General features: G+C 63.5%; 100 protein-coding genes and 2 pseudogenes (1 of these 102 running past the window's edge). 44 read left to right on the top strand and 58 right to left on the bottom strand.

Annotation, left to right across the window (positions count from 1 at the left end):
• From ACIQLI_RS00510 to ACIQLI_RS00500, 3 genes are all read left to right on the top strand, one after another.
• Positions 1–1,436, top strand: the 3' portion of a protein-coding gene (locus ACIQLI_RS00510; protein WP_400383898.1) for a M23 family metallopeptidase. The gene continues 232 nt to the left of window position 1, outside the view; the window shows 1,436 of its 1,668 coding nt (coding positions 233–1,668); its start codon lies beyond the left edge, outside the window; it ends in the stop codon at positions 1,434–1,436.
• A gap of 120 nt (positions 1,437–1,556) precedes the next feature.
• The gene (locus ACIQLI_RS00505; RefSeq protein ID WP_400383896.1) at positions 1,557–2,039 is read left to right on the top strand and encodes a glutathione peroxidase; all 483 of its coding nucleotides are present in this window, start codon (positions 1,557–1,559) and stop codon (positions 2,037–2,039) included.
• Between the two features lie 141 nt (positions 2,040–2,180).
• Positions 2,181–3,164 carry a phosphodiesterase gene (locus tag ACIQLI_RS00500; protein WP_354229037.1) on the top strand — a complete coding sequence of 328 codons (984 nt, stop codon included), beginning with the start codon at positions 2,181–2,183 and terminating at the stop codon, positions 3,162–3,164.
• On the opposite strand, the gene ACIQLI_RS00495 is transcribed toward ACIQLI_RS00500, so the two are convergent.
• The 6 genes from ACIQLI_RS00495 to ACIQLI_RS00470 all read right to left on the bottom strand — a co-directional run bounded on the left by ACIQLI_RS00495 (position 3,142) and on the right by ACIQLI_RS00470 (position 9,038).
• Entirely contained in the window at positions 3,142–4,557 is a 1,416-nt protein-coding gene (locus tag ACIQLI_RS00495) for a stealth family protein (RefSeq protein ID WP_400383893.1), read from the bottom strand. The genes ACIQLI_RS00500 and ACIQLI_RS00495 overlap by 23 nt on opposite strands.
• A 222-nt stretch (positions 4,558–4,779) precedes the next feature.
• The gene (locus tag ACIQLI_RS00490) at positions 4,780–5,700 is read right to left on the bottom strand and encodes a hypothetical protein (protein WP_400383890.1); all 921 of its coding nucleotides are present in this window, start codon (positions 5,698–5,700) and stop codon (positions 4,780–4,782) included.
• Positions 5,701–5,827: 127 nt separating this feature from the next.
• Entirely contained in the window at positions 5,828–6,094 is a 267-nt protein-coding gene (locus ACIQLI_RS00485) for a hypothetical protein (RefSeq protein WP_400383887.1), read from the bottom strand.
• A gap of 307 nt (positions 6,095–6,401) precedes the next feature.
• Complete coding sequence (locus ACIQLI_RS00480) at positions 6,402–6,977, bottom strand: hypothetical protein (protein ID WP_400383885.1); 576 nt, start codon at positions 6,975–6,977, stop codon at positions 6,402–6,404.
• Positions 6,974–7,414: a hypothetical protein gene (locus tag ACIQLI_RS00475; protein WP_400383882.1), complete on the bottom strand. Its 441-nt coding sequence runs from the start codon at positions 7,412–7,414 to the stop codon at positions 6,974–6,976. The genes ACIQLI_RS00480 and ACIQLI_RS00475 overlap by 4 nt, the downstream gene beginning before the upstream one ends.
• The gene (locus ACIQLI_RS00470; RefSeq protein ID WP_400383879.1) at positions 7,389–9,038 is read right to left on the bottom strand and encodes an alpha/beta hydrolase; all 1,650 of its coding nucleotides are present in this window, start codon (positions 9,036–9,038) and stop codon (positions 7,389–7,391) included. Before ACIQLI_RS00470 ends, ACIQLI_RS00475 begins: the two co-directional genes overlap by 26 nt.
• 323 nt (positions 9,039–9,361) lie before the next feature.
• Between ACIQLI_RS00470 and ACIQLI_RS00465 the strand changes: the two genes are divergently transcribed.
• Positions 9,362–9,661, top strand: a complete 300-nt coding sequence (locus ACIQLI_RS00465; protein WP_011773432.1) for a type II toxin-antitoxin system VapB family antitoxin — start codon at positions 9,362–9,364, stop codon at positions 9,659–9,661.
• 61 nt (positions 9,662–9,722) lie between these two features.
• Positions 9,723–10,370, top strand: a complete 648-nt coding sequence (locus tag ACIQLI_RS00460) for a LytR C-terminal domain-containing protein (protein WP_347781919.1) — start codon at positions 9,723–9,725, stop codon at positions 10,368–10,370.
• A 21-nt stretch (positions 10,371–10,391) separates the two neighbouring features.
• Here ACIQLI_RS00460 and ACIQLI_RS00455 read toward each other — a convergent pair whose 3' ends face one another.
• Both ACIQLI_RS00455 and ACIQLI_RS00450 read right to left on the bottom strand, forming a co-directional pair.
• Complete coding sequence (locus ACIQLI_RS00455) at positions 10,392–11,129, bottom strand: TetR/AcrR family transcriptional regulator (RefSeq protein ID WP_400383875.1); 738 nt, start codon at positions 11,127–11,129, stop codon at positions 10,392–10,394.
• A 44-nt stretch (positions 11,130–11,173) separates the two neighbouring features.
• On the bottom strand, positions 11,174–12,181 hold the full coding sequence (locus ACIQLI_RS00450) for a LacI family DNA-binding transcriptional regulator (RefSeq protein WP_400383872.1): 1,008 nt from the start codon (positions 12,179–12,181) through the stop codon (positions 11,174–11,176).
• A 107-nt stretch (positions 12,182–12,288) separates the two neighbouring features.
• Between ACIQLI_RS00450 and ACIQLI_RS00445 the strand changes: the two genes are divergently transcribed.
• The 7 genes from ACIQLI_RS00445 to ACIQLI_RS00415 all read left to right on the top strand — a co-directional run bounded on the left by ACIQLI_RS00445 (position 12,289) and on the right by ACIQLI_RS00415 (position 20,418).
• The gene (locus tag ACIQLI_RS00445; protein ID WP_400383869.1) at positions 12,289–13,428 is read left to right on the top strand and encodes a Gfo/Idh/MocA family oxidoreductase; all 1,140 of its coding nucleotides are present in this window, start codon (positions 12,289–12,291) and stop codon (positions 13,426–13,428) included.
• Positions 13,425–14,216: a TIM barrel protein gene (locus ACIQLI_RS00440; RefSeq protein WP_400383866.1), complete on the top strand. Its 792-nt coding sequence runs from the start codon at positions 13,425–13,427 to the stop codon at positions 14,214–14,216. The genes ACIQLI_RS00445 and ACIQLI_RS00440 overlap by 4 nt, the downstream gene beginning before the upstream one ends.
• A gap of 157 nt (positions 14,217–14,373) precedes the next feature.
• The gene (locus ACIQLI_RS00435) at positions 14,374–15,375 is read left to right on the top strand and encodes a LacI family DNA-binding transcriptional regulator (RefSeq protein ID WP_400383863.1); all 1,002 of its coding nucleotides are present in this window, start codon (positions 14,374–14,376) and stop codon (positions 15,373–15,375) included.
• Positions 15,376–15,616: 241 nt separating this feature from the next.
• Positions 15,617–16,951, top strand: a complete 1,335-nt coding sequence (locus tag ACIQLI_RS00430; RefSeq protein WP_400383860.1) for an extracellular solute-binding protein — start codon at positions 15,617–15,619, stop codon at positions 16,949–16,951.
• A 36-nt stretch (positions 16,952–16,987) separates the two neighbouring features.
• Positions 16,988–17,908 (top strand): carbohydrate ABC transporter permease, encoded by a 921-nt coding sequence (locus tag ACIQLI_RS00425; RefSeq protein WP_089593642.1) that lies wholly within the window; start codon positions 16,988–16,990, stop codon positions 17,906–17,908.
• A 2-nt stretch (positions 17,909–17,910) separates the two neighbouring features.
• On the top strand, positions 17,911–18,813 hold the full coding sequence (locus ACIQLI_RS00420) for a carbohydrate ABC transporter permease (protein ID WP_400383857.1): 903 nt from the start codon (positions 17,911–17,913) through the stop codon (positions 18,811–18,813).
• A gap of 66 nt (positions 18,814–18,879) precedes the next feature.
• A complete protein-coding gene (locus tag ACIQLI_RS00415; protein ID WP_354229072.1) occupies positions 18,880–20,418 on the top strand; it encodes an alpha-N-arabinofuranosidase in 1,539 nt (512 codons plus the stop codon).
• A gap of 97 nt (positions 20,419–20,515) precedes the next feature.
• On the opposite strand, the gene ACIQLI_RS00410 is transcribed toward ACIQLI_RS00415, so the two are convergent.
• A complete protein-coding gene (locus tag ACIQLI_RS00410; RefSeq protein ID WP_400383854.1) occupies positions 20,516–21,214 on the bottom strand; it encodes a DsbA family oxidoreductase in 699 nt (232 codons plus the stop codon).
• 147 nt (positions 21,215–21,361) lie between these two features.
• Between ACIQLI_RS00410 and ACIQLI_RS00405 the strand changes: the two genes are divergently transcribed.
• Positions 21,362–22,435, top strand: coding sequence for a glycosyltransferase family 4 protein (locus ACIQLI_RS00405; protein WP_400383852.1), 1,074 nt, complete (start codon positions 21,362–21,364; stop codon positions 22,433–22,435).
• 41 nt (positions 22,436–22,476) lie between these two features.
• Positions 22,477–24,612, top strand: coding sequence for a glycogen debranching N-terminal domain-containing protein (locus ACIQLI_RS00400; RefSeq protein WP_400383849.1), 2,136 nt, complete (start codon positions 22,477–22,479; stop codon positions 24,610–24,612).
• Between the two features lie 6 nt (positions 24,613–24,618).
• Here ACIQLI_RS00400 and ACIQLI_RS00395 read toward each other — a convergent pair whose 3' ends face one another.
• From ACIQLI_RS00395 to ACIQLI_RS00375, 5 genes are all read right to left on the bottom strand, one after another.
• Positions 24,619–25,149, bottom strand: coding sequence for a GNAT family N-acetyltransferase (locus ACIQLI_RS00395; protein WP_354229080.1), 531 nt, complete (start codon positions 25,147–25,149; stop codon positions 24,619–24,621).
• 76 nt (positions 25,150–25,225) lie between these two features.
• Complete coding sequence (locus ACIQLI_RS00390) at positions 25,226–25,618, bottom strand: universal stress protein (protein ID WP_354229083.1); 393 nt, start codon at positions 25,616–25,618, stop codon at positions 25,226–25,228.
• Positions 25,615–27,207 (bottom strand): tripartite tricarboxylate transporter permease, encoded by a 1,593-nt coding sequence (locus tag ACIQLI_RS00385; RefSeq protein ID WP_354229085.1) that lies wholly within the window; start codon positions 27,205–27,207, stop codon positions 25,615–25,617. Before ACIQLI_RS00385 ends, ACIQLI_RS00390 begins: the two co-directional genes overlap by 4 nt.
• Positions 27,207–27,710, bottom strand: coding sequence for a tripartite tricarboxylate transporter TctB family protein (locus ACIQLI_RS00380; RefSeq protein WP_400383845.1), 504 nt, complete (start codon positions 27,708–27,710; stop codon positions 27,207–27,209). The genes ACIQLI_RS00385 and ACIQLI_RS00380 overlap by 1 nt, the downstream gene beginning before the upstream one ends.
• Positions 27,707–28,711, bottom strand: a complete 1,005-nt coding sequence (locus tag ACIQLI_RS00375; protein ID WP_354229089.1) for a tripartite tricarboxylate transporter substrate-binding protein — start codon at positions 28,709–28,711, stop codon at positions 27,707–27,709. The genes ACIQLI_RS00380 and ACIQLI_RS00375 overlap by 4 nt, the downstream gene beginning before the upstream one ends.
• A gap of 285 nt (positions 28,712–28,996) precedes the next feature.
• Here ACIQLI_RS00375 and ACIQLI_RS00370 point away from each other — a divergent pair, with 285 nt between their 5' ends.
• A complete protein-coding gene (locus tag ACIQLI_RS00370) occupies positions 28,997–30,595 on the top strand; it encodes an ATP-binding protein (RefSeq protein ID WP_400384766.1) in 1,599 nt (532 codons plus the stop codon).
• Positions 30,592–31,260: a response regulator gene (locus ACIQLI_RS00365; RefSeq protein ID WP_400383842.1), complete on the top strand. Its 669-nt coding sequence runs from the start codon at positions 30,592–30,594 to the stop codon at positions 31,258–31,260. The genes ACIQLI_RS00370 and ACIQLI_RS00365 overlap by 4 nt, the downstream gene beginning before the upstream one ends.
• Before the next feature lie 190 nt (positions 31,261–31,450).
• Here ACIQLI_RS00365 and ACIQLI_RS00360 read toward each other — a convergent pair whose 3' ends face one another.
• The 6 genes from ACIQLI_RS00360 to ACIQLI_RS00335 are packed head-to-tail and all read right to left on the bottom strand — an operon-like array spanning position 31,451 to position 37,020.
• Positions 31,451–31,927, bottom strand: coding sequence for a heme-degrading domain-containing protein (locus ACIQLI_RS00360; protein ID WP_354229093.1), 477 nt, complete (start codon positions 31,925–31,927; stop codon positions 31,451–31,453).
• Positions 31,920–32,951, bottom strand: coding sequence for a Gfo/Idh/MocA family protein (locus ACIQLI_RS00355; protein WP_400383839.1), 1,032 nt, complete (start codon positions 32,949–32,951; stop codon positions 31,920–31,922). Before ACIQLI_RS00355 ends, ACIQLI_RS00360 begins: the two co-directional genes overlap by 8 nt.
• A 4-nt stretch (positions 32,952–32,955) precedes the next feature.
• A complete protein-coding gene (locus ACIQLI_RS00350; protein ID WP_159735547.1) occupies positions 32,956–33,957 on the bottom strand; it encodes a sugar phosphate isomerase/epimerase in 1,002 nt (333 codons plus the stop codon).
• A 1-nt stretch (position 33,958) separates the two neighbouring features.
• The gene (locus ACIQLI_RS00345) at positions 33,959–35,125 is read right to left on the bottom strand and encodes a Gfo/Idh/MocA family protein (protein WP_400383836.1); all 1,167 of its coding nucleotides are present in this window, start codon (positions 35,123–35,125) and stop codon (positions 33,959–33,961) included.
• 15 nt (positions 35,126–35,140) lie between these two features.
• Positions 35,141–36,262 (bottom strand): Gfo/Idh/MocA family protein, encoded by a 1,122-nt coding sequence (locus ACIQLI_RS00340; RefSeq protein ID WP_400383833.1) that lies wholly within the window; start codon positions 36,260–36,262, stop codon positions 35,141–35,143.
• The gene (locus ACIQLI_RS00335) at positions 36,259–37,020 is read right to left on the bottom strand and encodes a sugar phosphate isomerase/epimerase family protein (RefSeq protein WP_400383831.1); all 762 of its coding nucleotides are present in this window, start codon (positions 37,018–37,020) and stop codon (positions 36,259–36,261) included. Before ACIQLI_RS00335 ends, ACIQLI_RS00340 begins: the two co-directional genes overlap by 4 nt.
• Before the next feature lie 217 nt (positions 37,021–37,237).
• On the opposite strand from ACIQLI_RS00335, the gene ACIQLI_RS00330 reads away from it, so the two are divergent.
• Complete coding sequence (locus ACIQLI_RS00330; RefSeq protein WP_400383828.1) at positions 37,238–38,455, top strand: ROK family protein; 1,218 nt, start codon at positions 37,238–37,240, stop codon at positions 38,453–38,455.
• A gap of 85 nt (positions 38,456–38,540) precedes the next feature.
• Positions 38,541–39,734 (top strand): CynX/NimT family MFS transporter, encoded by a 1,194-nt coding sequence (locus ACIQLI_RS00325; protein WP_400383826.1) that lies wholly within the window; start codon positions 38,541–38,543, stop codon positions 39,732–39,734.
• 254 nt (positions 39,735–39,988) lie between these two features.
• Here ACIQLI_RS00325 and aceB read toward each other — a convergent pair whose 3' ends face one another.
• Together aceB and aceA are read right to left on the bottom strand one after the other, a co-directional pair.
• On the bottom strand, positions 39,989–41,641 hold the full coding sequence (gene aceB / locus ACIQLI_RS00320) for a malate synthase A (RefSeq protein WP_400383823.1): 1,653 nt from the start codon (positions 41,639–41,641) through the stop codon (positions 39,989–39,991).
• 425 nt (positions 41,642–42,066) lie between these two features.
• Positions 42,067–43,383 carry an isocitrate lyase gene (gene aceA, locus ACIQLI_RS00315; RefSeq protein ID WP_354229111.1) on the bottom strand — a complete coding sequence of 439 codons (1,317 nt, stop codon included), beginning with the start codon at positions 43,381–43,383 and terminating at the stop codon, positions 42,067–42,069.
• 172 nt (positions 43,384–43,555) lie between these two features.
• On the opposite strand from aceA, the gene ACIQLI_RS00310 reads away from it, so the two are divergent.
• Both ACIQLI_RS00310 and ACIQLI_RS00305 read left to right on the top strand, forming a co-directional pair.
• A complete protein-coding gene (locus tag ACIQLI_RS00310; RefSeq protein WP_354229113.1) occupies positions 43,556–45,043 on the top strand; it encodes a helix-turn-helix domain-containing protein in 1,488 nt (495 codons plus the stop codon).
• 146 nt (positions 45,044–45,189) lie between these two features.
• On the top strand, positions 45,190–46,494 hold the full coding sequence (locus ACIQLI_RS00305; protein WP_400383820.1) for a serpin family protein: 1,305 nt from the start codon (positions 45,190–45,192) through the stop codon (positions 46,492–46,494).
• Here the strand turns inward: ACIQLI_RS00305 and ACIQLI_RS00300 are convergent.
• Complete coding sequence (locus ACIQLI_RS00300) at positions 46,491–47,105, bottom strand: TetR/AcrR family transcriptional regulator (RefSeq protein ID WP_400383817.1); 615 nt, start codon at positions 47,103–47,105, stop codon at positions 46,491–46,493. The genes ACIQLI_RS00305 and ACIQLI_RS00300 overlap by 4 nt on opposite strands.
• A 300-nt stretch (positions 47,106–47,405) precedes the next feature.
• Here ACIQLI_RS00300 and ACIQLI_RS00295 point away from each other — a divergent pair, with 300 nt between their 5' ends.
• Positions 47,406–48,338 (top strand): cytochrome b/b6 domain-containing protein, encoded by a 933-nt coding sequence (locus ACIQLI_RS00295; protein WP_400383814.1) that lies wholly within the window; start codon positions 47,406–47,408, stop codon positions 48,336–48,338.
• Between the two features lie 69 nt (positions 48,339–48,407).
• On the opposite strand, the gene ACIQLI_RS00290 is transcribed toward ACIQLI_RS00295, so the two are convergent.
• From ACIQLI_RS00290 to ACIQLI_RS00255, 8 genes are all read right to left on the bottom strand, one after another.
• Positions 48,408–49,244, bottom strand: coding sequence for a hydroxymethylpyrimidine/phosphomethylpyrimidine kinase (locus tag ACIQLI_RS00290; protein ID WP_400383811.1), 837 nt, complete (start codon positions 49,242–49,244; stop codon positions 48,408–48,410).
• Positions 49,245–49,295: 51 nt separating this feature from the next.
• Positions 49,296–50,282, bottom strand: a complete 987-nt coding sequence (locus tag ACIQLI_RS00285) for a TAXI family TRAP transporter solute-binding subunit (RefSeq protein WP_400383808.1) — start codon at positions 50,280–50,282, stop codon at positions 49,296–49,298.
• On the bottom strand, positions 50,275–51,690 hold the full coding sequence (locus ACIQLI_RS00280) for a sensor histidine kinase (RefSeq protein ID WP_400383806.1): 1,416 nt from the start codon (positions 51,688–51,690) through the stop codon (positions 50,275–50,277). The genes ACIQLI_RS00285 and ACIQLI_RS00280 overlap by 8 nt, the downstream gene beginning before the upstream one ends.
• Positions 51,687–52,349 (bottom strand): response regulator transcription factor, encoded by a 663-nt coding sequence (locus tag ACIQLI_RS00275; protein ID WP_354229129.1) that lies wholly within the window; start codon positions 52,347–52,349, stop codon positions 51,687–51,689. The genes ACIQLI_RS00280 and ACIQLI_RS00275 overlap by 4 nt, the downstream gene beginning before the upstream one ends.
• 130 nt (positions 52,350–52,479) lie before the next feature.
• The gene (locus ACIQLI_RS00270; RefSeq protein WP_400383803.1) at positions 52,480–53,901 is read right to left on the bottom strand and encodes an MFS transporter; all 1,422 of its coding nucleotides are present in this window, start codon (positions 53,899–53,901) and stop codon (positions 52,480–52,482) included.
• Positions 53,902–54,397: 496 nt separating this feature from the next.
• The gene (locus ACIQLI_RS00265) at positions 54,398–54,853 is read right to left on the bottom strand and encodes a hypothetical protein (protein ID WP_400383801.1); all 456 of its coding nucleotides are present in this window, start codon (positions 54,851–54,853) and stop codon (positions 54,398–54,400) included.
• 79 nt (positions 54,854–54,932) lie between these two features.
• The gene (locus tag ACIQLI_RS00260; RefSeq protein ID WP_400383798.1) at positions 54,933–55,847 is read right to left on the bottom strand and encodes a TIGR01777 family oxidoreductase; all 915 of its coding nucleotides are present in this window, start codon (positions 55,845–55,847) and stop codon (positions 54,933–54,935) included.
• Positions 55,844–56,506: a TetR family transcriptional regulator gene (locus ACIQLI_RS00255; protein WP_354229140.1), complete on the bottom strand. Its 663-nt coding sequence runs from the start codon at positions 56,504–56,506 to the stop codon at positions 55,844–55,846. The genes ACIQLI_RS00260 and ACIQLI_RS00255 overlap by 4 nt, the downstream gene beginning before the upstream one ends.
• Positions 56,507–56,751: 245 nt before the next feature.
• On the opposite strand from ACIQLI_RS00255, the gene ACIQLI_RS00250 reads away from it, so the two are divergent.
• Positions 56,752–57,462: a queuosine precursor transporter gene (locus ACIQLI_RS00250; protein WP_400383796.1), complete on the top strand. Its 711-nt coding sequence runs from the start codon at positions 56,752–56,754 to the stop codon at positions 57,460–57,462.
• Positions 57,463–57,552: 90 nt separating this feature from the next.
• Here the strand turns inward: ACIQLI_RS00250 and tgt are convergent, their stop codons facing one another.
• The 5 genes from tgt to ACIQLI_RS00225 form a co-directional block, all read right to left on the bottom strand.
• A complete protein-coding gene (gene tgt, locus ACIQLI_RS00245) occupies positions 57,553–58,878 on the bottom strand; it encodes a tRNA guanosine(34) transglycosylase Tgt (RefSeq protein ID WP_400383793.1) in 1,326 nt (441 codons plus the stop codon).
• Positions 58,879–58,925: 47 nt separating this feature from the next.
• Positions 58,926–59,636 carry an SRPBCC domain-containing protein gene (locus tag ACIQLI_RS00240; RefSeq protein WP_354229146.1) on the bottom strand — a complete coding sequence of 237 codons (711 nt, stop codon included), beginning with the start codon at positions 59,634–59,636 and terminating at the stop codon, positions 58,926–58,928.
• Positions 59,637–59,708: 72 nt separating this feature from the next.
• Positions 59,709–60,710: a DUF6707 family protein gene (locus ACIQLI_RS00235; protein WP_400383789.1), complete on the bottom strand. Its 1,002-nt coding sequence runs from the start codon at positions 60,708–60,710 to the stop codon at positions 59,709–59,711.
• 73 nt (positions 60,711–60,783) lie between these two features.
• On the bottom strand, positions 60,784–61,323 hold the full coding sequence (locus tag ACIQLI_RS00230) for an NUDIX hydrolase family protein (protein WP_091465301.1): 540 nt from the start codon (positions 61,321–61,323) through the stop codon (positions 60,784–60,786).
• 183 nt (positions 61,324–61,506) lie between these two features.
• Positions 61,507–62,226: a hypothetical protein gene (locus ACIQLI_RS00225; protein ID WP_400383786.1), complete on the bottom strand. Its 720-nt coding sequence runs from the start codon at positions 62,224–62,226 to the stop codon at positions 61,507–61,509.
• 85 nt (positions 62,227–62,311) lie between these two features.
• Between ACIQLI_RS00225 and ACIQLI_RS00220 the strand changes: the two genes are divergently transcribed.
• Positions 62,312–62,917: a YdeI family protein gene (locus ACIQLI_RS00220; RefSeq protein ID WP_400383784.1), complete on the top strand. Its 606-nt coding sequence runs from the start codon at positions 62,312–62,314 to the stop codon at positions 62,915–62,917.
• Here ACIQLI_RS00220 and ACIQLI_RS00215 read toward each other — a convergent pair.
• Entirely contained in the window at positions 62,914–64,083 is a 1,170-nt protein-coding gene (locus ACIQLI_RS00215; RefSeq protein WP_400383781.1) for a glycoside hydrolase family 76 protein, read from the bottom strand. The two genes, ACIQLI_RS00220 and ACIQLI_RS00215, sit on opposite strands and share 4 nt — an antisense overlap.
• A gap of 83 nt (positions 64,084–64,166) precedes the next feature.
• Between ACIQLI_RS00215 and ACIQLI_RS00210 the strand changes: the two genes are divergently transcribed.
• On the top strand, positions 64,167–64,964 hold the full coding sequence (locus ACIQLI_RS00210) for an SDR family NAD(P)-dependent oxidoreductase (RefSeq protein WP_400383778.1): 798 nt from the start codon (positions 64,167–64,169) through the stop codon (positions 64,962–64,964).
• A gap of 68 nt (positions 64,965–65,032) precedes the next feature.
• The gene (locus ACIQLI_RS00205; protein ID WP_400384764.1) at positions 65,033–66,274 is read left to right on the top strand and encodes an acyl-CoA dehydrogenase family protein; all 1,242 of its coding nucleotides are present in this window, start codon (positions 65,033–65,035) and stop codon (positions 66,272–66,274) included.
• 26 nt (positions 66,275–66,300) lie between these two features.
• On the opposite strand, the gene ACIQLI_RS00200 is transcribed toward ACIQLI_RS00205, so the two are convergent.
• From ACIQLI_RS00200 to ACIQLI_RS00190, 3 genes are all read right to left on the bottom strand, one after another.
• Positions 66,301–67,128, bottom strand: a complete 828-nt coding sequence (locus ACIQLI_RS00200; RefSeq protein ID WP_400383775.1) for a DUF1684 domain-containing protein — start codon at positions 67,126–67,128, stop codon at positions 66,301–66,303.
• A gap of 254 nt (positions 67,129–67,382) precedes the next feature.
• Positions 67,383–68,765 (bottom strand): Ig-like domain-containing protein, encoded by a 1,383-nt coding sequence (locus ACIQLI_RS00195; RefSeq protein WP_400383773.1) that lies wholly within the window; start codon positions 68,763–68,765, stop codon positions 67,383–67,385.
• Positions 68,766–68,859: 94 nt separating this feature from the next.
• Entirely contained in the window at positions 68,860–69,402 is a 543-nt protein-coding gene (locus ACIQLI_RS00190) for a hypothetical protein (protein ID WP_400383770.1), read from the bottom strand.
• A gap of 10 nt (positions 69,403–69,412) precedes the next feature.
• Between ACIQLI_RS00190 and ACIQLI_RS00185 the strand changes: the two genes are divergently transcribed.
• The 9 genes from ACIQLI_RS00185 to ACIQLI_RS00145 all read left to right on the top strand — a co-directional run bounded on the left by ACIQLI_RS00185 (position 69,413) and on the right by ACIQLI_RS00145 (position 79,376).
• The gene (locus tag ACIQLI_RS00185) at positions 69,413–69,556 is read left to right on the top strand and encodes a hypothetical protein (protein WP_400383767.1); all 144 of its coding nucleotides are present in this window, start codon (positions 69,413–69,415) and stop codon (positions 69,554–69,556) included.
• A 246-nt stretch (positions 69,557–69,802) separates the two neighbouring features.
• Positions 69,803–71,374 (top strand): sigma-70 family RNA polymerase sigma factor, encoded by a 1,572-nt coding sequence (locus ACIQLI_RS00180; RefSeq protein WP_400383764.1) that lies wholly within the window; start codon positions 69,803–69,805, stop codon positions 71,372–71,374.
• 106 nt (positions 71,375–71,480) lie between these two features.
• Positions 71,481–72,395, top strand: coding sequence for a PIG-L deacetylase family protein (locus ACIQLI_RS00175; RefSeq protein ID WP_400383761.1), 915 nt, complete (start codon positions 71,481–71,483; stop codon positions 72,393–72,395).
• Positions 72,395–73,318, top strand: coding sequence for an ATP-grasp domain-containing protein (locus tag ACIQLI_RS00170; protein WP_400383758.1), 924 nt, complete (start codon positions 72,395–72,397; stop codon positions 73,316–73,318). Before ACIQLI_RS00175 ends, ACIQLI_RS00170 begins: the two co-directional genes overlap by 1 nt.
• Positions 73,315–74,592, top strand: a complete 1,278-nt coding sequence (locus ACIQLI_RS00165; RefSeq protein ID WP_400383755.1) for a glycosyltransferase — start codon at positions 73,315–73,317, stop codon at positions 74,590–74,592. Before ACIQLI_RS00170 ends, ACIQLI_RS00165 begins: the two co-directional genes overlap by 4 nt.
• Positions 74,589–75,689 (top strand): hypothetical protein, encoded by a 1,101-nt coding sequence (locus ACIQLI_RS00160; RefSeq protein WP_400383752.1) that lies wholly within the window; start codon positions 74,589–74,591, stop codon positions 75,687–75,689. Before ACIQLI_RS00165 ends, ACIQLI_RS00160 begins: the two co-directional genes overlap by 4 nt.
• A 43-nt stretch (positions 75,690–75,732) precedes the next feature.
• The gene (locus ACIQLI_RS00155; protein WP_400383750.1) at positions 75,733–76,047 is read left to right on the top strand and encodes a hypothetical protein; all 315 of its coding nucleotides are present in this window, start codon (positions 75,733–75,735) and stop codon (positions 76,045–76,047) included.
• A gap of 118 nt (positions 76,048–76,165) precedes the next feature.
• A complete protein-coding gene (ppc, locus tag ACIQLI_RS00150) occupies positions 76,166–78,964 on the top strand; it encodes a phosphoenolpyruvate carboxylase (RefSeq protein WP_354229177.1) in 2,799 nt (932 codons plus the stop codon).
• A gap of 106 nt (positions 78,965–79,070) precedes the next feature.
• Positions 79,071–79,376 (top strand): hypothetical protein, encoded by a 306-nt coding sequence (locus ACIQLI_RS00145; RefSeq protein WP_400383747.1) that lies wholly within the window; start codon positions 79,071–79,073, stop codon positions 79,374–79,376.
• Positions 79,377–79,407: 31 nt separating this feature from the next.
• Here ACIQLI_RS00145 and ACIQLI_RS00140 read toward each other — a convergent pair whose 3' ends face one another.
• Entirely contained in the window at positions 79,408–80,052 is a 645-nt protein-coding gene (locus ACIQLI_RS00140; protein ID WP_354229181.1) for a DedA family protein, read from the bottom strand.
• Between the two features lie 54 nt (positions 80,053–80,106).
• On the opposite strand from ACIQLI_RS00140, the gene ACIQLI_RS00135 reads away from it, so the two are divergent.
• Complete coding sequence (locus ACIQLI_RS00135; protein WP_400383744.1) at positions 80,107–80,664, top strand: O-acetyl-ADP-ribose deacetylase; 558 nt, start codon at positions 80,107–80,109, stop codon at positions 80,662–80,664.
• A 101-nt stretch (positions 80,665–80,765) separates the two neighbouring features.
• Here the strand turns inward: ACIQLI_RS00135 and ACIQLI_RS00130 are convergent.
• A pseudogene (locus ACIQLI_RS00130) lies at positions 80,766–81,953 on the bottom strand (amino acid permease); the annotation flags it as partial.
• Between the two features lie 173 nt (positions 81,954–82,126).
• Between ACIQLI_RS00130 and ACIQLI_RS00125 the strand changes: the two are divergent.
• Entirely contained in the window at positions 82,127–82,621 is a 495-nt protein-coding gene (locus ACIQLI_RS00125; protein WP_354229185.1) for an Lrp/AsnC family transcriptional regulator, read from the top strand.
• Positions 82,622–82,635: 14 nt separating this feature from the next.
• Here ACIQLI_RS00125 and ACIQLI_RS00120 read toward each other — a convergent pair whose 3' ends face one another.
• On the bottom strand, positions 82,636–83,565 hold the full coding sequence (locus tag ACIQLI_RS00120) for an RluA family pseudouridine synthase (RefSeq protein WP_400384762.1): 930 nt from the start codon (positions 83,563–83,565) through the stop codon (positions 82,636–82,638).
• A 168-nt stretch (positions 83,566–83,733) separates the two neighbouring features.
• Between ACIQLI_RS00120 and ACIQLI_RS00115 the strand changes: the two genes are divergently transcribed.
• Both ACIQLI_RS00115 and ACIQLI_RS00110 read left to right on the top strand, forming a co-directional pair.
• On the top strand, positions 83,734–84,384 hold the full coding sequence (locus ACIQLI_RS00115) for a helix-turn-helix domain-containing protein (protein WP_354229187.1): 651 nt from the start codon (positions 83,734–83,736) through the stop codon (positions 84,382–84,384).
• Positions 84,377–85,069 carry an SRPBCC domain-containing protein gene (locus ACIQLI_RS00110; protein WP_400383740.1) on the top strand — a complete coding sequence of 231 codons (693 nt, stop codon included), beginning with the start codon at positions 84,377–84,379 and terminating at the stop codon, positions 85,067–85,069. Before ACIQLI_RS00115 ends, ACIQLI_RS00110 begins: the two co-directional genes overlap by 8 nt.
• Before the next feature lie 10 nt (positions 85,070–85,079).
• Here the strand turns inward: ACIQLI_RS00110 and ACIQLI_RS00105 are convergent, their stop codons facing one another.
• Entirely contained in the window at positions 85,080–85,655 is a 576-nt protein-coding gene (locus tag ACIQLI_RS00105; protein ID WP_400383737.1) for a TetR-like C-terminal domain-containing protein, read from the bottom strand.
• A 79-nt stretch (positions 85,656–85,734) separates the two neighbouring features.
• On the opposite strand from ACIQLI_RS00105, the gene ACIQLI_RS00100 reads away from it, so the two are divergent.
• A complete protein-coding gene (locus ACIQLI_RS00100) occupies positions 85,735–86,229 on the top strand; it encodes a DUF4188 domain-containing protein (RefSeq protein WP_400383734.1) in 495 nt (164 codons plus the stop codon).
• Here ACIQLI_RS00100 and ACIQLI_RS00095 read toward each other — a convergent pair.
• Entirely contained in the window at positions 86,226–87,689 is a 1,464-nt protein-coding gene (locus ACIQLI_RS00095; protein ID WP_400383731.1) for a PLP-dependent aminotransferase family protein, read from the bottom strand. The genes ACIQLI_RS00100 and ACIQLI_RS00095 overlap by 4 nt on opposite strands.
• A 61-nt stretch (positions 87,690–87,750) precedes the next feature.
• Between ACIQLI_RS00095 and ACIQLI_RS00090 the strand changes: the two genes are divergently transcribed.
• Positions 87,751–88,407: a YitT family protein gene (locus ACIQLI_RS00090; protein ID WP_400383728.1), complete on the top strand. Its 657-nt coding sequence runs from the start codon at positions 87,751–87,753 to the stop codon at positions 88,405–88,407.
• A 24-nt stretch (positions 88,408–88,431) separates the two neighbouring features.
• Here ACIQLI_RS00090 and ACIQLI_RS00085 read toward each other — a convergent pair whose 3' ends face one another.
• From ACIQLI_RS00085 to ACIQLI_RS00075, 3 genes and pseudogenes are all read right to left on the bottom strand, one after another.
• Positions 88,432–89,658, bottom strand: coding sequence for a glycoside hydrolase family 26 protein (locus ACIQLI_RS00085; protein WP_400383725.1), 1,227 nt, complete (start codon positions 89,656–89,658; stop codon positions 88,432–88,434).
• Positions 89,655–90,092 (bottom strand): STAS domain-containing protein, encoded by a 438-nt coding sequence (locus ACIQLI_RS00080; protein WP_354229201.1) that lies wholly within the window; start codon positions 90,090–90,092, stop codon positions 89,655–89,657. Before ACIQLI_RS00080 ends, ACIQLI_RS00085 begins: the two co-directional genes overlap by 4 nt.
• Positions 90,093–90,139: 47 nt before the next feature.
• Positions 90,140–92,081 (bottom strand): annotated as a pseudogene (locus ACIQLI_RS00075) (glycosyltransferase family 2 protein).
• Between ACIQLI_RS00075 and ACIQLI_RS00070 the strand changes: the two are divergent.
• Entirely contained in the window at positions 92,080–92,310 is a 231-nt protein-coding gene (locus ACIQLI_RS00070) for a hypothetical protein (RefSeq protein WP_354229203.1), read from the top strand. The pseudogene ACIQLI_RS00075 and the gene ACIQLI_RS00070 overlap by 2 nt on opposite strands.
• 62 nt (positions 92,311–92,372) lie before the next feature.
• A complete protein-coding gene (locus ACIQLI_RS00065; RefSeq protein WP_400383721.1) occupies positions 92,373–93,635 on the top strand; it encodes a ricin-type beta-trefoil lectin domain protein in 1,263 nt (420 codons plus the stop codon).
• Between the two features lie 211 nt (positions 93,636–93,846).
• Here the strand turns inward: ACIQLI_RS00065 and ACIQLI_RS00060 are convergent, their stop codons facing one another.
• The 10 genes from ACIQLI_RS00060 to ACIQLI_RS00015 all read right to left on the bottom strand — a co-directional run bounded on the left by ACIQLI_RS00060 (position 93,847) and on the right by ACIQLI_RS00015 (position 113,444).
• Positions 93,847–94,677 (bottom strand): DNA-formamidopyrimidine glycosylase family protein, encoded by an 831-nt coding sequence (locus tag ACIQLI_RS00060; RefSeq protein ID WP_400383718.1) that lies wholly within the window; start codon positions 94,675–94,677, stop codon positions 93,847–93,849.
• Entirely contained in the window at positions 94,670–99,703 is a 5,034-nt protein-coding gene (locus ACIQLI_RS00055) for a DEAD/DEAH box helicase (protein ID WP_400383715.1), read from the bottom strand. Before ACIQLI_RS00055 ends, ACIQLI_RS00060 begins: the two co-directional genes overlap by 8 nt.
• Positions 99,704–99,759: 56 nt before the next feature.
• Entirely contained in the window at positions 99,760–100,392 is a 633-nt protein-coding gene (locus ACIQLI_RS00050) for a DUF4232 domain-containing protein (protein ID WP_400384760.1), read from the bottom strand.
• A gap of 104 nt (positions 100,393–100,496) precedes the next feature.
• Positions 100,497–101,240 carry a YcnI family protein gene (locus ACIQLI_RS00045; RefSeq protein WP_400383713.1) on the bottom strand — a complete coding sequence of 248 codons (744 nt, stop codon included), beginning with the start codon at positions 101,238–101,240 and terminating at the stop codon, positions 100,497–100,499.
• A 118-nt stretch (positions 101,241–101,358) separates the two neighbouring features.
• The gene (locus ACIQLI_RS00040; protein ID WP_400383710.1) at positions 101,359–101,979 is read right to left on the bottom strand and encodes a hypothetical protein; all 621 of its coding nucleotides are present in this window, start codon (positions 101,977–101,979) and stop codon (positions 101,359–101,361) included.
• 153 nt (positions 101,980–102,132) lie between these two features.
• Positions 102,133–102,690, bottom strand: coding sequence for an SRPBCC family protein (locus ACIQLI_RS00035; RefSeq protein ID WP_400383707.1), 558 nt, complete (start codon positions 102,688–102,690; stop codon positions 102,133–102,135).
• A 148-nt stretch (positions 102,691–102,838) separates the two neighbouring features.
• Entirely contained in the window at positions 102,839–104,821 is a 1,983-nt protein-coding gene (locus ACIQLI_RS00030) for a serine/threonine-protein kinase (RefSeq protein WP_400383704.1), read from the bottom strand.
• Between the two features lie 75 nt (positions 104,822–104,896).
• Positions 104,897–109,186, bottom strand: coding sequence for an FtsK/SpoIIIE domain-containing protein (locus ACIQLI_RS00025; protein ID WP_400383701.1), 4,290 nt, complete (start codon positions 109,184–109,186; stop codon positions 104,897–104,899).
• Positions 109,187–109,242: 56 nt separating this feature from the next.
• Positions 109,243–110,586 carry a hypothetical protein gene (locus ACIQLI_RS00020; protein ID WP_400383698.1) on the bottom strand — a complete coding sequence of 448 codons (1,344 nt, stop codon included), beginning with the start codon at positions 110,584–110,586 and terminating at the stop codon, positions 109,243–109,245.
• Entirely contained in the window at positions 110,583–113,444 is a 2,862-nt protein-coding gene (locus tag ACIQLI_RS00015; RefSeq protein ID WP_400383696.1) for a hypothetical protein, read from the bottom strand. Before ACIQLI_RS00015 ends, ACIQLI_RS00020 begins: the two co-directional genes overlap by 4 nt.
• 233 nt (positions 113,445–113,677) lie before the next feature.
• Here ACIQLI_RS00015 and ACIQLI_RS00010 point away from each other — a divergent pair, with 233 nt between their 5' ends.
• Both ACIQLI_RS00010 and ACIQLI_RS00005 read left to right on the top strand, forming a co-directional pair.
• Positions 113,678–113,959, top strand: a complete 282-nt coding sequence (locus ACIQLI_RS00010) for a hypothetical protein (RefSeq protein WP_026547649.1) — start codon at positions 113,678–113,680, stop codon at positions 113,957–113,959.
• Between the two features lie 176 nt (positions 113,960–114,135).
• Positions 114,136–114,482, top strand: a 347-nt coding sequence (locus tag ACIQLI_RS00005) for a hypothetical protein (protein WP_400383693.1), incomplete at its 3' end; no start/stop codon positions are given.

Below are 114,482 nucleotides of genomic sequence, written 5' to 3'. Positions count from 1 at the left end.
CCATGCCCGAACCTCCGGAACAACTTCCCGGCACCCCTATGGTCTACTTTGACCGCGCCATGGTCCGGACTGTCAGCAAAGACGGTTCCACGGGCCTCACGGTAGCTTCCGCCGGGTTGTCCCGTCCGCCCACCGGTGCACTGTACGCACCCCTTGAGGTCCTGAACCTGAGTTCCAACTATGGCTACCGCTACAGCCCTTTGACGGGCTTGGCCGGCGAGTTCCACTGGGGCCAGGATTACGCCGCCGCCTGCGGCACGCGCGTTTACGCGGCCGACGCCGGTGTGGTCCGGGCCGTCGGCTGGCACCTCTGGGGCGGCGGAAACCGCGTGGAGATCGAACACGGAAACGGCCTGGTCACCACCTACAACCACTTGCAGGCCATCGGCGTCACCAAGGGCCAATCCGTCCGGGTTGGCGAGGTCATTGCCCAGGTTGGCACTACCGGCTGGTCCACAGGATGCCACCTCCACTTCGAGACAATCGTGAACGGCCTGCACACCAACCCCAACGGCTGGACCTACCTGCCCATGCGGCAGATCGATCCGCTGCAGACCATCTCCATGGTCAACTACCAGCCCGGTGTTGGAACGGGAACGTCCGCGGCTCCGGTATGGGCCGTTCCGGTAGCCGACGGCACCAACCGCGCCGTCATCGGCGGAGAGCACGAAGAGCCCGAGCCACTGCCGGTGGTGGTTCCGCCTACTACCACGACGCCGGGCGCCACGACGCCGCCGGGCACCACGACGCCGGGCACCACGACGCCGCCGGGCATCACGACGCCACCGGTTACGCAGGCACCCGCTCCAACGCAGAGTCCGACGGCGACCGCCTCACCGTCCGCGACGGCAACGCCGACTCCAACCCCGACGCAGACTGCTACGCCTACGCCGACCGCTACGCAAACTGCTTCACCCACGGCCACGCCTACGCAGACAGCTACTCCGACTCCGACGCCTTCGCCGACCACCACGGCGCCGGCTACCACCACGGCGCCTGCTACGACCACGGCGCCTGCCGCGAAGACTGTGGCACCGCCAGTGACGTCGTCGGACGCTTCCGCGCCCACCACCGTCGTGCCTCCTGCGGCTCCAGCCCCGGCTGCTCCCGCTCCTGTGGCACCAGCGCCGGCGGCACCCGCTGTGGTTGCCCCGGCCGCTCCAGCTCCGGCAGCGCCGGCCGCAGTAGTCCCGGCGCCTGTAGTGGTCGCTCCGGCACCTGCCGCGCCGGCCGTCACGCAGGCCGTGGCTCCTGCTCCGGCACCCGTAGCCCCGGTGGCTCCTGTGCCTGCTCCGGCTCCCGTCGCGGTGCTGCCGTCGACGCTCCCAGCGGTGGTTCTTCCGCCTGGATATGTCCTGGTAGCACCGGACAAAGTTCGCCTGCCCAATGGCACGGTGGTCCTGTTGTCCACCCTGGTCCTTCCTCCGACGCCCTAGAGGTCCCTACGCTGAGGGCACACGAATCGCCGGCATGCCTGCGTTTCGCGCCCCAAAGCCGGCTCCCGTAAGCTCGATGGCGGCAAGCCCGCCAGCCGACGTCGTCAGGAAGCGAACCCCATGACCAGCCTGTACAGCATTCCCCTCACCTTCAACGATGGCTCAGAAGCGGACTTTGGCCGGTTCGAGGGGAACGCAGTCCTGGTGGTCAACGTGGCTTCCGAGTGCGGCTTCACACGCCAGTACGCCGGCCTCGAAGAGCTGTACGGCAAATACCGCCATCAGGGCCTGGAGATCCTCGGCGTGCCCTGCAACCAGTTCGGAGGGCAGGAACCCGGCGCGGATGACGAGATCGCGGAATTCTGTGAGCGGAACTTCGGCGTAACCTTCCCGCTGACCAGCAAGGCAAACGTCCTGGGGAAGCAGCAGCACCCCCTGTTCGCGGAGTTGACCCAGGGTGAGGACGGCCAGCCCGCCAAGGTGAAGTGGAACTTCGAGAAGTTCGTCATAAACCGGGGCGGAGATCTCGTGGCGAGGTTCCCATCCACAGTGGAGCCTGACTCCGAAGACCTTGTAAAGGCAGTGGAAAAGGCGCTGGCATAAAGCCATCAATTCTGAAGGGAGGAAAGTAATTTTCCAACATTCCGCCAGTTGTTAGCCAGTTGTTGGCTAGTTGTCTGGTTGGATTGGCCCTACTGGATTGATACGGGAGACGCCGTCTCCCACCAAACGCTAAGGCAAGCTATGGAGCTCATCGAGGCCGAGTACCCCAAACCAGGTCATGTGCTTTTGCACCTGAGTGATCTGCACCTGGTGGGTGGTCCGGGCACGCTCTATGGCTCTGTGGACAGCGCCACCAGGCTCCAGGAGATCTGCGACCAGATCGTCGCCTCCAGAATCCGGCCTGAAGCCATCATTTTCACCGGAGATCTCGCCGACAAGGGTGAGCTGGAAGCCTACAACCGGCTCCGCGACATGATCGAACCGGTCTGCGAAGCACTCGGAGCCAAAGCCATCTGGGCCATGGGCAACCACGACAACCGTGCCAACTTCCGTTCCGCGTTCGCGGACGCCTCCGAGGCCAGCAAGCCCCACGACCCCGTGGACCGCAGCTACTTCGTCAACGGGCTCCGCATCATCACCCTGGACACCACGGTTCCGGGACACCACTACGGTGAACTGTCGGAATCACAGCTCGAATGGCTGGCTGCGGAACTGGCCACCCCTGCACCCGACGGCACCATCCTTGCCTTGCACCACCCGCCTGTCCCGTGCGTCCAGGACCTCGCCGTGTTGGTGGAGCTGCGCGGCCAAGCCGCACTGGCCGCCGTCGTGCGTAATACCGACGTCCGCACCATCCTGGGTGGCCACCTGCATTACTCCACGACGGCGGGCTTCGCCGGCATTCCGGTATCGGTGGCCTCGGCCACGTGCTACACGCAGGACCTTGGCGTCCGCGCAGGCGCGCAGCGCGGCAGGGACGGGGCGCAGTCGTACAACATGATCCACGTGTACGAGCACACGATTGTGCATTCGGTGGTGCCAATGTCAGGCGGCGTCACCGTGGGCGAGCCCGTGGACGCTGACGAGGTTCAGCGCCGGCTGGCTGAAGCCGGCATCCGCATTCCCCACGAATCGCGGGTGGGTGCCCACACGTCGCCGGGCACGCACACCTCGTCGATGCCGCTTGTTGCTCCCGGTGGCTTTACTTCTCCCAAGGCGCCTTGACCGGGAAGTACTTCTCCAGGAAGTCCGTCACCAGATCGGCGCGCTCGTTGGCTTCAACCTCCGGGAAGCTGCCGTCGTTCAGGCAGAAGAAGTCCATGTGGCGCTTCGCCAGAAGCTTGGGCAGGTAATGCAGGCCAGCCCACATGGTGGAGTCCACGTACCTGACCTTGGCGTTGGTCTGCGTGACGGCGCGGCCCGTGAGCAGCGCGTAGTAGTGGTAGAACGAGTTGGTGACCGAGATGTTGTCCGCAGCGCGGAAACGGCTGCCGGCGGTCTTGGCGAATTCTGCCGGAAATTCCTTCTCCATGCGGGCCACCACGCTGCGCCGCAGGGGAGCCGCGGTGTGTTCGAGGTGCCGGGTGGTGATCCGGCCGAACCGCTCCCAGAGCAGCTTCCGGTTGACGCGTGCCGCGTTCTCGAAGCCGCTGCGTTCGGCGTCGTTCTCGCCCAGCCCGATCCGGGTGTCAGCCTCAATGAACTTGGTGATGCCACCGGGAGTGAAGAACATGTCTGGGCCCACGGGGCGGCCAAAGAACATGTCGTCATTGGAGTACAGGAAGTGTTCTGAAAGCCCCTCGATGTGGTGGAGCTGGCATTCCACTGCCTGCGAGTTGTGCGTGGGCAGGACTGAGGTATCGGCGAAGAACTCCTCGCTGCGAACGATCGTGACTGAGGGGTGGTCGGCCAGCCATTCCGGGGCGGGGGAGTCGGTGGCGATGAAGATCCGCCGTACCCAGGGCGCGAACATGTGCACAGAACGCAGCGCATATTTGAGTTCGTTGATCTGGCGGAAGCGGGCCTCATGGTCGTCACCCTCACCCAGGACGGCCCCGGCCTGCTGCGCGCGCCGCCTGGCGATGTACTCGGGGTCGCTGCCGTCCACCCACGAGAAAACCATGTCGATGTCAAAGTCGATGTCGCTGGCGTGGTCCGCGAACATGTTCTCGATGGTGGGCCAGGTCAGGCCGTGCCGCTGGACGGTTCCACGGACAGCGTCCTGCCGCAGCATGGTGCGGCGGGTCAGGGAGTTCTCCACGGGCAGCTCAAGATGGTCACCCTCAAACCGCCACAGCTCCAACTGCACACCCAGCGCGGGGCCGTACCAGAGGCCACCGCCCGTTTCGACGCGGGGGCGGTACAAGCGGAAGATGCGGGCTTTACGGTTGGCGGACAGCTCGCCGTCGGCCACCAGGACCGAAGTCTTCTTCTTGGCGTCCACGGTCATCGAGTAGAAAGGCTCGTTGTGGAACGCCGACACCAGCGCCTCACGGACCTCCTTGCGTGACTCCCAGTCGACAGCGACAACCGGCCGCTCGTCATTGCCGCGCACCAGGATGAAATCGACGCCGGCAGCGTCCAGCGCCGCCCTGACCGCCAGGAGATCGGACACCATGGCCTGCTGCGGGGTGAGGTCGGCGTTGATCAGGGCATACCGCCCACGGTGACGGACGACGTCGGACCGGTGCTTGAGATGCGCGACGACGGCAGGCGAGATCGCCTCAGCAATCGTGTCCTCTTCAATGGACGGGCTGCCGTGGTAAATCGGATCGACCTGTGCTTGTGTGATGGCTGTATCTCCGGGATCGTCGGTGCGTGAAACTGGTCTCGCTGGTTGCTAAATGGAAAGCGCTTCGCGCCAGCTGCGGAGGAAAGCGCCGCCGGCGTCGTCGTGGATGACATCGTCGGCCAGTTGAAGGTCAGCGGCCGTCAGGATGGTGTAGGGCTTCACCGGTACGCCGTCTGCGGGCCGGACGTCCACGTGCTTTACGTCGTGATCGTTGTGGTGAAGCCAGTCTGCCATGGCGTAGTCCGTGCGGGAATCACCCACGGTCCGCCAGGCAAGCGGCGTGATGCCTTGGGCTGCGAGAAGTTCGACGGCGCGGCTGGCACCGAGGTCCTTGCCGAGGCGGACGGATTCGATGTCCGTGGAGATGATGGTGGGGTCCAGCCGGTAGTCCGCCGTGTCATCGGATTCCGGTGCGTGGTGGTCCAGAATCGCGGCGTTGAGGCCGTGGCGTCCCATGATGTCCAGGGCGTCGGCGTCGAAGAGTTTCTGTTCGGCCAGGTAGTCCGCACTGGCCACGTCGAGGTGCTGCTCCACGGAAACCATGGCGCGCTTGGTCTCGTCAAAGAACATGTGCGCGGAATAGTCCTCGGCAACCAAGCGGCGTATATCGTCGCCGTAGGCCTTGGGCACTGCGAGTTCGTGGTCCACATGGATGGGACCGGGGCCCTCCGCCGTGTAGCTGAACCACACAGCGCCCTTCTCGCAGATGGCGTGGATGACGGTGTTGGACGGCATCCCGGCGGCAATCATGGGCTCCATGACCTGCTCGCTGATGAACGCGTCGGAGCGGCCCGTGTTGAAAATGACGGGAATGCCCGCCGAGGCCAGCGCCACCAGGTCCGCGATGATGTCCGGCTTGACGTCGCGCGTCACAGGGCTGGCGATGGGGCCGTCGACATCCAACAGCAACGCCAGGGCAGGCGTAGCGTGGGCAGCGGTCCGGTCAGTACCTTGGAGCGGTTGAGTCATGCCCCTATTCTGTCAGTCCGCACGGTGACCCTCACAGCTGTGACGTCTGTGACGCCCCACGAAGGATATAGACGGCAATCGTGGAAAGGACGTGCCAATACCGGCGGACTTGGCTGGTCATCGTTTCCTAGCGGAATTTGCCCTCGGGATCCGGCGCGCATCGGGTGTTGCCGCCGAGCGTGGTTCCGAAGCTGCTCGTTCCAAGCTGCATGGAGAACTTGCCATCGTCAAAGCCTGTGGTCGTCTGGTCTCGGTTCGCCCCCGAGGGCTGGGTTTGTACGACTCTCAGCCCGTTGCTTTCAAAGACTTCCTTTACCGACTTATGTATCGCTTCAGCCTGATCTTCTGAGACCGCGCCCTGCGTACTGTCGAAGCTGAATTGAGTCCCTTCCATGCCCAGAGGCAGATGGCAGACGTCCCCCGAGCCTCTGGTGCGACTTTTGTCCAGTCGCCGGGGGCGAGGGCTTGAATCTTGTTGAAGAGTTCGAAGTACTCTGTACGTGCTTGTTCTGGGTCCATGGTCTGCTCCACAGTGCTGGTAGGAGAATTGGTGCTGAGGGTTGTCCCGCACCCTGCCAGGGTGAGAAGAATGATCGCAGCGGCGGGAAGGACGCGTCTGGACCTAGACGCCTTCAGTAGTCGATTCAACGTTCTTGATTCCCTCATTCGCCGCTGTAACCATTACCGTGCCCGTGGAGAGGCTATTTTGCTACCTCCGGGTCCGGGACACAGCGGCTGCTGCCATCGATTATTGTGCCGAGGTCGCCCGTGTATAGGGCGACGGATAACCCATCGGGTCCGAATGCAGTAGTGATGAGCAAATTATTGGTGGTGGTTGATTTATCGAGGGTCTGAACTTTGTACCCGCGTAATTCATAAAATGCTGAGACTTTCTGCCTGAGTGTCTCGCGCTCGGCGGAGCTGAGGGGTCCCGTGGTCCGGCCGCCGGAGAACTGCTTGCCGCTTCCGGTGTCCTGGAAGTTGCAGTATCCACCTGCCGGAACGTCCTCGTTCACCCATTCATTTGGTGCCAGGGCTTGGATCTCATCGAGGAGTCCGAAGAACTCCTTACTGGCATCTTCCGGTGTCATAGTTGCCCCTTTCCCGTCGTCGGGAAATTTGTTCGTTGACGTGGCTTGAGAAGACACAGTCGGTGTCGTGTTGCCGCCGTCCTGCGGGGCGGAGGCACATCCGGATATCAGCAGCATCAGGACGGTGCCCGCGGAAAAGGCTGCTGCAGTCAGTCGTCGTCGATTCAACAATCTGATTTCCTTCATTCGTGATTTTCCACAGGTTCTCCTGAATTGGTCAGCTTATCCGTGAGCCCCAGAGAGACATATGCTTGGTTGAAGCTTGACTCAGTATTGAGAGATGCATACCCAAGCTTCTCACCGTCCTCGAGCCAGCCATGATTCTCTGTTGACAGTGGCGTTAGACTTCCCGCATCAGTACCCACGCCGTCGGCCCCGATCTGTATTGCTCCGTACGCCGGGACGGGAACCGTGAACGAAGGTCCACTTTGGGGAGCCTGATTGGTCTGATAGTGGAATCCCTGAATGCGTTCTCTGCTCACATTTCCAATGTCGGATACGTTGTCGACGGTGAATTTGGTTTGGTACACATCAGCGCCCGGGTTCAGATGGAAGTCTTGGACACCTGCTACACCCTTCAGTACGCCAATGTCGGCATTAAGATTGATGCTGTCTACGGCCATGCCCTCCACTGCCGCAGCCTGGGCCGTCAACGTGCCATAGGACAAGCCAAATGTTGTTGCTGGCGGTGTTTCCCAAACTGTTTTGAACGGCGGCAAGGGTGTTGATGTCCTTGCTCAGGAACGACCCGCCTGTCCGGGCATTGGCATCATCGAAGACCCCAGCCGCCGGGGCCGGTTCGAAAGCTACCCACCCCACCACAGCCAGTCGAGGTGGGGTACCCGCGTGGGTGTCGTTCAGCTGTGCAACACGAAGTTGCTGATGATATTGCGTGTCAGCGGCCAGGGCGAGGTCCGGCATGCTTTTGGCCACGGTCGTGTCGACGCCAGGGACCTGGTAGGTGGTGACTTTGGCTGCATCGAGGTCTCCCACACTCATAGCAGCGCCGGGCTGATCGAGATTGAGGCTGATCAGTTGCTTCGCAACGCCATGTTGCCCGGTTTCCAGGGCGGTTTTGATGCTCCGAAGTCGATCCAAATATCCCGGAGTATTGATCCACGGTGGTGCAATGGGATGCCGCCCCACCGCAGTTTCATGCACGAAGACGTCGAATTCTTTCAGCATCTGCGTCAGTACCAGTTGGTTGGCCTGATTCCTTGCAGTGTAGGAAACCCCTTGCAGATTCCCGATGATCGACGGGAACGTATTGATGAGGAGCTGCTGGGTCTCGCCGAGGGTAACTTTGCCGGTGCCGTTATCTACTGTGTGGCCGAGGCTGGTCCACCATGCTGCGGTCACCGCAGGGTTGTATTCCTGGTTCTGCAGGAGTCCCTGGAGCCGGGCTTTGTTCGCAGGTACGGTAAGCCAGGTTGTCAGTTGCGCGGCGTTCAGGCCCGCGATGTCGTTCAAGCCGACTTGGTTTGGTGCTGCGTACTGGATGAAGACCCCGTTGAGCATGCTGTCCGCGATAGAGCCGCTGCCGGCTGTTTCGAATGCGGTGGCGACCTGCTCTATCCCATCGGCGTCTGCTGCGTTGGCGGCGAGCAGCCGCTCAAAACCAGCAACAAAAGATTCAGTCTCGATGGTCACCCAGGAACACGATGCTGTGAAGCTGCTCCAGGCGTTCCGGACTGCGACAAAGTGTGAGTTCAAGGTGTTCGTGGCCGTCCGGGACACTGACGCGAAGCCGCGGAGCTTTTCCGGGTCAGCCGAGGTGATTCCGGTTCCTGGTCCGCCGGCGAACCGGGGCCGGTCCCGCGGCGAAAACACCGCTGAAACAGCCAGTGCAGGGACCGGCGTGCTCTCGGGCATCGGGTCCAGGACCATGGTGGCAACTGTCACTGATGCTTCGGCGATGCCACCGGAGAGCAGGTGCTGTTTGCGGATGTTGTCGCGTTGCTGCCAGGCTTCCATGTTCTTTTGCCGGGCTTTCTCTTGCTGGGCCCTGTGCTTGGCCTCGCCGACATCCTCGGCCAGAACCGCGAGGACACCTGCCAGCTTGCCGCGATCATCGGACCTGATGGCGCAGGCGTCCTTGAACAGGCGCCCGTAGCCGCCGTTGAAATCCTGCACTGCCTGCTCCATGGCCCCATACAGGAAGCCTCCCTCGGCACGCAGAACCTCGTCGGCGGAGTTCGCGGCAGTGATCAGCGCGTCGGCTGCGCCGTCATCAAAAGCAATTACCATGCCTGCCCCCAAACCAGAACAATAAATCCAACGACTAGCATAACTGCTGTTTGCGCAATTGGAGGTCCATGGTGTTTGGGCGGCTTTAGGAGGTTGTGTATGCCAGAGGGTGCCTAGATGCACCGGTTCCTGACGACGGGGCGGGTGGCCGAGGAACTGAATGTGTCAGTGAAGCAAAGCAAGGTGTTGCTTGAGCGGACGATCTGCGGGCGTCCAGGTCCGGGGCCGTAGGAGCAGGCGCCGGAAGTCACCTTTTGGCTACAACCTGCCTGTGCTGCGGGTCACAAGTTCCGTTAGGGCGCCAACTTCCATAGGCTTGCAGGGTGATCTTCAAAGCTGTGGGCGAGGGACGCCCGTACCCTGACCATGGATACTCGGCGCCGCGGGACTGGGCTGCCTTGCCTCCGCGCCCTATCCGCCTCGATGAACTGGTAACCACCAAACGGACCTTGGATTTGGAGGCATTGTTGGCTGAGGACTCAACCTTCTTTGGCGACCTGTTCCCGCACGTCGTCCAGTACCAGGGCGTCATGTATCTCGAAGACGGGCTCCACCGGGCCGTCCGCACGGCGCTCCACCAAAGGACCGCGATCCACGCACGTGTATTGGTGATCGATGGCTAGGCGGACGGGTCCCACCAGTCCGGAGGCGTCCCCAGCAAAAAAACGTAAGCGTCCCAAGGATGTGACGCTGCTCCATGGCCACCACGTGGTCACCGGCCCGGAGCTCCGGGCCACCTTTGCCGAGGATGCCGCGGCCCAGAAAAGCCGTTTCCGGCGCCGGCTGCTTCACGGAATTGTCCTGGTGCTGCTGGTGGGTGTGATCGCTGCCGGGGCGGTTGGAGCCTGGGCCATCATGAACGGCGTGATCAAAGTCCCCACCGCGATCGCCAGTAAAGCCCCGGTGAGCCTGTGCCCCACCACCACGTTCGACTACGTTCCGAACGAAACAGTGAACCTCAACGTCTTCAACGCCACCTCCCGCGGCGGCCTGGCAGGTACCGTGGCTGAGCAATTTACTGCCCGGGGCTTCAAAGTGGCTTCGGTGGATAACAGCGAGACCGCCTACGCCGGAGTGGCCGTAGTAGTTTCCGGCGTCAAGGGCCAGGCGGCTGCGTTCAACGTCCAGCGCAACCTTGCCGGCACGGACTACTTCCAGGACAACCGTGAGGACGAGTCCGTGGATGTCATCCTCACCTCAGACTACGAAGGCCTGGTGGAACCGGAACTGGTGGATCAAACCCCGGGGAAGCTGCTGTGCCCGCGCGAGGACCTGCGCATTGCCGATAACTCCAAGTGGCCGATCATCCCGACGCTTCCAGCGGGGCAGTAACGGCAGGCAGCCGCCCCTGCACTAGCCCGCCAGGGCGTCGTGGATGGGTGCTTCCTGGACGGCTGCTTCCAGCCGAATCGGCCGCCCGGCTTCGTCGAAGCGTGCGCCGGCCCCTAGCTGGATGAAATGTACGGTCTGCGCAGTATGGGCTTCAACAGATTCGTGTGCCTCAACAGCTGCCTTGATCTCGACGTCGGAGGCCGGGGCAGGCGCGGTAGTCCCGCCGTCGGGCGTTCGGTTGCGTCGCGCGGCGCTGGCAGACAGCGTTCCGTGAATGAGCCGCGCCAGCTGGGCGACGTCGACGTCCGGGAGGTAGCCCTGGCGGACGCCGTCTTGAAGGATGTCCTGCAGAAGGATATTGAGGTCGCCCACGTGGTCCGCGAGCTTCGCGAAGGAACCCGGCGAGAGGACTGCGGCCATGGCAGGTCCCGGGGGCAGGTGGCGGCGGCTCAGATCCTCCACTTGCGCGCGGACGTAAAGGGCCAGCCTGTCCACCGGGTTTTCCAGCGCAGCCAGTGAATCGCGAAGGTCGACAATAAACCGTTCGGTCTCGTCCAGGGCGTACGCAATGAGCAGTTGCTCCATGTCCGCGTAGTAGTTGTAGACGGCGGTGCGGCCAACGCCCGCGTGACGGGCGACGTCTGTCATGGTCAGGCCTGGGAGGCCATGGGTGAAGAGGAGTTCACCGAAGGCCGTGAGAATCCTCCGTTGGGTCTCGGCGCGTTGGGCAGCGTTCGTGGCGGCCGTGATCCTGGGCATATAGACACTTTACAGTGATCTGTCACTAAGAGCTGCGGCTTTCTTCAGGTGTCGCTGTTTCCTTCAGGCGCCAGGGCTGTGGTTTTACGGATGATCAGATGCGGTGTCCCGACCACGCTGCCCGGTGACTTTACCCCTTCAATCCGGTCCACGGCGCGGCCGACGGCGGCGGCGGCAAGGAGCGGAGCGTCCTGGCTGACGGATGTCAGCTGGACGTAGCTCAGCTTGGCGAAGTGGCTGTCGTCGTAGCCAATGACTGACACATCCTCGGGAATGCTGATCCCCGCAGCCTTGAAACACTCCATGATTCCAAGCGCTGACCTGTCGTTGAAAGCGATGACAGCCGTGGGCAGGTCAGCCTGGAGGGTCCTGCCTGCTTCCATGCCGTCCTCCTCTCCAGCCCCGCCCGGAACAACCAAGGGAGTCAGTCCGCGCCGGATCATCTCCGCGCGGTAGGCTTCCCGGCGATTTTCCGACGAAACCGCAGTGCCGCCGTCGACGTGAACGATCCTCCGGTGGCCCAAGCTGACCAGGTGGTCAACTGCCAGCGCGATCCCGGCGCGATCATCGCTGCTGACCGAATCCACGGCCTGGCCCACATCGTCGCGTAAGAGGCTCACCACCGGAACCCTGCGGGCGTGGAAGGCCAAGTCATCCGGGCCAAGGGTGGGGGCAATAATGATCAATGCCTCCGCCCCGACGTCAAGCAAGGTCTCAATGGCCCGGGCCTCGGGCCTGCCGTTGGCCACGGCGCTGAGTGTTATTTCATAGCCCTTGGCCGAAGCTTCAGCGTAGGCGGCATCGACGATTTCCGCATGAAAGGGCTGCGAGCTGGAAAAAGCGAGTCCCAGGAGCTTGGTCCGGCTGCTCCGCAGGAGCCTCGCCCGGGAGTCTGCCCGATATCCCAGCTCATTGGCCGCTTGAAGGACTTTTTGCCGGGTGGATTCGGCCGCTCCGGGGGCTCCCCGCATGACGATGGACACCAAGGCGCGTGAGACGCCGGCCGCGTCGGCTACGTCCATCAGGGTGGGGCGGCGCTGCAGTTCTGACATATTTCCTCCCGTTGCAACCAGTGTATAGAACGATCTAGACGGGACGTAAACCGCATGTCACCATGGTTTGACTAGAACGATCTAGATGAACATCTTCAGGAGCTACCATGGGATACCTTCAGCATCCGGTCAGTGAAGACCGGCCCGTTCGCATTGGCCTGATCGGGGCGGGGTGGATTGGGAGATTCCACGCCGAGTCCGTCGCGCGACGCATTTACCATGCCCGGTTAGAGGCAATAGCGGATCCGTCCCTTCCCGCCGTCGAGGCTTTGGCCGACCGCCTGGACGTCGGGAAAATCAGCGCTGACCCCACCGATGTCCTGAATGACCCCGAGGTGGACGCTGTTCTCATTGCTGCTCCGGCCCGCTTTCATTCCGGGCTGATAGCCGCGGCAGCGCGTGCTGGAAAGCATGTCTTCTGCGAAAAGCCGGGTGGCCGGACCCTGGAAGAACTCGACGAGGCTCTGGAAGCGGCAGAGGCTGCAGGCGTGGTGGTCCAGTTCGGTTTCAACCGCCGCTACGCTGAGGACTTCGCTGCCGCCCGCAGGTTGATTGACCAGGGGGCTGTGGGAACCCCGCAGTTGCTGCGCTCCTTGACCCGTGATCCGGGCAGCCGGGACGGGATTGCCAATCCGGAGCGGATTGCACCCGGCACCATTTTCCTTGAGACCCTCATCCACGACTTTGATACCTTGAACTGGCTGAACCCTGGCGCTGTCCCCGTTCGAGTCCATGCAGTGGCCGACGCGCTGGTAGCTCCCGAGGCTAAAGAGGGCGGGCTGTTGGATACTGCCGTGGTCACCGTCACCTACAGCAATGGAGCCATAGCCGTGGCCGAAGCCAACTTCAACGCCCTCTACGGCTATGACATACGGGGAGAAGTGTTCGGCTCCGCCGGAATGGTGACGGCCGGAGGCCCTCAAGCCAGCACGGCCACGAGCTACACTGCCGCCGGTATTCATGCGGATACGGTCCGCCTGAACGTAGACCTCTTTCATGACGCCTATACGGCCCAACTGGTGCACTTCGTGGATGCCGTCAAGGCGGACCGCGACGGCGGCGAAGGCGCGGCAGAGGCGGCCTCTGGAACCGTCCGGGCTGCCGGTGCAGTGGACGCACGGAACGCGCTGGCCGTTGCCTTGGCCGCCTCCCGTTCGGCTCAGACCGGGCTGCCGGTGGAGGTGGCATCGATTGCCGCACTGCAGGCCGCAGAGCCTGCACTTCTCACTGCCGGGACCAAAGCATGAGCTTCCGCCTGGCTGCCTGCGCCGAAATGCTCTACGGGGAGCTGCCGTTGACGGAGCGGGTGGAAAGGATTCACGGGCAAGGCTTCGAGGTGGAGTTGTGGGACACCCGCGGCCGGGACATCGCGGCTTTGGCATCCACGGGAGCCCGGTTCTCCTCGATGAGCGGCTATTTTGGCGGCAGCCTCACTGATCCCGAAAGCGCCGATGAAGTGCTGGCATCGGCGGAGAAGTTGATTCCGATTGCACTGGAACTCGGCATTGAGCGCATGGTGGTCCACCCCGCGGAGCTGGGCGAGGGTGGCCGGGCCGTGCGGCCCGTTCACCGTTCTACCGGCGAAATGTGGCTCACGGGCAGGAACACCCTCGAACGTTTGGGGGTGTTGGGTGAAAAGTACGGGGTGGTTTTCGCGTTGGAAAACCTGAACACCGTCCTGGACCACCCGGGAATCCCGTTGGCGCGGGCAAAAGACACCCTGGCGCTGGTCTCGGCGGTTGACCACCCCAACGTCAGGATGATGCTGGACCTGTATCACGCCCAAATCGGCGAGGGGAACCTGATCGAACTGGTCCGGGCCGCGTTGCCCTGGGTGGGAGAAATACAGGTGGCCGACGTTCCAGGCCGGTGCGAACCGGGGACGGGGGAGATCAACTACCCGGGCGTCGCTGCTGCTCTCCAAGACGTCGGGTATACGGGCGTCGTCGGTCTGGAAGCGAATGCCGCCGGAGGAACCGGCGTGGAAGCAGGGGATGCTGCACTGGCGGCTTTCCGTGCGGCCTTTGAAAGCTAGCTAAGAGCGGCCTGCCCGCGGGTCCGGGATGGCACCATACGCCCTCGCGTTGGCCGTAGCTGGCGCGGGGGCGCTGCATCCAGGGGGCAAAATTCGCGTAGCATCAAGGAAAACCGGTCAATCGCAGCGCCGGTGAACACTGTAGCTAGGGGGCGTATTGCGCGCAACGGTCAAGGACGTGGCGCGCCGTGCAGGGGTTTCGCCCAAAACGGTCTCGAACGTGATGAACGGTGTGGTACCTGTCAGTGCTCCTACCCGGCTCCGGGTTGAACAGGCCATGGCGGAACTGGATTACGTACCCAATCTTTCTGCGCGCGGACTGCGGAATGGCCGCTCCGGGGTTATTGCCCTCGCTTTGCCGGACCTGGCAACACCGTACTCGGCGGAGGTGGCCCACCATATTGTGGAGGTGGCCCATGAGCAGGGCTGGATTGTCCAGATCGAGGAAACGGGCTCGGACCCTGACCGCGAGCAGGAGCTGATGACGCGGGCGCGCTCCAACCTGATCGACGGATTGATCCTCAACCCCGTGGTGTTGGATGAGAGTGCGGTCAAGGTTGGAGTTGCCCTGCCCCCTGTGGTTCTTCTGGGCGAGGTGACGCAGCAGCTGGCCGATCGGGTCTTTGTCAACAGCCTGACGGCGGCCCGGGACATGACGCTGGCACTGGCCAAGCCCGGGCGGAGGCGCATTGCGGTCCTTGGAACCACCCAGGGACGAGGATCTGCGGCAGCCATCCAGCGTACTCAGGGGTATGAAGCCGCTTTGGACATCCTCGGTATCCCCAGGGATGAATCACTGCTGATTCCTTGCGAAAAGTGGACGCCCGAAACGGCCGCCAAAGCCCTGGACGCCTACCTGGATCAGCACCCTGTTCCGGAAGCTCTCTTCTGCTTCACCGACTCCATGGCGATTGGTGCCCTGAGCGTTCTCTGGAAGAGGGGCTTGCGGATACCCGAGGATATCGCCGTTGCGGGTTTCGATGACATTGCCGATGGCCGCTACGCCGTCCCTTCGCTGACTACGGTTTCCTTTGATAAGCGAACCATTGCCAGCGAAGCCCTGCGTCTGCTGACGGAGCGCATGGGGGACAGGGCCCATGGGCAGCGGGTTGTCAGTGTGGATTACAGCATCGTGGAGCGGGACAGCAGCAAGGCCTGAAACGAGAGCCGTCCACTAAATTGTGTGCGCTAACAATTTTCTCTTGCCCCGCTCATTACATCGATGTAATGTGAGACCTGCGTCACCCCGGGCCACCATATACCCGAGTGTGGAGACGCGCCGGAGCCGGACTTCAAGCGGTGCAGCAGCTATGCAGCGCAGCAACAACAACGCAGCAACAACGCAGCAACACCGCAGTGCAGCAGTGACCTTTCAGCGGACCCATCCAAAGGAGTGACGGGTGAAGCAGTTTGAATCTTTGACCGGGAAGCAGTTGTCCCGGAGACAGTTATTGACAGGATCTGCCCTTCTTGGCGGGGGACTCCTGGCAACAGGCCTCAGCGGTTGTGGAGGGGCCGCCCAGGCCGCCGCGGTGCAGGACATCGGGTTCTGGCACCTTCTCTCCGGCGGTGATGGCATCAAGATGCAGGCCATGATCAACGCCGCCAACCAGGCCAATCCGGGCTTCAAGGTGCACCCCACAGTGCTGGCCTGGGGGCCGCCCTACTACACCAAACTGGCTATGGCATCGGCGGGAGGCCGCCCACCCGAGGTGGCCATCATGCACGCCAGCAGGGTTCCCGGCTACGCCCCGGGCGGACTCATCGATCCGTGGGACCTGGACCTTCTCGCCGAGAATGGCGTGACGGCATCCGACTTTGCTCCCAGAATCTGGGAGAAGAGCCAGCATGGCGGCAAGGTCTTCTCCATCGCGTTGGACTCGCACCCGTTCGTCATGTTCTATAACACGGACGTCGCAGCCAAAGCGGGCGTTCTGGGCAGCAACGGGCAGCTTCAGGAGGTGAGCTCGCCGGACGAGTTCAAGGCCATGGCCCTGGAAATGCAGAAAGTCACCAAGGCCCACGGCTTGTCCTTCGGCTACCTGGGCAGTGGATCGCAGATGTGGCGCTTGTTTTACACGCTCTACAAGCAGCACGGCGTGGACATGGAACTGACGCCGGGCCAGCCTATGAAGGTGGACCGGGACGCGGCCATAGAGTCGCTGGAATTCATGGCCTCCCTGTTTGACGACACAATCGCAGCCCAGGCCGGTGACATCAGCACCGGTATCGCCGAGTTCGCCCGCGGCGGTTCCGGGATGCTGTTCAGCGGTGTTTGGGAACTGCCCACCATGAAGAAGGCCGGCATTCCCGTTGACGCGGCCACCATTCCCACGCTGTACGGGACACCGGCGTCTTACGCCGACTCGCACTCGTTCGTCCTGCCACGGCAACTCAACGTCAACGAGGACAAGCGCAGGGACGTCTACAAGTTTGTCACCGACGTCCTGAAGGGATCGCTGTCCTGGGCAGAAGCCGGACACATCCCCGGCTACCAGCCCGTGGTCCAGTCCCAGGCGTACCGCGAACTCACTCCTCAGATCCACTACGCCAACGCGGCGGACATCATCGCCTACGATCCCGAGGCCTGGTTCAGTGGCTCCGGCTCGGACTGGCAGACCTACTTCGCGGAGAACGTGCAGAACGTCCTCCTGGGCAGGGACAAGGCCTCCGCCGGATGGGATGCCTTCGAACAGCGCACCAACACCCTCCTCTCCCGTCCCAACCCGGTCTAACCGGCCCACGTACCGAGCGACCAAAGGAGTTCTTGAATGAGTACCTCTACGCTGTCCCGGCCGAGGCCGGAGAGTCTGCGCAAACCCGGGAGCCGCACCCGCAGCAACCTGAGCGGCTGGGGATTCGCCGCCCCGTTCCTGGTGTTCTTCCTCGTTTTCCTCGTCTGGCCCATCCTCTACGGCTTCTACATGAGCCTCACGGGCAAGTCCCTCACCGGGGCCAACGACAGCCTGATCGGTTTCGCCAACTACGCCGAGGCCTTGGCCGACGCAGATATGTGGCGTTCCCTGGGCAACACCCTCTACTTCACGGTGATCAGTACCGTACCCCTGGTCCTCGTAGCCCTGGTCATGGCAGCCCTGCTCAACGTGGGGCTTCCGGCACAGTGGCTGTGGCGGCTCTCCTACTTTGCGCCCTACCTGCTGGCTTCCACCGTGGTTTCGCTGTTCTTCACCTGGATGTACAACCCGCAGCTTGGCCTGATCAACGAGTTCCTCACCGGCATCGGTCTCCCTCGGGTTGCCTGGCTGAATGACCCCAACGTGGCCATGTGGGCAATTGTCATCGCCACTCTCTGGTGGACCGTGGGCTTCAACTTCCTGCTCTATCTGGCCGCCATGCAAAACATCCCCGCCCAGCACTACGAGGCAGCATCCCTGGACGGCGCTGGAGCCTGGCGCCAGTTCTTCTCCATCACGCTGCCGCAGCTCACCCCCACCACCGTGATGATTGTGCTCCTCCAGATCCTGGCGTCATTGAAGATCTTCGATCAGGTCTACCAGATGACCGCAGGCGGGCCGGCAGGATCCACCCGCCCCGTGGTGCAGTACATCTTTGAAACCGGGTTCACCGGTTACCGGCTGGGCTACTCCGCAGCCATCTCCTACATCTTCTTCGGACTGATCGTGGTTGTTTCTGTCATGCAGTTCGTCATCACCCGCCGCAGGAGTGCATAACCATGGCAACCCCTACCCTGACCCGTCCCGCGCCCAGCGCCACCACCGGTAACAGTCCCAAGATCCGCCAGCCCCGCAAGAAGCTGACGGTGGGCAGGATCGCGGCCATCGTGGTCGCGGCCTTCATTGCCGTACTGTGGCTGATCCCGTTCGCATGGGCCACGGCCACTGCCTTCAAGACCGAGACGGATGCCGCTGCTCCGGACGTTACCTGGCTGCCGCCGTCGGGCTTCACTCCTGAAGCGTTCGTCAAGGTGTTCCAGGACGGCAACATCCCGCTCTGGACCTGGAACTCGCTCTATACCTCGGCGGCCATCACGGCCATCACCCTGGTGATCTCGGCACTGGTGGCCTACGCGCTCTCGAGGATCGACTTCAAGGGCAAGAAGGTGCTGATGACGGTGATCATCGCGTCCATCATCATCCCGCCGCCCGTGCTGATCATCCCGCTGTTCTACCAAATGCTGGCGCTGAACCTGATCGATACCTCCTGGGCCATCATCCTGCCGCAGGTCATCCACCCGGCCATGGTGTTCGTGCTGAAGAAGTTCTTCGACCAGATCCCGCGTGAGCTCGAAGAAGCAGCAGTAATGGACGGTGCCAGCCGGTTGCGGATCTTCACCCAAATCATCCTGCCGTTGTCCCGGCCCATCCTGGCCGCCGTCGCGATCTTCGTGTTCATCGGCGCATGGAACAACTTCCTGTGGCCGTTCATCGCCACCAACGACGGCAACCTGCTGACCCTCCCGGTCGGCTTGCAAACCATCAAGAGCGCCTACGGCATCCAGTACGCGCAGAACATGGCGTCCGCGCTGCTCGCCGCGCTGCCGCTGATAGTGGTCTTCCTCTTCTTCCAGCGCCAGATCATTAAGGGCGTTGCGACGACGGGACTCGCCGGAACCTGACACGGCACCTTTTAGCCAAGCAAAAGATTCAGAACAACAGTTTTCAGAACACAACCAAGGAGATCCATGTCCCGCGCACGCATCACCCTCGACCGCGATTTCACCATTGGCGAGGTACCCCGACGACTCTTCGGCTCCTTCGTGGAGCACATGGGCCGCTGCGTCTACACCGGCATCTATGAGCCCGGGCACCCCGAAGCTGACGAAAACGGCTTCCGCCAGGACGTCATGAAGCTGGTCAAGGAACTCGGCGCCACCGTCATCCGCTACCCTGGCGGCAACTTCGTCTCGGGCTACAACTGGGAAGACGGGATCGGCCCCGTCAGCGAACGGCCCCGCAGGCTCGACGGTGCCTGGCACACCGTAGAGACCAACGCCTTTGGCCTGCACGAGTTTGTGGACTGGTCCAAGCAGGCCGGCACGGAAATCATGGAAGCAATCAACCTGGGCACCAGGGGAGTGGACGCTGCCCGCGAAATCGTGGAGTACGCCAACCACCCCGGCGGAACCTACCTGTCCGACCTCCGCGCCAAGAACGGTCACAAGGACCCGTTCAACATCAAGCTCTGGTGCCTCGGCAACGAGCTGGACGGGCCATGGCAGATCGGCCACAAGACCGCCGACGAGTATGGCCGGCTGGCACAGGAAGCCGCCAAAGCCATGCGCTTTGTGGACCCCTCGCTTGAGTTGGTGGCCTGCGGCAGTTCCAGCTCTTCGATGCCTACGTTCGGTGCGTGGGAGCAGACCGTCCTCACCCACACCTACGACGAAGTGGACTACGTTTCCCTCCACGCCTACTACCAGGAACACGAAGGCGACGTGGGCAGCTTCCTGGCCTCCGCCGTCGATACCGACTACTTCATTGAGTCAGTGGTGGCCACCGCGGACGCTGTGCGCGCCAAGGGCAAGCACAAGAAACACATCAATCTCTCCTTCGATGAGTGGAACGTCTGGTACCAGCGCGGCCTGGACACCGAGGACCAGCCGCACAACGTGGCCAAGGCCGGCTGGCGCGAGCACCCCCGCGTCATCGAGGACAAGTACAACGTGACGGACGCCGTGGTGGTGGGCACTCTGCTCAACTCGCTGCTCCGCCACGGTGACCGCGTCAAGATCGCCAACCAGGCGCAGCTGGTCAACGTGATCGCACCGATCCTCTCGGAAGAGAACGGGCCGGCGTGGAAGCAGACCATCTTCCACCCGTTCGCCCGCATGGCCGAGCTCGCCAAGGGCCAGATTTTGAGGCTCTCGGTGGACTCGGACAAGTACTCGAATGCACGGTTTGGCGACACTGACCTGGTGGATGTCAGCGCTACGTGGAACGAGGAAACAGGCCGGGTTGCATTGTTCTTCGCGAACCGCGGCTTGGAAGAAGCGGCCGACGTCGAGGTTGCCCTGCGCGGTTTCGACGCCCGCCAGGTGCTCCGCGCGGAAGTCCTCGAAATTCCTGAGGGCGGCGATCGTCTGACCATCAACAGCCAGGATCAGCCGGGCCGTGTTGGCCTGACAGCTCTGGAAGGTGTGAAGGCGACTGGCTCCGAGCTTCGCCTGACGCTGCCCGCACTGTCCTGGGCCGTCGTCGAGCTTGACGTGGTGAAAGGCTAGCCCCGTACCCAACTGAGTAACAGCAAACGTCGCTATGAGCACTCATAGCGACGTTTGCTGTTACTTGGTTGGGTAAGACACGACGACGGTTGGTTGGCTAGATCGCGCAGCCGTCCGGGCCGCAGGCCTCGGCGTCGGAGGCGCCGACCGGGATCAGCGGGTTGGCTTCCTGCCAGGCCTGGTTCAGTGCCTCGGTGAAGAGGTCGGCGGGCTGGGCTCCGGAGATGCCGTACTTGCGGTCGATGACGAAGAACGGGACGCCGGTCACGCCGATGGCGCGGGCCTCGTTGATGTCCTCGTTGACGGCATCCGCGAACTTGTCGGAAGTGAAGAGCTCGGCAACTTCCTCAGCGGGAAGTTCAAGGGAGGCTCCGAGTTCCGTGAGGTACTCCTGGTTGCCGATGTCCTTGCCGTGCTCAAAGTGGTCGCTGAGCAACTGCTCCTTGGCTGCGTCCTGGCGGCCGTGGGAAGCGGCAAGGTGGATGAGGCGGTGCGCCGTGAAGCTGTTGGCCACCACTACCTTGTCGAAGTGGTAGTCCAGGCCTTCGCCCTTGGCAGTCTCGGTGACATGGGCAAACATCTGCTTGACCTGCTCCGGAGCCATACCCTTGCGCTGGCTCAGGTAATCCAGTTCCGTTCCGTCGTAGTGCTCCGGAAGGGAGGGGTCCAGCTGGTAGCTCTTCCACTCGATGTCCACCGAATCACGGTGAGGGAACTGTGCCAGCGCGTTCTCGAAACGGCGCTTGCCGATGTAGCACCACGGGCACGCGACGTCTGACCAGATCTCAATCTTCATGCTGTGGTCAACCCGTTGGGCCGGCGGAGCATTCCTTACACGGCTGTTATTTTGCTCACCCGTTGCCGTCAGGTCGCAGCCCCCATACTCTTGGAATGGGTTATGAAGCCAGCCCTTGGACTGGGGGGTTTGCGCGGAGGCTCCAGCATGCGCATTGGACTCATCGTTGGCCCGTGGTTTACCGTGCCACCAGAAAAATATGGCGGAACAGAGCGCGTAGTTGATGCGCTCGCGCGGGCATTGGCGGACGCGGGACACGATGTCCTGCTGGCAACCGCCTCGGACAGCACCTGCCCGGTGCCCCAGGTACCCGGCTTTGGCCCCTCAGCCCCGGAGGAACTGGGACAGACGTTCAGCGAACTTGGGCACGTCATCCGGGCCTATGCAGGGATGCAGGACGTGGACGTCATCCACGATCACACCCTGGCCGGACCGCTCTACGCGCATCGACCCGCCGGCATCCCCGTTGTCACCACCATCCACGGGCCGTTGTCGCCCATGTACTCGCCCCTTTACCGCGTCATGGCACAGGACACCGCCATCATCGCGATCTCCCACGATCAATGCAGCAGGACCCGGGACGTACCGGTCACAGCCGTCATCCACCACGGAATCGACCTGTCGGCGGTCAGCATAGGGCGGGGAGCCGGAGGATATGCCTGTTTTGTGGGCCGCATGTGCCCGGACAAAGGACTCCTGGAGGCCGTGGCCGTTGCCCGGGAAGCCGGCGTCCCACTGAAGATCGCGGCAAAGATGCACGCCAAGGATGAGCAAGAGTACTTCCGTGACGTGGTGCGGCCGGCCCTCGGACATCAGGAGGAGTTCCTGGGAGAGCTCTCGGATCCGGAGAAATTCGAGCTGATGGGTGATGCGCTCGCCCTGATCAACCCCATCCAGTGGCATGAACCTTTTGGGTTGGTGATGATCGAAGCGCTCGCCACGGGTACCCCTGTCCTTGCCACCCCGATGGGTGCCGCGCCGGAGATTGTCCGGCACGGAATCACGGGTTTTGTGGGTTCTCCCCGCGAGTTGGCGGCCTGCGTAGAACGGGTTCCGTTCCTCAGCCGGGATGCCTGCCGACGATCAGTGGAGGAGTCCTTCAGCTCCGCCCGGATGGCTGCGGACCACTTGGACCTTTACGCCAAAGTCATCGAACAATTTTCGGCTGGGCCTCTTTCCGGAAGGAGTCTGTTGCAAGAAAATCAGAGGCAAGCCCTGTAGGGCCTGCGCTCAAGGAAGACTCCCGAGGAGGCCTGTTGGCCATGACCGCTTGGAACGAAGACACTGAAGCCGGAGCGTCAGAGCTGGGTGCCGTCACCGTCGTCGAAGGTTCATCCTTCTGTATTTCCTCGCACTCGGGTGACATCCATGCAGGTGGATCCCAGGGCACGTATTACCAGGACACACGGATCGTGTCGCGCTGGATCCTGCGGATCAACGGGGCGCTGAGGGAACCGCTGGTGGCCCGGAACCCCACCGCTTTCCAAGCGGAGTACGTGGGCCGGGCGTGCTCGGCCGACGGCAGGTTCGACAGCCCCTTGGTGGTCCATCATCAACGGCATGTGGGTGCAGGCCTGCGGGATGACATCACCATCAGGAACTACTCGGGACAGGACGCCCCGTGCGAGATTGAACTGCTGCTCGACGCCGATCTGGCGGACCTCTTCGACGTCAAGGGCGGCAGGACCAATAAAGCAGGAACACCCATCAGGAAAGCGCACAAAAAAGAGCTGCACATCGATTCCCTCCATTCCAGCGGCCAACGCAGGGGAGTGGCTTTCCGGGCTTCCGGCGCCAAGGTCTCCGATGAGGGGCTGAGGTTCCACGTCAAAATCCCGGCGCGCAGCCAATGGTCCACCAGCATCATCGCGCTCCCCCTGGTCAACGGGGAGGGGCCCCACGATCCCTTTACCGAGACCACGCCTTTGCACCACACCCCCAGCGTCCGGCGCCACGCGGCCTGGGAAGAGCACGTACCCCGGATCGCTGTGACTGATGCCAACGTGGAGGAAGTCCTGGAACGGAGCCAACGCGATCTGGGTTCGCTGCGGATCTTCGACCCCGCCCATCCAGGACGCGCCGCCGTGGCCGCCGGGGCACCGTGGTTTATGGCGCTGTTTGGCCGCGACTCACTTCTGGCCTCCTATATGTCGCTGATGGTGGATCCCAACCTTGCAGCCGGAACCTTGCAGACCTTGGCAGCGCTGCAGGGCACCAAGGTTGACGTGGACTCCGAGGAAGAACCCGGACGCATGCCCCACGAGGTGCGGCTCGGTGTCACGGCCGGGCTGGCTCTCGGCGGGACCGCCTACTACGGAACCGCAGACGCGACACCCCTGTTCGTGTCCACGCTGGGCGAGCTCAGCAGATGGGGGCTCGGCGCGGACATCATCGAATCCCTCCTGCCGCACGCCGACCGTGCCATCGAATGGATGGAGCAGTACGGGGACCGCGACGGTGATGGCTTCATCGAATACCAACGGCCAAACGACCATGGACTGGTGAACCAGGGATGGAAGGACTCCTGGGACGGCATCAACTTCGCGGACGGCCGGATGGCGGAGACACCCATCGCCCTTTGCGAGGTGCAGGCCTACGCTTACGCGGCGTACGTCGGGCGTTCCCTGCTGGCGCGCGCGGCGGGGGACACCGCCGTCGAACGCCGATGCGCGGACCGTGCCGAAGCGCTGAAAGCCGCCTTCAACGAGGCCTTCTGGCTACCGGACCGCGGCTACTTTGCGCTGGCGCTGGACAAGGATAAGAAGCCCGTAGACTCCTGTACTTCAAACATGGGGCACTGCCTGTGGGTGGGCATTGTGGACGAGGACAAGGCGCCGCTGGTGGCCGAGCGGCTGATGTCGCCCGAGATGTTTACGGGGTGGGGCATCCGGACGTTGGGTTCGGACATGGGCGCGTACAACCCCGTCAGCTACCACAACGGCTCCGTCTGGCCGCACGATACCGCGCTGGTCGCCACCGGGCTCATGCGGTACGGCTTCGTGAAGGAAGCCAGCCGGATTGCGAGTGGATTGTTCGACGCCGCCGAGCACTTTGGCGGTCGGCTTCCGGAGTTGTTCTGCGGCTTTGACCGCAGCGACTTTGCGGAGCCGGTTCCGTATCCGACGGCGTGTTCCCCGCAAGCGTGGGCGGCTGCGGCACCCGTACAACTGGCCCGGATCCTGCTGCGCTTCGATCCGGACTTCACCCGCAATGTGCTCCACCTGGCGCCGATACTGCCCGACGCCTACGGTTCGTTCCGCGCAGACAACGTGCTGCTGGGGCGCTCGCGGATCACGGTGCAAGCCTCCGGGTCGTCCGGGACCGTGACCGGGCTGCCGGCCGGGCTCGAACTGCGATCCGACCCCCGGCCGCAGCTGGCCGGGGATTTGTTCGGTTAGCCGCTTTCAGAGCCGGTGTTCCATCACGTAGTCATGTTCCACGGTGTTGCCGAGCTTGAACGACTTGGTGCCTACCCGTTGGAAGCCGCTCTTCTCGTAGAAGCGGATGGCTTTCGCGTTCTCGCTGTTGACGCCAAGCCACACCCCGGCCGCGCCCTTGTCTGCGGCATTGGCCAACGAAGCCTTAATGAGCTGCGATGCGGCGCCCTTGCCGTGGTGGTCGGGGTGGACGTAGCACTTGCTCAATTCCGTGGAGGGGAGGGCGGAAAGTACCGAGGCGACGTCGGGGTCGGTGGACGGCTTGGCAATCAGCATGGTGTAGCCCAGGAGTTGCCCGTCGTCGTCGAGCACCAGGACGGTGATGTTGGCGTCGGCGAGGTAGTCCGTGAAGTTGGCCTCGCTCAGCGTCTTTTCGAGGTGGGCTTGGATGTCAGCCGCTGACGAGCCCGGCGGGCAGGCCAGCGGGAAGGTGACGGCGGCAAGGTCAGCCAGCTTGCCGGCGTCGTGCGTTGTTGCGGTGCGGATGGTTTCGGTCACGTGGTCCCCCCGGGAGTTTTTGTACAGGTAATGCCCCTAAGAACGAATCTTAAGGGCATTAGCTGTACGAAAACTCCTAGTCCGCTTTGACCGCCAAAACCGGGCAGTCCGCCTCCAGCAGGATCCGTTGGGACACGCTGCCCATGATCAGCTTGCCCACCGGGCTGCGGCGGCGAAGGCCGATGACAATCAGGCTGGCGTCGTTCTCGTCGGCGGCGTCCAGGACCTCGGCTGCTGCGTCATGGCCGCGGACCGGTTGCTTGATGATGTGCTGGATTCCTTGGTCCGCCAGCCGCTCCTCGATGCTCTGGATATCCGGCTCTTGGGCATACCGGTTATCAACCAGGGCGTCGCCCTTGGAAGAGTTGATGACCAGCAGGGTGTCGTTGCTTTTCTTGGCCTCGGCGATGGCCTGTGTCAGTGCCGCTTCGCCTTCCGGTGTGGGGACGTATCCCACCACGATGGTCATGGTTTCTCCTGTTTCTGGTGGGTTGGGTTGGTTGACTCGGTGGGAGCGGCAGTCTCCGGTTCGACGGGAGTCGCCTGCCCGGACGGTCCTGCGAGGACTGCCACTGGCCGGTTGCGGCGGATGAGCTTGAAGATGAACGGCCACACCAGGATGATCGCCACGATGATGTAGACCACGATCGCGATCGGCTCACTGAAGAGGCCTGCGGGATCGCCGGCGCTCAATTGCAGCGTCTTACGGAGTTGGCCTTCGATGCGCGGACCCAGGATGACGCCGAGGATCAGCGGCAGGACCGGAAGACCAAAGCGACGCATCATGAAGCCAAGAGCGCCGAGTACCAGCAGGATGACCAGGTCGAAGGCCTGCAGGTTGACCGAGTAGGCGCCCAAGGTAGCGAAGAAGAGGATGCCTGCGTAAAGGTACGGGCGGGGGAGTTGCAGCAACTTGGCCCAGACCGGTGCCAGGGGCAGGTTGATGAGCAGCAGCAGGAAGTTGCCGATGAAGAGGCTCGCAATCAGTGCCCACACCAAGGGACCTTGGCTCGAGAAAAGCTGCGGGCCAGGCTGGATGCCGTAGGACGTGAACGCGGCGAGCATGACGGCGGCTGTTGCGTTGGTGGGCAGGCCGAGTGCGAGCAGCGGTGTCATGGTTCCGGCGGCGGCAGCATTGTTGGCCGCTTCAGGTCCTGCGACGCCTTCGATGGCGCCCTTGCCGAACTCTTCCGGGTGCTTGGTGAGCCGCTTCTCTGTGACGTAGGAGAGGAACGTGGGGATCTCGGCGCCGCCGGCGGGCAGGGCACCGAACGGGAAGCCAAAAGCGGTGCCGCGGAGCCAAGGCTTCCAGGAGCGGCCCCAGTCCTTCTTGCCCATCCAAGGACGGCCAACGGGAATGACATGGAGCGGGGTGCGGCGCAGGTGGGCAGCAACCCAGAGGGCTTCACCCACGGCGAAGATTGCAACAGCAACCACCACGATGTCCAAACCATCCACCAGCAAGGGCTGGCCGAAGGTCAGGCGGCGTTGGCCGGTCACGGAGTCGATGCCCACCAAGCCAATGGCCAGGCCGAGAGCCAGCGACGCGAAACCGCGGAGCCTGGAAGAGCCCAGAACCGCCGTGACGGCCAGCAGGGCGAGGACCATGATGGCGAAGTAGCTCGGAGCGCCCAAACTCACGGCGAATTGCACCACAATGGGCGCGAACACTGCCAGCAGCGCGGTGCCGATGGTTCCGGCGATGAACGAGCCTATGGCGGCGGTGGCAAGGGCTTGGGCGGCCCTGCCCGCTTTGGCCATCTTGTTGCCTTCGATGGCCGTCACCACTGACGACGATTCACCCGGTGTGTTCAGCAGGATGGAGGTGGTGGAACCGCCAAACATGCCGCCGTAGTAGATGCCGGCGAACATAATGAAGGCGCTGGTGGGCTCCAAGGCCGCGGTCACCGGGAGCAGCAGGGCCACGGTCATGGCCGGGCCCAGGCCGGGAAGAACGCCGACGGCGGTGCCCAGGAGCACGCCGATCACGGCGAACAAGAGGTTCATGGGGGTCAGGGCGGTGGCGAAACCGTCCATCAAGGAGGACCAGACGTCCATTAGAGGATTCCTTCCAGGAGCCCGGCAGGCAGGGCGATGCCCAGGCCGAGGTAGAAGCCGTAGAAGGTCAGCAAGGACAGGGCGACGGAAATGAGACCGTCGCGGAGGTAGCGGCGGCTGCCCAACGCCAGGACGCTGCCCCAGAACAGGACGGTGCCGGAGATGACCCATCCGGCCCAGTCGATGAGCAGGATGTTCAGAATGAACGCACCGGCCAAGGGGAGGACGGTCTTCCAATCGGCAGGGTGGGCCAAGTCAACGTCTTCTCCGCCTTCGGCTTCACCTTTTCCGCCTCGCAGGACGTTGATGGCGAGCAGAACAGCGCAGACGATCAGGAGGCCGGAAACAATGAACGGAACGGTCTTCGGGCCCACCGGGTCCGACTGCGAGTACGGGGTCACCAGGCCGTTCGCGTCCAGGAAGACAAGGACACCGACCACGCCGAGCAGGAGGGCTACCCCCAGCTCGGCGCGGCCTTTAAGGCCTGTGGCTATGGAGCTCACGCCAACCCGAGCTTGGTGAGGACATCCGCCACGCGCTTGTCCTGGTCCGTCAGGAAGGTCTGGAACTCGTCACCGGTAACGAAAGCGTCGGTCCAGCTGTGGGTCTTGAGTGCTTCCTTCCAGCCGGCGGAGGCGTGCATCTTCTCAAGGGCGGCGATCAGGGACTTCTTGTCGTCCTCGCTGATGCCCGGAGGGGCCACAACGCCGCGCCAGTTGGTGAAGACCAAGTCAATGTTGGATTCCTTCAACGTGGGAGCATCCACGCCCTCCAAGCGGTTCTCGCCACTGGTGGCCAGGACGCGGATTTCGCCGGACTTGATCTGCTGCAGGTACTCGCCTGCGCCGGAAGCGGCGAAACCAAGCTTGTTACCGAGGATGGCGGGCAAAAGGTCGCCGCCGCCGTCGTACGACACAAAGTTGACCTTGGTCGCGTCGATGCCAACAGCGCCCGCCAACTGCATTGGCAGGAGGTGGTCCGGACCGCCAGGCGAGGAGCCGCCGCCAACTGCGATGGAAGCGGGGTTGGCCTTCCAGGCCTTCACCAGATCATCAATGGTCTTGTACGGGGAGTCCTTGCCTACCATGATGGCGCCGGGTTCCTCGATCAGCTTTGCCAACGGTGTGGTCTCGGTCAGCTTGGACTCGGACTTGTTGGTGTAGCTGGCCCCCACAACACCCAGGCCCATGAGCATGGTGAGGTCACCGTTGCCCTTTTCATTGACGATGCGCGCCAGGCCAACGGTTCCGCCGGCGCCGGCAAGGTTGAATACCTCGGTGTTGGTGGAGATCTTCTCGTCGTCCAGTACCTTGGCGGCTGCCCGGGCGGTGGTGTCGTAGCCGCCACCGGGCGTGTTCGGAACCATGATCTGGAGCCCGGTGATGGGTCCTGCTGCGCCGGTGCTCTCAGAACCGGTGGACTTACCTGTGGCGCCGCAGCCGGTGGCCATCAGGGCGATGCCGGCGGCGACGGCGGCGACTCGCAATGCGCGGATCTGGCGCATGGTGTTCCTCTTCTCATCATTGAAAATGCGGGTGCAGGGCGATGCCCGTTGATTTGATGCTAGGCGCGTACGTGACAGGGATCACTCTTGTGTTCGCAGTGATCTTTAAGTTCATTGCGTTCACGGATTTTGCCCCTGTTTTGGGCCGTGATGGAGGCCTGGGCCGGTCTTTTGGGCCCCTGCGGTATAGTTCCGGTACGCCACGGGGGAAGCTGTTGTCCGCCCTCCGATCACCGGCACCACCAAAGGAACCCAGCAGTGACCCGACTGTCTCGAAGAAGAGGAATGTCCCTGGCCGGGCAATACCTGGTGTTGCAGTTGCTTATTGTCCTGGCCGTTCTTGTGGCCGTAGTGGCCATTTCACTCGCCCAATCGGCCGCTGTTTTCGAACGGACCGAAGGCCGCCGGGCGCTGTCCGCTGCTGAGGCATTGGGCAACAACCCCACCGTGCGCGCTTTGCTGCCCACAGCCGAACCCCGCGCCGGTTCCGCCCTTCCCGCCGTGGCCGAATCCGTCCGCACCGTGTCGGGATCCTCCCACGTGGCCCTCGCCAAGCTGGACGGGACAGTGGTGGCATCGTCCGATCCCAGCCTCGTAGGACAATCACTGCCTCTCGGTGAAAGCAGGGTCATGGAGGGGCGGGCATGGACCGGTGTCCTGCCAGCCGGCGGCGGGGCCGTACTTTCCGCCCACGTCCCTGTCCTGGACGACGCCGGAATCATGATCGGCGTAGCCTCCATCAGCAGGAACTACCCCTCCACCATCGAGCGACTGGGCGACGCAGTTCCCAACCTTCTCACCTACCTGGGTGTTGCCAGCGTCCTGGGTGTCGCCGGATCACTCCTGTTGTCCCGCCGCGTCAAACGGCAAACCCTGGGCATGGAACCGCGGGAGATCACCGGGCTGGTGGAAAACCGGGAGGCCATGTTGCAGGGCCTGAAGGAAGGCGTCGTCGCGTTGGATCCCCACGAGCGCATCACGGTGGCCAACCAGAGCGCCCGCCAACTCCTTGGACTGCCCCAGGATTGCGTAGGGAAGAAGCTGCGATCCCTCCACGTGGATCCTGCACTGAAAATCGTCCTGACCCGTGAGCAGTCAGACGCTGATCAATTGGTGCTGGTGGGTGAGCGGCTGGTGGTCATGAACCGTGTTGCCCTGCGCTCCCACGGACGCGACATCGGCTCCGTCACCACCTTGAGGGACCGGACCGAGCTGTCCTCCCTGGAAAGTGAACTCGGCGCCACGCGCACCGTCACCGACACTTTGAGGGCCCAAGCCCACGAATTCGCCAATCAACTCCACGTCATCTCCGGCCTCATCCAGATCGGCGAATACGACTCCGTGGTGCAGTTCGTCAATGGTGCAACAGTGGACCGCACCCGGCTTAACGACGACGTCACCAGCCGCATCGAGGACCCGGCGCTCGCCGCCCTCCTCATCGCCAAAGCCAGCCTCGCTACCGAGCGCGGCGTGGAACTTCAGCTTGACCCGCAGTCTGCACTGCCCCGCGTGGACGAAGAACTCTCGCGCGATCTCACCACCGTGGTGGGGAATTTGGTGGATAACGCGTTCGACGCCGTCACTGGGCGCGCCGGGGCCTCGGTCCGCGTGTTGGTGGTCAACTCGCCGGACGGTGTCACGGTTACCGTCCGGGACAATGGACCAGGCGTGCCCACCGGCTCCGCTGAGGACATTTTCAGGCAGGGCTTCTCCACCAAAGACCCGGGGCCTGGTGATGCACGGGGATTCGGGCTGGCGTTGTCCCGGGTGATCTGCCGGCGGTCCGGAGGCGACCTCTCGGTGTCCAACGACAACGGGGCAGTGTTTACGGCGCAGTTCAGCAAGACCGACTCAGGCATCAGCAAAGGGGCACAACAGCGGTGATCAAGGTTCTGATTGTGGACGACGACTTCATGGTTGCCAAGGTCCACGCCGGCTTCATCCAGCGAACCCCGGGTTTCGAGGTGGTAGGCGTGGCACACACCGGTGCCCAAGCCCTGGTTGAAACCGATCGGCTGCAGCCGGACCTGGTGCTGCTGGATATCCACCTCCCGGACATCAACGGGCTGGAGCTGATGCATCAACTCCGGGATGTCGCCCCGGACCTGGATGTGCTGGTGATCAGCGCTGCCCGGGAAGTGGAAACTGTGCGGAAGGCCTTGCGTGGCGGGATTGTCCACTACCTGATCAAGCCGTTCTCCCAAGCTGATCTGCAGGAACGGTTGGAGCACTATCTCAGTGCCTACCAGGGCCTGGATGCGTCCAAGGTGGAGGCCGAACAGTCTGACGTGAACCGTGTCTTCGGGCTAAGCGTTTCCGAACGGACCCTGCCCAAAGGTTGCAGTGTTGAGACACTCGAGCTGGTAGAGACGGCGTTGAAATCAGCGCCGGGTGACCTCTCCGCCGCTGAGCTCGCCGAGCAACTCGGGACCTCACGCGTCAGTGCCCGCCGTTACCTTGAGTACCTCCACGACGAGGGGGCGCTGGACGTCCGGCTCAAGTACGGCGTCGGGCGTCCCGAACGGCGGTATCTGCTGAAGGGGCGGTGAATTGGAACAGGCGCGGGTTTGGGCAGCTTCGGCTGCGCGATGTCGGTGAGGAGCTGCGCATCATTCATGCGCCGCCTGGGGGAGAACCTGCGAAGCCGACGAATCATCCTCGGCTGGTCGCAGGAACTTGTCGCCGAACGCGCCAACGTTTCGCGACCTACCCACGTCGCCGATCCACAGGTTATCCCCGCTAAGCCCCTACCGTCTTCAGGTAGTTCCGGATCCCGTCCACCACCAGTTGGTGGTCCTCGTCCGAGCTCAACCCGGAGACGGTGATTGCGCCGATCACGCCGGCGCCGCGCACGCGGATCGGGAACGAACCGCCCGCCAGGGTGTAGTCCTCATGCGCAAGCCAGCCGCCGCCTACAGGGCTGTGGCCGCGAGTGGCAAAATCCTCGGACAACAACGCCGTGCTGTGCTCGAAGCGCAGCACGGACGCGGACTTACGGCGGATCCACTCCTGCTGATCCGACGTCGCACCGGGAAGGACGCAGCGGAAAAGCACGAGGTTATGGCGGCGGATATCGATAGCCACACCGAAGCCGGACGAGATGGCGTGGTTGGCGATCAGCGAGCCAAGCCGCCAGGCATCGTGGTGATCGAACGAAGCGAAGAGCAGCTCTTCTTCCTGCTGGCGGAGTTCAGCAAGGCGCGGTGAATCAGTCATTGTTCGTCCCTTCCAAGACGGCGTCGGACTCGTAGCGAAGCCCGATCTGACGGCGGATCTCATCCATCGCGGCCATGATGGCCACAGTCTCACGTGGCGGCAGGATCGTTCCAGCAGTGGAACCGGCCCGAACCAAACGCTCCAGTTCGGCAGCCTGGTATTGCATTCCGCGGCTGGCGACGGGCTGGTCATACCGTTCAACAACCCTCCCATCCACGGCATGAACCGTAAAGGGAACGGGGTTGTACCAAGTGTGTTCGATGTCGATCCAGCCGTCAGTCCCGATCACCATGGCACGGTTGGCACTGGCGGCGTCGAGCTCACAATCCACCAATGCCTGGGCGCCGTTGGCGTATTCGAAGATGGCCGCGGTCTGCCGGTCCACGCCGGTGGCAGACATGGAGGCGCTGGCCCGGATTGCGGACGGTGTGCCGAGGATGTCGAACGCGAAGGAGATCGGGTAGATGCCCAGGTCAAGCAGCGCTCCACCACCGAGCGCGGGATCGTTGAGCCGGTGGGCGGGGTCCTTGGGGAGGCTCTGGTTGTGCGTGGCCACCACCTTGCGGACCTCGCCGATGGTGCCGGACTCGATGATTTCACGGATCCGGATCATGTGCGGCAGGAACCTGGTCCACATGGCCTCCAGGGCCACGAGCCCCTTGGATTCCGCCAGGTCAACGATCTCCTGTGCCTGCCGGGCGTTCATGGTGAACGCCTTCTCCACCAGCACGTGCTTGCCGGCATTCAACGCCAGCAGGGCATTTGCGTGGTGGAAAGGGTGTGGCGTGGCCACGTAGACCACGTCAACCAAGGGGTCGGCCACCAGATCCTCATAGCTGCCGTGCGCAGTGGCCACGCCATGCTCACCGGCAAACACCTGGCTTGAGTCCAGCGAACGGGACCCCACGGCCTGGACCGTAAAGCCGTTCTCCTTCACGTCCTTGGTCTGGAGCCCGGCAATAAACCCGGTGCCGAGAATGCCCCAGCGGATGGTGCCGTCGGAGGTGCCGTTGCTGAGGGTCACGTGTTTAGTCCTTGCTGCTGAACGCGGCGTCGAAGGAGGTCTGCGACGCCGGGAAGTCGAACTTCTTCAGTGCTGCCAGGGCTTCGGGTGCCCCGTGGAGTCGGTCCATTCCTGCGTCCTCCCATTCTATGGAAATGGGTCCGTCGTAGCCGATGGCGGTGAGGGCCCGGAACGACGATTCCCAGGGCACATCGCCGCGTCCGGCGGAGACGAAGTCCCAGCCGCGCCGGGGATCGCCCCACGGCAGGTGGGATCCCATCACGGTGTTGCGGCCTGTGGGGCGTAGCTTGGTGTCCTTGCAGTCCACGTGGTAGATCCGGTCCTTGAAGTCCCAGATGAAAGACACAGGGTCGATGCCCTGCCACATGAAGTGGGAGGGATCCCAGTTCAGGCCGAAAGCTTCACGGTGGCCGATCGCTTCGAGGGTCCGGACGGTGGTCCAGTAGTCGTAGGCGATTTCGGAGGGGTGGACTTCATGGGCGAAACGGACACCGCATTCATCAAACACGTCCAGAATGGGGTTCCAACGGTCGGCGAAGTCCTGGTAACCGGCGTCGATGACTTTTTCCGGAACCGGCGGGAACATGGCAACGTACTGCCAGATGGAAGAGCCGGTGAACCCCACCACGGTATCCACGCCCAGTGCTTTGGCGAGGCGGGCGGTGTGCTTCATTTCCTCGGCGGCGCGCTGGCGGACGCCCTCGGGCTCCCCATCGCCCCACACGCGGGAGCCAACAATGGCTTCGTGGCGGAAATCGATGGGGTCATCGCAGACCGCCTGGCCCTTGAGATGGTTGGAGATGGCCCAGACCTTCAGGTTGTACTTCTCCAGGACCGCGAGCTTGGATTCGACGTAGCCGGGTTCGTCCCAGCGCCAGGCGTCCAGGTGGTCTCCGGAGACGGCGATTTCCAGGCCGTCGTAGCCCCAGCCGGAAGCGAGTCGCGCGACTTCCTCGAAGGGAAGGTCGGCCCACTGGCCGGTGAACAGGGTGTACGGGCGGGGCATGTCAGGCTCCTTCAGTAACGGGTGCGTTGAGCTGGATCAGTGAGCTTTTGGCGGCCGCGGACTCTTCCACGGCGGCCAGGATGTGCTGGACGTTCAGTCCATCCTCGAACGACGGCGACGGCGCGTCACCGGCCGCGATTGCGGTGAGGAAGTCCCGGATCTGGTGCGTGAAGGTGTGTTCCCAGCCAATGATGTGGCCCTGCGGCCACCAAGCTCCCAAGTACGGGTGCTCGGGTTCGTTGACCAGGATCCGACGGAACCCCTGCTCGCGGACGGGCACCGTGGTGTCCATGAAGTTCAGTTCGTTCAGGTTCTCCAGGTCAAACGTCAGCGAACCCAGCGAACCGTAGATTTCGAGCTGGAGCGAGTTTTTCCGGCCCGTGGCAACGCGGGAGGCCTCCACCGAGGCGATTGCCCCAGAGGCGAGCGAGAGGTTAACCCAAGCGGCGTCGTCGACCGTGACATCCTCTGGACCTTCTGCGCCGGGGCGCTGATCGACAAAAGTCTGGAGACGGCCCGATACCTCAATGACGTCATCGCCCAAGAGGTACAGGATCTGGTCGATGGCGTGGGAAGCGATATCCCCGAGTGCCCCGGAACCGGCGGTTTCCTTGCGGAGGCGCCAGGACATGGGGGACTCCGCGTCGGTGAGCCAATCCTGCAGATAAGCGGCGCGGACGTGCCGGATGGTGCCGAGACGGTCTTCGGCGATGAGTTCGCGGGCCAGCGCCAACGCCGGGACGCGGCGGTAGTTGAAGCCGATCATGGACTGCACGCCCCGGGCCCGGGCTTTTGCGGCGGCTGCCGTCATCAGCTCGGCTTCACCCAAGGTGTTGGCCAGCGGCTTTTCCACGAGCACATGCTTTCCGGCTTCAAGCGCGGCCACAGCGATTTCGGCGTGCATCCACCCCGGCGCGCAGATATCGATGATGTGGATGTCGTCCCGTTCAATGACGGAGCGCCAGTCGGTGGCGGACTCGGCCCAGCCGTACGTGGCGGCGGCTTCCGCAACGGCACCGGCGTCCCGGCCCACCAGTACTTTTTGCTCAAACGCCGGGACGTCGAAGAAGCTGGCCACGTTCCGCCACGCGTTCGAGTGGGCTTTGCCCATGAAGGCGTAGCCGATGGCCGCAACGCCCAGCGGTGCGGGTTGAGGAATAGTCGTCATGTTCTTCGCCGGTTCCTAGAGGGTGGCTGTTTCGGGTGCCCAGTGCTCGGGGAGGGCGGCGGAGGCGGGGGCGTTGCTGGTGACGTCCACGAACGTGCCGGATTCGACGGATTCGGTGATGGAGACCATGCTGTCCAGCACGTGGTAGGCGAGATCGCCGGTGGCGCGGTGGGCTGTGCCGGCGCGGAGGGCGCGGGCCATGTCCAGCACACCGAGGCCGCGGCCGTTGGCGGGCCCGGTGGCGGGGATGATCTCGGGTTCTTCCGTGCCCGGGCGCCAGAGTTTCAGGTCGCCGTCGAAGTAGTTCGGGTCCGGCAGGGAAAGGGTCGCTTCGGAGCCGGTGATTTCCACGAAGCCCATCCGCAGGCGCGGGGACTCGAAGGAGAAGACGCTGTGGGAGGACTGGCCGCCTTCGAACTGCGCCATCGCGGAGACGTGCGTGGGGACCTCGACGGCGAATTCCTCGCCCGCCTTGGGTCCGGAACCGATGATGCGGGTCGCTTTGGCGGAGGAGCCGACGGCGGCGACCTTGCGGATGGAGCCGAAGGTCTGGATCAGGGCGGTGAGGTAGTAGGGGCCCATGTCGAACAGGGGACCGGCGCCGTGCTGGAAGAGGAATGCGGGGTTGGGGTGCCAGGATTCCGGGCCGGGGGTCTGGAAGGTGGTCATGCCGGTCAGGGGGGTGCCGATGTCGCCGCGTTCGATGATCCGGCGCGCGGTTTGCAGGCCGGCGCCCAGGAAGGTGTCCGGGGCCGTGCCCAGGCGGATCCCCGCGGAGTCCGCTGCCTTGAGCAGGCCCAGCCCTGATTCCCGGTCCAGGGAGAAGGGCTTCTCCGTCCAGACGTGTTTGCCGGCGTTAACCGCTGCGGTGGCGACCTCGACGTGCGCGGCGGGGATGGTCAGGTTCACGATGATTTCGACGTCGGGGTGGTTCAGCGCCAGCTCGGGGGTGCCGAATTCGGCGATCCCGTATTCCTTGGCGCGTGCTTCGGCGGCCTCCACGAAGAGGTCGGCGATGACCAGGACTTTCAGGTCCGGAAAGACCGTGAGGTTGTCCAGGTACTGCTTGCTGATGTTGCCCGCGCCGATGACGGCTACGCCTACGGGGCCTTGACGGGTGGAGGCTGCGAAGCTCATGCCTGGGCTCCTTCTGCTGCCTGGGCGCTGGCTGCGGCGGTGAGGTAGGCCAGGCTCTGGGTGATGCCTTCGAAGATGTCACCGGAGTAGTCATCGAATTCCACCACACCTACTTCCAGGGACTTCGCTGCGGCGATGACGTCCAGGACCGGGATGGTGCCCTGGCCTGCGGGCTGCTGGGCCTTGGTGTCCGTGGTGGCCGGGCCGTCCTTGATGTGGATGAGCTTCACCCGGTCACCCAGGCGGGCCAGGAGTTCCACGGGGTCCTGGCCGCCGACGGCAACCCAGTAGGTGTCTACTTCCAGGACCAGTTCCGGATCCAGCAACCCTTCGAAGTATTCCAGTGCGGTTTTGCCTTCGATGGTGGACTCCAGCTCCCAGGCGTGGTTGTGGTACCCCACACGGATGCCATACTCAGCACCCTTCTTGGCCGCGGCGTTGAGCTTGGCGGCGGTGGCCTGGATGGTTTCGGCGTCCTGCCAGTGCTCGGCCGGAAGGAACGGATCGATCACCGTGGTGATGCCCAGTTCCTTGGCCGCGGCGAAGATTTCGTCCTGGTCCTGGGACAACAGCGGGGCGTGTCCGGACGGAGCGGTCAAGCCGTTCTCCTTCAACGCCGCACCGAGTTCCTTGGCCGTGGCCACAAAGTTGTACGGCTCCACCTGAGTGAAACCGATCCCGGCAACCCTCTTGATGGTTCCCGGCAGGTCCTCTCCGATGGCATCGCGGAGGGTGTACAGCTGAAGTGAATACGACATTGGGTTCCTTTTCGGGAGTTGTTTCCGGGAGATCAGGGACTTGGCGCCAGTCTAGTGAGCACCCACCGGGGTAGCCACCGCTTCTTCCCTTCAATGGACTGGTCACGCGCTCATTTCAGCGTAGAGCGACTTTTGTCGATCGTCCAGCAAAAGTCGAAGATATTCAGACAAAGTTCTGTTGGATGACAGACATAAGCAATCGTGCTTCACTATGTGGATGACAACAGCTGCCGGAACTGACGCCGGAAAAACCCCCGCGCCAGAGGCCGGGAGTCTTTCTCGCGCCGGGAATCTGTTTCAACTCCTCCGCGACGGCAAAGCCCGTACACGTGCTGAGCTCGTCGAAACCACTGGACTGGCGCGTTCCACGGTTGCTTCCCGCATTGACGCCCTCATCAGTTCAGGACTGGTGGGCCCCGCCGGTGAGGCTTCCTCCAGTGGCGGCAGGCCGCCGTCGCGCTTTGCTTTCAACCCCGCCGCGAGGGTGGTCCTGGCCGTCGACGTCGGCGCCACCCACGTGATTGTTGCCGTCACCGACCTCGGCGGCAACGTCTTGGCCGAGCGGCGCTTGGCGCAGGAAGTCGCCGACGGCCCGGACGCGGTCCTGGGCCGCGTGGTAGCTGCGGGCCGTGAACTGCTGGCCGAAGCCGGACGGAAGCCGGGCGACCTCGCGGGCATGGGAATCGGATTGCCTGGCCCCGTTGAGCACCATACCGGGCGGCCCGTGAAGCCGCCGATCATGCCTGGCTGGGACGGATTCGACGTCGTCTCCTACGTTCAGCGCTCCCTCCCGGTTCCTGTCCTGGTGGACAACGACGTCAACATCATGGCGCTCGGCGAGCGAACCGCCTACTGGCCGGACCACCAGAACTTCCTGTTCATCAAAGTGGCCACGGGCATCGGCGCCGGCATCATCAGCAGCGGTCAATTGCAGCGTGGTGCCAACGGCACCGCCGGCGACCTCGGCCACGTCCGTGTTCCGCGCGGGGACGACGTTCTCTGCCGTTGTGGCAATCACGGGTGCCTTGAGGCGCTTGCTTCAGGCCCCGCCGTCGCGCGTCAGCTGCAGGCCCAAGGCCTGGAAGCATCTACCGGCGGTGATGTCCTCAGACTCATTGGTGAAGGAAATCTGCAGGCGATCCAAGCTCTGCGGCAGGCGGGGCGCGACGTCGGCGATGTGCTGGCCACCGTGGTCAACCTGCTCAATCCGTCCATGATCATCATCGGCGGAAGTGTGGGGGAGGCCGGCGAGCACCTCGTGGCCGGCATCCGCGAAGTGGTCTACCGGCGGTCCTTGCCGCTGGCCACCACACACCTGCGCATCGGCATCTCGATGGCAGGCCAGCGTGCCGCGGTCCTGGGCGCCAGCCAGATGGTCACCCAGCATGTCCTGTCGCCGGCAGTGATTGAGGCCACGCTTCAAGCGACTGGCTAGGCCTTGTTCGGTGCCGGTTGCCGGGTGGCGGCGTGATAGCAATGAAAGTGATGAAAACGCTTCCTGTCCTTTTTCGGTCCGTCCGATGAGCCGGTTCCTCGCCAAAATTCCCCGCGGCTGGCTGATCCTTGCGTGCATCGGCCTCATAGCCTTGAACATGCGCGGGCCGTTTGTGGCAGTGGCTCCCGTGGTCGATTCGCTGCAGCAGGACCTCGGGTTCTCGCCTGTAGAGCTTGGACTGCTGACTGGCATTCCCGTGCTGTGCTTCTCGCTTGCTTCTCCGTTGGCTTCGCTGGCGGGACGCCGGTTCGGGGCCGAGTTCGCCGTGATGCTCACGTTGCTCGGAGTGTTGGCCGGCGTGATCATCCGCTCCAGCGGTGGCGGGGCTTCGGTGATGGTGGGCACGGTGGTCATTGGCGTGGCCATCACCATCGGCAACATCGCGGTGCCGCTCATTATCCGGCGCGACTTTGCACCCCGGCGCCAGGCGACCGCGATGGGCGTTTACACCGCCGCGCTGAATGTTGGCTCCTTCCTCACCTCCGTGGCTACCGCGCCCCTTGCTGAGCTGGTGGGATGGCGGCTTTCCCTCGCGGCCAGTGCTCTGCTGGCTTTGGTCGCGATCCTGTTTTGGGTTCCCACGGTCGGTGCGCGGCGCGCGTTTGTTCCCCTTGCGGTTCCTGCTCCTCCTGCTTCCTCGGCCGGTCGCGTTGCGGGTGTGCGCTGGCTGACTGTGGGCCTCACACTCGGTTTTGCGGGTCAGGCGTTCTCCTACTACGGGGTTACGGCCTGGCTCCCGAGCTTCCTCTCCGACGAACTCGCCATGGGCACCGCCGAAGCCGGGGCTGGATCCTCGCTGTTCCAGATCTTCGCGATTGTGGGCGGCCTGGGCGTACCGCTTCTGGCCCGTTTCGCCAGTACGACGGCGGTTGCGGTCACCTTGAGCGCGCTGTGGCTGACCGTACCATTCGGATTGTTGCTGGCACCTTCGTGGTGGTGGATGTGGTCCTCGTTGGGTGGTATTGCCCAAGGCGGCGGGATCACGGTGATCTTCATAGCCATCATCAAGTTCGCCCAGTCCCAGGCCGCCGCCGGCAGGATGTCCGCCGTGGTGCAGGGGGTGGGCTACTGCTTCGCTGCATTGGCTCCCACTGCCATTGGATTCGTGCACAGTGTCACCGACGGCTGGACGGTGCCGCTGTTCGTGATCCTCGGCTCGGTGCTCACGTTCTGTGTGTGCACTACCTTGTCCGTGCGCTGGGTGGCCCGGCAGCGCTAGGTTTGCCCGCGCGCGTGGTGAGCTGGCCGCGCGTGGCGAGCGCCGCCGTCGTGCGCTGCCCGATTCGATGGGTAGCTGCGGATTGGACGGTAGGAGACATCTAATGTGCAGTAAGCCATCGAAATGGAGTGGGCGGGCGAAGGGCATGGGTAAGCCCCGCTGCTGGGCTGCCTCCCCGACGGTCGGGGTCACTTGTTGCGAAGAGTGCAGGCAGCCCAGCGTCGGGGCTTGGTGTGTCGCTGGCCAGTGAAAAGCTAGGCGGCGACGAGTTCCTCCTGCGTGGCCTCTTCACGGGCCTCGGTGAGGAAACGGGCGTACGCGGGGATGGTCAGGAAGGTGGGGAATTCTTCGGCCAGGGTGACCTCTTCGAAGATGGCGCGGGCATCCGCGAACCGGTCTCCGTCGAAGCGTTCCAGGCGGGCGTATTCCTCGTCCAGGAGGTCCTCTACCCATTCACGGGTGATGACGTCACCGTTCTCGATGATGGCGTGGGAGTGGATCCACTGCCACAACTGGGACCGGGAGATCTCCGCGGTGGCGGCGTCTTCCATGAGGTTGTGGATGGCCACAGCCCCGTTGCCCCGCAGCCAGGACTCGATGTAGCGAATGCCTACCTCGATGTTCAGGCGAACCCCGCCCTCGGTGATGGTTCCCTCGGTGCTGGCGATGTCGATCAGCGCGCGGTCATCGGGGGTGACATCCTCGCGGGAGCGATCCAACTGGTTGGGGCGGTTTCCGAGAACTGAGTCGAACACTTCCCGGCATACCGGCACCAGGTCCGGGTGGGCCACCCATGAACCGTCAAAGCCGTCGTTGGCCTCGCGGGTTTTGTCCGCACGGACCTTCTCGAACGAAGCGGTGTTGGCTGCCTCGTCCTTGCGGTTGGGAACAGCAGCCGCCATGCCCCCAATGGCCATGGCACCACGACGGTGGCATGCCCTGACCAGCTGCTCCGTGTAAGCACGCATGAACGGCTGGGTCATGGTCACCTGGCCGCGGTCCGGGAGCACGAAACGCGGGCCGCGGGTACGGAAGTTCTTGATCAGGGAGAAGATGTAGTCCCACCGGCCGGCGTTCAAACCGCTCGCGTGGTCCCGCAGTTCGTAGAGGATCTCTTCCATCTCGAACGCGGCCGTGATGGTTTCGATCAACACCGTGGCACGGATGGTGCCCTGCGGGATACCCAGCAGGTCCTGGGCCAGGACGAAGATGTCATTCCACAGCCGGGCTTCAAGGTGGTTCTCGATCTTCGGCAGGTAGAAGTACGGGCCCTTGCCCTGGGCCAGCAGGCGGCGGGCGTTGTGGAAGAAGAAGAGCCCGAAGTCCACAATGCCGCCGGCGATCGGCTTTCCGTCGATCAGCAGGTGCTTCTCCGGCAGGTGCCAGCCACGAGGACGGACCACGATGGTGGGCAGGTCCCCGGCAGCCTTGAGCTTGTATTCCTTGCCCTCAGGGGAGGTGAAATCGATGCGCCGCTCCAAAGCATCGGTCAGGTTCAGCTGCCCCTGGATCACGTTGCGCCACGTCGGCGTGGACGAGTCTTCCATGTCAGCGAGCCAGACCTTCGCGCCGGAGTTCAGGGCGTTGATGGTCATCTTCTTATCCACAGGACCCGTGATCTCCACGCGACGATCCTCCAAGCCCGGTGCCGGGGGAGCCACGCGCCAGGACGGGTCATTCCGGATGCCCTCAGTCTGCGGCAGGAACCGCGGGTCCTGCCCACTGGAAATCTGGTTGCGGCGTGCATGACGTGCCTGCATCAGCTCCTGACGACGATCCGCCGTAGCCCTGTGCAACTTGCCAATGAACTCAAGGGCGTCCGGCGTGAGGACCTCGTTCTGCCGGCACATGGGCTGCGCGGTGATAGTGATGCCATTGATAGTGAAGTTGTCAGTGAAGCTGTTCATTTCAATCTCCTTGAGAAGCAAATGTTCGACGGCGGCGCCTGGCTGGCTTGGGTGCCGGGTTGGGTCCGGCCTTCGGACCGGAATTGCTCTGCCTGCTATTCCCCTTATGCGGGTCTGACCTCGCTGAGCGAGGACAAACCCTGATAAGGGGGCCCTTTTACGCAGGCTGCCGCAATACCGGCCTCTTCGGCCTGGTGCCTGCCTCCCCGATACCGATCGACCCAACGGTCGAACAAGGTGATCCGGAAGCGTGCGTAAAAGGGGCCCTGTCCCCGCCGTCGACCGAGCTTTGCGAGGTCTATCGGCGGGGACGGGGAATAGCACGCGGAGGATTGCCTTGTTCGACCTCCGCAGGCAGAGCGTTGCCGGTCTGTAGGCCGGAGGTGACGACCGGCAGCGGAGCCGGGGACCGCCGTCGTAAGTGGTTAGTGGAACTGGCCCTCTTCGGTCGATCCGACCAGTGCGAGGGTGGATGCGTTCGGGTTGAGCGCGGTGGCGATGTCGTCGAAGTAGCCGGTGCCGACTTCGCGCTGGTGCTTCGTAGCGGTGTAGCCGCGGGACTCTGAGGCGAATTCCTTTTCCTGGAGCTCGACGTAGGCACTCATTCCTTCACGGGCGTAACCGTGGGCGAGGTCGAACATGGAGTAGTTCAGGGCGTGGAAGCCGGCCAGGGTGATGAACTGGAACGTGAAGCCCATGGCACCGAGTTCGCGCTGGAACTTGGCGATGGTGGTGTCATCCAGGTGCTTGCGCCAGTTGAAGGACGGGGAGCAGTTGTAGGAGAGCATCTGGTCCGGGAAGTCGGCTTTGACCGATTCGGCGAACTTGCGGGCCAGTTCCAGGTCCGGGGTGCCGGTCTCCATCCAGATGAGGTCGGAGTACGGTGCGTAGGCCTTGGCACGGGCGATGCAGGGTTCGATGCCGTTGCGGACCTTGTAGAAGCCCTCAGCGGTACGCTCGCCGGTGGTGAATTCCTGGTCGCGCTCGTCAACGTCGGAGGTAATCAGCGTTGCCGCTTCGGCGTCCGTGCGGGCGATCACCACGGTGGGGGTGCCTGCGACGTCGGCTGCCAGGCGGGCTGCGTTCAGGGTCCGGATGTGCTGCTGGGTGGGAATCAGGACCTTGCCGCCCAGGTGGCCGCACTTCTTTTCGGAAGCGAGCTGGTCTTCCCAGTGAACGCCGGAGGCGCCGGCGGTGATCATGGATTTCATGAGTTCGTAGGCGTTCAGCGGGCCACCAAAGCCTGCTTCGGCGTCGGCGACGATTGGGACCAGCCAGTCCTCGACAGTCTTGACGCCCTCGGCGTATTCGATCTGGTCTGCGCGGAGCAGGGCATTGTTGATGCGGCGGACCACCTGGGGTACCGAGTTGGCCGGGTACAGGGACTGGTCCGGGTAGGTCTGGCCTGAGAGGTTGGCGTCTGCTGCCACCTGCCAGCCGGAGAGGTAGATCGCGCGGAGGCCGGCCTTGACCTGCTGCACGGCCTGGTTGCCCGTCAGTGCGCCCAAAGCATTGGTGTAACCGCCGGTGGGAGCTTCCTCGGTAAGCTGCTTCCACAGCTTCTCCGAACCGCGGCGGGCCAAGGTGTGTTCTTCGGAGACGCGACCGCGGAGGCGGACGACGTCAGTAGCCGAGTAATCACGGGTGACGCCTTCCCACCGCGGGTTGGCGGACCATTCAAGTTCCAGCGCTGCGGCCTGCTGCTCTGCGGACTGCTCTGCGGGTTCAAATGATGCGGTCATTTTTGATCTCCTATGTGGTGCCCGGGCCGGCCTCCGCTGCGCCTTTGCTGCATCGGCCGGCTTGTCCGGGATCTGTATTTCTTTTTCGTAAGTCCTACTTTTCTGCACTTCCAAGAGGGTTACTAGAGGAAAACTATGGAAAGAAACGCACTTCTTCGCGTATTCTCAAGAAATGTCGCCTGTGAGCTGGAATCGTGAAGTCGCATCGCCGTCGTTGTCGCCTGCGTCCCCTGAACTGGACGTCATCAGCCTTGGCCGCCGCGTGCGGCACCTGCGAAAGCAGGCCGGGCTGACGCTGGACGACTTAAGTGCCGCCGTCGGGACCGCACCGAGCCAGCTGAGCCTGATTGAAAACGGCAAGCGGGAACCCAAACTGGGATTGCTGCAGCAGTTGGCCGCGTCACTGAATGTGAGCATCGACCAGCTGCTGGGGGCCGAGCCGCCGAGTCGCAGGGCGGCATTGGAAATCGAGCTCGAGCGGTACCAGCGCGGGCCGCTCTATGAGTCCCTCAACCTGCCGAAAATCCGCATCAGCTCGCGGCTTCCGCTGGACGTGCTGGAGTCACAGGTGGGGCTGCTTCAGGAGCTCGAACGCAAACTTAATGAGCAAGTTGCGACGCCGGAAGAAGCCCGCCGCGCGAACGGCGAGTTGCGTGCCATGATGCGCGAGCGCGGTAACTATTTCCCCGAGTATGAGGCCGAGGCGCAAAAGGTCCTCAAAGGGGTTGGCTACACCGCCGGGCCGCTGAGCCAGCACGTGATTGCGGACATCGCCGAGAACCTTGGATTCTCCCTGCACCATGTGGGCGATTTGCCGCACTCGACACGGTCCGTGACGGACTTGAAGAACCGCAGAATTTATCTGACGCAGAACCAACGCCAGGATCACGATCCCCGGTCAGTCCTCCTGCAGGCGCTGGGCCACTACGTCCTGGGGCATGAAACTCCGCGGAACTACGGCGATTTCCTGGCGCAACGTGTGGCCACCAACTACTTCGCCGCGGCTCTGTTGCTGCCGGAACAGGCAACGGTGGAGTTCCTCCAGAAGGCCAAGGCCGCCAAGGAAATCGCCGTGGAGGACATTCGCGATGCTTTCGCCGTGTCCTACGAAACTGCCGCCCACCGCTTCACCAACCTGGCCACCAAGCACCTGGGCATCACCACGCATTTCCAAAAGACCCACCAGTCCGGCATCATCTACAAGGCGTACGAGAACGACGGCGTCACGTTCCCGCAGGACCACACCGGGGCCATTGAAGGGCAGCCATCGTGCAAAGCGTGGACCTCGCGTGCGGTGTTCGATGTGCCGGACAAGTTCAGCGCCTACAGCCAGTACACGGACACGCCATCGGGCACTTACTGGTGTACGGCGCGGACAGAGCGCTCGGCTGCCGGTGAATTTTCCTTGAGCATCGGCGTCCCGTATCAGCACGTGAAGTGGTTCCGCGGCCGGGAAACTACAGCCCGGGCCACGTCCAATTGCCCCGATCCCAACTGCTGCAAACGGCCGCCGGCCTCCCTCGCCAACGAGTGGGCGGGCAACGCGTGGCCCTCCGCCCGGGCCCATTCGCACCTGCTCGCCGCGATGCCTCCCGGCGCCTTCCCTGGCGTGGACGAGACCGAGGTGTACAGCTTCCTGGCCGCCCACTCCGAGCGCTGACCCCCACCCTCTCTCACATTCCGCGTGCTTGAGCGGATCCCTCTCTCACATTCCGGCAACATTTGGCGATCCCCCTCTCACTTCGCGTGAGTTCGGACGTCAAAAGGGGCACCATGTGAGGACAACGCCAAGCAGGGGGATGCGCCATGAATTCAGTCCGTAAGGTGGCCGCGGCCATCGCGGCAGCCGCCATGGTGAGCGGTTCTGCGACTCTCAGTGCCTGCGCGCCCCAAACAGCCGACGTCGGGCTCTTAACCGCCGACGGCGTGACACGGGCTTCGGTTCAATCGGCGGACTACTCTGCGCAGCTTGTAGCTTTCAACGCGTCCGCGCGCAAGCTCGGTGCCGCCTTGCTCGCCGATGGCGGCGACTCATCCAACGGAAACGTCGTGTCATCGCCGGCAAGCCTGTTGATCGCGTTGAGCATGCTCCGCGCGGGTGCCTCGGGTGCCACGGCCGCGGAGATGGACTCAGCGCTGGGGTTGCCCGCCGAGGGGCGCGACGAAGCGATGAACGCACTGCTCGCCTCCCTGGAAAAGTTCGACGGCGACCCCGGCTCGGTGGACGAAGACGACCCGCCGCGCAAACCAGTGATGCATGCTGCCAACGGGCTGTTCGTGGACAAAGGCGTGCCCACCGGCGAAGCCTTCCTTTCCACGCTCGCCAAACATTTCGGCACGGGGGTGTACCCGGTGTCGTTCAAAGATGAGGCGGTGACCAAACCGGCCATCGATCGCTGGGTCAGCGGGAACACCGGGGGCCGGATCAAGGAAGCACCCGCACAATACGATCCCGAGAACACCTTCAGCCTGCTCAACACGCTCTATTTCGCAGCTGCCTGGCAGGCGCCGTTCGACGCAAGCGACACCTGGGATGCGCCTTTCACCAAGGCTGGCGGGGAAGTCGTCGAGGTTCCGGCCATGAGCGCCCTGCTGGGGCTGGCCTACGCAGGAGGCCCCGGGTGGAAAGCCGTGGACCTGCCGTACGCCGAGGGCTTCGTGATGCGGCTGATACTGCCCGACGGCGGTGCGTCGGGTTCGGCTGGTCCGGCTGCGGTTTCTCCGGAGGTGCTTGGTGAGGTGGCGGCCAGGTTGAGCGGCGCCCCTTTGGATATGGTCCACCTTCAGCTACCCAAGTGGGACCACAAGACAACATTCGACCTACGGAAGGTCTTCGAAACACTCGGGCTTAACCAGATGCTGGACACGGACAAGGACTTCAACGCCATTCAGCCGGACATGAAACTGACTCAGGCTGCGCAGGCCGCCAACATTACGGTTGCGGAGAAGGGGACCATCGCCTCGGCCGTCACCCAGCTTAACGCCGTGGGCTCAGCCGCAGCGCCCGAACCCCAACGTGAGCTGATCCTCGACCACCCGTTCCACTACGAGATCGTGCACGTGGAGACCGGCATGCCGCTGTTCACGGGCTGGGTGGCGGACCCGCGCTAGCGGATCAACCGCTGCACCAGCACCGCCGCGGCGTGGACAACCTCGTCGGCCTCGTGCTTGGTGGCGCTGAGGGCAACTTCCTGCCCGGACACGGTGACGATGTCCGTGATGACAGCGACCGTGAGGCGGCCCAAGGTGTCGTCGCCGGCCCCCAGGAGCACGGTGTTTTGGCGGACCCATTCGCGTCCGCGCTCGCGTCGTAGGACCTCGAAGCCCGGGGGAGTGTCGCCTTCGATGAACACGCGCTCAAGGTCGCGGTGTTTCCAGGTGTAGTCGAAGTAGCTGCGGCTGCCTACGTTGAACAGCGCGAGGGGATCGTTCTCGCCGCCTTTGCGGGCTTTGGCCACTGCCGCGGCCACCAGGCGCTCGTGCTCGTTTTGATAGTCGTCCCACAGAGCAAGGAAGAGTTCTGTCTTACCGCCGAAGTGGTGATAGAGGCTGCCTACGCTGGATCCCGCGCGGGCCACGATGTCCGAGATGCTCGCATCGGTGAAGCCATGCTCGACGAATACATCGCTGGCTGCGTCCAGGAGATTGCGCTGGGTGGCTGCTGTTCGGGTCCATTGCCAGGAGCCCGTGGTGCTGGCTACTTCGGATGTTTTGCGGACCATGCAGGCTCCTCTCCCAAGCGGGGCGTAGACCGGTGTGTCGTACCGCCTATTTCTGGAATCCTACCCTCGAGAGAATCCACATAGCCAACATCAAGCCTTGACTGGCTAAGGAAAAACAGGAAATAATTCTGGAAGTCTGTTCTAGAAATATGTATTGCGGCATGTATCCGAATGCTGCGATTTTTGACGTCGGACGCCCCGAAACCCGGGTGCCGTTTTCACCGTCGGGCTGCAACTGGTTGAATCGCTATATAGCGCCAACTGGTCGCAGCCAAACAAGCCAGAGAGGAACGCGGCCTGATGTCCGTTTCAAGCAAGTCGTCCGGGATCACGTCGAACAGGTGGTTCAAACCCGTCGTCGTCACCGCAGGAGCTTTGGTGGTGGCACTGATCCTCGTGCTCGTTGCGCAATGGCTCCGGACTCTCCAGCCCGTGCAGCAATTCCTCACCGACTACCCCGGACACTCGGCCGTTCCCGAAGGCGCCCCCACGGGCTTCCCCGCCTGGCTTGGCTGGCAGCACTTCCTCAACATGTTCTTCATCGTCCTGATCATCCGTTCGGGCTGGCAGGTGCGGACCACCACCCGCCCGGCGGCCAACTGGACGCGGAACAACAAGGGCTTCATCAAGACCAAGAACCCGCCTACCAAGATCAGCCTGGACCTCTGGTTCCACCTGACCCTGGACGCGCTCTGGGTCTTGAACGGCATCATCTTCATCGTGTTGCTCTTCGCCACGGGACAATGGCTGAGGATCGTGCCCACCAACTGGGACGTCTTTCCCAACGCAATCTCCGCCGGCCTGCAGTACGCATCCCTGAACTGGCCCGTTGAAAACGGTTGGAACAACTACAACAGCCTGCAGCTCCTGACCTACTTCATCACGGTCTTCATCGCCGCGCCGCTGGCCATCATCACGGGCCTTCGGATGTCCGGGGCATGGCCAAAGAAGGCCGCGATCAACAAGTTCTACCCCATCGAGCTGGCCCGGAAGATCCACTTCCCGGTGATGATCTACTTCGTCGCGTTCGTGATCGTCCACGTGACGCTGGTGCTGGCAACAGGTGCGCTGAGGAACCTCAACCACATGTACGCCGCCAACGACGACGCCAGCAGTTGGTGGGGTTTCGGGATCTTCGCAGCTTCCATCGTCTTCACGGCAGCCGCCTGGTTCCTGGCCCGGCCCCTGTTCCTGCGCCCGATCGCCTCACTCATGGGCAAGGTCTCGCGCTAAACCGCACGCACGCTAAAACAGCCGCCCCGGAACACTCCGGGGCGGCTGCTTTGTCTGTATCGAGAGAGGCTAGGACAGAGCCCCACCCTGCCACAGGGCATCAAAGGGAGCGCCGGAGGACACCCGGTTCTTGATGCCGGCGGTGACGAAAGCCTTGGCAGTCCGTGCTGCTTCAAGGGGCGTCGCACCCTTCGCGAGCTCGGCGGTCACGGCGGCGGCCAACGAGCAACCGGCGCCGGAGACGGCAACTTCGCCTACCTTTGGGGCGCGCAGGACTTCCAGCGTCCCGCCGTCGTAGTAGACGTCGACGGCGTCCGGGCCTTCCAGCCGCACCCCGCCTTTGGCGAGGACTGCTGCGCCGCTGATCTCGTGGATGCGGATGGCGGCGGCCTTCAATGATTCTTCGTCTTTAATGGTGAGCCCGGAAAGGGACTCTGCCTCGAAATGGTTCGGAGTGACGAACGTGGCCAGCGGGAGGATCTGCGCCTTCAAAGCCTGGTCAGTGTCCAAGGCATGGCCGGGTTCTTGCCCCTTGCAGATCAGGACCGGGTCCAGCACCACGTGCTTGAAGGATCCGTCGGTCAATGCCTTTTCCACCGCGCTGATGGTTGCCGGGCTTCCGAGCATGCCGATCTTCACAGTGTCCAACACTGACGGTGCGCCGGAAGCGGCGCCATATGCCGCCGTCGTGGCTTCCAGCTGATCTGCAATGACTTGCTGGTCCACCGGTACAAAGCGGTGGTTCCAGTTGTCCTTCGGATTGAAGGAAACGATGCAGGTGAGGTTCGCGATACCGAACACTCCGAGTTCCTGAAAAGTCTTGAGGTCCGCCTGCGCGCCGGCGCCACCGGTCGCTTCAGAGCCGGCGATGGTCAGGGCAATGGCAGGGGCAACGGCTGAAGTCATGGTGTCCATTTTGCCAGTTGCGCGGCTGCCCGCCGATTCCTGGGGTGAGGCTCAGCCGTGCAGCGCCCTGTAGGCAGCCTGCGCCGCCGGATGCAACGGGATGCCCGCGGTATTGATCAGTGTTTCGGGGCTGAGGAACTGTACGCCCGTGCTGGACTTCGGCACCAGATCCTGGGCTTGTTCCACCAGGAGTTCCACGGTTTGCCGGACAACGTGTTCGGCCAGGTCCCTGCGGCAAAGGAGCAGGTTGGCCACACCAACGGTCCAGGCGGCGGGTGCGTTCCCGTAGCTGTTCGCGGGGATGAGGACGCGGTCGTAGAAGAAGCCCGACGCAGCCCGGGTCGCCGGGATGAACTCTGAAAGGTCGAGGAGACGGACACCTGTTTCCTGCGCTGCCGCAGCGATGGGCGCCGTCGGGACGCCGCCGGACTGGATCATGACGTCAATGGAACGGTCCCTCAAGGCGTCCAGCGCCTGATTCAACCCGAGGTTCACTTGCTTCAGAGTGCGCTCCGGCCCAGCAGTTTCCGGAGACAGCCCAGCGGCAGCAATGATGCGCCCGGCCGTGAGGGTGGTTCCCGAGCCCACCTCGCCCACGCCCGCAGTCTTCCCGGCGAGGTCAGCAAAGGTTCGGATCCCGCTGTCCTCCCGAACGATGCAGTGGACGTAGTTCTGGTACACCTTTCCGAGCGCCACCAACTGGCTTTCGCCCTGGCCGGGAGCTGCTTGGGCTGCTGCGTCGGCCAGTGCGACGGCGAGTGTCGCCTCGCCGGAAAAGACCCGCTGAATGTTCTCGAGGCTTCCGCCGGTCGTCACGGCAACTGCCCTCCCAGCGACCCCTTCCCGCTGCAGTAACCCGGCGAGCAGTGTGGCGAACTCAAGGTAGAAGCCACCCGATTCGCCGCCGGCAACGGTGAGTTCCTGGGGGCGGTCCTCTGTGGTGCAGCCTGCTGTCGAAGCGAGCAGGCTGCCGCCTACACCAAACACCAAGGCTGTTTGGAGGATATTTCGCCGGGACAGTTTGAGGGGTTCAGGCATGCGTGTCCTCCTCCGGTTTCACGAACTCAAGGCGTGCCGTCAGGCCATGGGGCTCCCGCGTTTCCAGGACCAGACGCGCCCCGTTCGCCTCCGCCAGCCGTTCCACGATGGTCATCCCCAGCCCGTTGCCAGGGATCTTGCTGTGCTGCGGCGCCCGCCAGAATCTGGTGGTGGACGCGGCGAGCTGATCGGACGGGAGGCCCGGGCCGTCGTCGGAAATCTCGACGGCGGTGCCTCCTTTTGTGGGTTTGCCCGCCACCGTGATGCGGGCGCCCGGGGCGTACTTGATGGCATTGGCAAGGAGCTCACCCACCATGTGCGCAAGGTCGTCGGGGTCGCAGACGATCTGGCCTTCTGACGCACGGCTCTCCAAGGTGAGCTCTGATCCGGCGCGGTGAGCGGCCGGCGTCGCCCGTTCAACCTCGCCTTGCAGAATTGGGTACGGGTCGATGACGGCCAACCGTTGACGTTCCGGTGCTTTTCCAGCCCGGGCAGACCCCTCAAAGGCGCGGTGTTCCGCCGTCGCGAGCTTCAGCACGCCGTCGAGCATTTCTTCCACCCGCTCAAGTTCCGCCACCACGCCGGCTGCCGCGTCTTTGTCGGGCTCGGATCGCAGGGCAAGTTGCAGCAGATCGATCCGCAGGCGCAGCGCCCCCACGGGGTTCCGGAGCTGGTGCGACGTATCGGCAATGAGCCGGCGCTGCGACTCCATGCTCTCGGTCACCGTATCCGCCATGGACGTGAAGGATCGGCTCAGTTCCCGCAGTTCCGGCGGGCCGGCTTCGGGAAGGTGGCCGGTTTTGCCCGTGGCTTCGAGCTCGTGGACTGCCTTGCTGAGCCGGTGGACCGGGCGCAAAACCCACCCCGTGATGCGCGATGCCGCCACGAGCAGCAGCACGCCCAGCGCCACCGCGGCAAGTACGACGGCGAGCCATCGCTCCCGTAGCTTCTGCCGGGCTGCGTCGAGGTCGACTTCAAGGACCACCTCTCCGAGTACCTGGCTGGCTGTGCCGAAGGACCTGGAGATGAAGTCGTTGCCGGTACCGAAAGCGCGGATGGGGTTCAGCGTGGTGTCGCTCAGGTTGAGGCTTGCCCGGTTGAGGGCGTCCTTGACCTCCGAATGGTCCTCGCTGAGACCTCCGGAGCGGAGGGTTTCCTGCTGGAGCCGGATCAGGATTCCCTCGCCATAAAGGTCGGAATAGCGGTCCATCTCCCGCTGAAGTTGGGTTGTGTTGTTGTCCTGCGCGGCGTCACTGGCCAGTTGCGCGAAGCGGTTGAGGGCCGCCACGCGGTTGATCTGCAGTTCCTGTGTGAGCTCCCGGCTGGCCGAGGTCAGGATCACGCTGGATACCGTCACCACAATGATCACCACCATCAGGCTCAGGATGCCGAGGACCCGGGCTTTCACGGTTGCTCGACGCGGTAGCCGACGCCCCGGACGTTGATGATGAACCCGGGAAGTTGGAGCTTGGATCTGAGGCCTGTCAGGTGCACATCCAAGGACCGGGAGTGCGCCAGGAAAGCGTCGCCCCAGAGTGCGTCCAGGATCTGCTCCCTCGTCACCACGGAACCCGCGTTCCTGGCCAGCAGACTCAGGAGGTCGAACTCCGTTGCCGTGAGGGCCAGTTGCCGTTCACCGACGGCGGCCATGCGGCGATCGAGGTCTACTTCCAGGTCTCCAAGGACGATGTTGTGGGGGGTTTGCTGGCCGGAGCGGTTGGTTCTTCTGGTGACGGCTTCGATCCTGGCGAGCAATTCCACGAGTTTCACGGGCTTGACCAGATAGTCGTCAGCTCCGGACCGGAGGCCCAGGACAACGCTTCTCTCGTCATCTCGTGCCGTCAGGATCAGGATGGGAATCTGGGTAACCTGGCGGAGTTTCCTCAGGACGTCCAGACCATCCATATCGGGGAGCCCGAGGTCCAGAAGGATGACCTCGTGCTGCCTGTGCGCCAGCAACGCGTCCTCGCCGCGGGACACCCGTGTGTGCTTATGGCCGGCCGAAGCGACGGCCGCGCTCAAGGCCGACGCCATGGCGTCGTCATCCTCGACGATGAGCACGTGCACGGTCTGGTTCCTTTGGCTTGCTGGGCTTATTCGCGGGTCTGCTCCGCTACTAGAGCTTAACGTTGTGAGGCCCGCTCTGCGCTCTTCGGAGTATCCAAAGCGCGCAGAACGGGCCTCACAAGGCAGCAGGTCAGACGTTGACGAGGTCCTTCTTGTCGTCGTCGTCCTTCGCGGAGCCGTTTACGGCGCCCTTCGCAGCACCCTTGGTCACAAAAGCGTTGCCCTGCTCCGCGTCCAAGTGCGTGGGCTTCTTGTTCTTCAGCGCGAAGATGTACACCAGCAGCGAGATGAAGATCGCAGCCGTGACGTAGGTGAAGAACATGTCCACCTGGCCCGACTTCTGCAGGGCCGCACCGATCAGCGGAACGGTCCCGCCGAACAGCGAGTTGGCAATCGCATAACCGAGTCCTACGCCGAGCGCGCGGATGGATGCCGGGAACAGTTCAGCCTTCACCAGCGCGTTGATGGAGGTGTAGCCGCCAACCATGAGCAGGCCGCCCAGCATCAGCAGGAACGCCATGAACGGATCCTTGGTACCAGCCAGCGTGGACAGCAGCGGCCAAGTAAACAGGACGCCTGTGACGCCGAACCAGATCAGCAACGGCTTGCGGCCGATCTTGTCGGAAATCAGACCGTACACGGGCTGCAGGAGCATGAAGATGAACAGTGCCCAGAAGTTGATGACCGAGGTATCGGTTTTGGCGATGCCCGACGTATCGTTCATGAACTTCAGGATGAAGTTGGTGTACGTGTAGAACGCAACAGTGCCGCCGAGGGTGATGCCGATGCAGATCAGCAACGGCTTCCAGTGCTTGGTCAGCAGCAGCTTCATGGTGCCAGGCTGTGCCTCGCCCTCAACCTTGACGTGGGCTGCGCGGAGCTGATCGGATGACAGGGTCTCTTCCATGGAGCGGCGAAGCCAGAGAACAACCAGCGCAGCCACGCCACCAATAGCGAACGGAATGCGCCAGCCCCAAGCCGTCAGATCTTCCTTGCTCATGGTGTTCTGCAGGATCACCAGCACCAGGAGTGCCAGCATCTGGCCGCCCACCAGCGTCACGTACTGGAAGCTGGAGAAGAAGCCGCGGCGCTTGGCGGTCGCTGCCTCGGACATGTACGTGGCGCTCGTGCCGTACTCACCTCCGACCGAGAAACCCTGCACGACGCGGATGAACACCAGCAGGATCAGGGCCCACAGTCCGATCACGTCCTGCGTTGGCAGGATCGCGATGGCGAACGAACCGGCCGACATCAGCGTCACACTAAGCGTCAGTGCAGCCTTTCGGCCCTTGCGGTCGGCATAGCGGCCGAAGAACCAGCTGCCGATGGGACGCATGAGGAACGACGTCGAGAAGACCGCCATCGCCTCGAGGCCTGCCTGAAGATCGTCCGAAGAGTTGAAGAAATGCGACTGGAAATACGCAGCGAAAACCGTATAAACGTAGAGGTCGAACCACTCCACGAGGTTTCCTGCGGAGCCTTTGAGGATGTTGCTCACGGCTTTGCGTGTCTGGGCGGCTTCGCTCAGAGGTGCAGCTTGTTGGGTGCTCATCAATGAACCTTCCTGGACGGCAGCGTTTTGCGGCGGCCGTGTCTTGCATGAGTTCGTTCTGTCCATGAAGCGGGTGCTCATGGCGTCCTTGCGCATGGCTCTTCGTCGACTAAGAAAGGTCCTCCAAGGTGAAGAGGACATGTTCCAAACTATGGGTGATGCACGGCACAGCCCTAGCTCGCGGGGGATTTCCTAACACTTCCTTAGGTTTCGGATCGCCATTGATGCGGCCCCGGATTCTTGAACGGCAAGGCTCGACGGCGGTTGGGTCCCGACGGCGGTTGGGTCCCGACGGCGGTCGGCGGGCTCTGTCTGGACGGCGGCGGTGCGGCCAGGCATCCGTTGACGCGCCCGGACGCACGCTCTCTCACGTCCCGCGTGCTTGAGCGCGTCCCTCTCTCAGGTCCCTCGGGTTTGATTGCGTCCCTCTCTCACATCCCTCGGGTTTGGGCGTCGGGCCGGGCTGTGATCAGGTCTTCCATGAGTCATAGGCGAACTACGCGGTGAGCGGGTCCGCGTTGTTGATCCGCACGAGCTTCCACGCGGCGAGTCGGCCAACGGCGGCGGCCAAGGCAATCGACGACGAGAAAAGTAGCGGACCGGTCGCTGAAAGTCCGCCAAATGGCGCGCACATGAGCAAACCCCCGGCGAAAAACGCGGCAACGTGAAGCCACTGATTCCGGACTCGCCGCAGGGCCAAACCGAGAAGTGATCCCACTGCGCCACCAATGGCCCACACCGGGAGCAGGCTGTAAACGAAGAAGATGATGGCCCATCCCGGTGCTTGGACGCCCCATAAGACGCAGAATGTCAGGTGCGCTACGGTAATTCCCATAGCCAGCCCCTTGCCACCCAGCACCACCCGGTCTTTCGGACCATAGCGCCACCCAGCGGATGGGCTTCTCGTCGCCAACGAGTACCCATCCTCGTCAGTCCATGGTTCTTGGCTCATGGCCACCTTCCTAACTGATGTGAAAGAGCGTCCGCCGGAAACCCGAGGGATGTGAGAGACGGTTCGCCTCAAGGGGCGGTTATGTGTGAGAGGGTTTGGGGTGCGCGTTGGCAATCTCGTTGAGGGCACCGGCCAGGGTTGGGTGCTCAAAGGCGAAGCCGGCGTCGAGCAGTTTCCGGGGCTCTACCCAGCGGCTCTTCAGCACCAGTTCGGTCTGTGTCCGGATCAGAACGGCACCGGCCTCGAGCAGCCAAGCGGGTGTCGGGACGCCGAAAGGCACACCCAGGCTTTGACGAACCAGGGACATCAGCTCGCGGTTGTCCACGGGGTAGGGCGACGCCGCGTTCACCGGCCCCGTCAGCTCACCATGCTCATGCACGAACAGCGCCACACGGAACAAGTCCTCACCATGGATCCAGCTGAACTTCTGCGTGCCCAACCCCATGTGCCCGCCCAAACCGAGCCTGGCCAGGTTCCGGAGAGGGACCATGACACCGCCGGCACCCAAGACAATAGCAATGCGAAGGGGCACTTTCCGCGTGCGAGGAACAGCAGCCGCCGCCAACTCGTCCTCCCAGGCGCGGGCAACGTCCACAGAGAACCCGCTACCCAATTCGCCGGTAGCCTCAGATTGCGGACCATCTTCCGCATGCCGGTAAATGGTGCCCGTACTGGAGTTGATCCACGTCCGGGGTGGTTCGGCACACGCCGCCACGGCGCCGCCAAGAATGCGAGTCGTGAGAACCCGGGAGTCCAGAATCTCCCGGCGATGCCGCTCGTCGTACCGGCAATTCACGGAGCGTCCGGCGAGGTTCACCAACAGTTCGGCGCCGTCCAGCACTTTGGTGATGGCGCCGTCGTCGTTCCATTGCGCGTCTGCCGAAGCGTCCCGCCCAACGGTCCGGACCTGCCAGCCCTCCTCAAGGAACCGCCGTTTGAAGTAGCTGCCAATGAAGCCGGTGGCACCGGCGATCACCACGGTCCGAGGCATCACGCATCCTCCTTGACGTTCCGGACGAGCCCCAGGACATCGTCGAACACCTTGCTGACACCCGGAATCTTCGCCAGTGACAGGCCGCGCGCCACCAGCGGAGCGGCGCCGTCAATCAGTTTCCGCGTACGGCGCTGGCCCTCAGATTGGTCGTAAACCCAGAACAGTGCGACGCCCATGTACGCCAGCCACAGCAGCTCGGGAAGATCGCCACGCAGCTTCTTCGCGACGGCAGGGGAGGAACCTTCGACGGCGGACCGGAAGATCGCGAGCGAGGCCTCGCGGGCGGCGGTGGACGCTTCGCCGAACGGGTTGACGGGCGACGACGGCCGAATCGCGGTTGCGATGAAGTCGGAACCGAACTGGTGGTACGGCGCCATAACGTCGATGCCCGTGTGCAGCACTGCCTTCAGGCGGCCCGCGAGATCCTGGACGTTTTTGAGCGCCTGCGCCGCCACCACGGCATGCTCATCCTGCACTTGGATGTACAACTCCTGGACGAGCTCGTCCTTGGAGGCGAAGTAGTAGTAGGCGTTGCCGACGGAGATCCCGGCTTCCTGGGCAATGGCGCGCATGGTGGTCTTTTCAAAGCCGACCTCGCGAAACATTTTCAGCGCGACATCGGCCACTAATTGGCGGGTCTGCTCACTCTTTGCTGCCATGGTGCCGCTCCCTGGGAGATGTTTTGAACGTGTTCAAGATTGAGTATGACATATTTCTGAACGTGTTCAAAAGTGAGTGTGAGTGAGCGTTGGGTTCAAGCCCGTGGGATGTGAGTGAGCGTTGGGGTGAAGGAGTGGGAGAATGGAACCGGTGCCGGGCCATATGCCCCACCAATCACAGTGCTAATACAGCGGGGCGTCTCACGGAGAAGGGCCTGCGCGAACCACTACGAAATGGATGACCCATGCCCTCGCCCTCAGGCTCCAGTACATTGAGCAAGCCAACTCCGCGCTTCGCTTCGATCGGCTCCCCGTATTTCGGCATCATGCTGGCCATCATGGCCGTGGTGCTGATCCTGTCCAACATCGGCGCTTCCAAGGGCGTCGCGCTCGGGCCAATCCTGACTGACGGCGGGTTCTTCCTGTTCCCCATCGCCTACATCCTGGGCGACGTGATGAGCGAGGTGTACGGCTTCAAAGTGGCGCGCAAGGCCATCATCACCTCGTTTGCCCTCTCGGTCTTTGCCTCACTCTGCTACTGGATCATCATCGTGTTGCCCGGTTTCAGTGACGACTACAGCACCGCCAAGCAGGCAGCCATCGAGGGCGCCCTTGGGCCCGTGCCGCTGATCGTCCTTGGTTCACTCCTTGCCTTCCTGGCAGGTCAGACCATCAACTCGTGGATCCTCGTGAAGATGAAGGCCCGCACCGGCGAGAAGTCCCTGTGGGCACGGCTGATGGGCTCGTCCGTGGTGGGCGAATTCGTGGACACCCTGATCTTCTGCAGCATCGCCGCATCAGTCATCGGCATCACGGACTTCGGTTCCTTCCTGAACTACGCCCTGGTTGGCTTCGTCTACAAGACTGCCGTGGAGTTCCTGTTCGTCCCGGTCACCGTTCTGGTAGTCGGCTGGATCAAGAAGCGCGAGCCCAGCTACGGGGTAGCGGCGGTCTAGTCTGCAAAGGGAGCCCATCTCGATGGCTCGCTGCGCATTAGACGGTTCCTACCATCGAATGCGCAGCGAACCATCGAAACGGCCGAGCCGTCAGGAGTAGTACCGGCCCAGCGTCTCCGCCTTGAACTCGAAGAAGTCCCCGGCTTCGATGGCCAAGCGTGCGTCGTCCACCATCTTCACCACGAAGCGTTCGTTGTGGATGGAGATCAGTGTCGCGGAGAGCATCTCCTTGGCCTTGAACAAGTGGTGGATGTACGCTCGCGAGTAGTTGACGCAGGTGTAACAGTCGCAGCCGTCCTGCAGGGGCCCGAAATCGGTTTTGTAGCGCGCACCTGACAGGTTGAAGCGGCCAAACGGCGTGTAAAACGCGGAGTTCCGGGCAACCCGGGTGGGCGAGACGCAGTCAAAGGTATCGGCGCCGTTCTCGATGGCCGTGAAGATGTCGTCCGGCTCGGAGATCCCCAGGAGGTGCCGGGGCTTGTCCTCGGGAAGTTCCTCGTTGCACCAGCGAACGATAGTGCCTAGGTTTTCCTTCTCCAGCGCACCGCCGATCCCGTACCCGTCAAAAGGCATGGCGCCGAGATCCTGGCAGGCCTTGCGCCGCAGGTCCTCATACTGCGCGCCCTGGATCACGCCGAACAATGCCTGGTACGGCTTGCCCACCCGCGAGGACGTCAACGAAGCGTGCTCTTCCAAGCATCGGAGTGCCCACAGCCGTGTCCGTTCCAGCGACTCCTCCTGGTAGGCCCGGGAGTTCTGCAACGTAGTGAGCTCATCGAAGGCGAACATGATGTCGGCCCCGATCTGGTGTTGGACCTGCATGGAGATCTCGGGGGAGAAGCGATGCCGGTCCCCGTTGAGGTGCGACTTGAACCAGACACCGTCATCGTCAATGTGGGCCAGGCGTTCCTTGCCCGGGGCCACTGCGTCATCGGGCCCGGACGAATCCACGTTCTTCATGTCGATCACTTTTTTGAACCCCGAGCCCAGGCTCATCACCTGAAACCCGCCTGAGTCCGTGAAGGTGGGTCCGGACCAATTCATGAACGAGCCCAACCCACCCGCGGCGTCGAGAATTTCAGGCCCCGGCTGCAGGTACAGATGGTAAGCGTTGGCCAACACAGCCTGCGCGCCGAGTTCGGCGATGGACTCCGGCAGGACGGCTTTGACGGTGGCTTTGGTCCCGACGGCGATGAACGCCGGCGTCTGGATGGTCCCGTGCGGCGTCGTGATGGTTCCGGTACGGCCCAGGAATGCGCCGCCGTTGGCGTCTAACTGGGCGTCCGACGGCGGGCACGTTTCAGTCAGGCGCTTGCCCACCGAAAAGGAGAACCCGGATTGCCGGGCAGCGAGCCCGGGCAAGTCAGGCAGGGCGGGAGCAGGGGAAGATGCGGGGGCAGATGAGGAAGCTGGCACGCTATCAAGTGTGCCAGCTTTACCGGAAGCAACCCGCCGAAAAAGCCCTACGACCCGTAGCTCTCAGCCTTCCAGTTGTCCCACGACGACCGGATATCTGCCAAGGTGTGGGCCCCCAGATCGTAGGTGGAGGCAATCACCATGGAGCCGCCGTCGGGCCTTTTGTCGGGAATTGGCAGCTGCTCCGCGACGATCAGCAGCCCGTCCCCGTGCTCGGCGTAGCTGTGGACGGTGAGCCCCACTTGGTGCCGGCTCTTGAACCAAACCTTTCCGGAGATCTTCTCGCCAGTGGAAAGGGTGAGCGAGTATTCCTCCCCAACGGGCGGCAAATCCCCGAGCCCCAGCTTCTCAATCGCCGGCCCGCCCTTGCCCGGAAGCGAAATGAAGTGCGTCCGGCGGTGCCCATGCGGGTGCCGCTCCAAGGCGAAGCGCAGCTGATGCAGGAACGTGAGCCAGCCCTGGGTGATGTCTTCGTCCCATTCAGCCCACTCGGAATCGTGGTCGAGGGCCGCCCTGGTGACGCGCACTTCCGTGCCGCCAGAGACGGGGTGGAGCTCAAAGACATCGCCGCCATTGACGGTCAGGCTGGTGTGATCGGGCCCCTCCACGACATCGGTGTTGAAGTAGATCTGTTTGATTTCGTCGGTGAGATCATCGGCCTCCCAGCCGTGCCATTGAGCCACCAGCGACGGTTCACGCAGCATTGTCCAAACCTGCTGCGCGTCGGCATTAATCACAACGCTCAGATTGTTCGTCATGGCCCCGAATCTACCGCCGTTCGCGCCCACATAACAGGTCTTGAAATACCCCGAATCGGTGGGTCCGGAAATCTAGGCCCGCACCGATTCGAGTTCGTTGCTGATCCGACGGGCCAACTCGTCTTCGCCGATGGTCTTGGAGCCGCCGTGGGCGCGCAGGAACATCAGCGCTTCGAGCCGCAGGAACCGCCAATCACGTTCGGCCTCGTGGTTGCCGTTGTCGATCGCGCGGAAGATTTCCTTGTCGTACAGGTTGGGTTCGTTGAGCGAGCGCTGCCTCACCCGGGCGTTGATCCGGGCCTTGAACGGGTCTTCTTCCTGGGACTCGGGTGCCCGCAGCAGTTTCTCGTAAACCGCAGCACGATCACTTTGGCCGGCTTCGCGGCAGATGAAACTGGACAGTGCCAGCGCCCGCTCAATGGACGCCCAGCGGTCCAGGTTGCCGTCAAAGGGCAGCACGTTGAGCAGGTCCGCAACAGCCAGGGCATGGTCCGGATCGCGCAGCACAATGCAGAGGTCGAACGCCAGGTTGCTGAGATCCCGGAGGCAGCTGCCTGACTTGGTGTTGATGCCCTTGGTCAGGCGGTCCGCCAGGACCTGGACGCCGTTCTTGCCCTTGTGGTTGGCCGCTGCGGCGCTCACCACGGCCTCCGGAGTGCCATCCGGTTCGGGGATCAGGGCCAACTCTTCGGCGCTGGGGCGGGTGTACGTGGGCGGCGTTTCCGGGCGGGGAGGCACGACGACGGCGGGTTCGGTGGAGGCGTCGGGGCCTCCTTCTGCGGAGGTACTGGAGTCGGGAGCGCTGTCAGCACCTACGCCGTCCGTGCTGTCCGCAACCACGCCAGCATCAGCCCCGTCTCCCACAGGGACACTGGACCCGACAGCGATCCGCACCGAGCCGCCGTCGACCATTGTCACCAGCAGCAACGCGGCAACGCCGTAATCGTCGTTCTGCACCTCGATGCCGGCAATTTCAGCGGCTGGCCCGTCGCCGGGTGGATAGACAAAATCTCCGGGCCGCAGGTCCCCAGCCTGCTTCTCTCTGTACTGCTGTGTGGCTGGGCTGTGAGTCATCGGAAGTCCTTTGGTTCTCTTGGGGTCCGCCGTCCAGTCTACAAAGGGCGGCTGGTGCAGGTGCGGGGACCCGCTAGAGAACGATGCCCGAAAAAGCCAGCGCCTGGCGCACGAGGTTCCCGCGTCCGCCGTCGAATTCCTGCTGGACGTTCTCGCTCAGCACCTCCTGGGGCGTCATCCACGTGAGTTCCAGTGCGTCCTGCCGGGGTTCGCATTCGCCGGTCACGGGGATGATGTAGGCCAGGGAAACAGCGTGCTGGCGGTCATCCGTAAAGCCGGTCTGGGAGGGTGCCGGGAAATATTCGGCCACAGTGAAGGGGACAGGGCTGATGGGGAGCTGCGGGAAGGCCAAGGGACCGAGGTCCTTCTCCATGTGACGCAGGAGTGCTGCGCGGATGGTCTCGCGGTAGAGGACGCGGCCGGAGACGAGGTAGCGGACCATGTTGCCGTCGGCGTCGCCCTGCAGAAGCGTGCCAACTTCGTTCACGTACCCAAGCGGATCCAACCTGACCGGAACGGCCTCCACATAGACCATGGGGAGTCGGCCGCGGGCTTCGAAGAGGTCTTCATCTGAAAGCCAGCCTGGATACGGGTCGGGTGTACGTACGCTCATGGTTAAGTTCTACCCCATCCCCAGCCGAACTTCCTTGGTGGCGTTCCGGTGGCTGCGAGGTTACGCTCTCGGCGGTATTAGAGGGCCAGAATCGAGCCGAGCGGCTTCCCGGGTGTTATGCAAAATACAGCGCCATGACCAGGTTCGGGCCATCCAGCCCATCCCTGCCGGGAATCAGCCCTACTACACGGTCCTCGGCTGCGCTGGTGATTGTTCGATCACGATCGACGCCGGCGCTGCGCCGCCCGCAGCATCCGGGTTGGCGACGTACAGCACGTCCTCGCTGATCCGGGCCTCGATTTTCGCTTCGGTGAGCCGGCGCAACAACCGTTCCAACCCGCCGTCGTACTCGAAGGAGAGATCCCCGTTGGCGCTGTCCGCGCCGTGGATCGCCCGCAGGATGCCGCCGTTCTTGGTAGTGAACGTGGCTGATTCGTCGTCCTCCGTGCGCGGCCGGGCGCCGATGTTCCGCAGATCGTTGGCCGCAAGGCCCACGAAGGGACTGATCCAGTTGCCTACTACGGCCAGCGCTGGGTCAGCCTCCGTGGACGTGGCCCAGGTGCCATCGGCTGCCCTAGTCGCAGGGAACGCGAAGAACTCGAAACCGTCCTCGGCAGAGATCCGCACGGTGGGTCCGTTCTGGGTTTCGTTCCAGTCTGCCTGGGTGCCGTCTTCCTCGGTGCGGCGCGCAAATTCCGCCAGGTTGCCCACCTCCACACCGAAGATTGTGGAGCCGTCCAACGGGTGGCCGTGTTCCACGAAGCCCACCGCGAGGCGACCCGAACCGGCGTCGAACTCCCACCAGGCGTCGTCGTCCACGGTCTTCACCAGCCCCAGCGCTTGGAGGAGCGTGGACCACTGATCAGGGCGGGACGTGTAGTGGGTAGGGCGGGCTCGCAGCATTGGTCCTCCTGGGCTGGGTCGTCACTTCCCAGCCTATGCCGCGTGGCCTTGCCTGGGGCCGCCCATTGCACAGCAGAATAGGCTCATGCCCCTTGAGCTTCCGGAACTCCTTCTCAAAGACGGCGCCGCATGGCGTGACTGGCTCTCGACGCACGCTGCCGAGAGCCCGGGAGTGTGGCTGATCCTGCACAAGAAAGGTGGCACGCTCACGGAGCTGGACTACGACGCCGCCCTGGATGAGGCACTGTGCTTCGGATGGATCGACGGTCAAGCGAAGAGCCGCGACGACCAAAGCTACATGCAGCGCATGACGCCGCGGGGCCGCAAAAGCATCTGGTCGGCCCGGAACGTAGGCCACATTGCCCGGCTGGAATCCGAGGGCAGGATGACCGACGCCGGACGTGCCGCCGTCGAAGCCGCCAAGGCTGATGGCCGCTGGGAAGCGGCCTATGCAGGTCCCGCGGACTCCGTGGTCCCTGACGATCTGGCTGCTGCCATCGCCGCGGTGCCGGAAGCGCAGGCGATGTTCGAGGTCCTGACCTCCCAAAACCGCTTCGCCCTGATCCACCGCACCAACGGGGTGAAACGGGCAGAGACACGGGCCCGCAAGATTGCCGGGTTCGTGGAGATGCTCGCCCGGCACGAAACGCCGTATCCGCAGAAGAAGCGCCCGCCTGCCAGCGACGGTTAGAGCGTGGCCGCAGCTTCCAGCGTCATCCAGGCTTGAAGCTGCGTGGAAAGTTCGACGGCGGCACCCACCGGATACGTCTCGGCCGCCGGCCGCAGGGGATTGGGCGAAAAAATGAGTGCGGGGGCTTCGGTGGGGGCTTTGGTGCGCCGCAGTTCCGGCGCTCCACGGCGCGTCCGCCAGAATGCTTCAGCCGTAGCTTGAACCAAGGCCCGGGCAGTGTCCCGAGCCGTTGCCGGCAACCGTCGGTCCCGCGCAGCGAGTGCCAGGTAGCGGACCAGGATGCCGGTGAAAAGCCCGCCGTCGCCAGTGCCGTCACCATGGATGACACGTGTTCCGGGGACCGTCAGTTCGCGGGACACCGACTCCACCAGCTGTGCAGCACGATCCAGGTTCTCCTGGCCCCCAAGTTCCAGCAAAGCACCCAGGATGGGGCCTTGGTTGTAGGTGTAGACGGCCTCCTCGAGGACGGTCTCGCCATTGCGGATGCGAAGTCCATCCATATACACACCCCGTTGCGGGTCGAAGAGCCTGCTGTTGAGCCACGCCACCAGCGACTGCGCCCGTTCCCTGCGCCCGGTCCGCGCAAAGTAGAGCGCTACGGGAGCTGTGGCAGGGGTGTTCTTGAAGTCCCGTTGGGTGCTCCAAAACGTTCCGCCGCCCAGATCGTCCGTGGAGGCCGAGTGGAACTGCAGGGATAGCTTCTTACGGACGTACGCGTTACGCCGTCGACCCGGTTTCTTGGTTTCCTCCGCCAGCATCTCCAGCCGGTGCGTGGAGAGGGCAAGCCACGCCATGTCGTCATAGAAGTGGTTCTCGAACCTCAGCAGGTTCCGCAACCGGATGGTGGTGACCAGCCGCGAAGCGAGCCTGCCCGCACTGGGGCGGGAGACGCCGTCGAACTTTGTTGCAGTGGCCAATTCACGGCGACCGGCGTCCACCAGGCAATCGACGTAGTGCGCCTGCCACCAGTAATGCCAAGGACCAACGACGCTGCGGAGGGTGTTGGCGGGAAGGCTGACCGCTCCGATGTGAGTTCCGGGAAGGAACAGCAGGCGCCGCCCGAAGGTCCGCGTCACTGATCGGGCGGCCTGGTTGGCGCGCGTTGCCCACTCGTTCGGGTCGGTGAGGGGGAGTGGCTGGTCGGCAGCGAAAGCGTCGGCGGGCATGGCCCCAGCCTACCGAGGGTGCGCCGGCTCACAATTCCAGTTAACATGCATTAACGGATTTGGGTCTGCATCAAGGAGGATGAATGGACATCAAGGGCACGGTCGCGCTGATTACCGGTGGGGCATCAGGGCTGGGGGCCGCCACCGCGAAGCGGTTGTTCGATGCCGGAGCGTCGGTGGTCCTGGTGGACCTGCCGCAGTCGGCAGGGGACACGTACGCCGCAGAACTGAACGCCTGGGGCGCAGGTTCTGGTCCGCGGGCTGTCTTTGTCCCAGCGGACGTCACCAATGAAGCGCAGGTTCAGGCCGCCGTCGACGCTGCAACCGCCCTTGGCCCGCTGCGGATCGTCGTCAACTGTGCCGGGATCGCCACTCCCGGCAAGGTGCTGGGACGCGACGGCGTGCTGCCCTTGGAAACGTTCAATAAAGTCATCCAAATCAACCTCGTGGGAACCTTCAACGTGGTCCGGCTCGCCGCCGCAGCCATGGTGGAGACGGAACCGGTTTCCACCGAACTGGGCGGGCCCGAGCGCGGCGTTATCATCAACACCGCATCCGTGGCCGCGTTCGAAGGTCAGATTGGCCAGCCTGCCTATGCTGCCTCGAAAGGTGCCGTGGCGGCCATGACCTTGCCATTGGCCCGCGAGCTCGCACGTTCCCTGATCAGGGTGGCCACCATAGCGCCCGGCATTTTTGAAACACCCATGATGGCCGGTCTTCCGCAAGCCGCACAGGATTCACTGGGCCAGCAGGTCCCGCATCCAGCGCGGCTGGGCCGTGCGGCCGAATACGCACAATTGGCTGCGCACATCGTTGAGAACGCCATGCTGAACGGTGAAACCATCCGGCTGGACGGCGCCATCCGCATGGGAATCAAATGATGGGCGACTACAACGGCGGTGCGGATTCCCCTGCTGCCGGGGCGGTGCCTGCGGGCTCAGCAGGAACGATGCCTTTCTCCGGTGCGATACCTTCCTCGGTGGCGGGGCTGCCCACCGCGGACTTCTTCGACTTCGAGTCACTGCTCAGCGTCCAGGAACAGCGGAAACTCAACGAACTCCGGGCCTTCCTTGCCTCGGAAATCGCCCCCTACGCCGGGCAATGGTGGGAAAAGGCCGAGTTCCCGGAACACATCCTGCCCAAGCTCGCGGCGCTGCGGCTCAGTGCGCCGGCCCAACGGGGGTACACGCACCTGTTCGCCGGCCTGGTGATCGCCGAGATGACCCGGGTGGATACCTCGATCGCCACGTTCTTCATGGTCCACCACGACCTCTTCGTTGAGTCGCTGTACGACTTTGGAAGCGACTCACAACAGGACCGCTACCTCGACGACGCCTCAAACCTGCGCACCACCGGCGCCTTCGCGCTCACCGAGCCGAACCATGGGTCCGACGTGGCAGGCGGCATGGAGACTACAGCGCGCAGGGTCCAACGGGCAGCGTCCGACGGCGGTGACTACTGGGTGGTCAACGGCGCCAAACGCTGGATTGGCAACGGGACATTCTGCGACTACATGCTGGTGTGGGCCAAAGACGAAGCCGACGGAGCAATCCGCGCGTTCATCGTTGACGCTTCCCTGCCTGGCATCACCCGCAGCCGCATTGAAAACAAGATCGCGCTGCGGACGGTGCAGAACGCCGACATCCGGTTCGTGGACGTCGAAGTCGCCGAATCGGATCGCTTCGCCGGGATCAGCAGCTTCTCCGACACCAACCATCTGCTGCGAGGCTCCCGGATCATGGTTGCCTGGCAAGCCGTAGGCCAGCAACTGGCGGCGTTCGACGTTGCCCGGCAGTACGCCGTCGAGCGCATGCAGTTCGGAAAGCCGCTCGCTAAATTCCAACTCATCCAGCAACACTTGGTGGACATGCTGGGAAACGCGGTAGCCAGCATGGGGATGATGGTGAGGATCGCCCAGCTGCAGGAAGACATCTCCACGGATGCCCAAGGCATTCGGCACGGCGGCGCCGACATGGCCCAGGTGGCCCTCGCCAAGGCCTACTGCAGCGCCCGCATGCGGGAAACAGTGGCTCTGGGTCGGTCCATTCTGGGCGGAAACGGAATTGTCACCGACTACAGGATCGCCAAAATCTTCGCAGACGCTGAAGCCATCTACACCTATGAGGGCTCCTACGAGATCAATTCGTTGATCGTTGGCCGCGCAGTAACGGGGGTTTCAGCAATCACCTAGTCCGGGTGGGCTTGGCGGTCCGTCATTCAGTCTTGGGGAAGTTTCTCGCCGGCTTCCACCCGTACGTCGATCGAATTGCCCCGCACCGGCATGGGGCAGGTGCCGTACGGAGTGAAGGCGCTGGGGTAGTTGATGCTGCGGTTGAAGTCGATCACCACGGATCCGTCCGGGCGGGGTTTCGGAATGAAGACCTTCCGCCACTCGTCCGTGGTGGCGCCGTTGGTCTCATCATGGAAAGTCACGTTGAGGGCCCCCAGCTTCTCTTCCTCCGCGTGGAGCCGGATTTCATGGGGGACACCCGGTACCCGGAATATGACTTCTCCCACTGAGCGATGGACCCCGTCCACCAACGGATTGGCTGTGCCGATGGGAACATCGCGAGGCTCCTCGTAGGCTTCGAAGCGTCCTTGGATGACCCACTCGGGGTTGTAGTCGTAGCTGGGGACGCCGTGGAACTCCGTAAGCACGGGAGAGCTGTTGTCCCGGGTGCGGATGGCATACTTGTCCGCACGCATGGCAAGTTCCACCACCACTTGTTGACCGTCGTCGCCACCGTACTGAACCCACATCAGTGACTCTTCATCCTGCAGGACTGCACTGACTGTCCCTTCCACAGGCTCGCCGGTCTGGACGAACGTGAGGCCGTCCGCTGCGCTCGCGGAAAGAAAAGCAGTAGAACCGTCAGTTGACCACAGACCGGGGGCGAGTTCGACCTGGGCCGGGTCCGACTCCAGCCACTGGAACGAGGTCAGGGTCAGCCAGCCGTGTTCGGTTGCCAGCGCTGTGTGCCGGCCCGCACGGAACCGCTCCCAACGGGCCAGCTGGGCATCGGTTGCTGTGGTGGGCGAGCTCATGGGTCTCCTCGGCTTGTCTGCGCGGCACGTGGCGTGATTGCACTTTGCTCAACTATGCGCCGGGCGCGCGCATTCCCTGAACTCGAGTCGGGGCCGGCATGGCTCCGAATTCGAGTCGGGGCAGCCCCGCTACAGTGGAACGGCCCGCGCTGGCCCCCAACTCATGCCAGCGCGGGCCGAGACTAAGAAATCGACGGATGGGCAAGGCACCGGGTGCCCCGCCCATCAGTCGATCCAACCCTCAGCGGGCCTTGTTAGTGAGACCTCCGCCCGGACCAACGTGATCCCGCGAAGGCGAGCAATGATCCGACAGCCAGCAGAGCGGCCGCTATGAAGACGAATGCCGCTCCCTGCGTGCCCGTGTTTGCCAACGGCTCCTCAGGCTCCTCTGCAGCAGGCTCCGTCGGGTTCTCTGTGGGTGCCACAACCAGGGGTTCGGTGGTCACGACAATCGGCTCATCCGTTTCAGTGGGCCTGGACGTGGCAGTCGGGGTGGCGGTGCTTGGGCTCGGGCTGGGCGTGGGTGTTGCCGTTGCCGTCTGCGTTGCGGTTGCCGACGGGGTTGGTGTTGCTGTGGGCGTCGGGGTGGCCGTGGGCGTGGGCGTCGCGGTCTGCGTTGCGGTTGCCGACGGGGTTGGCGTTGCTGTGGGCGTCGGGGTGGGCGTGGGCGTCGGGGTTCCGTTGCCTGTGCCGCTTCCGCTGCTCCGGCGGGTCTGGGCAGTCACGGGTGTCTCCCGCCCCGAGATGGTGACGGTTCCGCTGTTCTCGTAGACATCCATTGCCGGTTCGGTGACCTGGGTTACGACATAGAGCTCTACGTGAAGGCCTTCAGGAAGGCGGGTCCAGCTGGCCGTGAGTTTCTCAGGAGTGCAGTCGAGGGTGGCCGGGTGCTGCTCGTTGGCATAAGGCTCGGTGATGTTCCCGTCGGCGTTCAGTACGAAGCCAACCCGGGGAGTGATCCGGCTGCAGTCGATTTCCATTCCTGCCGAAGGAGTATCGGTGACCACAACATCGTTGGTCCTCGCGGGCATCGGCGGCATGTAGAAGACGGACTCCAGGACTGTTTGGGCGGGGTCTGTCCACCACATGGCCTTGCCGGCTTCTGTCGGGAGGGACGGACCGCACTCCGATGTGCAAGGCTGAACAACCACTGGGACGCGCAGCACGGTGGAGCCGACAGTGAAGCTCAGTTCTTCAATTTCGCTGTCTCCGGGATCAACCGAGTATTGGGTGCTGAAGGAACACGTTCCGCCGACATTGAGGGGCTGTGCGGCCACAAAGTCCGTCAGCGTGAAGACCACCAGACCTGAGTCGTTTGCCATTGCGGTGGCCACTGTTTCGCCGTCAGGATTCTGCAGGTCAAATGAGGTGGCTCCAAACCAGCGCAGTTCCGGTGGCAGTTGGATGCTGAAGGTGTCACCTGGCCGGGAGTTGTCCGGCACGGACCATTCACACGTCAAATCCACTTGGTCCCACTGACTGGAAACTACTGATTCCGTCTTAAGGGTGATTTCCGCGTCTTTCAGCTCTGCAGCACTGGCGGGCATGGCAGACATGCCCAGCCCCAGGACGGCCATGACAGCCGCCAGAAGGGCGGCCACCAATGACGCGGTTTTTAGATGGATCTGATTTTTCATGTGCTGGATGGTCCTTAGAATCCGTGGTGAGATGCTCCGTCAATAGATGAGTGTTGGGCCATGCTGGTTCGTGACGGCGTCATACGGGAGCCGCCTATTTTGTTTCGCAGGATGAGTCCTGAGCTGCTGTTGCCGTGGCGGCGGCCACCGCTGCGGCAGCGGAAGACAGCGGGTAGAACCGCAGCCGAGCGGGGCCCAGGGCGCCATCCCCCAAAGCTTCCAGTGCGGCTTTGCACTCCATCAGCCTGCACAGGTTGCTTTCACTGAAAGGGAACAGCACATGCACGGCGGAGTTTTGGTACATGGCCATTGCGCCGGTGCCATGCAGTTGCCCTTTGACGGTTTCTCCCAACCGGGCCAACAGGGTCCAGCAATGGCTCCGGCTGTCTCGGGGCCCGGCGATGGAGATGATGGCGATGGCGTGTGCGTCCGGGCAATCGGGCCCGGTCCCCATTGATGAGACTTCATGGATCCGCCGCTGGAAGTGTGCTTGCGTGGCCAGTCCCGTGTAGACATCCGTGCACGAGATCGGCGGCGCCGTTTCTGCAACCTCAGCCCAGCCTTCCGCCACTGACTGCAGGGCATCGACGTCCAGGGTTCTCTCCGCGGCTGAAAAGAGTGCCCGGAAATCAGTCATGGTCTCACCGATGCTTACGCCATTCCTGGCCCGCGCGGCACCGAGCGATTTTGCTGCAGGTGCCGGAACGGATGCGCTGGCCGCCAGTGACGTGACGACGGTCCGGACTTCGGGCAAGAACCAGTCAGCATGGAATCGCCAGCCTGTCTGGTAACTGGTGGTCTGCCATCTACGCAGCAAAAGGTGCCGCGAGAACGTGCACTCCGCGAATGATTTAGTCCGGAACGATGTCATATCCGAAGAGTGTGCGGAAAAGCCGTTTCGTGACGAAGCGGACGGCAAAATCGTTGCTAAAGACAGTGTATAAACCGCGTCACGTCTGGCCTCCGACCCCCACTCAATAGATATGGGCAGGATTATTTACGGTTTGGGGGTGCCTTAGATGGCACGAAGGTCACAAGTGGACAGTCAAGTGGGCGTCGACATCGATAGCGACGGGCACCTCATTGGGATGGTCCGTGCCGGCGAGATGTCGGCATTCGACGGGCTCTATGAGCGCCACGTTTCCATCGCCTCCGCCGTAGCCAAGCGCAACGTGGACAATCCCAGCGATGCCGAGGACGTAGTTGCGGAGGCGTTCCAGTCTGTCCTGCAAAGTCTGGTGGCAGGGAAGGGGCCGGATACCTTCTTCCGGGCGTACTTGTTGTCCACGGTAACCCGGCTGTCCCACCAACGGAATCGAAAAGCCGGCAAGGTCCTGCCAAGCAGTGACGAATCTGTCCTGGACCAAACTCTGGCAGATTCCGATACAGCAGTCAGCGCCTTCGAATCACGAACAGTGGCCAAAGCGTTCCGTGCCTTGCCGGAACGTTGGCAAGCTGTGCTGTGGTACCTGGACGTCGAGCGCATGAAGCCGGCGGCCGTCGCTCCCATTCTTGGGCTGTCCGCCAACGCGGTTTCTGCACTGGCGCTCCGAGCACGTGAGGGGTTGAGGCGGCATTACCTCCAATTCCATATCGCAGATCAGCCTGATGACGGATGTGCCGCGTTCGTCACGAAACTGGGTAACTACCTCCGGGGCGGACTCTCCAGTGCCACGGAGCGCAAGGTTCGCGAGCATCTGAACGGCTGCTCCAAATGCACGGCAGCCCTTGCAGAATTGAAGGACGTCGAGAACAGCATGCGGGTGGTGCTTCTTCCGCTGGTGACGGGTATCCCAGTGGCTGCGTGGGCGGCAAAAGGGGGCGGGCTGGGGATCCTTGGCGGGATGGCGCCGGCAAAGGCGGTGCTGGTTGTTCCCACCCTTGCGAAACCTGCCGTGATGGCCGTCATTGCAGCGGCAAGCGTGGGACTGGTCTTGGGAGCAGTGGGAATAGTGGACCAACTAACCCCTGACGCCTATATGGAAGAGCGCGCCGTCGAAACCGGCGCCCCTCCGTTGGATAAGGGCACAGCACTCGTAACACCTTCAGCGTCCCGAACCAGTACACCGGCCCCTGCCCCATCGGCCTTGGTCCAGCCGGCGCCGGTGGAAACCACACCTTCGGTGTCAGTGCCGGAGCCGTCAACGGAGCCCGTGCCGCCACCAGTCCCGGAGCCGGATCCCGTTCCGGTTCCGGTTCCGACGTCCAGCCCCACGACGCCTGTACCAGTTCCCTCTGCGGTGCCCACCCAATCTGGACGGGCACAGGTCTCCGGTACTGCCAAGCGCACCTCTGAGAGCTACTTCCGCGGCGCTGCCATGGAAGTCGACTTCAGTGCCTCAGGCACCCGGCCCTTAGGGGCAGGTACGGCGGTGTTTGCAGTGGGCCGGGATTCACGGATCGTGGAGAGCTCCATCGAGGCACCAGAAGGCTGGTCGTGTTCCATGGCGGGTGGCACAGAAGTAACGTGCACCACGGATTCCGTCCAGCGCAGCGATCTGCACTTCCATGTGACTGTGCAATCCAAGCGCCATAAGACCGACGGCGTACTGAGGTACTCGCTGAGCGGGAATGGCCTGGCCACCGGGGAGTTTGAGTACCGCTACTAAACCGAATTCTTAGGCAGCGTCACGAATCTCCGTCCCTGCTCACTACTTCTACGGCGGTCTCCGGAGATGGGAACCGTGCTAATTCGCTACGCATTATGGGGGCATTATGGAAGCAACGCTGTTCGCCGTTGCTGGTTTGTTGGGGATTCTGGTGGCCGTCTGGGCTTTGGTTCCAGCTGGCCGGAACTGGTTCGCGCGGAAGTTCAGTTCACCGAACAGGCTCCGTTGGACGTTGGCCGGTTTGGGAAGTTTGCTGCTGCTGGCCCTTGCGGGGTGCGCAGTGGGACGGACGCATCCTTCCTGGCTGAATACCGTGGTTGTGCTTGCAGGCGCAGGGCTGATCGTTGCGTGCCTTGTTGCCCCGGCGTTTCGGATCCGATATAGGGTGGCTGCCCAGCCTAGAAGGGTGCTCGCCATCGGTGCGCACCCTGATGATCTGGAATTGGCCTGTGGCGCCACGCTGGCCAAGTTGTCCGACGCCGGCCATGACGTCAGGACCATGGTGATGAGTACCGGGAGCAAGGGCGGAGACAGCCGAGTCCGCGTAACGGAGGCTGCTGCAGGCTCGGGCTTCATGGGCGCCACTGCAGTGCAGGTCCATCACTTCCAAGACACCAACTTGTCCGAGCATGGGCAGGAGATGGTGAAAGCGATCGAGGAAGCCATTGAGGACTTCCGTCCGGACGTTGTCATCACGCATTCCCGCAATGACTACCACCAGGACCACCAAGCGGTCCATAGTGCGACTATGCGGGCGGCGCGGCGGCACTCCTCCATTCTGTGTTTTGAGAGTCCGTCATCCACCCGGCAGTTCGATCCCAGCGTTTTCGTGGACATCGCCGGGTACGTGGACGTAAAAATCCATGCCGTGGGTATGCACCGGAATCAAAAGGGCAAGCCGTACATGAGCGCTGAAAGGGTCCGCAGTCTCGCGGCCTTCCGGGGTTCACAGGTCAAGACCACTTATGCAGAAGGTTTTGAACCTGTTCGATTGCTCGGCTCTGCCGTAGGGGAGTTCTAATGGTACGCGTTCTGGTGACGGGGGTTGGCGGGCCGGCAGGGTATTCCTTGGCACGTCAGTTGGTGAACCAAGGACATTGGGTTCTGGGCGTCGATATGAATCAGGTCCATTCTTCGGTGGCGGACGCCGTGTCTGTGGTGTCACCCTCAAATGCACCCGGCTACTTGTGGGAACTTCGCGGACTCGTAGCCGCTCATGAGGTAGAACTGGTGGTGCCAACCGTCAGCGACGAGCTTGTGTTGGTGGCGGAGGCCAGGGACGATTTCGCTCCGGGAGTAGAGACCGTGATCGCGGACCCGGCGCCCGTGCGGATCGCGAATGACAAATACCTCACCATGAAATGCCTTGCCAACGCCGATGTGGGTGTTCCGGATTTCGCGTTGCCGGGGGATTTCAGCTCAATCAATGAGGCAATGGCCCGTTTTGGCGGCTCCTTGGTGGTCAAGCCCCGGGTATCACGCGGTGGACGCGGAGTCCAGGTCCTGGAAAGGGCTGCCGACGGCGGAAGAAACGCCACGCGCGTATGGTCCTCATTGGATGATTCCTGGATCGTGCAGCGCTTTGCACCGGGCACAGAGTACGCACCTGTGGTTTATCGGCCCTGGCAGGAGTCGGAACAGGACGATCTTGTGGTGGTGCTGGAGAAGACAGAGCTTAAACACGGTCGCGTCGGCAACGCGCTCTCGGTAAGGAGAGTGCATACGCCGGAAGCTCCCGACATCGCCCGGATAGCGGAAGCAGCCTCCGCCGCACTGGGCCTGGCCGGTCCCGTCGACGTTGACGTCCGCCGCATGTGGGACGGAACTCCGGTAGTTCTGGAGGTCAACGCCAGGTTTGGTGCCAACAGTGCCTACGCCCCGGAACTCCTGGAACGGGTCCTGCGGAGTTATGCCCGCGGGCCAATGCTGGGACGGACTGTGTGAGTTTGGTTGACGCGGCCAGGGTGTTCGTCCAGTGTGGCGGCTTGGTGATCCTGAGTTTCGGAGCGGTCAAGATCGCCTATGTTCCACTGGCCTTGTATTTCAACTGGTTCCACCGCTCCAAACCTCCAAAGCATCGCTACTCCGTTCTCAGCCAGCGGCCCTTGGTGTCTGTCATCGTCCCCGGCTACAACGAAGCCGTGGTCATCACTAAATGCGTCGAGTCGATCCTGGCGAGCAGGTATCTGCGGCTTGAGGTCATTTTGGTAGACGACGGTTCCACCGATTCCACCGCATGCATTATGGCGGGACTGGCGGAGCAGTATGACAGGGTGCGCTTTCTTTCGCAGACGAACGCCGGGAAGGGGGCAGCCCTCAACTATGGAATCGACGCAGCGCACGGCGACATCCTGATGTTTGTTGACGCTGACGGGATCTTTGCACCGGACACACTCATGAACATGTTGGAAGGTTTCGACCATCCAAAAGTGGGAGCGGTCTGCGGCGATGACCGGCCCGTGAACTTGAACCGTGTCCAAACCATGATGCTTGCCGTCCTGAGCCACGTTGGCACGGGTCTGGTCCGCAGGGCCCTTTCCTTGTTGCACTGCCTGCCCATCGTTTCCGGGAACATTGGCGCCTTCCGGAGCGAACTCGTACGGCAAATGGGCGGATTCCACGAGGACACCCTTGGTGAAGACCTCGAACTGACGTGGAGGGTCTACAAGGCCGGCTACCGGGTTCGCTTCCAGCCCAGCGCCCTGGTCTACGCTGAGTCACCCTCCACCATGGGAGGTCTGTGGCGCCAGCGCGTGCGATGGTCGCGCGGATTGCTGCAAACACTCCGGATGCACGTCGGGATGCTCGGGCGGCGGCGATACGGACTGTTTGGCATGTTCCTGGTGTTCAACGCCATCACCATGGTGGTGATCCCCGTGCTGCAACTGGCCATCCTGGCGGTCCTGCCCTTCCTCTATATTGCCGGTGAAGGTCCGGTCCCGGGCCAGGTCTTCGCGATTCTTGGATGGTTGGGCCTTTTTGTGTCTCTGGCCTTGGTGTGTTTTTCCATTGGTCTTAACCGGTCATGGCAGGATCTGCGATTTCTTTGGACCCTGCCGTTATGGCCTTTCTATTCGGTGTTCGTTGGACTGGCGTTGGCCAGCGCAATCGTCAAGGAGATCCGTGGCACCCCGGCCAAATGGAACAAGTTACAACGAACCGGTGTCATCAGCGTGATTGCTGCTGAGGCCAAACTCCCGAAAGAGGTGAGCGCGTGAAACGCGCAGCCTCAGCCATCGCAGGCGCCCTGCTGGCCTTGACCCTGACGATGGCCTCGTGCGCCGGGGAACCACTTCCCAAGCCTGCAGACCGCATGGTCAACCTGGGCTTTGAGGACGTGGTGAACAGTGAGCCCGGCTACCTTGGGAAACTCTCAGAACGTTTGGACTCAGTCAGTGCCACGGCGGTGTCCATCTCCGTTGGACGCACCGATTGGACAGCCTTCCCGTGGCCGGACCAATCCGGGGCGGAATCCAGTGAGGTCTCCCGGTCAGGACGGGACTTCGTGGCAGAGGCCATCACAGCGCTGGAGACTGCGGATGACGGAAGCAAGCGCGATGTCATCCTGACCATCGACGTCTTATTGGACCGCGCGCTGAAGGAGGATCCTGCCCTTGCCGGGAGGAACGTTGACGGGGCGGCATCCGATGCCTTTGCGAGTGTGTGGTCATTGAGGCACGGCGCGGCCGGTACCCGCCTGGCTTCCCTCGCCGCTGCTGTGGCCAAGAAGTACAAGCCCTCGGCAGTGAACCTCACAGAGCTCATGTTCGACGACTTCACTTTCGGCGGCAACGATCTCAAGGACTTCAAAGTCACCACCGGTTCCACGGACTGGCCCCGAAATGGTGACGGAACCATCGATACTTCAGACCCACGAATCCATACTTGGCGCAGCGAAGCCATGGCGGACATTGTGCGCAAGGTGAGTGCCGCCGTCGAACCTTATGGTGTCAATCTGGACATGGACGTGCGCTCGCCGGGCGATTCACCGTCCGGAGACCGGGCGGACAGCGGACATGACTACGATCTCCTGCTCAAGCAGGTGGACCGGCTTCACGTGTGGGAGTACGTGGGGCTCAACAGCGAACGGTCCCCGAAGACCCGGGAATTGGCTGAATCCATAAACCGCCGCGCGGGCTCCCGCATGTCCTTGTCGGTGGGACTCTGGTCCAATGAGGGCCGAATATCGCCGGGAGAGTTCGGTACAGCTTTGAGGGAGGCGGCGCTCGGCGGGGCCACTTCGGTGTCCGTGACACCTGCCAGCCTCATGGAGGCCCAGCACTGGGAGGAACTGAGGAAGGCCTGGGTTGGGTAGGTGAGGACTGTTGAGTCGCTTCCCCGGGGAGTACCCTGACCGCATGGGGATGGACACAGTGGTTGCAATCGTGGTCAGCGGTGCCCTGATACTCGGCTCAATTTGGGCCGGCGCGGGACTTGTTAAACGGGGCGTTCCAGCGAAAGGTGCAACAGGCACGCTGGGGAGTGTCCTCTCCATGATTGAACCCGCCACCGGTGCGCCTACCAGGGTAGAGGCGGCTGCTGCGATCGAAGAGATGCGGCAGCGCAGGCACGAGAAACTCTCCGCGGGGCCCGGCCTGCTGCCCGACGAGCTGATGAGCGGGAAGGTGGTCCTGCCCGGGCGGGCCGATCCAAAACGTGATGCCAAAATTTGAGACGCATTCCATGGGTCGAGTTCGGGGCGGGTAAGATCCCGTAGGAAACCCTAGTAATCCGGCTCACAGTATCCAGCGCAGTGTACGGGCCAAAACCAGATCCCGAAGGTATGCATCCATGGTTCACACTGCCCCTCAAGACACCGATCTCGCTGCCGAATTGCGCGCCGACGTGCGCCGCGTTTCCACCCTCCTGGGAGAATCGTTGGTTCGCCAGCACGGACCGGAATTGCTTGCCCTCGTGGAGCAGGTCCGCCTGCTGACCAAGGAGTCCAAGGAAGCCGCACGCGGCGGTGCTGATGCCACCGGGCCTTGGAGCGCGCACGACGTCGTTGCCCAGGTCCGCGAGTTGCTCGCCTCCCTGCCGTTGGACCAGGCGACGGATTTGGTGAGGGCGTTTGCGTTCTACTTCCACCTCACCAATGCGGCGGAACAGGTCCACCGTGTCCGTGGTCTCCGCACCCGGCAGGAAAAAGACGGCTGGTTGGCCAAAGCCGTTTCCGAGATCGCCGGCCAAGCGGGTCCCCAGGTGTTGCAGGACGTGATCAACGAACTCGATGTCCGGCCCATTTTCACGGCTCACCCCACGGAGGCTTCACGCCGGTCCGTACTGGACAAGGTCCGCAAACTCTCCGATGTCCTTGCCGAGCCCACGGCGGAGGGCACGTCCATGCGTCGTCGACAGGACCGGCAGCTTGCCGAAATCATCGACCAGATGTGGCAGACCGATGAATTGCGCCAGGTCCGCCCCACGCCCGTGGATGAGGCACGAAACGCCATCTATTACTTGAACAGCATCCTGACCGACGCCATGCCGGAAATGCTGACGGACCTGTCTGAGCTTCTGGCCGAGCACGGTGTCGCGCTTCCCGTGGCCGCCGCGCCGCTGCGGTTCGGTTCGTGGATCGGTGGTGACCGAGACGGCAACCCCAATGTCACCGCCGCTGTCACCCGGGAGATCCTGCAGTTGCAGAACCAGAACGCCGTGCGCATCAGCATTGCGTTGATCGACGAACTTATTTCTGTTTTGTCCAACTCCACGGCGCTTTTTGGGGCCGACCAGGTACTGCTGGACTCGATCACCGAGGACCTCAAGAACCTCCCTGGGCTGGACAAGCGCATCCTTGAACTGAACGCTCAGGAGCCCTACAGGCTCAAGCTGACATGCATCAAGGCCAAGCTCATCAACACTGGACGCCGCGTTTCCGCGTCGACGTATCATGAGCCTGGCCGCGACTACGCCACCACCTCTGAGCTGCTGGCAGAGTTCGGGCTGTTGGAGGACTCGCTGAGGAACCACTCAGCCGCGCTGGTGGCAGATGGTGCTCTGGCCCGTGTTCGCCGGGCAATCGCTGCCTTCGGCCTGCATCTGGCAACGCTGGATATCCGCGAGCACGCCGATTACCACCACGACGCTGTTGGCCAGCTTGTGGACCGACTCGGTACGGAGAAGCCATACGGCGACCTCAGCCGTGAGGAGCGCTTTACGTTCCTGGGCGCAGAACTGGCCTCCCACCGCCCGCTCTCCGGGCACCCCATCAAGCTGGAGGGTACTGCCGACGGCACGTATGACGTCTTCCGGAGCATCCGGCAGGCGCTCCACACGTACGGGCCGGACGTAGTGGAGACGTACATCATCTCGATGACCCGGGGCGCTGATGATGTCCTTGCCGCAGCCGTCTTGGCCCGTGAGGCCGGACTGATTGACCTCTTCGGGGCCAAGCCGCACGCCAAGATCGGGTTTGCCCCGCTCCTGGAAACCGTGGAAGAACTGCGCGCTTCTGCTGAGATCGTGGACCAACTGCTGTCCGATCCGTCCTACCGGGAACTCGTCCGTCTCCGCGGCGATGTCCAGGAGGTCATGCTGGGCTACTCCGATTCCAATAAGGAATCAGGTGTGATGACCAGCCAGTGGGAAATCCATAAAACCCAGCGCAAACTGCGCGATGTAGCCGCCAAACATGGTGTGCGCGTCCGCTTGTTCCATGGCCGCGGTGGTTCCGTGGGCCGCGGTGGCGGACCGACATACGACGCCATCATGGCGCAGCCGAATGGTGTCCTTGAAGGGGAGATCAAGTTCACCGAGCAAGGTGAGGTCATTTCGGACAAGTACTCCCTGCCCGAACTGGCACGCGAAAACCTTGAGTTGTCCCTTGCCGCGGTGATGCAGGGTTCGGCCCTGCACCGGACTCCGCGTACTTCGGAGGACGAGCGCGAGCGGTACGCGAACGTCATGGAAACCATCTCGGACGCAGCTTTCGACCGTTACCGCACACTGATCGACGATCCGGAGTTGCCGGCCTACTTCCTCGCCTCCACCCCGGTAGAGCAGTTGGGTTCGCTGAACATTGGATCGCGACCGTCCAAGCGTCCGGATTCCGGCGCAGGCCTCGGGGGTCTTCGTGCCATTCCGTGGGTCTTTGGCTGGACCCAGTCCCGGCAGATCGTTCCGGGCTGGTTCGGCGTAGGCTCCGGCTTGAAGGCTGCCCGTGAGGCAGGCAACACCGACCAGCTCCTGGAGATGATGGACCGCTGGCACTTCTTCCGCTCGGTCATCTCCAACGTGGAGATGACGCTGGCAAAGACGGACATGGAAATTGCCGGCCACTACGTGTCGTCGTTGGTCCCGGAGGAACTTCACCGCCTGTTCCACATGATCCGTGACGAGTACGAGCTCACCGTGGCCGAGATTGAGCGGCTTACAGGCGAGATCGAGCTCCTCGATGCCCAGCCCACGCTCAAGCGTTCCTTGGAAATCCGCGATCAGTACTTGGATCCCATCAGCTACCTGCAGGTGGAACTGCTCCGCCGCGTGCGGGAAGAGTCCGTCTCCGGAAGCGAGATCGACGAGCGGCTGCAGCGGGCCATGCTCATCACGGTCAACGGTGTGGCCGCGGGCCTGCGCAACACCGGCTAACAAACGCTCACTCACGTTCCTCGGGGTCCAAAGGATCCCTCTCTCAGCTGGTGAGAGAGGGATCTGCCCAAGGGCGCGGGATGTGAGAGACGGTTAGGGTGGTGGGATGCCGTCGTTCCAAACCAAGTTGAAGATCACTGGCCTCAAACCGGGGAATGCGCCTGAGTCAGTCATGGCCGCAGCCGTGGAAGCCTTGGAGACCCGCCACCACGTGGAGTCGAACCAGCTCGATATCGTGGGCGGCGTCCCCCAGATCAGCCTGCGCTTCACGGTGGGCGACCGCGATTACCCAGGTGAGAACGACGAAGCCCGGACGTCGGCAGCGATGATGCGTGACGCCGTCGAACGCGTGGCCATCACGGGCAGCCTTTACGTCCTGCGCCGCAGCCGCGGACGCTGGTCTCCGGTCTAACGACGCCGGACTCCGGCCTGAATCGGGGAAGCTACTCTGGCTGGGGTACGTCCCCGGGCTTGTCGGCGTCGAACGGTTCGTCCACGGGTGAGCGGCTGCCGCGGCGCCGCGTGACGATCAGTCCCACCACCACGCCGATCACCAGGCCGACGCCCACGCCGATGAGTGAACTGGCCCAAAACGGCAGCTTGGTGGTGGAGCCGGTGAAGTATCCGAGGCCCACTTGCCAGACCGCCCAGAGGACCGCGCCCAAGCCGGCGCAGAGGCTGAAACCGCGGACGGAGACGTTGGCGATGCCCGCCGCCGAGGATGTTGCGAGCCTGCCCCCGGGGATGAACCGCGCGCCGATGATGGCGCCGTAGGTGGAGGAGCGTCCGGCTTTGGCGATGGCCTCGTGGATTCCGCGGTGTATACGGCGGCCCCACGACCACCGATCCAGGACATGGCTGATGCGCCGTTTGAACAGGATAAACACCGCCATGTCGCCGAGCCAGGATGCCAAGGCGGCGAGGAACAAGATCAGCCAGAAGTTGGCGTGGCCGTCGGCGGCGAGGGCACCGCCGGTGATCACCACCATTTCCGAGGGGATGGGCGGGAAGATGGCGTCGCCCAGCACAATGGGGACGATCCACAGGTAAATCGCGGATCCCCACGTCTCCGGGGCGGTGATGTCCATGGGCACAAGGTACCGCACTTGCCGCATCCGCCGCTTCGGCGCGAGACTGGCGCCATGCGAATCGACATTTTGCGCGGGGACATCACCACCCGCCCGGTGGACGCGATTGTCAACGCCGCCAACTCGTCTTTGCTTGGTGGAGGGGGAGTGGACGGTGCCATCCACAGGGCTGCCGGCCCGGAGCTCCTCGCCGCGTGCCGCGAACTGAGGCGCACGGAGTTGCCGGACGGGCTGCCGGTGGGCGCCGCCGTCGCGACCCCCGGGTTCCGGCTCCCCGCACAGTGGGTGGTGCATACGGTGGGTCCCAACCGGCACGCAGGGCAGACGGATCCGGCGCTGCTCGCCTCGTGTTTCCGCGAAAGCCTGAAGGTTGCGGCCGGGCTTGGTGCCAGGACGGTCGCCTTTCCCGCGATCAGCGCCGGAATATACGGATGGGATGCCCGTCAGGTTGCCGAGGTAGCGTTCGACGCCGTGAGGTCGTTTTCGTCGTCGTCTTCCGCGGCTTCGGCTGCAGAAAGCCCGCTTGAGGTGGTGGAGTTCGTGCTGTTCTCGGAGGATACGACGGCGGTCTTCCGGACGGTGTTCGGTTCCTCACCGGGGTCGGATGCCTGACGTTTGCGCCGCTGCACCACAAAGAACAGGACCGTGACCACCGCCAACGACGGCAGGCCGAAGACCAAGGTCATATTGAAGGCCGAGGTGCCCAACGTACTGATGCCGATGGCGAGCATGAGCACCGCGCCAAGAATGGTGCCCGCGGGGTAGAAACGGGTCTTGTAGGAGAGCTCCGTGCCGCTGCGTTTCATGCTGCGGCGGAAGAACCAGTGGGTTACGAAAATCATGAACCAGGTGAACATGGCCCCGAACATGGAAATGGCCATCATGAGGGTGAAGGCTGTCTCAGGGAACATCGCGTAGACCACCGTGGCAATGGCGATTCCGGCGGTGGACAGGACCAGCGCATTGACGGGGGCGCCGTTGGAGCGCAGCTTTCCGAATACGGCCGGAGCGTCGCCGCTGCGGGAGAGGCTGAAGATCATGCGGGTGGAGATGTAGAGCTGGCTGTTCATGGCGGAGAGCGCAGCGATGATCACTACAAAGGTCAGCAGGCTGTCGGCGAAAGGAATGCCGAGGTTCTGCATTACCGTGACGAAAGGGCTGCCACCGGCGAGGATTTGGCTGACGGGTGCAATCGCAAGGATGAGCGCCAGCGTGACGATGTAGAACAGGAGCAATCGGGCGATGGTGGTGCGGAAAGCCTTCTTCACGGCTGTTGCGGGGTCCTTGGCTTCGCCCGCCGCGATGGCGATCATTTCAATGCTGAGGTAGCTGAAGATGGACACGATCACGGCGAACCACGTGCCTGATAAGCCGTTGGGGAAGAAGCCGCCCTCGGCGGTGTAGTTCTGGAAGCCGGTGCCCTCGGTGCGGGCGCCGAACACGATGTACGCACCGAGCACAATGAATGCGATGATCGCGAAGACCTTGATGCTGGAGAACCAGTACTCCAGTGTTCCGAACACCTTGACGTTCATGGTGTTGACCCCGATCAGGACCGCGGAGAAGAAGATCACCCACAGCAGTGACGGCACGTCAGGGAACCAGAGCTTCATGTATTCACCCACAGCGGTCACCTCAGTTCCCACCGCCAGCACTATGCAGGACCAGTACATGTACTTCACCAGGAACCCGGCCAGCGGGCTCACGTAGTGCTCTGCGAAAGCTCCGAACGAGCCAGACGTGGGGTGTGCCACCGTCATCTCGGACAAACTGCCCATGAGCAGCAGTGCGATCAGCCCGCCAATGGCGTAGCTGATGATCACACTGGGACCGGCAAGGCCGATGGCAAACTTGCTGCCCAGGAACAGTCCGGTGCCGATAGCACCGCCCAGCGCGATCATTGTCATCTGGCGTGAGGTGAGCTGCCGTTTGAGCCCACCTTCACGTGCCTGGATCTTGTCGAAACTGCCCATCCCGACCTCCTTGTCGATTCTGCAAATCGCTTCAAGATAGAATCCAACTCAAGGCAGAACAAAGGATTTCGAAGCATCACGAGAATATTGGAGGTGCGTTCGTGTCCGATTCACCTGCAGCCCGTTCGCAGGGGGCTGTGCCGAACCGGGTTCGGCTCGACGAAACCGACCGGCTGATCCTCAAAGAACTCATGGCTGACGCCAGGATCCCCAACAACGTGCTCGCCTCGAAGGCGGGCATCGCCCCGTCCACGTGCCTCGGACGGGTCCGGGCACTGCGGGACGCCGGGATCATCCGGGGCTTCCACGCTTCGGTGGACCTGGAAGCTCTGGGGTTTTTGGTCTATGCGCTGATCTCAGTGCGCGTGAACTCGCAGGCACGGAACAAGATGTTGGCTATCGGCCAACGGTTGCGGGCGCTTCCGAATGTCCAGAGCGTCTTCCTGCTGGCCGGAGACCAGGACTTCCTCATGCATGTGGCCTGCGGGACGCCCAAGGAACTCCGGGACTTCATTGCGGTTCACCTGGCCTCGGATCCGGCCATCGCAAACACGCAAACCAACCTGGTCTTCGATCACCTGACGCCGGGGGACTGACGTTCAGGGGAGGGTCAGGCGTGGGCTTCGCTGAGCTCCAACTCGCTGCGGTACTCCACGGGTTGTTTGGTGATCGGATCCACGAACCGGATGCCGCGGGCCAGGAGTTGGAGCGGTTTGCTGTAATCGTCCGGTGCCTTGTCCAGCAGGTCCGGGTAGAAGGCATCGTTGATGATGCCCAGGCCCAACGAGGCCATGTGGACGCGAAGTTGGTGCGTTTTTCCGGTGTGGGGTTCCAAGCGGTACAGCGCGCGTTGGTGAGTCCCGGCGTCGAACGTTGTTGTTTGTTCGATCCGCGTTTCCGCGTTCGGCTCACCGTCGATCACTTCTGCGAGAAGGTAGCTGCGGGACTTGGTCATGCGGTTGCGGACCACGGCGGGGAATTCGACGGCGGGAAAGCCTGCAGCGGGCGCCGCGGCGGCCACGCACTCGTATTCCTTCTGGACCTGGCGCTTCTCGAAAAGCACTTGGTATTTCCCGCGGGTCTCCGGGTTGGTGGAGAGCAGCAGCAGCCCGGCGGTCATGCGGTCCAGGCGGTGCATGGGGATCAGGTCCGGGAGGTCCAGCAGGTTCCGGAGGCGGACCAGCGCAGACTCCTGGATGTAGGTCCCGCCGGGCGTGGTGGGGAGGAAGTGCGGCTTGTCCACTACCAGGATGTGCTCGTCCTGGTGAAGGATGTTGATTTCCACGGGCAGGCGCGTCTCCGGCGGCAGGGTGCGGTAGTACCAAATGAAGGTGTGGTCCTCCAGTTTGGTGGTTCGGTCCAGCGGCACGCCGCCTTCGCCCACGATTTCGCCGGCATCGAATCGGTCCTCAATGCCTTGGGCGTCGATGTGTCCCCAGCGATGCATCATGTAGTCCATGGCGGTGGTCCACGGGCCCTCGTCCGGAAGGCGCAGACGGGTCGCGTTCACGCCGTCGCGCACGGGAAGAGGGGATTGCATCACCGGACAATTCTACCGGCGCCACGTTTCTACCGGCGCCGCGTTGTGAGGCCCGCTCTGCGTGCTGTGGCTGCGCTGGAGCGCGCAGAGTGGGCCCCGCAACGAGGGAGGCAACCGACGATAAAAAAGTTCTTGACAATAAAAGTTGTCGGTAGCCATACTTGAAGCATGTTGGACATCGAAGTGATCGAGGACCCGGCCGCGGCGGAAGCGTCGCTGGACCCGATCCGCACCCGCATCCTCCACGAGCTTGCCGAGCCCGCGTCCGCCACGCAGTTGGCCCTCAAAGTCGGCCTGCCGCGGCAGAAGGTGAATTACCACCTCAAAGCGCTCGAGCGCCACGGTTTGGTTGAGCTGGTGGAAGAGCGGCGAAAAGGCAACGTCACCGAGCGCGTGGTGCGTGCGACGGCGGCCTCGTACCTGATCTCGCCCGTCGCCCTGGCGTCGGTGGCGCCGGATCCGCGACGCTTCGCGGACCGTTTCTCCGCATTTTGGCTTCTCTCCCTTGCCTCACGCACCGTCCAGGAAATGGGCAAGCTCATCTCCGGCGCGGCCGTGGCGAAAAAGAAGCTGGCAAGTTTCGCGATCGACGGCGAGATCACCTTCCGCTCTGCGGCAGAACGCGCAGCGTTCGCCGAAGAGCTCGGCGTGGCCGTGACCCAACTGGTGGATAAGTACCACGACGGCGGTGCTGCCGCGGAGGCGGGTGGGGCGCGCAAGCACCGGCTCGTCGTCGTGCTTCACCCCGCACTCAAGACGCCCCCGCAGCAAGAGCCCTCAACAGATCAAACAGCAGAAAAGGACCAAGGCAATGACTGACAACCGGAGATTCGACATCGTGGCGGACACGGAACTGCCCGGCACTCCCGAGCGGGTATGGAATGCCGTCACTGCGGACACCGCGGCTTGGATGTTCCCCACGGATCAGTGGCCCGATGTGAAGACCACTGAGGAGTTCCCCACCCATCTGGTGTCCCGGATGGATGGCCCGGACGGCTGGTTCAACCAGCTGGAGCACGTCCTGGAGCCGCTCGAGGGTGGCCGCGCCAAGCTGCATTACGTCCACAGCGGCATTTTCGCCGACAACTGGGACGAACAGTACGACGGTGCCAGCAAGCACACCGAGTTCTACCTCCACACGCTGGGTCAGTACCTGCAGTACTTCGATGGCAGGCCCGTAGTGTTCACGGACATTCAGGCACCTGCCGCTTCACAGACCCCCGAAGGATTTGTGCAGCTGAAGAAGGCTTTGGGTGTGGCGGATGTTGCTGCCGGCTCGCGATTCGACCTGAACGTCGACGGCGTGGGGCGGCTCAGTGGCGAGGTGGACTTCTCCAACGGGAACTTCCTGGGACTGCGGACCGGCGACACCCTCTACCGCTTCTTCGGGCGTAATGCTTTCGGCGCCCCGGTGGGCATGACCGTGCACGAGTTCAGCGGTTCCGGGGACTCGGAGCTCACGGCCAAGGCCTGGGGCGGATTCCTGGAGAAGGTTTACTCGTAGGCGTGCCGGGTTAGGCGGCCCAGGCCCGTGCCACGGAGTCCAGGGCCGCCTCGTAGATTCGTGCCCAGTCCGTGGCGGGGTCATTCATTTGTGCCAACTCAAGGCTGACCAGTCCGTGGACCTGCCCCCAAATGGCCATCGCCACCATGGTGGGATCGTCGTTTCGGAGCCGGCCGGCTGTCTGGGCCGCCACCACCGCCTCCACTAAGGGGAGCATGGAATCCGAGGCGACGTCCGGCGTCGGGCTGCAATCAACGTAGGCTGCCAATGCGCCGCCGAACATGAGCCGGTACAACGCTGGATGCTCCAAGGCCCACACCCGGTAGGCGCGCCCAAGCTCCAGCAGGCCGCCCTTGGCGGCTGCCTTCTGGGACTCGCCGAAGGATTGAAAACCGTCGTCGACGGCGGCCGTCAGCAGTTGGGCTTTGCCGCCAAACAGGGAGTAGATGGCCGTGGTGGAGGTCTCTGCCGCGGCGGCGACGTCCCGAAGGGTGACGCGGGCAGGTCCTTCGCGGTCGACGAGGTCTGCGGTGACGGCCAAGAGGCGCTGCTGGACGTGCTGATCATGAACGATGGGTCTTGCCATACCTCCAAGTGTTTCATAACATTGTTTCATAACAACGTTACGAAACCCTCGGTCAGGACAGCAGTCAGGAAGGCTTCACATGGCACAGGAGATTTTCCCCGGTCGCTTCACGGCGGACATCGGGCGCGACACCGTGACCGTATTCCTCATCGGGATGCGCGCCAACAGGTGGTGGAAGATGGGCCGCGTGGCGAAGGTTGCCTCGGCCATGCCCACCATGATGCGGCACCTTGCAGAAAACCCAGGGGCTGGATTACTCGGCAGTGAGCAGTGGTTCGGGCGGACCACCGTGCTGCTCAGCTACTGGGAAAGCCCCGGGCATCTGCGCAAGTTTGCTGCTGACAAGGATTCGCCGCATCTGGGTCCGTGGCGGAAATTCATGAAGGAGATTGCGGGCAGCGGCGACGTTGGCGTGTGGCACGAAACGTATCAGGTTCCGGCGTCGGGCATTGAAGTGGTGTACAACGGGATGCCGCTGTTCGGACTGGCCAAGGCAACCTCGCATGTCCCAGTGGGCCCTGGCAGCAACACGGCGAAGCAGCGCATGGGCGGGACCCGGAGTGCAGCGGCTTAGGCAACCGCGACGACGGCGGGTCGCGCGGCCTTGAGGGTGCGGCGCAGGTGGGGCGCGGCGTCGAGCTTGTCCTGGGCGGCGCGGAGCGCACCGACGGCAAACTCCAACTTCGCGCGCGGCAAGGTGTAGGGCACGCGCAGGTAGTGCTCGAACGCTCCGCCCACTCCAAAGCGCGGACCGGCGGCCAAGCGGAGCCCGAAGTTCGGTGCGAGCACCGTCAGCGCCGTGCTGCACGGCGACGGGAGCCGGCACCAGACGGTAAGTCCGCCCTGTGGCCGCTCCACCTCCCACGATGGCAAGTACTCCGCCAGCAACCCCAACAACGATTCGCGGTTGTGCCGCAGTTCCTCCAGCCGGGCGTCCAAAGGCTCCGAGAATGACCTGACCAAGCGCGCAGCCGCCAACTGTTCCACCACAGGGCCGCCCAAATCCATGACGGTCCTGGTCGCAACAAAACGGGTAATCATCGCTTCATGGGCCCGGATCCACCCGGTCCTGAGACCTGCCCAATGCGATTTGCTCAGCGACCCAATGGACACCACGGCGGGACTGAAGGACGACATCGGAGCCGTGCGGACGCCGTCGAGGTTCAAACCCCGCAATGTTTCATCCACTACCAGCACGGTCCCGGACGAAGCTGCCGCGCGCGCAAGGCGTCGACGCTGCAAATCCGACATGATGCGCCCTGTTGGGTTGTGGAAGTCCGGCACGAGATAGGCCATGGCGGGTCGCTGGTGGTTCATGGTGGCGATCATCGAGTCAATGTCCCAGGCAGGAGACGTACTCGACTGTATTACGGGCAGCGCGACTGGCAGCGGCTTGCAGCCGGCGGCGCGGATGGCGTCCAGTGCGTTGGGATAGGTGGGGTGTTCCACCATGACCCGATCCTGTTTTCCGGCGAGCGTCCGCAACACAATGTTGAGGGCATGCTGGGCGCCGGAGGTGACCAGGATCTGGCCGGCTGTGGTGGGCACGCCCTCGGCGGTGTATTTTTCCGCGATGGCTTCACGCAGGGCGGGTACGCCGACGGCGTCGTACCCGAAACCCGGCAAGAGTGCAGGCAGTTCGGTCAGCGCCTCCGCAAATGCCCTGTGCACCACTTCTCCGGCGGCGGGAAGCGACGCATACGCGAGGTCCAGCACCCCGTCCGGAACGGCAAGCCCTGGGGCGCTGACTGGAACCGTGCGGTGCGGGATGCAGGTCCTGCCGCGGCTGCCCTGCCCGGCAGTGAGGAAACCCTGCTCGCGCAGGCTCGCATAGGCGGCGGTGACCGTAGTGCGACTGAGTCCAAGCGTCTGGGCGAGCGCCCGCTCGCTGGGCAGCGCGACGTCCAGTGGGATCCGCCCATCCATCACCAGCAAACGCACGACGTCGGCCAACTCGCGGTAGGCGGGCAGGGCGCCGGAGTTCCAGGAGCCCAGGAGGCGGACGAGTGCAGTGGCATTCAGTGAGCCGGACATAAGACCAGTATTCCAAACTGGCTATGGAATGCAAGGCCAGTTGTCTTGGATGATGGACATCATGATGACCCGAAGAATCACACAACTCCTGATCGGCCTGGCGACGTATGGCATCTCGTTGGCCATGTTCATCCGGGCCGGCCTTGGCTTGGACCCCTGGGACGTGTTCCACCAAGGTGTGTCCCAGAAGACCGGCTTCAGCATTGGCGTTGTGGTCATCGCGGTCAGCTTCCTTGTCCTGCTCCTCTGGATTCCATTGCGGCAAATGCCCGGGATCGGAACCATCGCCAACGCAGTGCTCGTGGGACTTTTTGCCGACCTTGGACTGTGGCTGATCCCTGAGTTCTCCCACCTTGGAGGCCAGATCGCCATGCTTGCCGGAGCCGTGATCCTCAACGGCATCGCTTCTGCCTGCTACATTGGCGCCCGGCTCGGTCCAGGCGCCCGCGATGGCCTCATGACAGGCCTGGTCCGCCGCACCGGATGGTCCGTGCGACTGGTTCGGACCGGCATTGAAGTGGTTGTCCTTGCCGTGGGCTTCCTCCTGGGAGGCTCCGTAGGTGTGGGAACCGTGGTCTACGCCTTGGCAATTGGCCCGATCGTGCAAGTGCTGCTGCCCAGGTTCATGGTTCCGGAACGGGCCAAGGCAACGGACGGCACGGCTTCCGGTCCGGCAACGGAACCTCTGGAAGCCGTGCCGACAGCACCCGCTGCCTAAGCCCCGCCGCCTGACCGGCGGAACCTACCGGCACACACCCAAATCCTCGCCGTACCGTAACCAGTCCGGCAGGTCCTGCGTCAGGGCATCGCGGATGGCGGGCGTTCCAGCGCTACGCCAATCCACGTCGTCGTTAATTTCGATCTCATACTTCTTCCACTCGAACCAGTTGATCATTTTCAGTTGCGGAAACTGTTGGTGGGTCTCGGGGGAGAAGACCTGCCGCCACCAGGCCCGTTTGACGTCCAGCTCTGACGCTCCACCGCGCGCCGGCGTGAAGATCGCCGCCGTCTCCGGAATCCCTACCGGCTTCTGGTGGTCCACTCCGTAGACCTTGTAGAAGTCCGGGACGGCGCTGTCATCGCCGGCGGTTCCGTTGTAGGTTCCAGTCAGCATGGCCAGGAATTTGCCCGGCTCGGAGATGTCGTTGTTGCCCCAGGGTCGCTGGTTGCCCCAGTGATACAGCGACACGCCCACCCAATCCACGGCGTCGTCCCCGGGGTAATAGGGGGCGTACGTGTCATCGTCCATGGTGAGCGTACCGTCATGGTCAGTGTCCAGGGTGGCGAAGTCCGGGGTGCCCGGTCTGGCGGCGAATTGGCCGCCCGTAAACGGGTAGCCGCCGCCGTAGTTCGGTGCCCACATCATGGACGTACCCGGCGCCTGGGAATGCACGGCCGCTGCCACCTTTCGGAAAACCTCCACGTAACGCAGCGGCTGCTGGCCCCAGGAATACCAGGAACCGTTCATCTCATGCGCAAAGCGCACGACGACGGGCGTCCCCTGATCATTGATTGCCCGTAAGTCGGTGGCCAACTTCGCGATCACTTCGTCGCTCATGGTTGCCAGGCCACCGTGTGGTTCCAGCGTCAGGAGCAGGACGCCACCTGTGGGACGGACCTGGGTGACGGCGTTGGTGGTGTGGGACCATGTTTCGTCGTCGTACGGGATGTCCGAAAACTGGACCACCACCGCCGGATCATGCCCCAGATTGGCTTGGTGTTCCGCCAGGGTTTCAGAGTTCCAGTCCAGGTTGACGCCCAGCAAGACCCCGTCCTTGGGCACCACTGTGGAAGCATCCACAGCCCTGCAGAGGGAGAGCGCCTGGACCACCGGCACCACCTCCTTGGACGCGAAACCCAGTCCAGTGGCGGCGAGGGCCGTCACCACCAAAGGGATGAGCAGGCTGGCCCGTCGGCGCTTTCGATTGGGGTGGCCGCTAAAGGTGGGAGGTGCCGGGGCCACTGTCATCCCCATCCCAAGGTGCGGCGCGGACGCCCGAAGAGCCCACGCCAGCGTGACTGCGGCGCGAGGTGACGTGCCCCCGCCAGGTTCGTGCCGGCGTCGAGCGCTTCCTGGCGGGTGGCGTAGATGCGGGCCACGTGCCCCAGATGGGCTTGGAGCAGTGTTTGGTCGAGGGCGGTGGACGTGCCGAAAAGACGTAAATCGCCGCCGCGGGCGCGGAGCACATGCAGTACCTCAAGCAGGCCAACGACGCCGGACGCGCCTACTGATGTCACGTCGGCAACGTTCAGCAGGACCACTATGGGGCCGTCGGCCGCGGCTTCCGCGCAGAGGTGGCGAACATCCAGGACGCTCAAAGCGTCCAGGGGGCCCGCGATGGTCAGATCGATTGATGTCAGCAAGGTGGGGATGGAATTCGGGGCATGGGAAAGAACGGACATGGGGCGCTCCTGGCTGGGGGTTGGAACGGCTTTATTCAGGTTGGTTGTCAGTGAGGTGTTGGGCGTGAACCCTGAGCGGATTCGAGGACGCGGGTGAGCTCATCCGGGTCGGGAACCGGGCCCACCAGCTCCTCGCCGGGACCGCGGTACCGTGCGGCCCCGATCACCACACTCAAAAGCGCCAGGTCCAAAGCAACCCAGGCCAACGTGATGAGCGTGGGATACAGCGGAGCTTCCCCGGTGGTTACGCGGGCAAGGCCAATGACCGCGGAAATGACCAGTAACGCCATGGCCGCCACCTGCAGCCTGACGTGCTGGAAACCACGTCCCGTGGCCTGTTTGCTCTTGGCCGTGACGGAGAAAGTAAGGTGCTTGCCGAGGAAAACGGCCGCCGCTCCTGAGCAGGTGGCGGCGATCCAGGTGGGAAAGAGCGCGAAAGACCATTGCTGGCCACGCCACAGGCCCTTCGCGCCATTGCCCGCTACCTGGAACAGCACTTGGCACGAAATGAAGAAGGGAAGGAACAGGCAGAAGAAGACCACAGGGCTGGCCGTCAACGGATAGGTGCCGGCCAAGAGGAAAACCACCGGCGCTGCGATGTAGCTCAGGGCGGCAAATCCGTTGAGGTAGCTGGTCATGGTACCCAGATACATCAGGCGCTGGGCCACCGTGAGGCCACGAAGTAACAGCGGGTTGTCATTGAAAAACACCTGCATGGTTCCGGCTGCCCAGCGGTGACGCTGGGAAAGCATGGTGGACACGTCCTCAGGCGCCAGGCCGTGGACCAGGACCTCGTGGTGGTAAACGCTGCCCCACCCCATCGCGTGAAGGTGCATGGCGGTGGCCATATCCTCGGTGATGGTGGTGGTGTCCATGGGGTGGATGGCCAGTGCTTGATCTGTGTGCGCCACATCCACCGACTCCAGGACGGCGTCGAGTTCGGGCACCACGTCATCCATGGCGTCGGGTACTGACAATGCGGCCGTATGGAAAGCGACGCGGAGCTCGAAGGTGATCTCCGCCAAGACATCGCCCGTGCGGAGCTGGCGCTCCGCACGCGCCATCGCTTCCAACGCCTGTTCGACCACCGGCATTGCCGCGGGATGGCGCCTGCCAAGTTCACCCAGGAGATCCTGCAGCCTTGAGCGGCCCTTACGCAGGGAACTCCACGTCTGTTCCGTGGCTGTGCGGGTGTAGCGGGTCAAGCCCAAGGCCATGAGGGCTTCCCGGCGCAGGACAGCATTCGAGCCGCAGAAGAACGCCGCGTCCCAGCCATCCTTGCCTTGCTGGATGGGGCCGTAGAACAGTTCCGCCTGGCTGCCCAGGGGATCCCGGTCTGTGACGTTCCAAAAGTGCTGCGGTGTCTGGACAAAGGCCACCTCTTCAGCATCGAAATAGCCCAGGACGCGGTCCAGGAAGCGGGGTTCCGGGACCTGGTCGGCGTCCAGGATCGCCACGAACTCACCGGTGGTCATGGACAGGGCGTTGTTGACGTTGCCTGCTTTTGCGAAGCGTTGCCTCCCATCCCACTCGGGTCCGCGGGTGATGTACCCGACGCCGATCTGCCCCGCTGCCGTCGCGAATTCGGTGCGGTTGCCGTCGTCCAGAATCCAGGTTTGGGGGGGGGTACTCCATATCCCTGGCGGCGATGGCCGTTTTGAGGACCAGGTCCATTGGCTCGTTGTAGGTGGCGATGAAAACGTCCACCGTCCTGCCCGGAAGGGCAGTCGGGGGAGGCGGCCGTCGTCGTGCGTTCCACATGGTGACTGCGTACAGCGCGGATTCGCCCAGGCTGTAAGTCTCCGCGGCCACGAGCGGCAGCGAAATCCACCACGCATCCCATGCGACCGTGCCGGACCATCGCCAACTGATGTAGATCAATCCAAAGGAAACCACCAGAACTGCAAGAATCCTTACCAGTATTTGTCTGTAAATGCCCATCTTTAGCCTCCGGTAACTGCTGGGGAAAAGGCCAAGGCGCGGCAGCATGCCCGAGCACCCTCGGATTGAAGGCTGGGAGGACACGGCCGACGCGCCTGGAGCATGCATCGTCGATGCTCAGAGGAAGGAATTCGGCTGCGAACGGAATTTCCCTATGCCATCCGGGGTGACGTTCGAGTCAAGCCAAATGGTTCCTGATTCCACTTTCCCCTTCTTCTATTTCATCGCTGTTACGAAAAAGAAAAGTAAAGTCGCGGTGATTATTTCCTTGCCGTGACATTTTGTGTGTCGTCCTTAAAAGGCTTGCGCGCGGGTTGCCGCGCCGTCACAGTGGCAACCATGACGCGAAGACTCATGCCCCTGACGATGCTCGTCGCCGGCCTGACCCTCGCAGCTGCTGTCATAGCTCCGGAGCCGTCCGCAACGGCCGCCGCGGGCATGCCGGCCCCGGGTGCGCTGGTGTGGAGTGACGAATTCAACGGCCCCGCCGGCACCACGCCGGACCCCGGAAAATGGTCCTACGACACCGGAGGATCCGGTTGGGGCAACGGCGAACTTCAGTACTACACCGGCGATGTCCGTAACGCCGCCACGGACGGTCAGGGAAATATGGTCATCTCGGCCCGAAAGGAAAACCCTCCAGGTCTCCAGTGCCACTACGGGACGTGCCAGTACACGTCCGCGCGCCTGCTGACCGCCGGAAAGTTCAGCCGGAACCAAGGCCGGTTCGAAGCGCGGATGAAACTACCCAAGGGGCAGGGCATGTGGCCCGCGTTCTGGATGCTTGGAGAGAACGTCTTCAGCGACGGCTGGCCTGAGAGCGGCGAGCTCGACGTCATGGAAAACGTCGGCAAGGAACCCGGAACCGTGTGGGGAAGCATCCACGGTCCCGGATACTCCGGGGCCAACGCGGTCAACGCCGGCTACACCCTGCCGAACGGCAAACACGTGGGCGACGAATTCCACACGTTCACCGTGGACTGGGGGCCCGAATCCATCACGTGGTACATCGACGGCACTCCCTACTCACGGAAAACCAAAGCAACAACTCCGGGCCCTTGGGTCTTCGATCACAACTTCTTCCTTCTGCTGAACCTTGCCGTGGGGGGCAACTGGCCAGGATCACCCGATTCAAGCACAGCGTTCCCCCAGTCCCTGCTGGTTGATTACGTCCGCGTGTATGAACTCGCTGCCCCTCCGTCACCGCCGGCAAGCACCGCGGGGACCCGGATCCAGGGCTATGCGGGCAAGTGCATCGATGTCGCCGGGAGGCAAGCCGTAGACGGTGCTCAGCTGCAGCTCTGGGACTGCGACACAGCAGCCTCGGAGCAGTGGACTTTCGCGGCCGACGGAACGCTGCGCTCGTTGGGCAAATGCATGGATGTCGCCTGGGGATCCACATCCAACGGCGCACGCATCCAACTCACCGGGTGCAACGGCAACGCGGCGCAGAAGTTCGTCCTGAACGACGCCGGGGACCTGGTTAATCCACAGGCCAACAAATGTGTAGACGTGGCCGATTGGGGTTCTACCAACGGTGCGCGGTTGCAATTATGGGATTGCGCTGGTTCTGCCAACCAGAAGTGGTGGCGGATGGCGTAGGAAAGCGTCCGACGGCGGCGCGCGCCTTTGCGGGGCTTGGTCGAGTATTGCTGGGGCGGCTGGGGAGCTTCCTGGAGTAGTCGGCCGGAGCCGTGGGTGTGCGTCGTCGTCGCGGCGGTTGGTGGTTCGCCCGGCCGGGTTGGTTGTCACGGACCCGGCCGGCGGGCTACGGCGGGGCTGGTTTTCCGGTGGAGTGTTTGCCGTTTCCGCATTACGGTGCCGGCTGGCATCGCGGGCAGAAGTAGATGTCGCGTTCTTCGGTACCGTCCGGGCCGGCCAAAAGGCCACGCCGAACCGTGGCGCCACAGCGCCTGCACGGTTGGCGTTCCCTGCCGTAAACCCAATACCCGGGCCTCAAGGCGCGTGGGCCCAGAGTGGTCCGCCGGCCTGGGCCAAGGTTTTCGCCGAGGAGGCGTTTGGCATCGTTGATCGTCTTTGCCAGATCCGGAACCTCTCCCACCGGGAGGGCGGGGTGGATCCCGGAGAGGTAGCAGGCTTCGCAACGATAGATGTTGCCAATGCCGGCAAGTTTCCGCTGGTCCAACAGCGCAAACCCCACGGTGACGTCCGGCTCGGCCCGGAGCCTGCGCAAGGCCTCGTCCTCGTCCCAATCAGGTCCAAGGAGGTCCGGCCCCAAGTGTCCAACTATCTTGTCTTCCTCGGCGGTGGGCACCACTTCAAGGATGCCCAGGGAGAACCCCACCGCGTCAGCCGTGGCTGTGCGGAGCACACACCGTGCCGTATGGCCGGGCTTGGTCCATCGACCACCCGGCGGATAGATCATCCAGTTCCCCTCCATTTTCAGGTGGGAGTGGATGGTCAGGGCACGCGGCCTTTTGCTGGCGCCGGGTTCCTTGTCCACTGGGCCGGCGAGGCGCATGAGGAGGTGTTTGCCCCGGGGGACCACCTCGGTCATGGTCCACCCTGCGAGGTTAAGGGTGGCGAAGCGTGGCACGCGGAAGTCGGAGGCCGTGATGGTTTGCCCGGCCAAGGTCTCGTTCAGCCGCGACGCAGCGCGCCAAATGGAATCACCCTCAGGCACGGATCCGGAGTCCCTTCGGGGTGGAGTAGGCGCCGGCAGCGGCAAGGGCAACGGCGATGGGGGTTTCGAGGAGGTCGTGGCCGTTGACCTTCTCCATGAAGAGCTTGTCCACGGCCCCGCGGCGCACCACATCCACCAACGCCTGGGCCGCAAGTGTCAGGAGGGCCTCGTCTTGGTTGAAGGTGAGCAACGTCTTGCCGCCGCGTTCCACGTAAAGGACCAACGCGCCGTCGACCATCACTACCAGCGCTCCGGCCTTCCGTCCGGGACGGTGCCCGGACCCGGCGTCGACTGACAAAGCAGGCCACGGAAGGGCGGCACCGTACGGGTTGGCCGGATCCGTTGCGGCCAAGGCCAGAGCCAACGGTTCTGCCTTGGAAATGCGGGCATCCTCTGTGAAGGACCTCAGCCGGTCCACCGTTGCCGGGACCGCGAACTGGGCAGCCCCCAAATGCTCGATGAAGTAGCCGCGACGGCACCGGCCTGCCTCTTCCAACCGGGCCAGCACCTTGTACATAAGCCCGAAGCCGCCAATGATGTTCTCCGCCATGACTGAACCGCGGGTCACCACGCCGTACCTGTCCAGCAGCAGTTCGGCCGTGCCGCGGGCATGGATGGTGGGATCCAATTCCGGGGCAGGCAGGGCGGACCAGCGGCCCACAGCAGACGGTGGTGCAGCAGCAACTCCGCCTGAAACCGATCCGTAACGTCCACCGGTAAGCCCGGGCGAGCCCAGCAGACCTGACCCATGGGAGCGGCCGAGCCTGCTGAGGCGCGGAGCCCGCGCCCTGGGTGCCTTGGCCACCTGCCGGTGCGCGGTTTTACCACCGGCGATCATGGCGCGCACCGGAGCGAAAGTATCTCCTGTCACCCGGCCGGCCCAGACCAGGTCCCACAGCGCAGAGACCACGGCGTCATCACTCAACACTGAGTCCATCCCGCCGGCCACGTCTGTGAGTTGCCGGAAGAAATAGCCTCCACCTGCACTGAAATGCTCCAGGAGCCGCTGCTGGGCATCGCCGGGTTCGAACTCGGGGGAGGGGTTGAGCGTGAGCTCGGCAGAATCGGCCACGTGGAGGCTGATCCAGCCATCGTTTCCGGGGAGCGACCCCGCCCCGGACCAGAGGAGTTCCCCGGCGGCCATCAGTTCGTCCAGCATGGCGGGTTTGTAGTCCGCCACACGGCTCGCCAGCACCAAAGGCTCCCATGCTGAGGCGGGGATTGGTACGCCGGAGAGCTGGTCAACGGCCGTGATGATGCCGTCCAGTCCGCGCAACGCCTGGCTCCGCGACTTGCCCGGTGCAGTGACGTTTTGCCAAGCCGGCAGGAACCGCCCGTAGGCGGCGGTGTCCACGGGCTCCACTTCGGCGCGGAGGGCGGCCAGGGAACGGCGACGCAGCTTGCGGAGGACGTCCGCATCGCACCACTCGCTGGACGGCGGTGCGTCCAGCGACATGAGCTCGCGATCTGCGCCTTCCGCCGGGGGCTGGGGTTCGGCCACAGCGTGTGGACGGAACTCCCCCTCCACCACCCGGCCGTCCCCGGCCAGGCGTTTCAGGGCCGTGTTGACCACCGCGACACCGAGCCCCAACCTTGAGGCTGCTTCCGACGCCGTGAACGGTCCGTGGGTGCGGGCATACCGGGAGACGAGGTCACCCAACGGATCATTGACCGGTTCAATGAACGCCAACGGAACACCCATAGGCAAGGGAACGCCAATTGCGTCGCGGAGCCTCGCGGCATCCTCCACCGCAGCGAAGCGCTCGACGCCGCCGATTGTCACCTTGAGAGCACGGTTGGCTTTCTGCAGGGCAGCGAGGTGGGATCCGGCGTCGGTGACGGTGCCTGGTGGCGCGGGTGGCGGAGCTTCGTCCAGATGTTCTGTGGCGTCCGGATGATCTGCGCTGACAAGCTGTTCCAGCTTTCCATCCTGCTGCACTGTTCCAACTGGCTCCACTCCTTGAAGCCGTTCCGCCACTTCTTCAATGCTGAGCGGACCCAACAACCGCAGCAGGTCAGCGACGCCCTCCATCCCGCGCACTCGGCGGTCGGGGGCCAGGCGTTGGAGCTCCCTTTCCGTGGAGTCGATGACTGCCGCATCCAGGAGCTCGCGCAGTTCCACACGCCCCAGGAGTTCGTTGAGGAGAGTGGAGTCCAACGCCAGGGCAGCAGCGCGGCGTTCCGCCAAAGGAGAGTCGCCCTCGTACAGGAATTGGGCCACGTAGCCGAACAACAGCGACTTTGCGAAAGGGGAGGGCTGCTGGGTTGTGGTCTCCACGATCCTGAGTTCACGGCGCTCCACGGAAGCCGCAATGTCTTTCAACGCGGGGAGATCGTAAACATCCTGCAAGCATTCACGCACTGTTTCGAGCACGATGGGGAAGGACGGATACTTCCGGGCGACGTCCAGCAATTGGGCTGAGCGTTGACGTTGCTGCCACAGGGGCTGGCGTTTGGCCGGGTTTTGGCGTGGCAACAGGAGCGCCCTGGCCGCACACTCGCGGAACCGTGAGGCGAACAGTGCGCTGCCACCCACTTCTGCGGTGACGATCTGCTCCAGTTCCTCCGGATCGAAGAGGAACAGTTCAGCACCGGGCGGCTCATCTTCCATCATGGGCACGCGCAGGACGATGCCGTCGTCGGCCGCCATCGCGGACCCGTCCAGACCGTAGCGCTGTTGGAGCCGTTGGCCGACGGCCAGCGCCCACGGAGCATGGACGGGCATCCCGAAGGGGCTGTGGAGCACCACCCGCCAATCGCCCAGCTCGTCGTGGAAGCGCTCAACCACCAGCGTTCTGTCGCTGGGAACAATCTCCGTGGCTTCCTTCTGTTCCCTGAGGTACTGGAGCAGGTTGCTTGCCGCGAAGGCATCCAGGCCACTGGCTTGGCAGCGTTCCATGGCGGGAGCCTCGTCCGCTGCGGAGAGTTCCCGGATGAAAGCGCCCAAGGCCCGGCCCAGGTCTACGGGCCTGCCGAGCGAATCACCTTTCCAGAAGGGGAGCTTGCCCGGTTGGCCGAAGGCAGGGGAAACCAATACGCGGTCGTGGGTGATGTCCTCGATCTTCCAACTGGTGGCGCCCAGCGCAAACACATCACCGACCCGGGATTCGTACACCATTTCCTCATCGAGTTCACCAACACGGCGGCCGCCCTTGGCCGCGCGGGCTGACGCGGTCGGTTCACTCCCATCAGCGCTGCCCGGGGAAGCTGAGCCCTCAACCTCTGTGCCGATGATGTAGACGCCGAACAGTCCACGGTCCGGGATGGTGCCACCGGAGGTTACTGCCAGGCGCTGGGCCCCGGGCCTGCCTTCGATGGTTCCTGCATGCCTGTCCCAGATGATGCGCGGCCGCAGCTCGGCGAACTCGTCTGAGGGGTACCGGCCTGCCAAGAGGTCCAGGGTGGCCTCGAACGCGGATCGCGGCAGGCTGGCGAACGGTGCGGACCGCCGGACGGTGCTGAACCAGTCTTCGACGTCGATGCTCCCCAGCGCAGTTGCCGCCACCGTCTGCTGGGCCAGGATGTCCAAGGGATTCGTGGGGATGCTCAACCGCTCAATCTGCCCACTGAGCATGCGTTCCACCGTGACGCTCGTGTGCAGGAGATCAGCCCTGTGCTTGGGGAACAGCACTCCTTCGGAAATCTCACCCACTTGGTGTCCGGCGCGTCCTACCCGTTGGAGGCCACTGGCTACCGACGGCGGAGACTCCACCTGGATAACCAAGTCCACAGCACCCATATCGATGCCCAGTTCCAGTGAGGAGGTTGCTACAACGCACCGGAGCCTGCCGGACTTGAGGTCGTCCTCGATCATGGCGCGCTGGTCCTTGGACACCGAGCCGTGGTGGGCGCGGGCCAATACGGGGTCGGCGCCAGTCGTGCTGCCGGCCTGCGCCATCATGTGGGCCGGCGTGGCGGTGGAGGCTGGAACTGTGGATGCCGGAGCTGTGGACACAGGAGCTATGGACCCCGACGCGCCGGGGCCTGCCTCCGGTGCTGCCCACTCGCTGCCGCCTACAGCCATCAATTGCCGTTCAGCGTAGATTTCGTTGAGCCGGGCCGTCAGGCGCTCTGAAAGGCGCCGGGAATTAGCGAACACAATGGTGGATTGCTTGGACAGGACCAGGTCAACAATCTGCTCCTCCACATGTGGCCAGATCGACGCTTGGGGCTGCAGGCCGGAAGCCGGGCCGGAATCGAAGGCACCGGCGGCGCCCTGCAGGTCTGACATGTCCTCCACAGGCACCGTGACCGTGAGGTTCCAGTTCTTCTTGGACGGCGGAGCCACGATCTCCACTGGGGCCTGGCCTGCCAGGAACTGCGCGACCAACTCGCGCGGCTGGACGGTAGCCGAGAGACCGATGCGCTGCGCGGGCTTGGGCAGCAAGGCATCCAGACGTTCCAGTGAGACAGCTAGGTGAGCCCCGCGCTTGGTGCCCGCAACCGCGTGCACTTCGTCGATGATGATGGTGTCCACTTCGCTGAGTGTCTCCCGGGCACGGGAGGTCAGCATGAGGAACAAGGACTCGGGTGTGGTGATCAGGATGTCCGGTGGGTTGGTCAACAGCGTACGGCGATCTGCCGCCGTCGTGTCTCCCGAACGGACCCCGACCGTGACAAGCGGTGCAGGCAGTCCCAAACGCTTGGCGGTCTGGGTGATGCCGATCAGCGGTGCCCGGAGGTTCCGCTCAACATCCACGCCTAGAGCCTTCAGCGGTGAGATGTAGAGGACGCGGGTTTTGGTCTTGGGGCGTTTGGCCCGGCCCTTGCCGTTGGCCGGAACGCTCTCCATCCCGGGGAGGGTATCCGACGGGGTGGAATGCAGCCGATCCAGCGCCCACAGGAACGCTGCGAGGGTCTTACCGGAACCGGTGGGAGCGACTACCAGGGCATGGGAACCTGACGAGATCGCGTTCCACGCCCCGTCCTGCGCTGGGGTGGGCTCGGAAAAAGCGCCGAGGAACCATTCTCTGGTTGCCTGGCTGAAACGGCTGATGGCGCCATCCGACGCCTGCGGCTCCTGCATTCATCCATCATGCCCCACGGCCCCGACAGAATAAGACGGAGCCGTGGGGGACAGTGTCAGACTGCCTGGAATGCGGTGATGGTCAGGAGTTTGATACCGGCGTTGCTGCACGCATCGTGCGGCTCAGCGACGAACAGCGATGCGGTGTCGTTCGGCGGGTAAATACGGAAACCGGCAGCGGGGACCTTGGTGCAATCGCCGTAGTTACCGGCCTGCGTGTAGCGGATTTCGGCCCACGCCGACTTGCCTGCGGCCAGTTCAATCTTGGTGACCGGGGTGGTGGTTTCGCGGGTTGCCGGTTCGCCGATCGGTTCACCATTGGCATCGGCGGTCAGCGAGACACCGGCGAAGCCTTCCAGGATGCAGGGCGCGGTGCCGGAGTTCGTCAAGATCAGCTTCTCGTAGATGCTGCCTGCCGCTCCGCCGCCGGTTGAGTCGGTAGACGCAGTAAGGGACGCTGCTTTACACAGGGTGGCTTCCGGAGCAGCTGACGTCGCAGACGGCGACGGCGTCGTTGTGGCCGTTGCCGACGGTGAGCTGGGGGTCGACGACGCCGACGGAGTTGAAGAAGTGGGCGGGGCACTGCTGGTTCCCGCCGGGCTGGGGCTTGGCCCGCAGGCTGCCAGGAGCAGCAGTGATGCGGCTGCCGTCGTCGTCACAAGTCCGGTTCTAATGCGCTGAGTCCACATGGGCACCAGCTTTGCCCTGGCTGTGAGGTGAGTCAATTGAGCCACGGCGAAGTGCCTGGATTGGCGCCCGGATCGTGATCTTCCGAGCGCCAACCCTGGGTCAACTACTTGGAGGAATCAGCCTTGACCACCGCAGGCTTGGCAGCGCGGCTGCGGAAGAAGGCAGCACCGCCCAGGCCCAAACCAGCGATGCCGGCGATCAGGCCGGCCCAGCTGCGTGCCAGCGAACCGTCATCGGAGGTCACTGCGGAAGCCTGCTCGGTGGAGACGGCGTTTGCAGCGTGGTGGTCACCTTCCGCAGCAGCAGGGGTGATGGTGACCGACGGCGCCGGAGCCTTGAGATCGTGGGGGTCCTGGCCCTCCTTGGCGATCTCGGACCAATCGGTCTGACCCTGCTCGCAGGTCTGCAGCGTGGGGAAGTAGAGGGTCTTACCGGCGGCGTCCGGCAGCTTGACCGACAGGACCAACGCGTCACGCAAGTGCGGGTCCAGCGGAGCCTTGGCCGTGTAGACGATTTGGCTGGTGCGCTTGGTGATGGTGGTGCCGTCATCCAGCTTCTTGGGCTCGGCGAGGGTCTCCGTGACCTTCTCCACGGTCCAGTTCGGGTTGACGGTCGGCTGTGCGTCATTCAGCTCTTCGGGGAGCGAAATGGCAACTTTTGTGGTGCCGAACGTGTCGCAACCGTGGGGGATGCCGAAGGTGACCAAAGCGTACGAGTTGGCAGCGGTCTTGTTCGGATCGGCGGATACGTGGGCAGAGGCTCCGGCCAGACCTGCCATCATCAGGGCGGCGGTTCCACCGGCGACGGCGGTAGCGGAAAGGGTGCGACGGATGGCGGACTTGTTCATGGGATTGCCTTTCGGGGGCGCCGGCTGAGGCGGCGCGGGGGTACGGGTCAGTGCCCGTCACCATGCAAAGGCTGTGCGTTTGCGGCGCGCTGTTGCGTCGCCTTGGTGCCGGGCGGAACTAGGAAAGTACGACGACGGCGGGCGGGCCGCGTCGACTGTCTTGCCTGAGGTTCCGCCAGGGGCGGGGGATAAAGACACCGGACGCGCCAACTGCGGCAGGCGAGGCACCGGCGTCGGGCCTGAACACCAAGGTGGGCAGCGCGAGCAGCGGCCGTAGCCAGGCCGCCAACTGCCAGAGCGCATCTTCACCCTTGGTGAGGACGATCGCAGACGCAAAGGTAGCGAAGACGTGGCCCACCAGCATCAGGGTGCCGAAAGCCGATCCGAGCTCATGGGTGTGCGCTGCTGCAATATCGATGCCGGGGCTCAAGGAATCGCCGCCGAGGTGGTGGTTTGCTGCCGGACCCGTGGCCGTGATGGGCCCCAAGGCGGTGAAGGCCTCGTGCAGCGCCAATTGTCCCGCGCCCAAGAGTCCCGCCATGAAGACGAGGTTCAGCTTGAAACGGGTAGCCAGTGTGGCCACCAGAGCCGTCAGCACCACGAGCGCCAACAGAACCGGGGCCGTGGGAAGCGTCCCGCCGCCCGCAATGTGGGCACCTGCTGCGAGGAGAACCACCACAAGAGAGACCGTGCCCGACCGCAGCGCATGGAAGGGAGCCCGGGTCCGCGATGTGCGCACGTGGTCCTCCCTTGTCTCTCTGGCTGATTGATTGTCGGCGTCTTGATTCTATCGGGAGTTCGGCGCCGGTCTGGCCCCGGATGGGTGGCTATGTGGATAGGTGCGCCGAGGGGTTGGCTCTCGGCACTTTGGCAGCGCCGAAAGAGGTGAGAGCTAACCCCTCGCGCGCCGGACGAAGGTTGGTTGTGGGGGATGAGGCACTTTTGCTGTGGAAGTGGAACGACGACGGCGGAGCTCCAGTTTGAGGCTCTCCTCGCCGCGCGCCATGGCCCAGTGATGGTTGGCCGAGAATGCGGGTTTCAGGAGCCAGCTCAACCTGCGCAGGAGGGGCTTGGCAGCGTTGACCCGCCAATCGTAGGTGATGACAACTTCCGGGCCGTCGGTTTCGAATGTCCAGCGACCTGTTCCATTGAGGTCGCCAGCGGCGGTGAGGGCGAAGCCGTCGAGGCTTACGGGCTCCGTGACGGTCAGTCGCCATCGCAAGGTGTACGGGAGCCAACCCTTGGTATGGAGGTCGAAGGTGGCGCCAACGCCGTCGGGACCGCCGTGCGTCACGGGGGTGACCTTCAGGTAGACGGAGGGCCACCAGTGCCTGAGAGTCGCGGCATCACCAAGGATGTCCACCACTTCCTGGCGGGTTCCCGCTACACGCCACACGGTGACGAACTCGTAATCGGTGCTTTTGCTGGTTCTTTTGGTGGTCCCGGCCATTGTTGCCTCCGCGGTCCGTGCTGGTTCCGAGGGTGTCTTGTGGCATCCGGGGCCAATCTACTCCTGGCTTCGCCGAAGGGTTAGCTCTCGCCCCTTTGAGCGCGTGAAAGGGGTGAGATCCCGCCCCTCGGCGGAGGCGAAGGGGGAGCTACTCGCCCGAGTTCTCCCGCGAGGTGATGCCGAACGGGGCTGACTTGAGCTCGGTGAAGTTTCCCACGCTGGCCCGGACCGTGCACTGCGGCGTGATTTGCAGGGCTGTGACGGTAAGCCCCGAACTGTCCACTGCCAGCGCCCCGCCGCAGCCATCGGCGAACCTTACTCCCTGCTCACCACCGGTGACGGCAGCGAGCATCTGGGATGCCTTACCTGAGGCCGGGCTGACGTAGAGGGGATTAAGTTCATCGGCACCGCCGGCCCACACAGGGACCAGCGTGATTTTCAGGGGGCTGGGCGTGACAACGCGTGCAGGGGTGCGGACCTCTACGCCCTTGAGTCGTTGCACCGGGTACGCGGTGCCTTTGACCGCAGAGTTTTGCGTGGCAGCCGTGGTAGCAGCCGATCCGCTGCGAATCCAGGCGTCCATTGCCTTCTGGTCAGCGGGCTGCACAGGCACCTTGGCGGTCAGTTGCACAGTTCCTCCGGCAGGAATCTCCACCCCGGAGACTTTCCAGCCACACTCAACGTCCAGTCCGGAGATGGAAGCCTGGTTACGGCTCACAGTGCCGCCATCCCACGTCACAGCCGGGCAGGCTTCGCCATCGGCAAGACCGGGAATGACCTCCAGGAACTCACCGGACAACGGCGCTTTCTGCGCCGAGTAGGACACCGTCAAACGGACCTGACCGGAAGAAGGCTCGTACATGGCGTTTCGTGAAATGGTCAGGCCGGTCGGCAGGGCAGGGTCCTGCAACTGGGCCGACAATTGTTGTCCAGGCGGCGTGGGAGCTACCTGAGTGCTGGTGGGGGATAGAAGGATGAAACCCACCACCATCGCCACGATCAGGAAGACCGCGCCAGCGCCCAGAAGCAACGCTTTGCGTGTCCGCCAGAACGGGGTCGCGTCTTTTTCCTCTGAACGTTCCTCCGCCTGTGGGCGGACTTCGCGGCGCGGCATGGGACGGGCGATGGTAGCGCTGCCTGCCTGCCCCAGATCCGGGGCAACCACATCGACGCCGGCAGATGGCGCCGCTGCAAAGGCGGTAAGTTCGTCATCGGTAAAGGCGCCGCGAACAACGGTGGCCGGGCGTTCGACGTCGTCGAACTCTTCAGGCGCTGTCCCCCGGGAGAGAGCAGGCTTGCCGGCAAGTCCAGGCGCCAAGCGCCGGAGGTTCGAAGCCGCCTCACCGGCTGTTGGGCGTTGGTTGGGGTCCTTGGACAACATCCGTTCGAGGACGTCCCACAAAGCATCGTCCACGGGAATACGGGGAGGGCGGGATGAGACATGGCGGTAAGCCACGCTGAAGTCCGTGCCCGGACCTGCGAAGGGAGTGCGCCCGGCAAGGAGTTCGTACAGCAGGACACCCGTGGAATAGATGTCTCCGGCGGGACCTGACCGCCCTTGGCTGATGAGTTCGGGAGGCATGTACTGCGGGGTGCCGATCAGGCCGGTCGTTTGACGGATCTTCTCACCCACGACGTCGGAAATGCCGAAGTCGGAGACCCGTACGTCGCCGCTTTCTGACTCGGCCCACGGGCGGGCCAGCAGCACGTTGTCCGGCTTGATGTCCCGGTGCGTCACTCCCCGTGAGTGGGCAAAAGCGAGGGCATCGAAAATCTCGGCGGCCACTTTTACGGCATCTCCGGGCGGCAAAGGGCCACTGTCTTTGACGACGTCGCGCAGCGAGCCACCCGCGATGTAGTCCATGACGATGGCCAGCCGTTCACCCTCCACCACCATGTCCCTTACCGTGACGATGCCGGAGTCCTGCAGACCAAGCAGGACGGATCGCTCGCGAACGAACCGTTCCACCAAGGAGGGGTCATCGGCATGCTCCGGGCGCAGCACTTTGGCCGCCAGGATGCGGCCATCGGTGGAGGTGACGGTCCAGACTTCACCAACAGCGCCAGAGCCCACGCGCTCGCCGAAGCGGTATGACGCGCCCAGCGCCTGACCGGTTTGTGCCAATTGCATGTCCGTACTCTCCAAAGCTATCGATCTGATTCCCGAGGCCATCCCGCGGTCCCCTGCAAAGTATCTCTGGTTGGTTTAGCTCCCGGGGCTCAGGGACTGGATCAGTGACATCTGCCCGCCGACGCCAAGGTAGCCTCGACCGGCGGTCAGCGCCACGGGTGCCTTCCGTGGAAGGGTGGCGCCCAGCAGTTCGCCGTCGTAATTGACGTCGGGCTGGAGCACCACGCCCAGGCGCGATTTGCGGATGGACTTGGTCCAGTGGCTGTACAGTCCACGCAGGTCAGCGGCCCGTCCCGAGGCAACGATGCAGAGCCCCGGAGGCCCTGAAGCGATAATCCCCGCAATGGACTGATCGGTGTCCTCGAAGCGTTCGGAGTCGTCGATCAGCAGGAACACCGTGCCGCGCTCGATCCGCAGGGAGGCCAGCAACGCAGGCACTTCGTCCGTGCCTACGGCTACGCGGTCCAGATCAGCGGTGGCCAACGGGGAGCGGCGGTCGCAAATTCCCCAGACCTGGGCCGGTCCCCGGGAAGTGGCTACGCCACGGACAGCCTCGGCCAAAGCCAGCAGCACGGTGGATTTACCGGAACGGGCCGGGCCGGCAATGAGGGCGTGCTCGCCCTCGTAAATTTCCAGGAAGGCCGGTGAGAGGTCCGTTTCGCGGATTCCCACGGGGATGTGCCACGGTTCGGTCTCCAGTTGTGGCTTCACACCCAGATCCGCCATGGTGACGTCTGTGGGCAGGCTCCTGATTGCCGTGGTCTTGGCAGGCGCGTCTCCCCAGCCTTGGCGGACACGGTCCACAGCGGCTTCCAACCCGATGCCGGGAGTCGCGACATGCATCTGCAGGGAGGTCCGCGGATCCACGCAACGTCCCGGGAGCGCAGCCGGGACGTGTTTTGCCCGCACCCCGAGCGACGAGTAGTCGTAGGTGTCGGCAAGCCGGAACAGCCACTTCTGCAGCGTAACTTCATTCATCACAGAAGGAACTGCTTTGGCACGGGTCGTGGTCACGGCGAAGGAGAGCCCCAGCGCCGGCCCGTCGGCATAGGCCCGGTACAACAGGCCAAGGAGTTGCTGCCCTTCAAAGTCCTGGAATTCATCGCGCAGGGAGGCCAGGCCGTCAAGCAGGACCACAGTGCGGCGATGCGTACCCGGTGCTGCCCTGCGACTTTCCAACTCTGTGTTCAGGTGCCGCAGGAACCGCGCTTGTTGCTCCTTGGCGCCGGCACCGGTTCCCACATAGGCCACGGTGTGCGGCAGGCGTTTAAGCATCTCAAGATCACCGGAACCCATGTCCAGAACCATGAGGTCCAAATCGGCCGGATCTGCGTCCTTCGCAAGCGTCAACGCGATGGTCGCCAAGGTGGTGCTCGTACCTGAGCCCGCCACGCCCATGAGCATCAGGTTGCCCACGGACAGGTCCCAGCCGGCGGGCGACTGGCGCTGCAGCTCAGGTTCGTCCAGCAAGGTCACCAGAACGGTAGACCCCTGCACGCTGCCGACAGTTGGATGGCTGGCTGCAGCGGCGTCCTCCGGAGACCCCTCCGTCAGGAATCCCTCCAGTTCCACCCGCTCGCCCAACGCCTCCGGCCAGACCTGCCTCGGAGGGGCGTATCCGGCTTCAGCATTGGCATCGACCACTGCGTCGATGAGCAGGTCCAGGTCGTTCTCGTCCACAGCAGCGGACCGGGCTACCGCAGGTACGGGGGCCGGGACACCGAACTGCCGGATGTCGCGGACATCGACGGCGGGACCGCCGTCGAGCTGTGCCTGTCCGGTGACCAGCGCGGTCTGGACGGGCGTGATGTCGTCCTGGCCGAGTTTCACAAAGGCGCGGCCCATCTGGGCCCTGCCGATGGCCGAGGCAGCGGGCACGCCAATCACATTGTTGGAGTCATCGCGGCTCTGGACGCGCAACGCCACTCGAAGGTTGGTATTGGCGAGAATGTCATCGCTCACCACACCGGCGGGGCGCTGCGTTGCCAGGATCATGTGCACTCCCAAGGTGCGGCCCACGGCGCCAATGCTGACGAGGGCCGTCAGGACATCCGGGAAATCCTTGGCCAGCATGGCGAACTCATCGACCACCAGCAGCAAGCGCGGCATCGGCTCGGCGGGGTTCGTGGCCAAGTAGGCATTGAGGTTGTCGATTCCCTCGCCTGCCTCTGCGAAAACCCGCTGGCGACGCTCCATCTCTGCTTCCAGGGCGATCAGGGCCCTGTCAGCCAGTTGTTCGTCCAGGTTGGAGATGGTTCCGATGGTGTGCGGGAGGCGCTCGCAGGCCTTGAAAGCGGCCCCGCCCTTAAAGTCCACCAGAATGAAGTTCAACCGGGTGGGATCGTTGCGGGCCGCGAGTCCGGCCACCAGGGAACGCAGGAACTCGGACTTTCCGGATCCGGTGGTGCCGCCCACCAAGCCGTGTGGGCCGTCCTTGACCAGGTCCAGGGTGAGTGGCCCGTTCTCACCGGTGCCTATGGGTGTGGAAACCCCGGTGGGGGCTTGCCACAGTCTGCGAATGGTCGCTGCATCTGGGCGCTCATAGCCAAGAAGACCCGGCATCCGCACCAGGGCGGGCAGGGAGGCCCCGGGAACGCTGAGCTCAGGATCATCGAAGTGTGCCAGTCGTGTGGCGCAGCGCAGGGCTTCTTCGTGGTCGAGGCCTGCCAGGATGACGTCCTCCACACGGGTCAGATCCTCCGGCTGGTCAACGGTCGCGGCAGCATCCGTGCCAACCCTGATGATGGTGGTGCAGGAGGCCGGCAGTTGCTCCTCGGACGTCGCTATGACGATGCCCGCCACGCGGGGTGGGCGTTGCTGGGGGTTGACGTGGCCGCCCGGAAGGGAACGCCCCATGCCGAGCAAGGCCCGTGCCGGGGCATCCCTGCCCTCTGTCAGTACGTCGGAATCGAGGACCACCATGAGCGCCGGGGTGGGCAATTCCTCCACTGAGTCCTTCAGCATGCGCAGCATGGCCAGGCTGGTCTCACGGTGCGCGGACATCCAGCGATCGCCCGTGCTACTGCCGGTTTGGCGCGTGTGGGGGAGCCACGAGGCCCATTCCCATTCCTCGGCCCGGCCGGCGTCGCAGAAGACACCGATCGTCAGATCTGCCGGACCAACATGCACGGCGGCCTGGGCCACCAGGGAACGGGCCAACGCCAAGGCTCCTTCCCGCGAGCCAACAATGCCCACTACTCCGGCGTCGGTCAGGTCTACCAGTACGGGTGCCGCCAGGAGACGGGCTGCAGTGAGGGTTTCCTTGACCTTTTCGTCCGGGCGCGAGCCCGCAGCACGGTCCACCTCAGGCTTCCACGGCACATCACCCGTGCCTGCATGCAGGGCCAGGAAGTCGTCCGAGTCCGCACGCCGCTGCCACAGTGAGGTTGCCGGAAGCGCAGACCGGCGGACCACTGTGGCGGGATCGGGGACCATCCTGTGCCGGCGGGCGGTTTCCACCTCGGCGGCAGTGCGGATCTGCTTCTCAAACTCCTTGAGCGCTCCGTCGAAGCGCTCGGCCTCTTCCTTCAGGCCACGGGCATGGCGGCGTTTTTGCTCGAACCACATGCCCACCGCCATCACCGGACTGAGCATGGCGAACATGGCGAAGCGCATGTCACGGAGAATCATCACCATCGCAACCGCCATGACCAGCGGAGCCAGCACCGTGATGTAACTGAACTTGTTGGCCGGGGGAACGTCCTTGCGGCTCGGCGGGACCAAAGGATCCCCGGCCGGTGCACGCCCTGGACGCGGTGGCCTGTTAAAGGGAGCAGTGGCTGCTGGCGTCAGGTTGTGCAGGCTGCCTGGCGCGGGGGCCGGGGTCTCGTCCAAGGCAGGGCGGAGGAGAAGGACCGTGCCGCCTGCCGTGATGGTGGCCGTTTGGGTGACCAGAACCCCGTCCTCGCCCACAGGTTCCCCGTTGACCAAAGTGCCGTTGGTGGAACCGCCATCCACCACGCGGAGCCCCTCCTCTTCACGGCGAAGACGGAAATGATCCCATGAGGCACTTTCAGTAGGGAGGCTGAGATCGGCGTTGGGTGACCTGCCGATGAGCATGTCGCGGCCTAGCGGAACGTCCACCACGCCCCCAGTACGCTGACCGCCGGCCAATGTGAGGCTCCAATCACGCACGCGGTGCGGCATTGGCCACGGTGCACGTGAGATGCGGCTGCCTTCCAGCAGAATCAGCTCGGACAGCGGTGTGGCTCCACGAACCTCTGTCTCATTGACGAACACAGGTTCCTCAGGGCCAACACGGGGTCCCCCGGCGGCTTCCACTAAGTCGGACAACGTGATGGCGGGCGCGGCGTGGGCAACCTCGCACTCGAAACGACGATCGTCCAGGTCGATCAGCACACGCACCGGGCGCTCCTCCTGTAGTGGAACTGTTCCCCTCAGGCGTGGGGACAGAAAGGTTGTTAGGGGCTGGCAGGCGCCGGAACCCAGACGAGCCGCGGGGCGTTTTCGTCTGCCGGACGAAGACCGAGGTCTTGTGGCGACGCGAAGACGGGGATCGCGTCAGCGGTCAGTGCCTGGGCTTGCGTGAAGTCGAGCGGGGGTCCGGCGAGGCCTTCCCCGGGGCCAAAGGACAGGGTGCGCAGCGACGCCGCGACCTTCGACGGTTCCTTGCTCCCAGCCAGTGCAGCCGCGCGGACCAGAGCCACCACGGCGTCGTGGCTGCGGGCGTCCGCGGCCCACGCCTCGGCGGAGAACGGGGTATCGTCCGTCAGGTTCTTGACCTCCGGATTCCCTCCAGCCAATCTGATGCCGGAGAGGAATGCGGACATTCCCCGCCCTTGGGCATCCTGCTGGAGTGCGATTGCATCTCCGGTGGCCGGGGCAACGCTGACCAGTTGTCCTGAAGCGGTGCCGTCCAGCTCCGCGAGCGAGGATGCGAACGCGGGGGTGATGGCGCCGTCGGGAAGTACCAGCGGAACTGACACATCGCGTGACTGGAGGGCTTGGACCAGGCGGGCGAGGCGCTGCGGCGTTGCCGCCGACACCACAACGGCGTCAGCCGGGTTGGCTATCCGTATGCCTTCAGCATCTGCCGGCGCGTCCTTGGCCGGAGGACGGAGCTGGTCGCCTGTACGGATGGCTGCTTCCTGGGCAAGGTCGCCTACCTCAGTGAAACCTTCGAGGGACAGGGTGTCCGCCACCGTCACCGAGGCGGGGGCCTGACCGCCGTCGCTGACCAGCAGCACCCGGCTCTTGCCGGCAAGTGCGGTCCCAACGGCGGCCTGGATGGAAGCTGCCGTGGGTCCGGTGGTCCACGTGGTTTGAGTGGGTTCGGAGGCTTCGGCGTAGGGCAGGATGACCGGGAGATTGCGCTCCTCGGCCGCCTTCGCTGCGGCAAGGGCCTGGGGCCCGGTGCTTGCAACAACGACCCCTGACACACCCTGCTCAGCAAGGGCGCCGACGGCTGCACGTGCGCCGTCTTCAGTGCCTTGGTCGTTCTGGGTGGGCAGGGTGACCTTTGCGCCGCTCTGGGCGAAGCGCTGCGCGGCCACCACGGCGCCTTGCGCTGCGCGGTTGTATTCGGTACCTGGCTCGCCGGACTGGCCGAACGTCATGACGACGCCGATCGAAAAGTCCGCCGGCAGGCCGTCAGCTTTCAGGGCAACAGGAACTGTTGCCGCCACAGGATCGGGCCGGGGAGCTTCCGTAGGACGGTTCAGCGTCATCACCAGGACTGCCGCTGCGGCAATCACGACGGCGGCTCCGGCAGCAATCAGGGCGATGAGACGTGCGCGGGGGCTCATGCTGCACCGCCGATCTTCAGTGTGTAGAGCGTCTGAGAGGTAGCGCCGGCCGGCACTTCGAGTTGGAACGGCGGCAATTCATCCACCGCGGTGAGCGAGGCCTTGAACTGGGCCTGGCGCAGCAGGAGTCCTGCCACGTCCCGGGAACGGATGTTTGCGTAGCCTTCGGCGTTCTGCGAGGCAAGGGCCAATTGGAAGTCCGCGGTGTCTGCTTTTGCCGCGCTGGTGGCCATCGAGCCGAGCAGGCCTGAACCGTTCACCGCCCTGTCCCCGAGGTCCAGCATCACCTTGTTGAGGCTGGACGCGAGAAGCGCGCTGGCACCTTCGACGTCGCGGGTGGAGCCCGACGTGCTGGCTGCGATGTTGTCCAAGGAGGCCTGGGTGCTCTTGGACAGCGCGGAGGTCAGGTCACCGCTCTGCCCCAGGAGCTCGTCACGCTGCTTGTTGACCGTTCCCTCGGCGTCTTTCACAACGTCGTCAGAGGTGGACTTCAGCCCGGAAATGGACCGGTTGAACGCTGTAGTCACGGCTTCGGAGCTGGCATCGCCGATGTCGGCAACCTGCCTCACCTGTTCGTCCACGGTTTTGTAGACCTCGGCAGCAGTTTCGGCCGAAACGTCGCGGAGTGATTCTTTGATCTTGTCGCCGAGCATGTCCTGCTGCTCTTTCAACTTCGCAAGTGCCTTGGTCACCGTGCCGGAAGATTCAATCGCGTCAGCGAGGGCAGTGTCGAGCGACTCGAGTCCTTTTTTGGTTCCGTTCACGTTTCCTGTTGCGGCGCCGTCGAGCGTCTTGACGGCGGTCTTGATCGCTTCCAATTTGCTGTCGCTGGCGTCGAACGTTGCCTCCAAGGCCGTGAAGGCCTGGCCAATTGCCTGGTCGGCGGCGGTGGTGTCAGTCGCTGCGAGCACTTCGTCCCAGGCAGCTGACTGAGCTTCGAGCCGAACGTCCAGGGGCTCCTTGAAGCCCGGCGGCGGATTCAGCGCGGGTGAGGGGTTGCCGTCTTCATCAGTCGGTTCGCACGGCACTGACGTCAGGTAGGAGCGCAGCCTGTCAACGTCCTTGGCGGACAGTTTGCCTTTGCCCGGGATGAGTCCGTCGTCGGACAGCTTGCAGAGTTCGTCGGCCAGTTTCTGGTTTTGCTGCAGCATGGAGCCGTTCAGCCAGGTTCCCTGACCGAGTTCGCCCTTTGCTGCCTTGGCATTGGCGGCGATGGCGAGGAGTTTCTGCCGGAGGGTGTCAACACTGTTCTGTGCCGCGGTGGCTGCTTTACGGGTCGCGGTTGCAGAGTCCTCGGCTGACTTGATGGCTGTATCCAGTGCCGCGAGTGCCTTGCTGTAATCCTCCGAAGTTCCGGAGCCGTCAAGCATCGCACCGAGGTCCGTGCGCACCTTTTCAAGTGCGACGGCGGACGTCGCCTGGTCTTTGATGGCATTTTCCACGACCTGCGGCTGAAGGCCGGAGACGAGTTTGTCGCCTTCTTGGACCAGACCCAGAAGCGCTCCGGTGACAGTGACGGCGGAACCGTAGAGGGAGCAGGTCATTGATCCCTGTTCAGCGCACTCTGCAGGGGTGGGGTTCTCGGGTCCCATGGTCGCTTTGAGAGCGCCGGCGACGGTGTCACGGCAACCAGCGCTGACCTTTGCATAGGCATCCAACTGTGAGGACATGGTGAGAACGCTGGAATACACGGTGGCTGCGGGCGCAGCCTTGGCCACCTCAGCGGTGCAGCCGTCGCCTGTGATGGGGGTGACCGGCGGTGTGGCGGAAGTGTCGCCCAGCATCGCATCCACGGCGGAGACCGTCAGTTTCAGCTGCGACATGGTGGTGGACTGGGTGGCCGTGGTTGAAGACTCCAGGTCAGAGCCGAGAACCTGCAGTTGCTGCTTCAGGTCCGACATCGTCGCGGCAAGGGCCTTGGAGTTGTCCCGGAGTTCACCGGCTGTTTTCGCGCCCAGGGTCTGCGAGGTTGCCTGGAGGTTCCGACGGACATCGGTGATGGTGGATCCTGCTTTCGCCAAGACGGTGTTGACATCCGAGACCAGCGAAATGGTGCGGCGCTGCAACTCCATCTCCGAGCCTGTTCCGGACGAGAAGGCACTGGCGAGCACACCGTTGGCACTGAGGTCTGTATTGAGGCCGGGCTGGACGGCGACGTCGAATTCGGGAACCTGGAAGTCCTTCACGTCGGCGGCGAGACGCAGCGTGGTGCTGGCGCCGGAACGCGGGGGAGCCAGGACGGTGGCCCACTGGACTACGGTGGCGCCGTCTTCCGTACTGCTCAGGACTCCGTTGGTACCCGTGGTGCCGTCGGCCGAGCCGGGTGTTACGTCATCCGCCCGGATGCCGGGGAGCTTGGTGGACGCGGCGATTGTCAGCGGGGCGCCCACCAGGGCGGTGTCAGAGCGGGCCTGGCCGGCGGCGTCGTACTGGATGGTCTGTGGTTTGACGGTGAGGTTCTCAAGTGTCAGATTGATCTCGACCGGGCCGGTGTGGCCTTTCAACTCGGCGAGGTCGGAACCTGATTTCTCGCCGGCGCGGTACTGGAGGCTCACGCGAACCGGGAGTTCGCCCACTACCTGGGCGGTGTCATAGGTGGTGCTTTCCGCCGAGGAGTCACCCTCAGCGGACACCGAGATGGTGGTGCCCTCGATCTTCTGCACTCCGGCGGCCGGGGACAGGCCCACGCGGACACTCTGCAGGAGTTTGACCGGGTTGGACACCGGCTCCGGCTCAGGTGGCTGGGTGCACGACGTGGTCGCGATCAGTCCCAGTGCTATCAGGGCGATGCCCAGTGCGCGGCCCGGTGGGATGCGACGCCCTGGTTGGTGCTGCCTAAAAGTTGCATGCCTGGGCATGGATCGTCCCCCTCATTCCGTTCACGGTGCCTTGAGCATCATAGAGGATTGCACCGACGAATGGACTAATCTCACCCTGTTGGGCATCCGTGCAGGTCACGAACAGTCTCACAAGCCGCATCGGTTTGTATTTTTGTTGGATTAATTGGGCGGGGTGCTGGTAGCTTGGTGTCCGTCTGGTCGCCGGGGGTTGTTCCTGGTGTTGCGATTGTTCTTATTGGGAGGAAAGTTCTATGTCGCGTGTGTTGTCTACTGAGCAGGCCAAGGCTGCTATTGGTCAGGTGCAGTCGATTATTACTGGTGGGTTTACGGATCAGATTTCGGCGTTGGATGCGCAGGGTCGTGTGTTGTCGGATCCGAATGTGTGGGATGGTCCGTTGGCTGCTGAGTTCCGTGGTTCGACGTGGCCGGAGACGAAGGCTGCGTTGGATAAGGCCAAGGAAGAGTTGGAGCAGTTGCGGGGTCAGTTGCAGAAGATTTCGCAGGATATTTTCTCTGCTGGTGGCGGGGCCTGATTCTTTTTTTGGTGTGAGTGTGGGGGCCGGGTGATCGTGCTGCGTTGATGCGTGGTGTGGTTGCCCGGCCGTTGCACTGTGTTGTTGTGGTGCGGGTTTTGTCCACCCTGTTGTGGTGCGGGTTTTGTGGGTTGTTGGGTTTTGTTCGCGTTCTTGTTCTGTGGGGGGCTGTGGTTGTGACCGAGTTCGTTGAGATGCCGTTGTTGCCGGATTCCGATGGTGCCCATGGTGGCCGGTTTGTGTATGGGGTTGCTGAGTCGGTGAAGGGTGCTTTTGAGTCCGCAGCGTCGCGGGTGCAGGAGCATTCGGGGTCGCGTGGGCCGTTGGTGACGGGGGCGGGGGAGGATTTCCGGGGGCATTTTTCGGAGGTGTTCGCGGCGAACGCGGTGACGGCGTCCCGGGACGCGGAGTCCCTGGCTGCGGCGTTGCGGACGGTGGCCGGGTATGTGGGGACCATGATTTCCGAGGCGCGGGACGAGGATGACCGGCGTCGGCAGAACAACGAGTGGGTGCGGCGGCATAA

It is taken from the genome of Paenarthrobacter sp. NPDC091669 (assembly GCF_044756725.1).
In the GTDB taxonomy this organism is placed as follows: Bacteria; Actinomycetota; Actinomycetes; order Actinomycetales; family Micrococcaceae; genus Arthrobacter; species Arthrobacter bambusae_C.
Note: the sequence above shows the minus strand (reverse complement) of the source record. Positions and strands in the feature narration are given on the sequence as shown.

Bases quoted from the DNA above. Each gene is read 5' to 3' on its own strand.
- ACIQLI_RS00505 (WP_400383896.1), top strand. From the start codon at position 1,557: ATGACCAGCCTGTACAGCATTCCCCTCACCTTCAACGATGGCTCAGAA.
- ACIQLI_RS00500 (WP_354229037.1), top strand. From the start codon at position 2,181: ATGGAGCTCATCGAGGCCGAGTACCCCAAACCAGGTCATGTGCTTTTG.
- ACIQLI_RS00495 (WP_400383893.1), bottom strand. From the start codon at position 4,557: ATGGTGTCCGATCTCCTGGCGGTCAGGGCGGCGCTGGACGCTGCCGGC.
- ACIQLI_RS00490 (WP_400383890.1), bottom strand. From the start codon at position 5,700: ATGACTCAACCGCTCCAAGGTACTGACCGGACCGCTGCCCACGCTACG.
- ACIQLI_RS00485 (WP_400383887.1), bottom strand. From the start codon at position 6,094: ATGGAAGGGACTCAATTCAGCTTCGACAGTACGCAGGGCGCGGTCTCA.
- ACIQLI_RS00480 (WP_400383885.1), bottom strand. From the start codon at position 6,977: ATGAAGGAAATCAGATTGTTGAATCGACGACGACTGACTGCAGCAGCC.
- ACIQLI_RS00475 (WP_400383882.1), bottom strand. From the start codon at position 7,414: ATGGCCGTAGACAGCATCAATCTTAATGCCGACATTGGCGTACTGAAG.
- ACIQLI_RS00470 (WP_400383879.1), bottom strand. From the start codon at position 9,038: ATGGTAATTGCTTTTGATGACGGCGCAGCCGACGCGCTGATCACTGCC.
- ACIQLI_RS00455 (WP_400383875.1), bottom strand. From the start codon at position 11,129: ATGCCCAGGATCACGGCCGCCACGAACGCTGCCCAACGCGCCGAGACC.
- ACIQLI_RS00450 (WP_400383872.1), bottom strand. From the start codon at position 12,181: ATGTCAGAACTGCAGCGCCGCCCCACCCTGATGGACGTAGCCGACGCG.
- ACIQLI_RS00445 (WP_400383869.1), top strand. From the start codon at position 12,289: ATGGGATACCTTCAGCATCCGGTCAGTGAAGACCGGCCCGTTCGCATT.
- ACIQLI_RS00440 (WP_400383866.1), top strand. From the start codon at position 13,425: ATGAGCTTCCGCCTGGCTGCCTGCGCCGAAATGCTCTACGGGGAGCTG.
- ACIQLI_RS00425 (WP_089593642.1), top strand. From the start codon at position 16,988: ATGAGTACCTCTACGCTGTCCCGGCCGAGGCCGGAGAGTCTGCGCAAA.
- ACIQLI_RS00420 (WP_400383857.1), top strand. From the start codon at position 17,911: ATGGCAACCCCTACCCTGACCCGTCCCGCGCCCAGCGCCACCACCGGT.
- ACIQLI_RS00415 (WP_354229072.1), top strand. From the start codon at position 18,880: ATGTCCCGCGCACGCATCACCCTCGACCGCGATTTCACCATTGGCGAG.
- ACIQLI_RS00410 (WP_400383854.1), bottom strand. From the start codon at position 21,214: ATGAAGATTGAGATCTGGTCAGACGTCGCGTGCCCGTGGTGCTACATC.
- ACIQLI_RS00405 (WP_400383852.1), top strand. From the start codon at position 21,362: ATGCGCATTGGACTCATCGTTGGCCCGTGGTTTACCGTGCCACCAGAA.
- ACIQLI_RS00400 (WP_400383849.1), top strand. From the start codon at position 22,477: ATGACCGCTTGGAACGAAGACACTGAAGCCGGAGCGTCAGAGCTGGGT.
- ACIQLI_RS00390 (WP_354229083.1), bottom strand. From the start codon at position 25,618: ATGACCATCGTGGTGGGATACGTCCCCACACCGGAAGGCGAAGCGGCA.
- ACIQLI_RS00385 (WP_354229085.1), bottom strand. From the start codon at position 27,207: ATGGACGTCTGGTCCTCCTTGATGGACGGTTTCGCCACCGCCCTGACC.
- ACIQLI_RS00375 (WP_354229089.1), bottom strand. From the start codon at position 28,711: ATGCGCCAGATCCGCGCATTGCGAGTCGCCGCCGTCGCCGCCGGCATC.
- ACIQLI_RS00370 (WP_400384766.1), top strand. From the start codon at position 28,997: ATGTCCCTGGCCGGGCAATACCTGGTGTTGCAGTTGCTTATTGTCCTG.
- ACIQLI_RS00360 (WP_354229093.1), bottom strand. From the start codon at position 31,927: ATGACTGATTCACCGCGCCTTGCTGAACTCCGCCAGCAGGAAGAAGAG.
- ACIQLI_RS00350 (WP_159735547.1), bottom strand. From the start codon at position 33,957: ATGCCCCGCCCGTACACCCTGTTCACCGGCCAGTGGGCCGACCTTCCC.
- ACIQLI_RS00345 (WP_400383836.1), bottom strand. From the start codon at position 35,125: ATGACGACTATTCCTCAACCCGCACCGCTGGGCGTTGCGGCCATCGGC.
- ACIQLI_RS00340 (WP_400383833.1), bottom strand. From the start codon at position 36,262: ATGAGCTTCGCAGCCTCCACCCGTCAAGGCCCCGTAGGCGTAGCCGTC.
- ACIQLI_RS00335 (WP_400383831.1), bottom strand. From the start codon at position 37,020: ATGTCGTATTCACTTCAGCTGTACACCCTCCGCGATGCCATCGGAGAG.
- ACIQLI_RS00330 (WP_400383828.1), top strand. From the start codon at position 37,238: ATGACAACAGCTGCCGGAACTGACGCCGGAAAAACCCCCGCGCCAGAG.
- ACIQLI_RS00325 (WP_400383826.1), top strand. From the start codon at position 38,541: ATGAGCCGGTTCCTCGCCAAAATTCCCCGCGGCTGGCTGATCCTTGCG.
- aceB (WP_400383823.1), bottom strand. From the start codon at position 41,641: ATGAACAGCTTCACTGACAACTTCACTATCAATGGCATCACTATCACC.
- aceA (WP_354229111.1), bottom strand. From the start codon at position 43,383: ATGACCGCATCATTTGAACCCGCAGAGCAGTCCGCAGAGCAGCAGGCC.
- ACIQLI_RS00310 (WP_354229113.1), top strand. From the start codon at position 43,556: ATGTCGCCTGTGAGCTGGAATCGTGAAGTCGCATCGCCGTCGTTGTCG.
- ACIQLI_RS00305 (WP_400383820.1), top strand. From the start codon at position 45,190: ATGAATTCAGTCCGTAAGGTGGCCGCGGCCATCGCGGCAGCCGCCATG.
- ACIQLI_RS00300 (WP_400383817.1), bottom strand. From the start codon at position 47,105: ATGGTCCGCAAAACATCCGAAGTAGCCAGCACCACGGGCTCCTGGCAA.
- ACIQLI_RS00295 (WP_400383814.1), top strand. From the start codon at position 47,406: ATGTCCGTTTCAAGCAAGTCGTCCGGGATCACGTCGAACAGGTGGTTC.
- ACIQLI_RS00290 (WP_400383811.1), bottom strand. From the start codon at position 49,244: ATGACTTCAGCCGTTGCCCCTGCCATTGCCCTGACCATCGCCGGCTCT.
- ACIQLI_RS00285 (WP_400383808.1), bottom strand. From the start codon at position 50,282: ATGCCTGAACCCCTCAAACTGTCCCGGCGAAATATCCTCCAAACAGCC.
- ACIQLI_RS00270 (WP_400383803.1), bottom strand. From the start codon at position 53,901: ATGAGCACCCAACAAGCTGCACCTCTGAGCGAAGCCGCCCAGACACGC.
- ACIQLI_RS00265 (WP_400383801.1), bottom strand. From the start codon at position 54,853: ATGAGCCAAGAACCATGGACTGACGAGGATGGGTACTCGTTGGCGACG.
- ACIQLI_RS00255 (WP_354229140.1), bottom strand. From the start codon at position 56,506: ATGGCAGCAAAGAGTGAGCAGACCCGCCAATTAGTGGCCGATGTCGCG.
- ACIQLI_RS00250 (WP_400383796.1), top strand. From the start codon at position 56,752: ATGCCCTCGCCCTCAGGCTCCAGTACATTGAGCAAGCCAACTCCGCGC.
- ACIQLI_RS00240 (WP_354229146.1), bottom strand. From the start codon at position 59,636: ATGACGAACAATCTGAGCGTTGTGATTAATGCCGACGCGCAGCAGGTT.
- ACIQLI_RS00235 (WP_400383789.1), bottom strand. From the start codon at position 60,710: ATGACTCACAGCCCAGCCACACAGCAGTACAGAGAGAAGCAGGCTGGG.
- ACIQLI_RS00230 (WP_091465301.1), bottom strand. From the start codon at position 61,323: ATGAGCGTACGTACACCCGACCCGTATCCAGGCTGGCTTTCAGATGAA.
- ACIQLI_RS00225 (WP_400383786.1), bottom strand. From the start codon at position 62,226: ATGCTGCGAGCCCGCCCTACCCACTACACGTCCCGCCCTGATCAGTGG.
- ACIQLI_RS00220 (WP_400383784.1), top strand. From the start codon at position 62,312: ATGCCCCTTGAGCTTCCGGAACTCCTTCTCAAAGACGGCGCCGCATGG.
- ACIQLI_RS00215 (WP_400383781.1), bottom strand. From the start codon at position 64,083: ATGCCCGCCGACGCTTTCGCTGCCGACCAGCCACTCCCCCTCACCGAC.
- ACIQLI_RS00210 (WP_400383778.1), top strand. From the start codon at position 64,167: ATGGACATCAAGGGCACGGTCGCGCTGATTACCGGTGGGGCATCAGGG.
- ACIQLI_RS00205 (WP_400384764.1), top strand. From the start codon at position 65,033: ATGCCTTTCTCCGGTGCGATACCTTCCTCGGTGGCGGGGCTGCCCACC.
- ACIQLI_RS00200 (WP_400383775.1), bottom strand. From the start codon at position 67,128: ATGAGCTCGCCCACCACAGCAACCGATGCCCAGCTGGCCCGTTGGGAG.
- ACIQLI_RS00195 (WP_400383773.1), bottom strand. From the start codon at position 68,765: ATGAAAAATCAGATCCATCTAAAAACCGCGTCATTGGTGGCCGCCCTT.
- ACIQLI_RS00190 (WP_400383770.1), bottom strand. From the start codon at position 69,402: ATGACTGATTTCCGGGCACTCTTTTCAGCCGCGGAGAGAACCCTGGAC.
- ACIQLI_RS00185 (WP_400383767.1), top strand. From the start codon at position 69,413: ATGCTTACGCCATTCCTGGCCCGCGCGGCACCGAGCGATTTTGCTGCA.
- ACIQLI_RS00175 (WP_400383761.1), top strand. From the start codon at position 71,481: ATGGAAGCAACGCTGTTCGCCGTTGCTGGTTTGTTGGGGATTCTGGTG.
- ACIQLI_RS00170 (WP_400383758.1), top strand. From the start codon at position 72,395: ATGGTACGCGTTCTGGTGACGGGGGTTGGCGGGCCGGCAGGGTATTCC.
- ACIQLI_RS00155 (WP_400383750.1), top strand. From the start codon at position 75,733: ATGGGGATGGACACAGTGGTTGCAATCGTGGTCAGCGGTGCCCTGATA.
- ppc (WP_354229177.1), top strand. From the start codon at position 76,166: ATGGTTCACACTGCCCCTCAAGACACCGATCTCGCTGCCGAATTGCGC.
- ACIQLI_RS00145 (WP_400383747.1), top strand. From the start codon at position 79,071: ATGCCGTCGTTCCAAACCAAGTTGAAGATCACTGGCCTCAAACCGGGG.
- ACIQLI_RS00140 (WP_354229181.1), bottom strand. From the start codon at position 80,052: ATGGACATCACCGCCCCGGAGACGTGGGGATCCGCGATTTACCTGTGG.
- ACIQLI_RS00135 (WP_400383744.1), top strand. From the start codon at position 80,107: ATGCGAATCGACATTTTGCGCGGGGACATCACCACCCGCCCGGTGGAC.
- ACIQLI_RS00120 (WP_400384762.1), bottom strand. From the start codon at position 83,565: ATGCAATCCCCTCTTCCCGTGCGCGACGGCGTGAACGCGACCCGTCTG.
- ACIQLI_RS00115 (WP_354229187.1), top strand. From the start codon at position 83,734: ATGTTGGACATCGAAGTGATCGAGGACCCGGCCGCGGCGGAAGCGTCG.
- ACIQLI_RS00110 (WP_400383740.1), top strand. From the start codon at position 84,377: ATGACTGACAACCGGAGATTCGACATCGTGGCGGACACGGAACTGCCC.
- ACIQLI_RS00105 (WP_400383737.1), bottom strand. From the start codon at position 85,655: ATGGCAAGACCCATCGTTCATGATCAGCACGTCCAGCAGCGCCTCTTG.
- ACIQLI_RS00100 (WP_400383734.1), top strand. From the start codon at position 85,735: ATGGCACAGGAGATTTTCCCCGGTCGCTTCACGGCGGACATCGGGCGC.
- ACIQLI_RS00095 (WP_400383731.1), bottom strand. From the start codon at position 87,689: ATGTCCGGCTCACTGAATGCCACTGCACTCGTCCGCCTCCTGGGCTCC.
- ACIQLI_RS00090 (WP_400383728.1), top strand. From the start codon at position 87,751: ATGATGACCCGAAGAATCACACAACTCCTGATCGGCCTGGCGACGTAT.
- ACIQLI_RS00085 (WP_400383725.1), bottom strand. From the start codon at position 89,658: ATGACAGTGGCCCCGGCACCTCCCACCTTTAGCGGCCACCCCAATCGA.
- ACIQLI_RS00080 (WP_354229201.1), bottom strand. From the start codon at position 90,092: ATGTCCGTTCTTTCCCATGCCCCGAATTCCATCCCCACCTTGCTGACA.
- ACIQLI_RS00070 (WP_354229203.1), top strand. From the start codon at position 92,080: ATGCCCGAGCACCCTCGGATTGAAGGCTGGGAGGACACGGCCGACGCG.
- ACIQLI_RS00065 (WP_400383721.1), top strand. From the start codon at position 92,373: ATGACGCGAAGACTCATGCCCCTGACGATGCTCGTCGCCGGCCTGACC.
- ACIQLI_RS00055 (WP_400383715.1), bottom strand. From the start codon at position 99,703: ATGCAGGAGCCGCAGGCGTCGGATGGCGCCATCAGCCGTTTCAGCCAG.
- ACIQLI_RS00050 (WP_400384760.1), bottom strand. From the start codon at position 100,392: ATGTGGACTCAGCGCATTAGAACCGGACTTGTGACGACGACGGCAGCC.
- ACIQLI_RS00045 (WP_400383713.1), bottom strand. From the start codon at position 101,240: ATGAACAAGTCCGCCATCCGTCGCACCCTTTCCGCTACCGCCGTCGCC.
- ACIQLI_RS00035 (WP_400383707.1), bottom strand. From the start codon at position 102,690: ATGGCCGGGACCACCAAAAGAACCAGCAAAAGCACCGATTACGAGTTC.
- ACIQLI_RS00030 (WP_400383704.1), bottom strand. From the start codon at position 104,821: ATGCAATTGGCACAAACCGGTCAGGCGCTGGGCGCGTCATACCGCTTC.
- ACIQLI_RS00020 (WP_400383698.1), bottom strand. From the start codon at position 110,586: ATGAGCCCCCGCGCACGTCTCATCGCCCTGATTGCTGCCGGAGCCGCC.
- ACIQLI_RS00015 (WP_400383696.1), bottom strand. From the start codon at position 113,444: ATGCCCAGGCATGCAACTTTTAGGCAGCACCAACCAGGGCGTCGCATC.
- ACIQLI_RS00010 (WP_026547649.1), top strand. From the start codon at position 113,678: ATGTCGCGTGTGTTGTCTACTGAGCAGGCCAAGGCTGCTATTGGTCAG.